The sequence below is a fragment of the Knoellia terrae genome, assembly GCF_048606435.1.
Taxonomy (GTDB): Bacteria; Actinomycetota; Actinomycetes; order Actinomycetales; family Dermatophilaceae; genus Knoellia; species Knoellia terrae.
The window spans coordinates 1-86,845 of the sequence record NZ_JBMBWH010000013.1 but is presented as its reverse complement, the minus strand read 5'-3'; the positions used below and the strand labels follow the sequence as shown (position 1 = coordinate 86,845).

At 70.5% G+C, this 86,845-nt stretch carries 85 protein-coding genes, 1 tRNA gene, 2 pseudogenes and 1 riboswitch; of the genes and pseudogenes, 46 read left to right on the top strand and 42 right to left on the bottom strand.

The window, feature by feature from the left end; all coding sequences use genetic code 11:
* Positions 1-205: 205 nt before the first annotated feature.
* From ACOJV9_RS15765 to ACOJV9_RS15740, 6 genes are all read right to left on the bottom strand, one after another.
* Complete coding sequence (locus ACOJV9_RS15765; RefSeq protein ID WP_420186180.1) at positions 206-1,288, bottom strand: tyrosine-type recombinase/integrase; 1,083 nt, start codon at positions 1,286-1,288, stop codon at positions 206-208.
* Positions 1,289-1,475: 187 nt separating this feature from the next.
* Positions 1,476-1,548 (bottom strand) — tRNA-Thr (locus tag ACOJV9_RS15760).
* Between the two features lie 140 nt (positions 1,549-1,688).
* Positions 1,689-6,683, bottom strand: coding sequence for a peroxidase family protein (locus tag ACOJV9_RS15755; protein ID WP_420186179.1), 4,995 nt, complete (start codon positions 6,681-6,683; stop codon positions 1,689-1,691).
* A gap of 261 nt (positions 6,684-6,944) precedes the next feature.
* On the bottom strand, positions 6,945-7,385 hold the full coding sequence (gene lepB / locus ACOJV9_RS15750) for a signal peptidase I (protein WP_420186178.1): 441 nt from the start codon (positions 7,383-7,385) through the stop codon (positions 6,945-6,947).
* A gap of 68 nt (positions 7,386-7,453) precedes the next feature.
* Positions 7,454-7,978, bottom strand: a complete 525-nt coding sequence (locus tag ACOJV9_RS15745) for a hypothetical protein (protein ID WP_420186177.1) — start codon at positions 7,976-7,978, stop codon at positions 7,454-7,456.
* Positions 7,979-7,984: 6 nt separating this feature from the next.
* A complete protein-coding gene (locus ACOJV9_RS15740) occupies positions 7,985-9,568 on the bottom strand; it encodes a multicopper oxidase family protein (RefSeq protein WP_420186176.1) in 1,584 nt (527 codons plus the stop codon).
* A gap of 243 nt (positions 9,569-9,811) precedes the next feature.
* Here ACOJV9_RS15740 and ACOJV9_RS15735 point away from each other — a divergent pair, with 243 nt between their 5' ends.
* The 7 genes from ACOJV9_RS15735 to ACOJV9_RS15705 all read left to right on the top strand — a co-directional run bounded on the left by ACOJV9_RS15735 (position 9,812) and on the right by ACOJV9_RS15705 (position 19,007).
* Entirely contained in the window at positions 9,812-10,636 is an 825-nt protein-coding gene (locus tag ACOJV9_RS15735) for an AfsR/SARP family transcriptional regulator (protein WP_420186175.1), read from the top strand.
* A gap of 208 nt (positions 10,637-10,844) precedes the next feature.
* The gene (locus ACOJV9_RS15730) at positions 10,845-11,555 is read left to right on the top strand and encodes a response regulator (RefSeq protein WP_420186174.1); all 711 of its coding nucleotides are present in this window, start codon (positions 10,845-10,847) and stop codon (positions 11,553-11,555) included.
* Positions 11,556-11,571: 16 nt separating this feature from the next.
* On the top strand, positions 11,572-12,921 hold the full coding sequence (locus tag ACOJV9_RS15725) for a sensor histidine kinase (protein ID WP_420186173.1): 1,350 nt from the start codon (positions 11,572-11,574) through the stop codon (positions 12,919-12,921).
* A gap of 145 nt (positions 12,922-13,066) precedes the next feature.
* Positions 13,067-13,528 (top strand): response regulator, encoded by a 462-nt coding sequence (locus ACOJV9_RS15720; RefSeq protein WP_420186172.1) that lies wholly within the window; start codon positions 13,067-13,069, stop codon positions 13,526-13,528.
* A gap of 1,061 nt (positions 13,529-14,589) precedes the next feature.
* Positions 14,590-15,054: a hypothetical protein gene (locus ACOJV9_RS15715; protein WP_420186171.1), complete on the top strand. Its 465-nt coding sequence runs from the start codon at positions 14,590-14,592 to the stop codon at positions 15,052-15,054.
* Complete coding sequence (locus ACOJV9_RS15710) at positions 15,051-17,567, top strand: multicopper oxidase domain-containing protein (RefSeq protein ID WP_420186170.1); 2,517 nt, start codon at positions 15,051-15,053, stop codon at positions 17,565-17,567. Before ACOJV9_RS15715 ends, ACOJV9_RS15710 begins: the two co-directional genes overlap by 4 nt.
* A 96-nt stretch (positions 17,568-17,663) precedes the next feature.
* Positions 17,664-19,007 (top strand): MFS transporter, encoded by a 1,344-nt coding sequence (locus ACOJV9_RS15705; RefSeq protein WP_420186169.1) that lies wholly within the window; start codon positions 17,664-17,666, stop codon positions 19,005-19,007.
* Between the two features lie 139 nt (positions 19,008-19,146).
* Here the strand turns inward: ACOJV9_RS15705 and ACOJV9_RS15700 are convergent, their stop codons facing one another.
* The 3 genes from ACOJV9_RS15700 to ACOJV9_RS15690 are packed head-to-tail and all read right to left on the bottom strand — an operon-like array spanning position 19,147 to position 21,837.
* Positions 19,147-20,313 (bottom strand): acyl-CoA dehydrogenase family protein, encoded by a 1,167-nt coding sequence (locus ACOJV9_RS15700; protein WP_420186168.1) that lies wholly within the window; start codon positions 20,311-20,313, stop codon positions 19,147-19,149.
* Between the two features lie 25 nt (positions 20,314-20,338).
* Entirely contained in the window at positions 20,339-21,163 is an 825-nt protein-coding gene (locus tag ACOJV9_RS15695) for an SGNH/GDSL hydrolase family protein (protein WP_420186167.1), read from the bottom strand.
* Positions 21,160-21,837 carry a uracil-DNA glycosylase gene (locus ACOJV9_RS15690; RefSeq protein WP_420186166.1) on the bottom strand — a complete coding sequence of 226 codons (678 nt, stop codon included), beginning with the start codon at positions 21,835-21,837 and terminating at the stop codon, positions 21,160-21,162. The genes ACOJV9_RS15695 and ACOJV9_RS15690 overlap by 4 nt, the downstream gene beginning before the upstream one ends.
* A 67-nt stretch (positions 21,838-21,904) precedes the next feature.
* Between ACOJV9_RS15690 and ACOJV9_RS15685 the strand changes: the two genes are divergently transcribed.
* The gene (locus ACOJV9_RS15685) at positions 21,905-22,273 is read left to right on the top strand and encodes an ArsR/SmtB family transcription factor (RefSeq protein WP_420186165.1); all 369 of its coding nucleotides are present in this window, start codon (positions 21,905-21,907) and stop codon (positions 22,271-22,273) included.
* 30 nt (positions 22,274-22,303) lie between these two features.
* Positions 22,304-22,795, top strand: a complete 492-nt coding sequence (locus tag ACOJV9_RS15680; protein ID WP_420186163.1) for an SRPBCC family protein — start codon at positions 22,304-22,306, stop codon at positions 22,793-22,795.
* A 25-nt stretch (positions 22,796-22,820) separates the two neighbouring features.
* Here ACOJV9_RS15680 and ACOJV9_RS15675 read toward each other — a convergent pair whose 3' ends face one another.
* Positions 22,821-23,174: an ArsR/SmtB family transcription factor gene (locus ACOJV9_RS15675; RefSeq protein WP_420186162.1), complete on the bottom strand. Its 354-nt coding sequence runs from the start codon at positions 23,172-23,174 to the stop codon at positions 22,821-22,823.
* An 87-nt stretch (positions 23,175-23,261) separates the two neighbouring features.
* Here ACOJV9_RS15675 and ACOJV9_RS15670 point away from each other — a divergent pair, with 87 nt between their 5' ends.
* The 3 genes from ACOJV9_RS15670 to ACOJV9_RS15660 are packed head-to-tail and all read left to right on the top strand — an operon-like array spanning position 23,262 to position 25,254.
* Entirely contained in the window at positions 23,262-23,747 is a 486-nt protein-coding gene (locus tag ACOJV9_RS15670; protein WP_420186161.1) for an ArsI/CadI family heavy metal resistance metalloenzyme, read from the top strand.
* Entirely contained in the window at positions 23,744-24,823 is a 1,080-nt protein-coding gene (gene arsB / locus ACOJV9_RS15665) for an ACR3 family arsenite efflux transporter (RefSeq protein WP_420186160.1), read from the top strand. Before ACOJV9_RS15670 ends, arsB begins: the two co-directional genes overlap by 4 nt.
* A complete protein-coding gene (locus tag ACOJV9_RS15660) occupies positions 24,820-25,254 on the top strand; it encodes an arsenate reductase ArsC (RefSeq protein ID WP_420186159.1) in 435 nt (144 codons plus the stop codon). Before arsB ends, ACOJV9_RS15660 begins: the two co-directional genes overlap by 4 nt.
* Here the strand turns inward: ACOJV9_RS15660 and ACOJV9_RS15655 are convergent.
* Complete coding sequence (locus ACOJV9_RS15655) at positions 25,245-25,706, bottom strand: hypothetical protein (RefSeq protein WP_420186158.1); 462 nt, start codon at positions 25,704-25,706, stop codon at positions 25,245-25,247. The genes ACOJV9_RS15660 and ACOJV9_RS15655 overlap by 10 nt on opposite strands.
* 118 nt (positions 25,707-25,824) lie before the next feature.
* On the opposite strand from ACOJV9_RS15655, the gene ACOJV9_RS15650 reads away from it, so the two are divergent.
* From ACOJV9_RS15650 to ACOJV9_RS15615, 8 genes are all read left to right on the top strand, one after another.
* The gene (locus ACOJV9_RS15650; protein ID WP_420186157.1) at positions 25,825-26,502 is read left to right on the top strand and encodes an HAD family hydrolase; all 678 of its coding nucleotides are present in this window, start codon (positions 25,825-25,827) and stop codon (positions 26,500-26,502) included.
* Positions 26,503-26,606: 104 nt separating this feature from the next.
* A complete protein-coding gene (locus ACOJV9_RS15645) occupies positions 26,607-26,900 on the top strand; it encodes a DUF3263 domain-containing protein (protein WP_420186156.1) in 294 nt (97 codons plus the stop codon).
* 129 nt (positions 26,901-27,029) lie between these two features.
* Positions 27,030-28,397 (top strand): vanadium-dependent haloperoxidase, encoded by a 1,368-nt coding sequence (locus ACOJV9_RS15640; protein WP_420186155.1) that lies wholly within the window; start codon positions 27,030-27,032, stop codon positions 28,395-28,397.
* A 105-nt stretch (positions 28,398-28,502) separates the two neighbouring features.
* Positions 28,503-29,171, top strand: a complete 669-nt coding sequence (locus tag ACOJV9_RS15635) for a hypothetical protein (RefSeq protein WP_420186154.1) — start codon at positions 28,503-28,505, stop codon at positions 29,169-29,171.
* A gap of 34 nt (positions 29,172-29,205) precedes the next feature.
* A complete protein-coding gene (locus ACOJV9_RS15630) occupies positions 29,206-29,667 on the top strand; it encodes a hypothetical protein (RefSeq protein ID WP_420186153.1) in 462 nt (153 codons plus the stop codon).
* 243 nt (positions 29,668-29,910) lie between these two features.
* Positions 29,911-31,539 (top strand): chaperonin GroEL, encoded by a 1,629-nt coding sequence (groL, locus tag ACOJV9_RS15625; RefSeq protein WP_420186152.1) that lies wholly within the window; start codon positions 29,911-29,913, stop codon positions 31,537-31,539.
* Positions 31,540-31,693: 154 nt separating this feature from the next.
* Positions 31,694-32,479: an ABC transporter ATP-binding protein gene (locus ACOJV9_RS15620; protein ID WP_420186151.1), complete on the top strand. Its 786-nt coding sequence runs from the start codon at positions 31,694-31,696 to the stop codon at positions 32,477-32,479.
* A gap of 3 nt (positions 32,480-32,482) precedes the next feature.
* Positions 32,483-35,026 carry an ABC transporter permease gene (locus tag ACOJV9_RS15615; protein WP_420186150.1) on the top strand — a complete coding sequence of 848 codons (2,544 nt, stop codon included), beginning with the start codon at positions 32,483-32,485 and terminating at the stop codon, positions 35,024-35,026.
* Positions 35,027-35,081: 55 nt separating this feature from the next.
* Here ACOJV9_RS15615 and ACOJV9_RS15610 read toward each other — a convergent pair whose 3' ends face one another.
* The gene (locus tag ACOJV9_RS15610; RefSeq protein WP_420186149.1) at positions 35,082-35,372 is read right to left on the bottom strand and encodes a WXG100 family type VII secretion target; all 291 of its coding nucleotides are present in this window, start codon (positions 35,370-35,372) and stop codon (positions 35,082-35,084) included.
* A gap of 128 nt (positions 35,373-35,500) precedes the next feature.
* Here ACOJV9_RS15610 and ACOJV9_RS15605 point away from each other — a divergent pair, with 128 nt between their 5' ends.
* On the top strand, positions 35,501-36,253 hold the full coding sequence (locus ACOJV9_RS15605) for a DUF4031 domain-containing protein (RefSeq protein WP_420186148.1): 753 nt from the start codon (positions 35,501-35,503) through the stop codon (positions 36,251-36,253).
* Here ACOJV9_RS15605 and ACOJV9_RS15600 read toward each other — a convergent pair.
* From ACOJV9_RS15600 to ACOJV9_RS15565, 8 genes are all read right to left on the bottom strand, one after another.
* Positions 36,225-36,863, bottom strand: a complete 639-nt coding sequence (locus tag ACOJV9_RS15600; RefSeq protein WP_420186147.1) for an HD domain-containing protein — start codon at positions 36,861-36,863, stop codon at positions 36,225-36,227. The genes ACOJV9_RS15605 and ACOJV9_RS15600 overlap by 29 nt on opposite strands.
* 12 nt (positions 36,864-36,875) lie before the next feature.
* Positions 36,876-38,738 carry a DUF2339 domain-containing protein gene (locus ACOJV9_RS15595; protein ID WP_420186146.1) on the bottom strand — a complete coding sequence of 621 codons (1,863 nt, stop codon included), beginning with the start codon at positions 38,736-38,738 and terminating at the stop codon, positions 36,876-36,878.
* Between the two features lie 106 nt (positions 38,739-38,844).
* Positions 38,845-40,284, bottom strand: coding sequence for a S1C family serine protease (locus tag ACOJV9_RS15590; RefSeq protein WP_420186145.1), 1,440 nt, complete (start codon positions 40,282-40,284; stop codon positions 38,845-38,847).
* 50 nt (positions 40,285-40,334) lie between these two features.
* Complete coding sequence (locus ACOJV9_RS15585) at positions 40,335-41,798, bottom strand: sensor histidine kinase (RefSeq protein ID WP_420186144.1); 1,464 nt, start codon at positions 41,796-41,798, stop codon at positions 40,335-40,337.
* On the bottom strand, positions 41,795-42,505 hold the full coding sequence (locus ACOJV9_RS15580; protein ID WP_420186143.1) for a response regulator transcription factor: 711 nt from the start codon (positions 42,503-42,505) through the stop codon (positions 41,795-41,797). Before ACOJV9_RS15580 ends, ACOJV9_RS15585 begins: the two co-directional genes overlap by 4 nt.
* Before the next feature lie 61 nt (positions 42,506-42,566).
* Positions 42,567-43,199: an LURP-one-related family protein gene (locus tag ACOJV9_RS15575; protein ID WP_420186142.1), complete on the bottom strand. Its 633-nt coding sequence runs from the start codon at positions 43,197-43,199 to the stop codon at positions 42,567-42,569.
* A gap of 100 nt (positions 43,200-43,299) precedes the next feature.
* A complete protein-coding gene (locus tag ACOJV9_RS15570; RefSeq protein WP_420186141.1) occupies positions 43,300-44,940 on the bottom strand; it encodes a DNA repair helicase XPB in 1,641 nt (546 codons plus the stop codon).
* A 6-nt stretch (positions 44,941-44,946) separates the two neighbouring features.
* The gene (locus ACOJV9_RS15565) at positions 44,947-45,693 is read right to left on the bottom strand and encodes a DUF4190 domain-containing protein (protein WP_420186140.1); all 747 of its coding nucleotides are present in this window, start codon (positions 45,691-45,693) and stop codon (positions 44,947-44,949) included.
* A gap of 96 nt (positions 45,694-45,789) precedes the next feature.
* On the opposite strand from ACOJV9_RS15565, the gene ACOJV9_RS15560 reads away from it, so the two are divergent.
* Positions 45,790-46,722, top strand: coding sequence for a hydroxymethylglutaryl-CoA lyase (locus tag ACOJV9_RS15560; RefSeq protein ID WP_420186182.1), 933 nt, complete (start codon positions 45,790-45,792; stop codon positions 46,720-46,722).
* Between the two features lie 81 nt (positions 46,723-46,803).
* Here the strand turns inward: ACOJV9_RS15560 and ACOJV9_RS15555 are convergent, their stop codons facing one another.
* Both ACOJV9_RS15555 and ACOJV9_RS15550 read right to left on the bottom strand, forming a co-directional pair.
* Positions 46,804-49,086: a helicase-associated domain-containing protein gene (locus ACOJV9_RS15555; RefSeq protein WP_420186139.1), complete on the bottom strand. Its 2,283-nt coding sequence runs from the start codon at positions 49,084-49,086 to the stop codon at positions 46,804-46,806.
* 206 nt (positions 49,087-49,292) lie between these two features.
* Positions 49,293-50,267 carry a putative Ig domain-containing protein gene (locus ACOJV9_RS15550; RefSeq protein WP_420186138.1) on the bottom strand — a complete coding sequence of 325 codons (975 nt, stop codon included), beginning with the start codon at positions 50,265-50,267 and terminating at the stop codon, positions 49,293-49,295.
* Between ACOJV9_RS15550 and ACOJV9_RS15545 the strand changes: the two genes are divergently transcribed.
* Positions 50,239-50,916: a hypothetical protein gene (locus ACOJV9_RS15545; protein WP_420186137.1), complete on the top strand. Its 678-nt coding sequence runs from the start codon at positions 50,239-50,241 to the stop codon at positions 50,914-50,916. The genes ACOJV9_RS15550 and ACOJV9_RS15545 overlap by 29 nt on opposite strands.
* Before the next feature lie 309 nt (positions 50,917-51,225).
* Here ACOJV9_RS15545 and ACOJV9_RS15540 read toward each other — a convergent pair whose 3' ends face one another.
* Positions 51,226-52,494: an MFS transporter gene (locus ACOJV9_RS15540; protein WP_420186136.1), complete on the bottom strand. Its 1,269-nt coding sequence runs from the start codon at positions 52,492-52,494 to the stop codon at positions 51,226-51,228.
* 162 nt (positions 52,495-52,656) lie between these two features.
* Between ACOJV9_RS15540 and ACOJV9_RS15535 the strand changes: the two genes are divergently transcribed.
* From ACOJV9_RS15535 to ACOJV9_RS15525, 3 genes are read left to right on the top strand one after another with little or no spacing between them, the layout of a single operon-like run.
* Positions 52,657-53,061, top strand: coding sequence for a cold-shock protein (locus ACOJV9_RS15535; protein WP_420186135.1), 405 nt, complete (start codon positions 52,657-52,659; stop codon positions 53,059-53,061).
* Positions 53,061-53,801: a DUF3027 domain-containing protein gene (locus ACOJV9_RS15530; protein ID WP_420186134.1), complete on the top strand. Its 741-nt coding sequence runs from the start codon at positions 53,061-53,063 to the stop codon at positions 53,799-53,801. Before ACOJV9_RS15535 ends, ACOJV9_RS15530 begins: the two co-directional genes overlap by 1 nt.
* A gap of 7 nt (positions 53,802-53,808) precedes the next feature.
* Positions 53,809-54,111 (top strand): DUF2530 domain-containing protein, encoded by a 303-nt coding sequence (locus ACOJV9_RS15525; RefSeq protein ID WP_420186133.1) that lies wholly within the window; start codon positions 53,809-53,811, stop codon positions 54,109-54,111.
* 96 nt (positions 54,112-54,207) lie between these two features.
* On the opposite strand, the gene ACOJV9_RS15520 is transcribed toward ACOJV9_RS15525, so the two are convergent.
* Positions 54,208-55,686, bottom strand: a complete 1,479-nt coding sequence (locus tag ACOJV9_RS15520) for an NCS2 family permease (protein ID WP_420186132.1) — start codon at positions 55,684-55,686, stop codon at positions 54,208-54,210.
* Positions 55,687-55,803: 117 nt separating this feature from the next.
* On the opposite strand from ACOJV9_RS15520, the gene ACOJV9_RS15515 reads away from it, so the two are divergent.
* Complete coding sequence (locus ACOJV9_RS15515; protein WP_420186131.1) at positions 55,804-56,259, top strand: MarR family winged helix-turn-helix transcriptional regulator; 456 nt, start codon at positions 55,804-55,806, stop codon at positions 56,257-56,259.
* Entirely contained in the window at positions 56,256-57,554 is a 1,299-nt protein-coding gene (locus ACOJV9_RS15510; RefSeq protein ID WP_420186130.1) for an MFS transporter, read from the top strand. Before ACOJV9_RS15515 ends, ACOJV9_RS15510 begins: the two co-directional genes overlap by 4 nt.
* A gap of 198 nt (positions 57,555-57,752) precedes the next feature.
* Here ACOJV9_RS15510 and serC read toward each other — a convergent pair whose 3' ends face one another.
* The 3 genes from serC to ACOJV9_RS15495 all read right to left on the bottom strand — a co-directional run bounded on the left by serC (position 57,753) and on the right by ACOJV9_RS15495 (position 60,884).
* Complete coding sequence (gene serC, locus ACOJV9_RS15505) at positions 57,753-58,877, bottom strand: phosphoserine transaminase (protein ID WP_420186129.1); 1,125 nt, start codon at positions 58,875-58,877, stop codon at positions 57,753-57,755.
* Positions 58,878-59,014: 137 nt separating this feature from the next.
* Positions 59,015-60,163 (bottom strand): citrate synthase 2, encoded by a 1,149-nt coding sequence (locus ACOJV9_RS15500; RefSeq protein ID WP_420186128.1) that lies wholly within the window; start codon positions 60,161-60,163, stop codon positions 59,015-59,017.
* A 76-nt stretch (positions 60,164-60,239) separates the two neighbouring features.
* Positions 60,240-60,884 carry a hypothetical protein gene (locus ACOJV9_RS15495; RefSeq protein WP_420186127.1) on the bottom strand — a complete coding sequence of 215 codons (645 nt, stop codon included), beginning with the start codon at positions 60,882-60,884 and terminating at the stop codon, positions 60,240-60,242.
* Between the two features lie 90 nt (positions 60,885-60,974).
* Between ACOJV9_RS15495 and ACOJV9_RS15490 the strand changes: the two genes are divergently transcribed.
* The 5 genes from ACOJV9_RS15490 to ACOJV9_RS15470 all read left to right on the top strand — a co-directional run bounded on the left by ACOJV9_RS15490 (position 60,975) and on the right by ACOJV9_RS15470 (position 65,903).
* A complete protein-coding gene (locus ACOJV9_RS15490; protein WP_420186126.1) occupies positions 60,975-62,246 on the top strand; it encodes an MFS transporter in 1,272 nt (423 codons plus the stop codon).
* Positions 62,243-62,950, top strand: a complete 708-nt coding sequence (locus tag ACOJV9_RS15485; protein WP_420186125.1) for an iron-dependent transcriptional repressor DtxR — start codon at positions 62,243-62,245, stop codon at positions 62,948-62,950. Before ACOJV9_RS15490 ends, ACOJV9_RS15485 begins: the two co-directional genes overlap by 4 nt.
* A 166-nt stretch (positions 62,951-63,116) precedes the next feature.
* Positions 63,117-64,019: a VldE C-terminal domain-containing protein gene (locus ACOJV9_RS15480; protein ID WP_420186124.1), complete on the top strand. Its 903-nt coding sequence runs from the start codon at positions 63,117-63,119 to the stop codon at positions 64,017-64,019.
* A gap of 216 nt (positions 64,020-64,235) precedes the next feature.
* Positions 64,236-64,386, top strand: a riboswitch (cyclic di-AMP (ydaO/yuaA leader).
* Between the two features lie 2 nt (positions 64,387-64,388).
* On the top strand, positions 64,389-65,243 hold the full coding sequence (locus ACOJV9_RS15475; protein WP_420186123.1) for a C40 family peptidase: 855 nt from the start codon (positions 64,389-64,391) through the stop codon (positions 65,241-65,243).
* Between the two features lie 81 nt (positions 65,244-65,324).
* The gene (locus tag ACOJV9_RS15470; RefSeq protein WP_420186122.1) at positions 65,325-65,903 is read left to right on the top strand and encodes a DsbA family oxidoreductase; all 579 of its coding nucleotides are present in this window, start codon (positions 65,325-65,327) and stop codon (positions 65,901-65,903) included.
* A 20-nt stretch (positions 65,904-65,923) separates the two neighbouring features.
* Here the strand turns inward: ACOJV9_RS15470 and ACOJV9_RS15465 are convergent, their stop codons facing one another.
* A complete protein-coding gene (locus tag ACOJV9_RS15465) occupies positions 65,924-66,733 on the bottom strand; it encodes a sigma-70 family RNA polymerase sigma factor (RefSeq protein WP_420186121.1) in 810 nt (269 codons plus the stop codon).
* A gap of 287 nt (positions 66,734-67,020) precedes the next feature.
* Here ACOJV9_RS15465 and ACOJV9_RS15460 point away from each other — a divergent pair, with 287 nt between their 5' ends.
* The 3 genes from ACOJV9_RS15460 to ACOJV9_RS15450 are packed head-to-tail and all read left to right on the top strand — an operon-like array spanning position 67,021 to position 67,723.
* Complete coding sequence (locus tag ACOJV9_RS15460; protein WP_420186120.1) at positions 67,021-67,320, top strand: hypothetical protein; 300 nt, start codon at positions 67,021-67,023, stop codon at positions 67,318-67,320.
* Positions 67,317-67,499 carry a hypothetical protein gene (locus ACOJV9_RS15455; RefSeq protein ID WP_420186119.1) on the top strand — a complete coding sequence of 61 codons (183 nt, stop codon included), beginning with the start codon at positions 67,317-67,319 and terminating at the stop codon, positions 67,497-67,499. Before ACOJV9_RS15460 ends, ACOJV9_RS15455 begins: the two co-directional genes overlap by 4 nt.
* Positions 67,496-67,723, top strand: a complete 228-nt coding sequence (locus ACOJV9_RS15450) for a CinA family protein (RefSeq protein ID WP_420186118.1) — start codon at positions 67,496-67,498, stop codon at positions 67,721-67,723. Before ACOJV9_RS15455 ends, ACOJV9_RS15450 begins: the two co-directional genes overlap by 4 nt.
* A 35-nt stretch (positions 67,724-67,758) precedes the next feature.
* Here ACOJV9_RS15450 and ACOJV9_RS15445 read toward each other — a convergent pair whose 3' ends face one another.
* On the bottom strand, positions 67,759-68,190 hold the full coding sequence (locus tag ACOJV9_RS15445; RefSeq protein WP_420186117.1) for a DUF4383 domain-containing protein: 432 nt from the start codon (positions 68,188-68,190) through the stop codon (positions 67,759-67,761).
* Positions 68,191-68,371: 181 nt separating this feature from the next.
* Here ACOJV9_RS15445 and ACOJV9_RS15440 point away from each other — a divergent pair, with 181 nt between their 5' ends.
* A complete protein-coding gene (locus tag ACOJV9_RS15440) occupies positions 68,372-69,448 on the top strand; it encodes a glycosyltransferase family 2 protein (RefSeq protein ID WP_420186116.1) in 1,077 nt (358 codons plus the stop codon).
* On the opposite strand, the gene ACOJV9_RS15435 is transcribed toward ACOJV9_RS15440, so the two are convergent.
* From ACOJV9_RS15435 to ACOJV9_RS15415, 5 genes are all read right to left on the bottom strand, one after another.
* Positions 69,443-70,075, bottom strand: a complete 633-nt coding sequence (locus ACOJV9_RS15435) for a DUF2231 domain-containing protein (RefSeq protein ID WP_420186115.1) — start codon at positions 70,073-70,075, stop codon at positions 69,443-69,445. The two genes, ACOJV9_RS15440 and ACOJV9_RS15435, sit on opposite strands and share 6 nt — an antisense overlap.
* On the bottom strand, positions 70,059-70,556 hold the full coding sequence (locus ACOJV9_RS15430; RefSeq protein WP_420186114.1) for a hemerythrin domain-containing protein: 498 nt from the start codon (positions 70,554-70,556) through the stop codon (positions 70,059-70,061). Before ACOJV9_RS15430 ends, ACOJV9_RS15435 begins: the two co-directional genes overlap by 17 nt.
* A 157-nt stretch (positions 70,557-70,713) precedes the next feature.
* Positions 70,714-71,340 (bottom strand): DUF3618 domain-containing protein, encoded by a 627-nt coding sequence (locus tag ACOJV9_RS15425; RefSeq protein WP_420186113.1) that lies wholly within the window; start codon positions 71,338-71,340, stop codon positions 70,714-70,716.
* Entirely contained in the window at positions 71,337-71,759 is a 423-nt protein-coding gene (locus tag ACOJV9_RS15420) for a phage holin family protein (protein WP_420186112.1), read from the bottom strand. Before ACOJV9_RS15420 ends, ACOJV9_RS15425 begins: the two co-directional genes overlap by 4 nt.
* The gene (locus ACOJV9_RS15415) at positions 71,756-72,490 is read right to left on the bottom strand and encodes a hypothetical protein (RefSeq protein ID WP_420186111.1); all 735 of its coding nucleotides are present in this window, start codon (positions 72,488-72,490) and stop codon (positions 71,756-71,758) included. The genes ACOJV9_RS15420 and ACOJV9_RS15415 overlap by 4 nt, the downstream gene beginning before the upstream one ends.
* Here ACOJV9_RS15415 and ACOJV9_RS15410 point away from each other — a divergent pair.
* A pseudogene (locus ACOJV9_RS15410) lies at positions 72,396-72,794 on the top strand (baeRF2 domain-containing protein); the annotation flags it as partial. The gene ACOJV9_RS15415 and the pseudogene ACOJV9_RS15410 overlap by 95 nt on opposite strands.
* A gap of 505 nt (positions 72,795-73,299) precedes the next feature.
* Here ACOJV9_RS15410 and ACOJV9_RS15405 read toward each other — a convergent pair.
* The 3 genes and pseudogenes from ACOJV9_RS15405 to ACOJV9_RS15395 all read right to left on the bottom strand — a co-directional run.
* A complete protein-coding gene (locus ACOJV9_RS15405) occupies positions 73,300-73,797 on the bottom strand; it encodes an ANTAR domain-containing protein (RefSeq protein WP_420186110.1) in 498 nt (165 codons plus the stop codon).
* Positions 73,798-74,134: 337 nt separating this feature from the next.
* Positions 74,135-75,268: a spore photoproduct lyase family protein gene (locus ACOJV9_RS15400; RefSeq protein ID WP_420186109.1), complete on the bottom strand. Its 1,134-nt coding sequence runs from the start codon at positions 75,266-75,268 to the stop codon at positions 74,135-74,137.
* Between the two features lie 127 nt (positions 75,269-75,395).
* A pseudogene (locus ACOJV9_RS15395) lies at positions 75,396-75,539 on the bottom strand (IS3 family transposase); the annotation flags it as partial.
* A gap of 77 nt (positions 75,540-75,616) precedes the next feature.
* Between ACOJV9_RS15395 and ACOJV9_RS15390 the strand changes: the two are divergent.
* Positions 75,617-76,129: an ANTAR domain-containing protein gene (locus ACOJV9_RS15390; protein WP_420186108.1), complete on the top strand. Its 513-nt coding sequence runs from the start codon at positions 75,617-75,619 to the stop codon at positions 76,127-76,129.
* 67 nt (positions 76,130-76,196) lie between these two features.
* Here ACOJV9_RS15390 and ACOJV9_RS15385 read toward each other — a convergent pair whose 3' ends face one another.
* The gene (locus ACOJV9_RS15385; RefSeq protein ID WP_420186107.1) at positions 76,197-77,081 is read right to left on the bottom strand and encodes a diacylglycerol/lipid kinase family protein; all 885 of its coding nucleotides are present in this window, start codon (positions 77,079-77,081) and stop codon (positions 76,197-76,199) included.
* A gap of 718 nt (positions 77,082-77,799) precedes the next feature.
* Between ACOJV9_RS15385 and ACOJV9_RS15380 the strand changes: the two genes are divergently transcribed.
* Positions 77,800-78,081 carry a hypothetical protein gene (locus tag ACOJV9_RS15380; protein ID WP_420186106.1) on the top strand — a complete coding sequence of 94 codons (282 nt, stop codon included), beginning with the start codon at positions 77,800-77,802 and terminating at the stop codon, positions 78,079-78,081.
* Positions 78,082-78,209: 128 nt separating this feature from the next.
* Here ACOJV9_RS15380 and ACOJV9_RS15375 read toward each other — a convergent pair whose 3' ends face one another.
* Positions 78,210-78,479, bottom strand: coding sequence for an ANTAR domain-containing protein (locus tag ACOJV9_RS15375; protein WP_420186105.1), 270 nt, complete (start codon positions 78,477-78,479; stop codon positions 78,210-78,212).
* A 1,483-nt stretch (positions 78,480-79,962) separates the two neighbouring features.
* On the opposite strand from ACOJV9_RS15375, the gene ACOJV9_RS15370 reads away from it, so the two are divergent.
* Positions 79,963-80,211, top strand: coding sequence for a ribbon-helix-helix domain-containing protein (locus ACOJV9_RS15370; RefSeq protein ID WP_420186104.1), 249 nt, complete (start codon positions 79,963-79,965; stop codon positions 80,209-80,211).
* Complete coding sequence (locus tag ACOJV9_RS15365; RefSeq protein WP_420186103.1) at positions 80,208-80,447, top strand: toxin; 240 nt, start codon at positions 80,208-80,210, stop codon at positions 80,445-80,447. The genes ACOJV9_RS15370 and ACOJV9_RS15365 overlap by 4 nt, the downstream gene beginning before the upstream one ends.
* 175 nt (positions 80,448-80,622) lie before the next feature.
* Here the strand turns inward: ACOJV9_RS15365 and rarD are convergent, their stop codons facing one another.
* Entirely contained in the window at positions 80,623-81,585 is a 963-nt protein-coding gene (gene rarD / locus ACOJV9_RS15360) for an EamA family transporter RarD (RefSeq protein ID WP_420186102.1), read from the bottom strand.
* Positions 81,586-81,687: 102 nt separating this feature from the next.
* Between rarD and ACOJV9_RS15355 the strand changes: the two genes are divergently transcribed.
* A complete protein-coding gene (locus tag ACOJV9_RS15355) occupies positions 81,688-82,614 on the top strand; it encodes a LysR family transcriptional regulator (RefSeq protein WP_420186181.1) in 927 nt (308 codons plus the stop codon).
* Positions 82,615-82,876: 262 nt separating this feature from the next.
* Positions 82,877-83,659: an alpha/beta fold hydrolase gene (locus ACOJV9_RS15350; protein ID WP_420186101.1), complete on the top strand. Its 783-nt coding sequence runs from the start codon at positions 82,877-82,879 to the stop codon at positions 83,657-83,659.
* 198 nt (positions 83,660-83,857) lie between these two features.
* On the opposite strand, the gene ACOJV9_RS15345 is transcribed toward ACOJV9_RS15350, so the two are convergent.
* The gene (locus ACOJV9_RS15345) at positions 83,858-84,235 is read right to left on the bottom strand and encodes a hypothetical protein (RefSeq protein ID WP_420186100.1); all 378 of its coding nucleotides are present in this window, start codon (positions 84,233-84,235) and stop codon (positions 83,858-83,860) included.
* 167 nt (positions 84,236-84,402) lie between these two features.
* Positions 84,403-84,810: a hypothetical protein gene (locus ACOJV9_RS15340; protein ID WP_420186099.1), complete on the bottom strand. Its 408-nt coding sequence runs from the start codon at positions 84,808-84,810 to the stop codon at positions 84,403-84,405.
* Between the two features lie 186 nt (positions 84,811-84,996).
* Between ACOJV9_RS15340 and ACOJV9_RS15335 the strand changes: the two genes are divergently transcribed.
* Positions 84,997-85,152, top strand: a complete 156-nt coding sequence (locus ACOJV9_RS15335; protein WP_420186098.1) for a hypothetical protein — start codon at positions 84,997-84,999, stop codon at positions 85,150-85,152.
* A 326-nt stretch (positions 85,153-85,478) separates the two neighbouring features.
* The gene (locus ACOJV9_RS15330; RefSeq protein WP_420186097.1) at positions 85,479-86,759 is read left to right on the top strand and encodes an ATP-binding protein; all 1,281 of its coding nucleotides are present in this window, start codon (positions 85,479-85,481) and stop codon (positions 86,757-86,759) included.
* Positions 86,760-86,845: the final 86 nt, after the last annotated feature.

Here is an 86,845-nt window from a genome sequence, read left to right as displayed (position 1 = left end):
AAGGGAACGGACACCCCAACGTAGAAGCGCCGGCGATCACGAGGATCACCCACATATCAAGCATGTGCGTGAAACGCGCCGCAGTCGGAGTGGCCCATGTGGGCGGTGCGCCGCACGCTCGTAGGCGTGCGGCAGTCGCTCGTACCTTCCACCAAGGCCCACCGGTGTTGACCGGATGCCGCTGGAGGCACCCCCCCGCACCTCGCTATCGGCTCTCGCGGCCGGCCATCACCGAGAGTGCGGCGGCGATCTCCTTGTCGCGGCCTTGGGCCGCGTGTTGGTACCTCAGCGCTGCGGAGACAGAGCTATGGCCAAGACGCTGCTGCAGCTCGGCGAGGGTGGCGCCTGCACGCGCCGCCATGGTGGCGCCCGTGTGCCGGAGGTCGTGCACTCGCAGGTCCGGACGACCCGCCGTCTCGCGCGCCAGGCGCCAGTTGCGGTGCAGCGTTGACGGTTGGAGGTGCGTGACGCCGTCACGCCCCGGGAAGAGCAGGGCGTCCGGAGCCGCGGCAGTCATCGTGTCGAGGTGGTGAGCAACCGCGGGGACGATGTGCGGTGGCATGGACACCACCCTCGTCCCCGCTGCCGACTTCGGCGTACCCACGACGGCCAGGCCACCAACCCAGGACACGGCACGGACGACCCTCACCGTCCCCGCCACGACGTCGACGTCCTTGCGTCGCATCTCAAGCACCTCGCCACTGCGCAGCGCGCACCACGCACACAACAGCACCAGGGCGCGGTGACGACTGGGAATGGCCTCCACGATCACCGACAGCTCCTCCAGCGACGCCGGGCGGATCTCTCGCGCTCGAGGAGTGTTGGCCGCACCGCGGATGCGGCACGGGTTGCTGTCGATCACCTCGTCGGCGACGGCCGTGTTCATGATCGCCTTGAGTAGCGCATAGCTACGGGCGCGGACGGTCGGCAGGTCCGACGGCAGCTGCGACCACCAGGTGCGCACGACGCTCGGCGTGACTGAGTCGATGGTCAACGACCCAAGCACCGGTGCCAGGTAGCGGCGCAGCAGGTGCTCGTACCCCTCGCGGGTCCGGGGCTTGAGGTCGCGCTCCCGCAGCCACTGGGCCGAGTAGGCGTCGAAGGTCAGGGGAGCCACTCGCACCACCGGGGCGGGCGCCTGCCACTCCCCAGCCACCACCTCCGCGTGTCGCCGGCCGAGCCAGCCCTCGGCATCCCCTTTGGTCTCGAACGTGTGCGGCGCCGAGTGCCTCGCCAGGTCCGGGCCGACGAAGCTCGCCTGCCAGCGGCCGGAGGGCAGTTTTCTCACGTACCCGAAGCCCCGACGGCGTCCCCGGCCGCTCATGTCGCACCTGTCATTCGCCGGTTTCGTGCGATAACCGTGCGATATCTATGGCATATCGTGTCCATGTGCGTCCTCTCCTGTCACCGAGCGAGGGACGTGCTCACTCGCCCAATCAGACCACAGGACAAGGGTTTTCAGCAAAACTGCGTTGAGCTGGCGAGGGGACTTGAACCCCTAACCCCCTGTTTACAAGACAGGTGCGCTACCGATTGCGCCACGCCAGCGCACGTCGGCGAGCGTGCGCTCCCGACGGCGACCCGCACTTTACCCCGCACCCACGCGACGACGCGCCGGAGCCGGCCCACGGACGGTGGACCGGCTCCGACGTTCGATGTCGCGCGACGTTCCTCGCGCTGCGACCCGCCTAGCGAGCCACCACCTGGTTCGACTGCGCCGACCGCACGCTCTGGCCCACCGCGTTGATGGCCGTCACCTGGAAGCGGTACTGGCCCGCACCCAAGGTCATCTGCAGTGTCCGCACGTTCGCGGGCGCGACCTGCTGCACCGTCACACCCGTCGCCACGCCGGCCGCGGTGAACTGCACCGCGAACACCCGGTAGCCGGTGATCACCGATCCGCCGTTGACGGCGGGCGCCGTCCAGTTGGCCGTCGCGGTGATCGCGCCACCCGGAGCCCCTTGTACGGCTGTCCCGATGACCGGAGCACCCGGCACCGTCGCCGGAGTGACGACGTTGGACTGGGCGGACAACGCCCCGAGACCGACCGCCGTGACGGCGCGGACCCGGAAGTTGTAGGCCGTGCCGTTGGTGAGGTTGGCGACGGTGGTGCTGGTTGCTGTTCCCGTCAGGATGTCCGTCCGGACCACTGTGGCTCCGGTGCGGACCTGGACGCGGTAGCCCGTGATGGGCGAACCGCCAGTGGCCGGTGGTGCCGTCCACGTCAGGGCCGCCGACGCGTTGCCACGCGTGGCCACGGGGGTTCCCGGTGCCGGCGCCAAGGTCAGCGGAGTGACCGTGCCCGATGGGGTGGACAGGACGCCGAGACCGAAAGACGTGATGGCGCGAACCCTGAAGTTGTACGCCGTCCCGCCGGTGAGCCCGGTGACCGTGGCCGTCGTCGGCGTGGCTGCCACGTCGACCGACCGAACCACCGTGGTGCCGGTCCGGACCTGGATCCGGTAGCCGGTGATGGCTGCGCCGCCGTCGTCCGCCGGGGCGGTCCAGGCGAGGTTCACCGAGCCGTTGCCCGCCGCGACGTTGGAGGCGCCGACAGTGGCGGTGAGCCCCGTCGGTGCCGACGCCGCGACCACAGGAACCACCGCGTTCGGGATGGTCCTGTCGGAGAACTGCAGCTGCTCGATGTTGCGCAGCGTGTCGGTGCCGTCGAGGACAGTGCCCCGTGCGTGCACCACGGTCGTCGAGGTCGGCCCGAAGGTGATGTCGTAGTCCGCACGCGGACCCGAGAACACCGCCGTGTCGACCGCGGTGCCGTTCGCCGGGGTCTGGATCTCCCGGACGATGCGCAGCTGACCCGGGTTGACCGTCCCGGCGATCAGCCGGGCGGACACGCCGGACAGCGTCTCGACGCTGTCGATCTGCGTCGTCGGGTCGGCTGCGCTGCGGACACTGATGCGCACGTTGAGCTGCGCGTCACCGTCGATGACGTCATCGCCACCGCGACCCTCGATGAGGTCGGTGCCGGCACCACCCATGAGGATGTTGCCGCCGGTGAACGTCGTGGCACCACCGAGGACGCCGCTGAGACCCGCCACGCGTGCGGCGCCCTCTGCAGTGAGCTCGTGGCCCTGCATGGCCGCTGCGTCACGGTCGTCGCCGCGCAGCACGTCGTTGAGGTTCCACCCGGACAGGGTCTCGACGAGGTCGAACCTGTCCTTGTTGGTCTCGACGCTCGGCGGGAGCAGGCCTGTGAGGTCCAGGTCGGAGTCCGCCGCCACCGGGTCGCCGTCGTGCGTGGCGTAGTCGAAGCCGAGCATGCCCTCGTTGCGCTGGATGCCTGGCCCGTTGAGCATGACGTCGTCGCCGCCCTCGGCGTCGTTGTCGTTCTCACCGCCGTAGCCGATGAGGACGTCGTGGCCGGGCTCGTTCGGGTCGTCCTGGAACGGGGCGCCGTTGTCGCCCTGCAGCAGGTTGAACGCTCCGCCGCCGGTGCCGTTGGTGCTGGCGCCGTTCTCGAGCCAGTCGTCGCCGTCGTCGCCGAAGACCGTGTCGTCCTCAGGGCCGCCGAGGACGTAGTCGTCGCCAGGTCCTGCGAACGCCTCTGCCATGTCGTCGTGGTCGATGAAGTCGTTGCCACGACCACCCTGGTTGAGGTCGCCCGCGAAGCCCTGCCCGGAGGACAGCGTGTCGTTGCCGTCGCCGCCCTTGAGCGTGTCGTCACCGTTGGTGTCGAGCAGGATGTCGTCGCCGAGACCACCGATGTGGTTGTCGTTGCCGTCTCCGCCCTGCATCCAGTCGTTGCCGTCGTTGCCGCGGATGGTGTCGTCACCCTCGCTGGACCAGACGCGGTTGACGCCGGCCGTGCCGTTGAAGACGACGTGCTCCGGGCCGCCGTAGCGGATGGTGCCGTCCGGCATACGCGTGAGCAGCGCCGCTTCGTTCCACTCCGTAGCCGGATCGTTGAGGACGGGGCCCTCGGTGCCAAGGTTGGCCAGGTCGAAGATCAGCGCGGGCGTCGAGAACGAGTCGGCCGGCAGGCCGCTGACGTTCGTGTTGCGCTGGATCAGCTCGGCGAACGAGTTGCCCTCGAGCTGGGTCAGCATGTTGAGGCCGGCCGTCCGCGCCAGGTAGTAGAACCGGTCGCCGAACTGGAGGTCCTCCATCTGCTGCTCGAACACGTAGTTGAACGTCGGGCCGAGCAGACCGCCGAAGACGAACTGCTTCTCCGCCAGACCACCGGACCACAGGTCGATGTCGTCGACGCCCGTGTTCGTCGTGTTCGCCGGGTCGACCCACGTCGAGTGGAGAACGATGGGCTCGCCGGTGTCAGGGTCGGTCCCCATGTGCGGGGAGCTGTTGAGGAACGCGTAGCTGTCCTCGGGCCCGTTGTCCGTGGTCTCGTCGACCGCCGTCGACTGGTCGTCGGTGAGGATGCCGTCGGCTCCGGCAGGGCCGGCCAGGATCCTGTCCGCAGCCGCCCGCTTGCCGGCCATCGTGGTCGCCCCGGTGATCGACGGGTGCTTGCCGTAGGCCGCGATGAAGTTGTTCAGCGACATCGGGTGCCTGAGGACGAAGCTGAAGTCCGCCCAGCTCTGGTAGGCCGCGAGCGCCGAGTTGTTGCTCTCGGCGAAGAAGACCCGGCGTGCCGCGTTGAGCGACGGGATGCCGGTGTCGCGTGCCCGCGCCATGTTGAGGGTAGCGAGGTCGAGCGGCAGGCCGAGCAGCTGGTTGCGCAGCGCCTCGGTGACGAACTCGTCGATCTCGTTGCCGACCTGGCGGGTCATGCCACGGACCACGTCGCCCGCTGCGTCGTCCGGCGTCTGGCCGGCCGCCATGAACTCCGGCGGGTTGAGGAACGCGTCGAACAGGTCGATGTCGTTCCTGGTGCCGTCGACATTGATGCGGTCGACGGACTCGGTGAGCATCGAGTGCCCGAACCGGTAGACCGCGTGGGCGAACTCGGCCTTGATGGCCGGGTTGATGCTCGTGTTGTAGCCCGTGCCACCCTCACCGAAGGGGGCGACCATCGGCTGCACCTTGCGGATGAACTCCTCGAAAGCGAGGTGCTGGTACTCCATCTCGGTGACGAAGCGAGCAGCCTGGAAAAGACGCTCACCGTAGTCGTAGCTGCCGTCGCGGGCGGTGTAGCGGTTCGTCGCCTTCCAGTCGGCCTCCTCGGCGTCCGTGATGCCGCTCGTGTTGTCGGCGTTCACGATCATCGAGTTGATGTTGTCGACCAGGCGGTTGTGCTCGGAGTGGAACACGTGGTGCACGGTGGTGAGGCCGATGTTCTCGTTGACCCGACCGTCGCCGGCGATGAAGTGCGCGTTCAGCAGCTCGTCGTCGTACTGGTTGACACAGTTCGCCGGCAGGCCGGGCCGCTCGCACGGCACGAGGCCCGGCGTGACGACGCTGTCGCTGTCGGGCGTGAAGCCGGGCTTCGGCACCGCGTGATGGGCGATGTCGTCGAGGAAGGCGTGGCCGGTCTTGGCCATGCCCGTCGTGGGCACTGGGGTCGTGAGGTTGCCCTCGACGAGTGCGTTGTTGTCGGCGCTCTCGTCGGCCGGGGTCGCGGGGTCGTTGGTGAGAATGCCGTCCGGACCTGCCGTCTGGATCATCTGCGGCAGACCGTTGGCGCCGCGCATGAACCGGCCGTACGGGTCAGTCGCCAGCAGGGGCAGGTTGCCCACGTCCGCGTCCGTCAGGCGGATGCCCATCGCGTTCGCGGCCTGCGCCTTGACGTCGGCCCAGGTGGCCATGCCGTCGCCGGCGCCGGTCACGAGAGCGCCGGTCGTCATGAGGCGGTCGGGGGTCGCGGCGTTGAAGTCATGGTCGCCGACGGCGTACTTGCGCAGGAACGCCTGGTGCGACGGGTGGGAGCTGTAGGTCTGGCTCTGGTCGACCCAGGGGGTGGTCTGGTTGACCGCCTCGTGGTCGCCCGAGTGCTGCGCGCGGGTGAGCGTCATGAAGTTCAGGGCGCCCGGAGCCGTGCTGTAGAGCGGGTCGTCGGCGTTGAGCGGGACGAAGACCGTGCCCTGGGCGCTGCTCTTGTTCACGAGGTCCAGGCCGTGGTCGAAGAACTGCCCGAACAGCGTGAACCATGAGTTGAACGGTGCTGACAGGCCGGTGTCCGGGGCGGTGTTCGGGATGAAGAACGCACCGGACGGCGTGATATCCGGAGCCTCGCCGGCCGCCTCGACGGCCGCCGGGTTGGTCACCGTCTGGTCGACGACGAGGTTGCTGATGGTTCGCGGCTGGCTGTCGATGACCGTGCCTGAGGTCTGGGTGTAGCTCGTCTGCCGGGGACCCGCGGGCCCGGTCGGACCGTCCGGGTCGCCGAACTCGGCCTGCTTGAGCGACTTGGGAACCAACCGCGGGAACTTCTGGTCGGCCGCACCGACGTTCGCCTTGCCCGGGACGATGTTGTTGCAGGAGCCGTCCACGAGGCGCAGGCCCCACGGGAGCGTGTCCCCGACCTCGCCGCTAGGGACCTGGTCGGCACCGGTGCCCCGCATCGACCCACAGGGGTTCGACGCCGAGTACGTGTCGGCGTGCTGCTCCGCGATCTTGATCTGCTTGAGGATGAAGCGCAGGTCGGAGGCATTGAGGTTGAACCCCTGCCCGACGGGCGCGACCGCAGCCGACGCGCCCAACGATGACGTCAGGAGCAGCGGGGCGGCGGTGACGACGGCGACACCGGCGCCCAGTATCCGGGTGCGCATGCGTACCCTCCGCCGCACCGACGTTCCCTGTAATGCGTCGGCCCCGTGGTCACTGGTGACCGACGAGGCACGAGGTGACTTGCTGCGCCGCAGGGCGCGCTCGAGACTGTGACCGATGGCTGGTGTACGCATGGTGTAACCCCTGTCTGCACGGTTGAGTGGTTCATCGTGACCGGCCGGTCTTCGACATACCTTTTGGTTTTCTGCGACTCGTGACCGGGCTCGTGACAGGGGTCTGCGGGGTCGCCGACCTCAGCGATGTCAGAACGTGAGGAGGACGCGACCCACGAGCTCATCGATGCGAACCGCCCCGTAGGTGCGCGAGTCGATGGACTCGGATCGGTTGTCCCCCAACACGAAAACCGCATCACGTGGCACCGTCACCGGACCGAAGTACGTCGAGTCGATCCGCGTGAGGTCCATCTGTGGCTCGTGCCGGGCGACCCCGTCCACGACGAGCACGGCATCCTCGAGTGCCACCGTCGTCCCGCCGAGGGCCACGACGCGCTTGACGACCAGGTCGCCTCGCTGCGGCTCGCGGAAGACCACGAGGTCGCCCACCGCCGGTGGTTGCCAGTGGGGGGAGAGCTTGTCGACGACGACGCGGTCACCGACGTCGAGCGTCGGCAGCATGCTCTCTGAACGGACCCGCAGTGGCTCCACGCTGGTGAGGAGCGCCGTGGCAAGGGCGAGCGCTCCCACGATGGTCAGTGCCGTCCGAGGACGCAGACGTTCGGTCCTCCGGTTCTCAGTCTCCTCCGGCGCCCTCATCAGCCCAGGGAGCCGCTGAGCCGCAGCACCCACAGACCCACCCCGGTGATGAGCAGGAGGTTGACGACCATCCGCCGCAGGCGCGGTGACAGCAGGGTCACCAGAAGGCAGATGACCGCCAGCTCGGCGGCGGTGGCGGCCAGGTCCGCCGGGCCCGCTCCCTCAGCGACGTGTGACCACGCGTGCGAGGTGATGTCCTCCGGCGGCTCGATCGGAAGTCCCGTGGTGCGGCTCGACACGTAGACGAGGACCACAGCGAGGTTCGCGACGATGCCGGCGAGCGCGACGCCCCGGGTGGGCCGGCGGAGCACGACGACCGCGCAGGCCAGCTGGAAGCAGCCGAGGACGAGGAAGAAGGTTCCGAAGACCCACCACTCCTCGAGGTGCTCGGGCGTCACGGCGAGATGGATCGCGCCGGCGAGGACCGACGCGAGCGCGACCCACTGCTGTGTGCCGGTCGCTACGTCTGAGGCGACCGGCCCGGTGGTCGAGGTCTCGTTCTCGGTCCGGGAGATGGTGGACACGGCGACTCAGAGCTCCGGCGCCGGCAGGGGCTGGGCCGGTGCCGTGGTGATCGGGTCGTAGCCGCCCTCGCCCACCGTGAACTGGCCCATCATGTCGTGGTCCTCGTGAACGAGGTTGTGGCAGTGGATCATGTAGCGGCCGGGGTGCGGGCCGAACCGGGTGATGAGCCGGACGCGTTCGTTCTCTCCGACGTGCACGACGTCCTTGGGGCCGCGCTCGTGGGGGCGAGCAGCCACCCATATTCCGCTCAGGTCGATCTGGCGGTCGAGGATCTTGAAGTCGACGAGGTGGATGTGCAGGGGGTGGTGCCAGCCACCCGAGTCGTTGCGGATCTCCCAGATCTCCACGGCGTTCAGCGCCGGGTTCGCGAGTGCCCGGGTGTAAGCCGAGGCCTCGACATCGGCCCACGTCTGCCCGTTGATGGTCCACTGCCCTCCCTGGCGAACCAGGGCCATCTTGCGCGTGGGGGTGGTGGCGGTCGGGGTCAACCCCATGATGGCGTTGTACGGGCTGAGCACGCTGGGGATCGAGTTGTTCGACGTGGTGCTGGCCTGAGCCACGACATCGAAGGCCATGACCTTGCCGGTGTGGGTGTAGTCGACATTGTTGTTGGGGCTGACGTTGCGGAGGATCACCCGCCGGCCGATCTTGTACTTGGCGAAGTCGATGATCACCTCGTAGCGCTCCGCGTTGCCGTGCAGCAGGCTGGGCACCGACTGCGGTGCAGCAGTCAGGCCGGCGTCGGTGCCAATGACGACCAGTGGCTCGCCGCTGTCGAGCCGCCACCGATAGGTCCGCGAGATGGAGGCATTGAGGATGCGGAACCGGTACTTGCGTCGCTCGACCTTCATGACCGGCCACGGACGACCGTTGACGAGGATGACGTCGCCGAAGAGTCCCGACTGGTCGTCGTCGTCGTAGAGCAGCTGTCCCCGGGTGTCGAACATGGCGTCGGTGACGATGAGCGGCACGTCGTAGCGCCCCTGAGGAATGGAGAGGGACTGCTCCACGGAGTCGTGCATTCGGTACATCCCGGCCAGCCCCATGTACACGTTCGGGGCGGTGTGGTGGACCCCGTGGTCGTGGTACCAGAGAGTTCGGCAGCCCTGCGAGTTCGGGTAGCGGTAGTCCTTCCAGCTCCCGGGGTAGGTGACGTCACTGGCATACCCGTCGTACTGGGGCAGGGACGCAGACCCGTGGAGATGAGTCGACGTGAACGGGGTGTACCCCAGGGTCGGGTGTGCGTGCGGGAGCTGGTTCGTCTGCCGGACGACCACCTCACGCCCCTGCTGGACATCGAACGTGGGTCCCGGGAAGGACCCGTCGTAGCCCCAGATCCGGGTCTGGAATCCCGGAAGGATCTCGGTGGCCTGTTCGCGCATCGTCAACGAGTAGTAGTCGGTGGTACCGACGGAGTTGACCTTCATGGCGACCGGCGGCACCGAGAAGGGCACGGTGAAGGGCGCCGGAAGGGCGCTTTCCGCGAGCCGGCTCTGGCCTGCCGCGAACACGCTCCGCTCCAGGGGGAGGAGCAGGGCCCCGCCGGAGATCATCCCGAATGCGAGCATCTCTCGCCTCGACAGTGGCATGACTTCCTCTTTCGATCGGATGGCGAGTCGACGGTAGGGGAGAGCTCTTTGACAATCCTTTTGCCGAGGGGCTAGTCGTTCGGGGGTGATGTTGCGCTCGGCCGGCCGCCCTGCGGGCCCCTCTCCAGCCATCCGTGCGGCCCCCCCAAATTTCGGGCCCCCAAACTGGGGATGGTCACCCTGCTCGGCTCGTGGTTCGCTGACGCCGAACCGAATCGGTGCAGCAGGGGACAGGGGCAGTCGATGGAGATCTCAATGTTCGGACCACTGCAGGTCCGGGACGGCGCGCGCGTGCTTGGTCCTCGGGACCTCGGTGGTGTCAAACCCCGCCACGTCCTCGAGCTGCTGCTGCTCGCGCGTGGCCACCGGGTGTGGACCGACATGATCGCGACCGCGCTGTGGCCCGAGCGCAAGGAGCCGCGCAACGTCGTCGCCACACTCAACACGTACGTCTGCGTGCTGCGGCACAGCATGTTCGACGACCAGGCACGGGCACGGCGGGTCATCGTCACCGAGCCGGGCGCGTACCGGCTCGCCCTGGACGAGATCGACCTCGACCTGGACCGCTTCGACCACCTCGTGCTCCGCGCCGAGAGTGCGCCACGGCAGGAGCGGCTCGAGCTCCTCTCCGAGGCTGTCACGCTCTCGGATGGACCGTTGCTTGAGGACGCCCGCTACGACGAGTGGGTCCAGGAGGACCGTCTGGTCTACGAGGACCGCGCCGTCAGAGCGCACCTCGACCTGGCACTGGACTGGCTCGTCGAAGGCGAGGGCTCCACCTGTCTCCGGCACGCGGAGCAGGCGCTCGCTCGCGACCGGTACTCCGAGGAGGCGTATCGGCTGGTCATCCTCTCCAACCACGTTCTCGGACGCCACGACGCCGTTCGTCGCGCCATGAGCCGACTCAGCGCGGTCCTCGACCGCGACCTGGGAGTCGGGTACGACCCCGAGACCCAGCGCCTGGTGAGCGCGATCAGGTCACGGCTGCCGAAGTCGGACATCGTGAGCAGCTTCTATCCCGCAGCGCTCTCGCGAGCCGAGACGGCCGGGGCCCTGAGCGTGGCGTGAGCTTCGGCCGGCGTCGCGCACTGCATGGGAACCGTGACTGGGCCGTTCGGGCTATGGATCTGATGGGCCCACACCTCCACAGTCGTGGAATCACTGTGTGCGGGAGAGGTGTGGTCGCCATGGTATGCAGGGACCTCGGATCGTCGGCTCGAGCACTCGTGCGGTACGCCGTCCTTCCCTCGGCAACGGGTCCGCGCCGCGGTTCACGATGAGCACCGTGGTTGTGGACGGCACGGTTGTCATGTCCGAGGGGGGGAGTCACGCTGCGGGGGCGTCAGGGCGGTCGAGGATTCTCGTCGTCGACGACCACCGGACCTTCGCCGAGCTGCTCTCCCGGGCGCTGGACGCGGAGTCCGATCTCGAGTGCGTGGGGCACGCGCAGGACTCAGCGGAGGCGCTGAGCGAGGTGGCGCGGTTGCGCCCCGACGTGGTGCTGATGGACGTCCACCTCCCGGACCGGGACGGGATCTCCACGACGGCGGAGCTCGTCGCAGCCCACCCCGAGATCAAGATCCTCATTCTCACCGCCTACGCCAGCGTCGCGGACATCCAGCGTGCGGGAGCCGCCGGCGCCTCCGGGTTCCTGGCCAAGGACGGCTCGCTGTCCGACGTCCTCGATGCGCTTCGGACGGCACGCAGCGGCAGCCTGATCCTCCCGGAGGGCCTGTTGGCACGGCTGTCGGCCTTCGGGGAGCACGACCAGACGATTCGGCAGTGGCACCTCACACCCCGTGAGATGGAGGTGCTCCGGCTGCTCGGGCTGGGCCGCGACCCCCGGAGGATCGCGAAGGAGCTGGACGTCAGCGTGCACACATGCCGTGACCACGTGAAGCGCGTGCTGACCAAACTCGGGGTGCACTCCCAGCTGGAGGCGGTCGTCCTGGCCACGCGTAACGGCCTGATCCGGCTGGACGAATGAGCTTCGGTGGCGGGGGATGAACCTTCGGTTCCGTGAAGACGGGGCTGCCACCGGTCCGGCGCCGCGTGAGACGTTGAAGCGCGCGTTGCGCTGGTACCTCGTGTGGGACCTGATCGCCCTCATCGGAGTGGTGAGCGGCGTCGTGCTGCTCAGCTGGGTCGTGGCGCGCAACGAGGCTCTGCGCGACGCCGAGGGCATCGCCCGGGCCGTCGCGAAGGCGCTCGTGGCGCCGTTGGCCGACGACAAGTTTCACGCCGCGGACCCGGCGGCCCTGGCTCGGATGGACCAGGTCATGGAGCTCCGCTCCCGGGACGGATCCCTCAGTCACATCAAGGTGTGGGCGGATGCCGGCAACGGGAAGGGGACCGTGCTCTGGTCCGACCAGAGCCCTCTGGTCGGCCAGACCTTCGAGCTGGACGCGGAGGAGTACGCCATCTTCGGAACGGACAAGGCGACGTCCCAGATCTCCGAGCTCGACAAGGAGGAGAACCGGCTGGAGCGGTCGGCGGGCCAGCTCATCGAGGTCTACGCCGGCACAAGGGACGCCACCGGTGAACCCATCCTCTTCGAGGTCTACATCTCCACCCAGCGACTGCCGGACGAGGTACGCACCCTCATCGGCATCATCCTCCCTCTGCCCCTCACCGCAGTCCTGGTCCTGTCCCTGGCGACCCTGCCGCTCGCCGTCTCGCTCGCGCACCGAGTGGACCGAGGGCAGCACCAGATGCGGGCGCTGCTCGTGAACGCCGTCGAGTCCTCGGATCTGGAGCGCCGACGTATCGCGCAGGACCTGCACGACGGTGTCGTCCAGGACCTCGCGGGGATCGGCTACTCCCTCGACTCCGACATGCGACAGCTCCCCGAAGGGGCGAAGCTGCGTGCGCACCTCGCCCAGACGGGCGAGATCATCCGCCGCGACCTCGCCGCCCTGCGGACTCTCGTGACCGACATCTATCCGCCGGACCTGGTCAGCAAGGGGCTGGCGGAGACCGTCCGTGAGCTGGTGATGCAGAGGGACGTCCCCCCGGGCCTGGTCCGGTTCGAGATCGAGGAGCCGCTGGCCCCGCATCCGGTCGTCGACCGGCTGATCTACCGCGCCATCCGCGAGGCGCTCTGGAACGCGGTCCAGCACGCCGAGGCGACGTCCATCGTGGTCCGGATCGCCCAGGACGACACGGGGCTCACCTCCTTCGAGGTCGTGGATGACGGTGTGGGGTTCGACCCCACCGGACCGAGCCCGGAGGGGCACATGGGGATGCGCCTTATCTCCGAGATGGTGACCAAGGCCGGGGGCACGATCGACATCCACTCCACGGTCGGGAAGGGCACCCGGCTCACCGGTGAGCTGCCAGCGGGGGCGACCTGACGTCGGACAGCCCCTCACGTGGGGGATGCGCTGAGGTGCGTCGTCCCGCAGACTGGCGAGACCCCACAGACCCTCCGGTCAGGGCGAGGTCGTCAGGACTCGTGCCGACGACGTCTGCCCCGGGCAACTCGCGAAAGGGTGCTCCATGTCAGTCAGTGTGCCCTCGAGCTCGTTTCCCGACCTTCCCACGCCCGAGGCAGGCCGGTCGCCGATCCGGGTGGTGGTGGTCGATGACCACGACCTGCTCCGAGCGACCATCCGCAACCTGCTGCTCGGGGTGAAGGGCATGGAGTGGGTGGGTGAGGCAGCGGATGGTGCCGATGCGCTGGCCCTCGTGGAGGCGACACGACCGGACATCGTCCTCATGGACCTGTCCATGCCCGGAACCGACGGACTGACCGCCACTCGCCGCATCCGCAGCTCGTGTCCTTCCGCTCACGTGCTGGTGCTGACCAGCTCCACCGACCCGGACCACGAGGCGCTCTCCCTCGCTGCTGGTGCGTCTGCCGTCCTGACCAAGGACGGCAATCCCGACACGATCGTCTCGGGCATCCGATCCGTCATGCACCGTGATCCGTCGCCGTCCACCCCCGATCGGCGCTGCTGACGACTCCGCACCTCCTCACGGCAGCTTCTCGGCGACGAAAGGCGAACTTCCGGATCCGGCCACACCGTAGCCCACTGGCTCCAGATGCGTTGTGCCGCAAGGAGGTTGGCGACGAAGTCGTCTCCGGTCGCTAGGCGAATGGTCTGCGCGCAGTGGCATCTTCGTTGACCAGGGCGTCCACCGTGAAACGGTGGGCGTGGGTGAGACTGCCAACCACCGGTCCCGGAGCCCGACGCGGGCCACCCCGAAGAGCAGCTCGGGGAGAGGGATGGGCCACGCCGTGTCGGACGCCGTCATAACCTCCGCTCCGCCGACGACAGGGTGCGCCCCTCCTCGACGGTGAGGCGAGACGCCCGCCGGCAGGGGGATCAAGGAGACCTCCTGGGCGGCGTCGCCGAACCACGGGTTCGGCGCCCGTCCCGTGGCGTCCCGGCTCTCGTCGGTGGGTCACCCGAGTCCTGGGCCTCGGCCACCGCAGGGACGAACCGTGAACCGGTGCCGTAGCCGTCGACGAGACAGCGGGCATGCAACCTCTGGGCCCGCTTGCGCCAGTCGGTCAACCGGGCCTCCGCGATCTCGTCGCCCGTCAGCATGTCCGTGGTCGAGTACTCCATTCGCGGTGCTGGCACGCGCGTGTGATGCGGACGACCCATGTGGCCACCTGCGTCGTGCGACATCCTCACGACCGCACCGGGCCCTTCGCGCCAGCGGCGATGTCGAGGAGGTCCTCCACCGAGAGGTCGTCGATTCTCTGGCCCGCTCGGGTGCTCGGGTGCTCGAGCAGCTCGACATCCTTTCTGCGCGCACGGTGGATCGCACCACGCAGTCGCTGCGGGGGTCCTACACGGACCGGGCGTTGCGGAGTCAAAGCCTGTTAAAAGGTGGCGAGGCGATGCTTCTCCTGCCGAGAGGGGACCGCCATGGAACAGGGACACAAGGACGTGCTGATGAGTCCGGGCACGTGGAGTAGGTCTGCTGGGTCCGAGGGTGCGAGCCCTCCTGAGGATCTAGGGCCACCCGGGTGGACCCGGCGCCAGGTTGCCTTGGGGGTGGTCGGCGCCGTGGCGGTCGTACCTCTGGCTCGGCAGGTCATCGGCGGTGCCGGCGCGACCAGCACCAGCTTCGGCAGCGTGCAGATCCTCCGGGCCGACCGTGGGCCACGGCTCGTCGGAGGTCCCGCCCACGGTCACGTGTCGGCGGCCTCCTCCTCGCCGGCTCCCGGCAACCACACGTGGGCGGACCGTGTCGTCCTGGAGGTCGAGGTGCGCAACGGCACGGCCGACCCCGTGCTCTTCTCCCCGGGTCAGCTCAGGCTGCGGGTCGGTCCCAACGGGACGACCGTGACCCCCGAGGACGCCGACCGCGCGCCGGGTGGTCTGGAGCCCGGGACGACCGAGCGGGTGCGGATCAGCTATCTCGCGCCCTCGGGGGTGAGCGAGCTGGCCGTCGAGCTCTCGGAGCCGGGCGCCGCTCCCGTGGTCCTCGACCTGCCGCCGGTCTGGCACGGACTGGCGGCCAGGCCATGAGCGCGCCGTCGCGTGGTCAGGTCAGCCGGCGCGACGCCCTGCGCCTAGGTGCGGCCGCAGGTGCGGGTGCAGGAGCGGTCGCCGTGGCCGCCGCCGCGGGCCCCTCGTCGTCCGCGTCCGCGTCCGCGTCCGCGCCGCAGCCTCGGTCATGGTCGGCCTCGGCCGCTGTCGCTGCCGTCCCCGGTGTGCTCGACCTCTACGTGAACGAGGGCTACCTGCCGATGGTCGACGGCACGCTGGTCTACCACCGCGGCTTCGGTGACAGGCCCACCGCGCTCGGCGACTCGCAGCCGAGCCTTGCCGTCGCCCCCCGGGTGTTCACCGCGACCGGGGAGCTCGTGCTCAGCCGCACGTACCCCCTCGGTGCAGCTCTGCCGCCCAACGGCCGACCGGCGCCGATGGCACCGGACCCGCGCCATTCGGGCGAGTACCTGGTCCACCGTGAGCGCTGGGCCAGCTACTTCCCGGTTCGCACGATTCTCGCCGAGACAGGCAGCACCATCCGTTTGAGAGTGCACAACCGCCTCACCCAGCCGCACGCGCTGCGGCTGCACGGCGTGCCGCACCCGACCAAGCCGGAGGACATCTGGACCGGGCCGATCCCCGCGGGCCAGACCGCCGAGCTCGAGCTCGCGGCGCCGGCGCCCGGCACCTACGTCTACAGCGACCCCACGAACGGCGACGTCGAGCGGGTTCTCGGTCTCTTCGGTGTGCTGCTCGTGATGTCTCCCGACGCGCGGTGGCGGCTGAGGCCCGGTGGGACCGAGTTCGAGCGGCAGTGGCTGTGGATGACGCACGTCGTCGACCCCGTCTGGGCGAAGATCGCCTCCACTGGCGGAACGGTGGACCCCTACGCCACCCCGGCGGTTCCGCGCTACTTCCTGCTCAACGGGCGCAGCGGCTTCCAGTCCCTCGGCATCTCCCGGGACCTCGCCGCCAACGACCGGCGAAGCGAGGAGACGCTGATGTCCGGCTCGGCGCGCGAGGTCGATGTGCGCAACTTCAGCCGGTCGTACGCGCCCGGCGCCGTGGGCGCCGGGCAGCTCATCCGGCTGGTCAACGCCGGCATCGTCCGGCACCAGATGCACTTCCACGGCAACCACGTGTGGACCGTCCGGCGGGGACCGCTGGACTTCCCGAGGGACCGCGGCTACGTCGACACCGCCGGTCACGTCGTGCTCCAGCAGTGGGAGGACGTCGTCGAGCTCGAGGCGCTGGAGCGCAAGGACAGCGTCCTGCCGTTCCGGCGGCCCCCCGAGGTCATCGACCCGGTGTGGCACGCGCGGAGGACCGACTGGGTCTACCCCATGCACTGCCACGCCGAGCCCTCCCAGACCGCCGCGGGCGGCCTGTACCCCGGCGGGCTCGTCGCCGACTGGGTGCTGGCAGCGCCCACCCCGTCCGGCACCGCGACGGAGCAGACGCACCACCTCTACCGCAGCCAGGTCGACTTCTCCTCCGACCAGATCCAGGAGGACGAGCCGGTCACCGAGTTCAAGCAGACTCCGGACGCCTCCATCTCGCTCGGCTTCTTCAGCGGCCGCCTCAGGTTCGACGACGGTGCTCAGCACGACATCTGGAGCTTCGAGACCTCGACCTCGGGCCGCGCCGTCCCGGCCCCGCTGATCCGTTTGCGCGAGGGGCAGGTCTTCCACGCCCGGCTGCGTCCGTCGAAGGGACCGCACACCATCCACTGGCACGGGATGGAGCCCGACCCGCGCAACGACGGCGTGGGGCACTCCTCGTTCGAGGTCGACGGCGAGTACACCTACCAGTGGCGCCCGGAGCGCGGTGAGGCGGGCAACCCGAACAAGGGTTCCAGCGGCACGTACTTCTACCACTGCCACGTCAACACCGTCCTGCACGCGCAGATGGGCATGTTCGGGGCGCTGATCATCGATCCGGAGCCCCACCCGCAGATCCCCCTCGGGCGCCGACGCGTGTTCGGCGACGGCCCCGAGTACGACATCGACACCGAGACCATCCTCATCCCCTACTCGGTGGACCCGCGCTGGCACACCCTGGACCACGCCGCGGGCCTGTCGGGCGAGGACGCTGGCCTGAACCGCTTCGAACCCAAGCACTTCTACCTGCTGGGCGGGGAGCTCGTGCGACGTCCGCGGGGCGACGGGGTCTGGAGCCTGACGCGGATCCGGGCCAACGTCGTCGGCACCGCGAAGGCGCCCACCCTGCTGCGCGTGCTGAACGCCAACTACAACCCGATGACCTTGCGCTTCACCGACCCTCAGGGCCAGCCGGCGGCGATCGGCGAGCTGGTGACCCACGACGGACGCCCGTTCCGTGACACCTCGCTCACGGACGGCTACAGCCCCCCGGCCACCGACACCGACTCGCAGCTGACGACGTCGGTGCTCGCGTTCGGGGGAGCCGAGCGCTATGACATGCTGCTGCGGCCGACGACCAAGGGTACATACAAGGCCACGATCACGTGGGAGGACTGGATCACCAAGAAGCCGCTCAAGGTGCGCGAGGTCCCGATCGTCGTGACCTGACCACGGGTCGGCCGCCCGCAAGGACCATCGCGGTGCCGCCGGTCGCAACGTGAACGGGCGCGGCCGGCATACGTCCGTCATCCCTAGACTCGAGCGGTGACCCGACCGCTCCGACGCCAGGTGCACGACATCGGCCGTCGCCGTGCCTGGGTCATCTGGCTCGTCGGGCTGGCCGTCTACGTCGTGGCCGTCTTCCACCGCACCTCCCTCGGGGTCGCCGGCCTCGTCGCCGCCGACCGGTTCGACATCACGGCCGCGCAGCTGGCGACCTTCACGGTGCTCCAGCTCGTCGTGTATGCCGGGATGCAGATTCCCGTGGGCGTGCTCCTGGACCGCTTCGGCTCGCGCCTGCTGCTGCTCGTGGGCCTCGCGCTGATCACGGCCGGTCAGCTGTGGTTCGCGTTCGCGGGCAGCTTCGAGGTGGGCCTGGCGGCGCGCGTCCTGCTCGGGACGGGTGACGCGATGATCTTCACCAGTCTCCTCCGGCTCGTCGCGCTGTGGTTCCGGGTCAAGCAGGCCCCGGTCGTCACGCAGCTGAGCGGGATGATCGGACAGCTCGGCGCCGTCGCGGCGGCGACCCCGCTGGCGGCCGCGCTCGACCGGTTCGGGTGGGAGAGGTCCTTCGGCATCCCGGCCGCCGTCGGGGCGCTGCTGTCGGTCGCCCTGGTTCTCCTGGTCAAGGACTCGCCCTACGCCGGCGTCGCCATCGAGAAGATCAAGGTCCGCGCCCTCGCCGGCACGCTGGCCGAGGTGTGGGGCAACCCGGGCACGCGGCTCGCGATGTGGATCCACTTCACCGGCCAGTTCGGGGCGACCACCTTCACGATGCTGTGGGGCTACCCGTTCCTCGTCGAGGGACAGGGGCTCAGCCCGGGCCTCGCGGGTGGGCTGCTCATCGTGCTGACGCTCGCAGCGGTCGTCGCCGGACCGGTCGTCGGGAGCCTCACCGGCCGCCTGCCGTACCGGCGCTCGCAGATCGTGCAGATCATCGTCGTGGCCATGGCGTCCGTCTGGGCCGTCGTCCTGCTGTGGCCGGGCCGCGCACCGCTCTGGCTGCTCGTCCTGCTCGTGGTCGTGACGGGGTGCGGCGGCCCCGGCTCGATGGTCGGCTTCGACCTCGCCCGCACCTTCCACCCGACGGAGCGGCTGGGGAGGGCGGCGGGCGTCATCAACATCGGGGGCTTCACCGCGTCGCTGGTGACGATGGCGCTCATCGGCGTCATCCTCGACCAGCGAGCGCCGGGCGGTGCGGGGACCTACACGCTTCCCGACTTCAAGTGGGCGATGTCGGTGCAGTTCCTGCTGTGGGGGTTCGGCTCCTTCCAGATCTGGCGCTACCGCCACAAGGGCCTCTCGTTCATCGACGACCACCCCGGCGCCCTCGACGCGCTGCGCGCCGGCGACACCCTGCTGCCCGGCATCTCGCGCGACCCCGACTGAGACCGTCACCCGACCGACGGACGGTCGCCACGTCCCCGCCGCGTGTCGCTCACCGGGCGTCCACCGTCGTCGACCTATAAAGAGGTGGCCGGGCCGTGTATGAGACGGCCCGGTCTGTCGTTCGCGGTCGCAGGACCCGTCAGCGCAGGACGTGGCGGCTGATGACGAGGCGCTGGATCTGGTTGGTCCCCTCGAAGATCTGGGCCACCTTCGCCTCACGGAAGTAGCGCTCGACCGGGAAGTCCTGCGTGTAGCCGGCGCCACCGAGGACCTGGATCGCGTCGGTCGTGACCTTCATGGCAGCGTCCGTGGCGAGCAGCTTGGCGACGGCCGCCTCCTTGCTGAAGGCCCGACCGGCGTCCTTGAGCCGCGCGGCATACAGGTAGGCGGCGCGCGCCCCACTGACCGCTGCCTCCATGTCGGCCAGCAGGAACGCGAGCCCCTGGTTGGCGGCGATCGCCCGCCCGAACTGCTGCCGCTCCTTGGCGTACGCCGCGGCGACGTCGAGCGCGGACTGTGCCAGACCCGTGGCGGCAGAGGCGATCCCGAGCCGCCCCGCGTCGAGGGCGGACAGGGCGATCGCCATGCCCTGCCCCTCTGCGCCGATGCGGTTGGCCGCCTCGACGGGCACCGCGTCGAAGATCACCTCGCGCACCGTGTCGCAGTGCAGCCCCATCTTCTTCTCGGGCGCACCGAACGTCATGGCGGGGTGACCGGCGGGGACGACGAAGCACGAGAGCCCGCGCCCGCCGTCGTCCGAGGTCCGGGCGAAGGTCGTGTAGTAGTCGGCGTGGCCGGCGTGGCTGATCCAGGCCTTGCGGCCCTTGATGACGTATGCCGCGTCGTCACCGGACCCGGACCGCGTCGCCCGTGTGGTCATCGCGCCGACGTCGGACCCGGCGAGCGGCTCGGACAGGCAGTAGGCGCCGAGCTGGTCGCCGGAGAGCATCCCGGGCAGCAGCGCCTCCTGCTGCTCGGGTGTCCCGAACGCCGTCACGGGATAGGCCGTGAGCGAGTGGACCGACACCCCGACGGCGACGCTCATCCACGCGGCGGCGATCTCCTCGACCACCTGCAGGTACACCTCGTACGGCTGGGCGCCACCGCCGAACTCCTCCGGGTGGGGGAGCGACAGCAGCCCGGCCTGACCGAGGGTGCGGAAGACCTCCGTGGGGAAGGACTCGCCGGTCGCGGCTTCGCGCTCCGCGTCGTCGACGCGGGGACGCAGCTCCTTCGCGCAGATCTCGCGGGTGAGGGCGATGAGGTCGTCACCCTCGGGGGTGGGCAGAAGGCGGGGAACCGGCATACGGCCGACTGTAACGCGCGGCCGGTCAGGCCCCGGGGCCGTCCTCGAGGCGGCGCAGCGGCGTGAGGTCGGGACGCTTGGGCACGAGCTGGTCACCGCTGGAGCGACCGCGCATCCGTCGCTGGACCCAGGGCGCGAGGTGCTCACGTGCCCATGCGGCGTGGGCGCGCAGCTCCTGGCGGCGGGTGGCGCCGTCGGCCGGCGGGAGAGGGGTGGACCAGTCGTCGTCGACGGCATGGCCGAGCGCAGCCAGCGCAGCGAGGGCGACCCGGCGGTGGCCCTCGGTCGTGAGGTGGATCCGGTCGTCGGCCCACATCCGCCAGTCGCGCAGCGCGTTCACGCCCCACAGGTTGAGGACGTGGCAGCCGTGGCGCTGGGCGATCGTGAAGAGGTTGGCGGTGTGGATCGCGTGGCGACCACGCAGCGGCTTGAGCACCCCGGCCTCCTGGGGGTCGACCGGGGTCGCGAGCAGGACGTCCGCACCGGTCTGGCGCACGCGGACCACGGCCTCCTCGATGGTGCTCATGAGGGCGTTCGTGTCGACCGAGGGTCGCAGCAGGTCGTTGCCGCCTCCGACGATCGAGACGAGGTCGGGCGACATGGACAGGGCCCGGTCGAGCTGCGGCCCGACGACGTCCGACAGCAGGCGCCCGCGGACCGCGAGGTTGGCGTAGCGGAAGGGCAGGTGCTCCACCTCGGCCAGGTCGTGCAGCGACTCGGCGAGCCGGTCCGCCCAGCCGAGGTAGGCGTCGTCCTTCTCGGGGTCGGGGTCGGACAGGCCCTCGGTGAACGAGTCGCCGACGGCGACGTAGCCGGACCAGATGCGGGTCTCGGTCGGCAGGGGTCTCACGGAAGCCTCCAGTCGAGGGGGTCGGCGCCCTGCTGGGCGAGCAGGTCGTTGACCCGGCTGAACGGTCGCGACCCGAAGAACCCGGACCGCGCGGACAACGGGGAGGGATGGGCGCTCTCGACACACGGTATGCCGTCCAGCCGGCTGCGCAGGGCACGCGCGTCACGTCCCCAGAGGACCGCGACGAGGGGACCGCCGCGTGCGACGAGCGCGTCGATGGCGCAGTCGGTGACCTGCTCCCACCCCTTGCCGCGGTGGCTCGCGGAGGCCCCGGGCCGCACGGTGAGGACACGGTTGAGGAGCAGCACTCCGCGCTCGGCCCACGGCGTCAGGTCGCCGGTCGTCGGTGCGGGGACGCCGAGGTCGCTCTGCAGCTCGGCATGGATGTTGACCAGGCTCCGGGGGAGGGGGCGCACCTCGGGGGCCACGGCGAAGCTCAGCCCGATCGGGTGCCCCGGCGTCGGGTAGGGATCCTGACCGACGACGAGCACCCGGACGTCGTCAAGGGGCTGCTGGAAGGCCCTGAGGACGTGGTCCCCACCGGGGAGGTAACCGTGACCGGCAGCGACCTCGGCCCGCAGGAAGGCACCGAGGCGGGTGATCTCGCCCTCGACCGGGGCCAGCGCCGTCGCCCACGAGGGGTGGACGAGGTCGGCAAGGGGGCGGGAGGTCATCCCGCCACCGTAATCCGGTCGTGCAGGGGGTTGACAACCTACAACCAGTTGGTTGTAGGTTGGTCCCGTGAGCGAGAACGAGGAGAAGCGGGCGGACGACCTCTTCCACGCGCTCTCCGACCGCACGCGACGGGACATCCTGCGTCGCGTCCTGGCCGGCGAGCACTCGGTCTCGACGCTGGCCCAGGGCTACGACATGAGCTTCGCGGCCGTGCAGAAGCACGTCGCCGTGCTCGAGCGCGCCGGACTGGTCAGCAAGCGCCGCAGCGGTCGCGAGGCCCTCGCCAGCGGAGAGGTGGAGGCCATCCGGTCGGTCGCCGTCCTGCTCGAGGAGCTCGAGGCCGTGTGGCGCGGACGCATCGAGCGGATCGACGACCTGCTCGCCGCACCCGCACCCGCACCCGTCGACGGCGCCGGTCGCCGCGGCGACACCTGAAGGAACACCCACCCCACCACGGAGGACACCATGCCCGTCACCTCGATCGACAAGGACGTCGACGCCCACACGCTGGTCGTCACCTCGGACTTCCCCGCTCCCGTGGAGCGCCTGTGGCGCCTCTGGACCGACCCCCGCCAGCTCGAGCAGTGGTGGGGCCCGCCCGGATATCCCGCCACGTTCGACGGCACCGCCGTCGAGCCCGGCAACCGGGTCGGCTACGTCATGACCAGCCCCGAGGGTGAGACGTTCGGAGGCTACTGGGACATCGACGGCGTCGAGGCGCCTCGACGGCTCAGCTTCCGCGACGGGTTCGCCGACGCCGACGGCAACCCGCAGGACGGGATGCCCGTGGGGCGGATCGAGGTCGAGCTCCGCGAGCACGACGGCGGAACCCGGGTGGTCTCGACCACCGTCTACGAGACCGCCGACGACCTCGAGAAGGTGCTCGCCATGGGGATGGAGGAGGGACTCACCCAGGCGATCGGCCAGCTCGACGAGATCCTCGCCGCCGAGCGCTGAGCCTCCAGAGGGGCGCGAGGTCGGCTCAGGACAGGATCGAGCGCACGTCCTCGAGCCGTTCGGGCACGAGGCGGAACCAGGCCCAGGTGCCGCGCTTCTCGCGCTCGATGAGGCCTGCCTCGGTGAGCACCTTGAGATGGTGGCTCACCGTGGGCTGGGCGAGGCCGACGGCGGGGGTGAGGTCGCAGACGCAGGCCTCCCCGCCGTCGCTCTCGCGGATCATGCTGAGCAGTCGCAGGCGCACCGGGTCGGCCACGGCCTTGAGCAGGGCTGCGCTGGTCTCGGCCTGCTCCCGGGTCATCCCGCCGGGAGTCGTGATCCCACAGCACGCGGTCGTCGTCATCTCGGCCTCCTCGTCGGGTCGGGTCCGTGCCCCCATGATGCCATCCGTCTATATTGACAGATATCGATGTATGAGGTGAACTGACTGTATCGACGTTCATCAATGTATGGGAAGGTATCCGTCATGACCAGTGCACCCGCCTCGTCCCGCGTCCAGCTCGCCCTCAACGTGGCCGACCTGGAGGCGTCGATCGCCTTCTACACGGCGATGTTCGGCGTCGAGCCGGCCAAGCGCCGCCCCGGCTACGCCAACTTCGCCGTCGAGCAGCCGCCGCTCAAGCTCGTCCTCATCGAAACCGGCGAGGAGACCCGCGGTCACGGCACCGTGGGCGCGCTCAACCACCTCGGCGTCGAGGTCCCGGACACCGACGGGGTGGCCGCTGCCCGGAAGCGGTTCGCCGACGCGGGGCTCGCCTCCTTCGACGAGAACGACACGACCTGCTGCTATGCCCTCCAGGACAAGGTGTGGGTCCACGACCCGGCCGGCGCACCCTGGGAGGTCTACACGGTCAAGGACGAGAACCCCGCTGACGCCCGACCGGCCACCGCCTCGCTCGAGATCCTCGGGGCCCCCGGCGCCGACACGGCCTGCTGCGCCACGACCGCGTGAGCACGGCCACCAGCGAGACCCCCGACGTCGCCGTCGCGGCCCGGCTCTCGACCCTCGACCGCTTCCTGCCGGTCTGGATCGGTCTCGCCATGGTCGCCGGCCTGCTGCTCGGCCGCATCGTGCCCGGGCTGGGCAGCGCCCTCGGCGCCGTGGAGGTCGACGGGGTGAGCCTGCCGATCGCGCTCGGCCTGCTCGTCATGATGTACCCCGTCCTGGCCAAGGTGCGCTACGACCGGCTCGACGCGGTCACCGCCGACCGGCGCATGCTCGGCGCCTCACTCGTCCTCAACTGGGTCCTCGGACCGGCGCTGATGTTCGCGCTCGCCTGGCTGCTGCTCCCGGACCTGCCGGAGTACCGCACCGGTCTCATCATCGTGGGGCTGGCCCGCTGCATCGCCATGGTCATCATCTGGAACGACCTCGCCTGCGGCGACCGTGAGGCAGCCGCGGTGCTCGTAGCCCTGAACTCCGTCTTCCAGGTCGTGGCCTTCGCCGGCCTCGGCTGGTTCTACCTGTCGTGGCTGCCGGGCCGGCTCGGGCTCGAGCAGGACTCCCTCGACGTCTCGACGTGGCAGATCGCCACCAGCGTCCTCGTCTTCCTCGGGGTGCCGCTCGTCCTCGGCTACCTGTCGCGACGGGTGGGCGAGAAGCGGTGGGGGCGGACGGCATACGAGAGGTCGTTCCTCCCGCGGATCGGGCCGTGGGCGCTCTACGGGCTGCTCTTCACGATCGTCGTGCTCTTCGCTCTCCAGGGCGAGCAGATCACGTCTCGACCGTGGGACGTGGCCCGCATCGCGCTGCCTCTGCTGGCCTACTTCGCGCTCATGTGGGGCGGCGGCTTCGCCCTCGGGCGAGGGCTCGGCATGGGCTACGAGCGGACGACGACCCTGGCGTTCACCGCCGCCGGCAACAACTTCGAGCTCGCCATCGCCGTCGCCATCGCGACCTTCGGTGTGACCTCCGGGCAGGCGCTCGCAGGAGTGGTCGGCCCCCTCATCGAGGTGCCCGTCCTCGTCGGCCTCGTCTACGTGTCCTTGGCCCTCCGGCCGTACTTCTCCTCGAAGGAACCTTCATGACGACCACCGGTGCGGCACGGCCCTCCGTCCTCTTCGTCTGCGTCCACAACGCCGGACGCTCCCAGATGGCCGCCGGCTACGTCGAGGCCCTCGGGGGCGGCCAGGTGGAGGTCCGCTCCGCCGGCAGCGCCCCGGGGGACCGGGTCAACCCCTCCGCGGTCGAGGCCATGGCGGAGGAGGGCATCGACCTCACCGCGGCTCATCCCAAGGTGCTCACCACCGAGGCCGTGCAGGCCTCCGACGTCGTCATCACCATGGGGTGCGGCGACGCGTGCCCGATCTTCCCCGGCAAGCGCTACGAGGACTGGGTGCTCGAGGACCCGGCCGGCAAGGGGCTGGAGTCGGTGCGCCCGATCCGCGACGAGATCCGGGGCCGCGTGCTCGGGCTCCTCGACAGCCTGGGCATCGAGCCGGTGGAGCGTCAGCGGTAGAAGGTGATCGCGTGGGTGCACGAGTAGCCCGCCATGAGCGAGCTGGTGCTCCCGTTGACCGCCTTGTACATCTGCCCGCGGAACGTGTGCTTCCCGGTGGCCTGGACGGAGGTCCCTCGGGTGAAGCTGAGCGTCACCGTCTGCCCGGGGTAGACCCGGTAGTAGGTGTTGTTGTACCCGACGTCCTGCCACCGGCCGAGCGAGGTGTTCCACATCGACCACACCGGGTTGGTGTTCGACGTCGTCCAGGGCGCGGCCCGCTCCACGGTGTCGATGTTCGCGTAGCGGTACTTCACCGTGTAGCTCGTGCCGATCTTGACGGACGTCGGGGCCGAGACGACCGTGCACCGGTACTGCGACGTGGCGTGCGCTGCCGGCGCGGCAATGACGGTGCCGCCCACGAGGGCCACCCCTCCCGCGAGTGTGGCGAGTGCCGAGCGGGTGCGGTTCATGGTGGTCCCCTGTCGTCGGGCCGCCCCCTCGGCGGCAACGCGCTCACGGTCGCACCCGATTCATGCGGCCCGACACCCACGAAAGCGCGAAGTTCGGTCCCGGGCGAGAATCGGTCGGGTGACCACACCCCGATGGCAGACGATCCTCTTCGACCTCGACGGCACCCTGGCCGACACGATCCCCCTCATCGTGGCGTCCTACCAGCACGCCTTCCGCGAGGTGCGCGGCGAGGAGATCGACGAGGTCCGCGCCCGCGCGTGGATCGGCCGACCCCTGCTGGGCGCCCTGCTCGAGGAGGACCCGGAGCGGGGGCACGAGCTCGACCGCACCTACCTCGAGTGGAACCTCGCCAACACCTCCCGGCTCATCCAGCGGTATGCCGGCGTGCCCGAGATGCTGACCGCCCTCACCGACGCGGGGGTGGCCGTCCACGTCGTCACGAGCAAGCGTCGTGACACCGCCCGACTCGCGCTCGCGGCCGTGGGCATCGACCACCTCGTCGACGTCGTCGGTGCACTTGAGGACACGGCGCGCCACAAGCCCGACCCCGAGCCGCTCCTCGAGGCCGCGCGCCGGCTGGGGATCGACCCGGGCACCACCGTCTACGTCGGCGACGCGACGGTGGACGTCCTGGCGGCCCGCGCGGCGGGGATGGCCGCGGTCGCCGTCACGTGGGGCGCGGGGGAGCGTGCCGCCCTGGCGGCGACCCGCCCCGACGTCATCGTGGACACGGTCGACGAGCTGACGGCATACCTGCTGGGCGGGACTCCTGTGGCCGCTGGGACGGGTGAGTAGCGACCCCGCAGGCCTGTCCAGCGGACACGCCGCGGGGAATGACAGGCGTGTCATTCCCCCGTTAGAGTGGCCGACGCAGCCGTCACCGAGAAGGGTCGAAACACGTGAACGTCGTCCACGAAGAGCACTCCGCCGCGCCCGAGGCACTGAGCGACCGTGACCGCCGGATCATCGACTTCGAGCGGCAGTGGTGGAAGTTCGCCGGCTCGAAGGAGTCGGCCATCAAGGAGCTCTTCGACATGAGCCCGACCCGCTACTACCAGGTGCTCAACGCGCTTCTCGACAGCCCGGTGGCCATGGAGCACGACCCCATGCTCGTCAAGCGCCTCCGACGCCAGCGTTCCACGCGGCAGCGGGCCCGCTCGGCCCGCCGCCTCGGCCTCCAGCCGCAGGGCTGACCCAGGCGTCGGCTCCCGGCCGACACGACGGAGCGACTTCTCGGCACTTTCGGCGATTCGCCCCCCACGGAGGTCGTGGATGCGCTTTGATTGCGCTCGGGCAACGGTGCCCGACGGTCAGGGGGCCACATGTCACAGTCGTCCGCCCAGGAGCACCACGGCGCGCTCTCGCGGCGCGCCGTCATCGGGGGGGCGGGCCTGCTGTCGGCCGGTCTCGTCCAAAGCCTCGTCGGCACCGGTGCCGCCGTCGCGTCCACGCCCCGGTCGGGGATGTACCGGCTGTCACCGCAGTGGGCGGCCGAGTGGATCCAGACCTGCTTCGACCTGACCTGGCGTGAGGGACCGTCGCCGACCCAGGCCGCTCGGTGCTACAACTACCTCGCCCTGGCGATGTACGAGGCGTGCGTGGCCGGTATGCCGCACCACCGAAGCACGGGTGGCCAGCTCACCGGCCTGGGTGCGCTGCCGGGCGTTCGCGGTGAGGTCGACTTCGTCGTGGCGCTCGCGCACTCGGCCCACACCGTCAGCCAGGCGCTCTACGCAGGTGCCGCCCCCGACCGCCGCCAGACCCTCAGCGACCTGCGTGACCGACAGGTCGCGGCCCGCCGCGTGGCGGGCGTGCCGGCCGGCCTCCTCGCCGCCTCGGCCAGGCACGGCCGGGCGGTGGGCGAGGCACTCGTCGCCTGGTTCTCCACCGACGGGTGGGCCGACATCCAGGGCCGGGCCTACACGCCACCGGTGGGGGAGGACCTCTGGGAGCCGACGCACCCCAACTTCCGGCCGGCGGTCGAGCCCCACTGGTCCGAGGTCCGGCCCATGGTCATGAGGTCGGCCGACGAGGTCCGGCCGGCCGACCACGTGCCCTTCTCCACCGAGCCGGGGTCGGCCTTCTGGCAGGAGGCCATGACGGTCTACACCACCGGCGGGCAGGCCGGGGCTCTCCTCACGGACGAGCAGCGCGCCATCGCGCGGTTCTGGACCGACAACCCCCTGCTCTCGGGGCTGCCCTCTGGGCACTGGATGCTCGTCGTCACCCAGGTCGCCACCGACCGGGGGCTGTCGCTGGGCCATGCCCTCGAGGCGTACGCGCGGCTGGGCATCGCCCTGCACGACTCCTTCCTCTGCTGCTGGACGTGGAAGTACCGGTTCAACCTCCTGCGACCGAGCACCTACGTGCGCCGCCACATCGACCCGGGCTGGGTCACGTTCGTCAACAGCCCCCAGTTCCCCGAGTACACCTCCGGCCACTCCGTCGCGTCGCGGGCGGCCTCGACCGTGCTCACCGACCTCCTCGGCAGCTTCGCCTACGTCGACGACAGCCACCGCGACCGCGACCTGCCCGCCCGGACGTTCCTGTCCTTCCACGACGCCGCCGACGAGGCGGCCCGGTCACGGCTGTACGGCGGCATCCACTACGTCATGGCCATCGAGAACGGCAAGGTCCAGGGAGACGCCATCGGCGACCTCGTCCTCGCCCGGCTCCGCACCCGCCGCTGACGGCCCCGGCCGGCGACGAGCCGGTCGCCCACACTCTCCACCGCCAACGGGTCGGTCGGAGCCAGAACCCCACCACGTCCGGTGGGCTCTCGAAGGGAAGCAGCAATGAAGCGCATCACCTCAGGACTGGCCGCGGCCGTCTGCGCCGTCGTGCCCCTCGTCGCGGTCGCGGCACCTGCCGAGGCAGGCGTCCGATGGCAGCTGCGAGCGTCCGGCTCCCTCGCCACCGTCGACTGGGTCGAGATGGGTGAGCTGCCCGGGGGCGTCCCGGGCAACGTCCACCTGGGGAACCTGTCCGTCGAGGGAGACAGGCTGATCAATGCCTTCGGGTTCGTCACCGACTGGACCTGCGAGGAGGGCGAGATGCCCACCGGCGGTGGCCACGGCGAGGAGCCGCCGGAGGACTCCGGCTGCGTGCTCGAGGCCGAGCGCTTCGTGTTCGGTGAGGGCCTCACGCTGACGATGGACCGCAAGCTCACCAGGGCTCGCCTCACCGGGACCGTGCAGGTCGAGAACCACGGGGGCGAAGGGCCCACCGGGACGCCGACCGTCGACATCACCTGGACCGGGACGGGTGCCACGAGCAGCAGCACGTTCACCGACAGCTACACCGACTCCACCGGCGTGAAGTTCAGCACCAGGCGCACGGAGACGTCGCGCAGCGCGACGATCTCGGGACGCATCGGCGCGATGGGCTTCGACGACGACACCGACGACGTCGCGACCGGCTCCTTCGGCACCTTCAGGACGAGCGAGCGCTCCTCCATGCCCTGACACCCGCGCAGCTCCCGTGCTGCAGGATGCAGGGATGAACCCTGACTGGAGCACCCCCGAAGGCCTGACCGAGATCAGGAACGCGCTGGCTGCCGCCATCCCCGGATGGCGGCAGCCGGTCGCCCACGCGGTGGGGCTCAGCTCCGCGTCGAGCTCGGCCGAGTGGGAGTTCGGGCACGTCAACGTCCCCGGGAGGACGCACGGCCTGGCCGCCGTCGTCCTCGCCACGGTGCTGGGGCACGACGGCTCGACGGCGACCATCGACCTCACGACCGCGCAGCTCGCCGCCGCCGTCGAGTCCCTCCAGCCGGCGGAGGCGTGCACCGACCGGCAGCACCCCAACCTCGCGGCGTGGCGGCGGGCGCTCGAGCAGGCGCAGTCCAACCCGGCGCGCAGTCTCGTCGCCGTCTTCGTCGGCGACCTCGACGACCCGGTGTCCTCCGAAGCCGACGGGGCGATGCGGGCGACCTTCGAGGGACACGCCCCCGTCCTCTGAGCCCGGGGGGTCTCCCGAGGTGAGGCGCGGGCCACGCAACGCGACGGACCGGCATACCTCGGCGTTTGCACTCTCCGAGTGAGAGTGCCAATAATGGCGTTAGCACTCTCGGCATGAGAGTGACAGAACCTGGCCAGTCCGGTGAGGGTCGGCACGCGTGCAGACATGAGGCACGTGAGCGGGCTCGTCCGTCGCGGGCGCCCCTCTGGCCAGCCCCTTCGTCGTGTGGGAGGAACCACCCGAATGGCCAAGATCATCGCTTTTGATGAAGAGGCACGTCGCGGTCTCGAGCGAGGAATGAACATCCTCGCCGACGCCGTCAAGGTCACCCTGGGCCCCAAGGGCCGCAACGTCGTGCTGGAGAAGAAGTGGGGAGCCCCCACGATCACCAACGACGGTGTGTCCATCGCCAAGGAGATCGAGCTGGACGACCCCTACGAGAAGATCGGCGCCGAGCTGGTCAAGGAGGTCGCCAAGAAGACCGACGACGTCGCCGGTGACGGCACGACGACGGCGACCGTCCTCGCCCAGGCCCTCGTCAAGGAAGGCCTGCGCAACGTCGCCGCCGGCGCCAACCCGATGGCGCTCAAGCGCGGCATCGAGAAGGCCGTCGTGGCCGTCTCGGACGAGCTGCTCGCCAACGCCAAGGACGTCGAGACCAAGGAGCAGATCGCTGCCACGGCCTCGATCTCCGCTGCCGACAACCAGATCGGCGAGATGATCGCCGAGGCCATGGACAAGGTCGGCAAGGAAGGCGTCATCACCGTCGAGGAGAGCAACACCTTCGGCCTCGAGCTCGAGCTCACCGAGGGCATGCGCTTCGACAAGGGCTACATCAGCCACTACTTCGTCACCGACGCCGAGCGCATGGAGACCGTCCTCGACGACCCGTACGTGCTCGTCGTCAACTCCAAGATCGGCTCGATCAAGGACCTGCTGCCCCTCCTCGAGAAGGTCATGCAGTCCGGCAAGCCGCTGCTCATCATCGCCGAGGACGTCGAGGGCGAGGCGCTGTCCACGCTCGTCGTCAACAAGATCCGTGGCACGTTCAAGTCGGTCGCCGTCAAGGCTCCGGGCTTCGGCGACCGCCGCAAGGCCATGCTCGCCGACATCGCCATCCTCACCGGTGGCCAGGTCATCTCCGAGGAGGTCGGGCTCAAGCTCGACACCGCCGAGCTCGACCTGCTCGGCAAGGCTCGCAAGGTCGTCGTCACCAAGGACGAGACGACCATCGTCGAGGGCTCCGGCGACGCCGACCAGATTCAGGGTCGCGTCAACCAGATCCGCGCCGAGATCGAGAAGTCGGACTCCGACTACGACCGCGAGAAGCTCCAGGAGCGCCTCGCCAAGCTCGCCGGCGGCGTCGCCGTCATCAAGGCGGGCGCGGCCACCGAGGTCGAGCTCAAGGAGCGCAAGCACCGCATCGAGGACGCCGTGCGCAACGCCAAGGCTGCCGTCGAGGAGGGGATCGTCGCCGGTGGTGGCGTGGCCCTGCTCCAGGCCGGCAAGGCGGCGTTCCAGAAGCTGCAGCTCGAGGGTGACGAGGCGACCGGAGCCAACATCGTGCGTGTCGCGATCGAGGCCCCGCTCAAGCAGATCGCCATCAACGCCGGCCTCGAGGGCGGCGTCGTGTCCGAGAAGGTGTCGAACCTCGAGTCCGGCTGGGGCCTCAACGCCGCCTCCGGCGAGTACGTCGACCTCATCAAGGCCGGCATCATCGACCCGGCCAAGGTGACGCGCTCGGCGCTGCAGAACGCCGCGTCGATCGCCGCGCTGTTCCTCACGACCGAGGCCGTCATCGCCGACAAGCCCGAGAAGGCAGCCCCGGCCATGCCGGGTGGCGGCGACGACATGGGCGGCATGGGCTTCTGACCCACCCCGCTGACGTCAGCACCGGACGGGCGGTCCTCCTTCGGGAGGGCCGCCCGTCCCGCGTGTGCGGGGCCGGCTCTCGGGGTCGGCTCAGGGTCGCCTCCGGGGCGAAACCCACAGCGCGTATGCCGCCCACGCGCCTACCGTTGTCGGCATGAGCACCGACCTGGCCCCCGAGAGCCGCGCCACCTCCTCCAGCACGTCACGGGTCGCCGCCCGCGTCACCGACCTCGTCAAGACCTACGGCTCGGGGGACACGGCGGTGACCGCCCTGCGGGGCGTGAGCCTGGACATCGCCGCGGGTGAGTTCACGGCCATCATGGGGCCCTCCGGCTCGGGCAAGTCGACCCTCATGCACTGCGCCGCCGGCCTCGACTCGGTGACGCGGGGGTCGGTGCAGCTGGGCGACATCGAGCTCACCTCGCTCAAGGAGAAGGACCTCACGAGGGTCCGTCGCGACCACATCGGCTTCGTCTTCCAGTCCTTCAACCTCATCCCGACGCTCGACGCCGAGGAGAACATCCTCCTTCCGCTCTCGATCGCCGGACGCAAGCCGGACCTGCAGTGGTTCGACCACGTCATCGCGACGGTGGGGCTCGGCGACCGGCTGGGTCACCGTCCGGGTGAGCTGTCCGGCGGCCAGCAGCAGCGCGTCGCGTGTGCCCGGGCCCTCGTCAGCCGGCCCGACATCGTCTTCGCGGACGAGCCGACCGGCAACCTCGACTCCACCTCCGGCGCCGAGGTCCTCGGCTTCCTGCGCCGCTCGGTCGACGAGTTCGGCCAGACGATCGTCATGGTCACCCACGACCCGGGCGCGGCGAGCTGGACCGACCGTGTCGTCTTCCTCGCCGACGGCCAGATCGTCACCGAGCTCCGCGAGCCGACGCCGGAGCGGATCCTCGAGACGATGAAGAGCCTCGACACGAAGGTGCAGGGCTGACCCGTGCTCCGTGCCAGCTGGAAGAGCCTCATGGGCCGCAAGCTGCGGTTGTTCATGAGCGCCTTCGCGATCGTCCTCGGTGTGGCCTTCGTGGCCGGCTCCTTCGTCTTCACCGACACCCTGGGTCGCAGCTTCGAGGCGATCACGTCGAGCAGCGTCGGTGACGTCGTCGTGCGGCCGGCCGCGACGAGCTCCGACTTCGAGGACACCCCGTCGACCGCGACCCTGCCGGGCTCACTGGTGAGCACACTCGCGGACACCCCCGGAGCGGCACGCGCCGACGGCAACATCACCAACTTCGGCACGTTCGTCGTCGGCAAGAACGGCAAGCTCATCGGCGGCTTCGGGCCGCCCGGGCAGGGCCTCAACGTCACCGACGGCCCCGCCGCGAAGGGTCTGCAGCCGTGGACGCTGACCGTGGGCGACTGGCCGGACGCTCCCGGTGAGGTCGTCCTCAACGAGAAGACCGCTGACAAGGCGGGCTACCTCGTCGGGGAGAAGGTCGACATCGTCACCTCGGGCTCGCAGCCGCAGGTGCAGGCCAGGCTCGTCGGCATCGCCTCGATGGAGGGAGGCCTCGTCGGCGCCAGCGTGACGCTCTTCGAGACCTCGCAGGCCCAGACCCTCTTCACCGAGGGCAAGGACCTCTACAGCGATATCTGGGTGACCGCGGCCGACGGCACCAGCCAGGAGCAGCTGCGCGCCGCGGTCGCCGGCAAGCTGCCCCGGGACGTCGAGGCGGTCACCGGTGACCGGGCCGCAGCCCAGGCCGCCAGCGACGTGCAGGAGGCGCTCGGCTTCATCACGACCTTCCTGCTCATCTTCGCCGGGGTCGCCCTGGTCGTCGGGTCGTTCCTCATCGTCAACACCTTCAGCATCCTCGTGGCCCAGCGCTCACGTGAGCTGGCGCTCTTCCGGGCCCTCGGCAGCACGCGTCGACAGGTCGCGAGGTCGGTCCTCTTCGAGGCGTTCGTCATCGGCCTCGTGGGCTCCGTGATCGGCCTCGGACTGGGCATCGTCATCGCCATGGGCATCCGGGTGCTGTTCGGGCGCTTCGGACTGGACCTCAGCGACTCCTCGCTGATCCTCCAGCCGCGCACCGTCGTCGTCTCGCTCGTCGTCGGGCTCGTCGTGACGCTCGTCGCGGCGTACCTGCCCGCACGCAAGGCCGGCAAGGTGCCTCCGGTGGCCGCCATGCGCGACGACGCCGTGCTCGCCGAGAGCGGGATGCGTGGCCGCACCATCGTCGGGTCCGTGCTCACCGTGGTGGGCGCGGCGCTGCTGGGCACCGGCCTCTTCGTCGACGTCCCCAGCCCCACCTACTGGGTGGGCGCCGGCATCCTCGGGGTGGTCCTCGGCGTGGCCCTCATCAGCCCCCTCGTGGGCCGCCCGGTGATCGCGGGCATCGGTTGGCTCTATCGCCGGATGTTCGGCGCGGTCGGCCTGATGGCCCAGCAGAACGCGCAGCGCAACCCGCGCCGCACGGGTGCCACCGCCTCGGCGCTGATGATCGGCGTCACCCTCGTGTCGATGATGGCGGTCTTCGGAGCGAGCGCGAAGGCCAGCATCGACAAGGCCGTGGACCAGGAGTTCGTCGCCGACTACGTCGTCTCCAGCGCCGTCGGCATGCCGTTCTCGGCTGAGGTGACCCGTCGGCTCACCGCGGTCGAGGGGGTCGAGGAGGTCGCCGCCTTCCGGTGGGACAACGTCACCGTCGAGGGGGAGCGCGACAGCGTCATCGGCATCGACCCGCAGCACGTCCGCGTCCTCGGCCCCACCCCGATGGTGTCGGGGCGGCTCGACGCCCTGACCCCGACGTCCGTGTCGGTGTCGCAGGAGCGGGCGACGGCGTCGGGACTCGCAGTCGGGTCCACGGTGGAGATGACCCGGTCCGGGACGACCAAGCCGTTCACGGTCGGCGCCGTCCACGGCGAGTCGGCGCTGCTCGACGCCGACTTCCTGCTCAGCCTGCCGGCGCTCGAGTCGCTCGGGGCCGAGAAGGCCGACTCGTTCGTCTTCGTCACCCGTGGGCCGGAGACGGTGCCCGCCCAGGTGGCCCGCGACCTGGACCGGGCCCTGGCCGACCTCCCGGTCGTCACGGTCAAGGACCAGGACGAGTTCGCCGACGAGCAGCGCAGCCAGGTCAACCAGATGCTCTATCTCATCTACGCGCTGCTCGGGCTCGCCGTCGTCATCGCGATCCTCGGCATCATCAACACCCTCGCGCTGTCGGTCATCGAACGCACCCGCGAGATCGGGCTGCTGCGCGCGGTGGGACTGAGCCGACGCCAGCTCAAGCGGATGCTGCGGCTCGAGTCGATCGTCATCGCCCTGCTCGGAGCGGCCCTCGGTGTCGTGCTGGGCGTCGCCTTCGGGGTGGCGCTGCAACGGTCGCTGGCCGACGACGGCATCGACGTCCTCGCGGTGCCGTGGCCGCAGCTCGGACTGTTCGTCGGGCATGCCGGGCTCGTCGGCATCCTCGCCGCGTGGTGGCCCGGTTGGCGGGCGGCCCGGCTCGACATCCTCCGGGCGGTGACGACCGAATGAGCCCCCGGTGGCGGGTCCGACGAACAGGGGCGTCGGCCCGCCACCGGTGACCCGGTCAGGTGAACATGCGCATGTTCTGAGCCTCCGTCTCGGCGTACTGCGCGCCCGCCGCGCCGAGCACCTGACCGATCGAGTCCAGCGACGCCTGCACCTGGCGCTGGGTGCCCTGCCACTGGGTGACGACGCCCTGGAACTGGGTGGCCGCCCCGCCCTTCCACGCGTCCTGGAGCGCGGTGAGCCGCGACATCATCTGGGCGACCTGCCCCTCGATCTCGCCGGAGATGCGGGCGATGTCGCCGGAGGCGGCCTGGATCCGCTCGGTGTCGACCTGGAAGTGCGCTGCCATGGCTGGTCCCCTCTGCCGGGGCCGCACCCGGTGGTGCGACCACTTCCCCTCGACCGTAGGGACAACGGAGCGATCGGCCGTGGAGTTGTCCACAGGCTCGGTCCACGGGTGCGGCATACGATTCCGGGGTGCTCCTCATCGACCCGCCCGCCTGGCCCGCCCACGGGCGGTTGTGGTCGCACCTCGTGAGCGACACCTCGGTCGAGGAGCTGCACACCTTCGCTGCCCGCGTCGGGATCCCGCGCCGCGGCTTCGAGGGCGACCACTACGACGTGCCCGAGGAGAGGTATGCCGCGGTCGTCGCCGCCGGGGCCCAACCCATCGGTGGACGTGAGCTGCTGGCCCGGCTGCGGGACAGTGGCCTGCGCATCTCCAAGCGCAGGCACGAGCGGGTGCTGCAGAGCACGGCGGACGCGCCCTGGCTCCCGCCCGGTGGTCGCGCGGACGTCATCACCTCACGGCAGGACGACGTCCCGCCCAACACCGTCGTGGTGCGCCTGGCCGTGACCGGCCCTCGCGGCCTGCTCGTCGAGCGGCGTCCCGATGGTGAGCTCGACCTTCCCAGCCGGCGGGTCGCGCCCGGCACCGCGGAGCAGGCCCTGCGTGCCCTCGTCGCGTCCGCGCTGGGCTCGGTGGGACGGGTGGATCCGACCCTCATCGGCTACGTGCGCAACGTCGTGCGTCAGCCGGACGAGGGCTACCCGTGGCCGACGCCGTTCGCCTGCTTCGCGGTCCACGCGCTCGCGGCGAACGGCAGCGCAGCACCGGCCGGCGAGTGGGTCCGGATGCAGGACGGCGCCGCTCGGCTCGGCCACCGGCACTGGTGGCCGCTGGTCGCACTCCACCTCGGGCTCATCTCAGTCGACGCAGCTCACGACTGAGGTTGGTCCGCGCGGCTGTCTCCCAGTCGCGCCGGGCCCGTGCGGTCCGGTAGACCGACGGCCGCTCGAGGAACGGCGCGAGGATCGCCGACCGGCCCTGCGCGTAGGCGTCCTCGGGGACCGAGGCGTACTCGCGCCGGACGTCCGCGCAGTACTCGTCGAAGCGGTCCTCCGGCGCCGAGAGGATCCAGAGGTCCGCGTCGTGGAAGACGGCGTGCGGACCGGTGGACTGCGTGACGTCGTGGTGGGCCGACGACTCGACGAGCGCGGTGACCGTGTCGAGCGCCGTGGCAACGACGCCGTGGGGGGACAGTGCTTCCCGGGCGAGGTCGGCGCTCAGCCGCTCGTTGTCGGTGGCGTTCGCGACGTCGTAGACCGCGTCGTGGAACCAGGCCGCGAGGACGGCCTCGGCCCACTCCTCGTCGGACCCGAGCGCGTCCTCCCGCAGCTCGGCCGCCGCGGTCACGACCTCGTCGAGGTGGCGCAGGTCGTGGTAGCCGCGGTGCGGTTCCGACCAGCGCCTGAGCAGGTCGTCCCGGACGGGGACGAGGCCGTGCACGTCACCCCTGACGACTCGCACGGCCTCGTCCCACACCCTCTCCCGCTGCATGCGGGAAGTCTGTCAGGCGGTCACCTCCACCGACCGCGTGCGCTCCAGGGCCTTGGCGTATGCCGTCCCGCTGGCGAGGAGCAGCAGTCCGGTGACGAGAAACGCCAGCACCCGCCACAGCCCGTCGAGGGTGGCGAGGTCGAAGAGGAAGAGCTTCGCGACGCTGACCGCGGCCAGGCCGAGGCCGAGCCGGACCGACAGGACCCGCCGCGACTCGGCGCGCAGGCCGTGCAGCAGCAGCCAGGCGGAGGCCAGCATCCACAGCACGGTGGCCAGGGCGTGACCGGCGAGGAAGCCGGTGGCCGGGGCGTCGAGCGCGTCGCCGACGAGCAGTCCCAGCGAGACCACCGCGACGGCCGAGGTGACGAGCCCGGCCACGAGTGCGGCGAGCCGGGTGAGGCGGCGGACCTGGTCGGTGACCCCCCGGACGACGTCGACGCCCCAGGCGCCGAGCGCAGCCACGCCACCCGCCAGCGCGCTGTCCACGAGCGCCGAGGTGGCGTCGTGGTCACGGGCCAGACTGAGCTCGACGTAGGCCACGGGGTGCACGAGGTAGGCGACAGCCCCCACGGCGGTGGTGCCGGCCGCGACCCACAGCGTCACCCGCGACCGGGTGGTCACGGCCGCGGCGGCATAGCCCAGGGCAGTCAGGAGGAAGCCGGTGACGACCCACCGCTCCGGGGCGCCGCTGGTGACGGCCAGCAGGGCGGAGAGGCCCGAGACGGCACCTGTCGTCGTCGCCAGTGCGGTGGGGACGGGGCCGAGCGGCGACCGGGAGGTGACGGCCAGGGCCACGGCGAACGCCACCGCGACGAGCGCGAAGCCGGTCGTGCGGAGCGTCTCCCCGTGCACCCCGAACGACGTCAGCAGGGCGACCGCCGACACGGCCGTCGTCGCGCTGCCGACGAGGTCGCGCCTCTCGTGCCGGCCGGCGGAGACGGCACCTCCGAGGGCGAGCACGGTCAGGGAGCCTGCGGCGACGATCGCGACGAGCGAGGGGTCGCCGTCACCGGCCGACACGGCGATGCCGAGCAGGACGAGGCCGCTGGCCGGCACGGTGCGGGCCAGGGCGAGCATCGGCCAGCCGCGGTCCCCCCGGGCGAGTAGGGCAGCGGCCGAGAGCACGACCACGAAGAGCGACACCTCGTCGCCGGGGCGACCGGCGACCACCGGTGCGAGCAGCGTGGCGCCGAGGACCGTGACGACCGCGAGGAGCTGGCGGTCCCACAGGCGCGCGAGGAGCAGGCCGCTTCCGGCGACGAGGGCCGCGAGCACGAGCCCGACGCCGCGGGGGACCCAGCCGTAGACGGTGGTGATGGCGATGACGTCGAGGTAGCCCGCGGCATACCCCGTTGCGGCCAGGGCGACCGGTGCGGCACTGGAGCGACCGGTCCCGCTCTCACGTTCGCGGATGACGTGCCCGGCGGCCACGAGGCCCAGGGCGAGGAACATGCCGAGCAGGACGCGCAGCTCGGGGACGAACCAGCCCTGCTGCACCGCGAGGGCGAGGAGCATCGCGACCCCGATGAGGGTGACGACGGCCCCGCTGAGCGCGAGCACCCGGGTGACGGCACCCTCGCGCTGCCACCAGGACGGGAGCGGCGCCGGCGTGGGGCGCACCGGAGCCGGAGCAGGAGTGGACGCGCCCAGGGCGGGCATCGGCGTGGGTGCTGCGCTCCGGGCTGGCCGCGGTGCGACAGGTGTGGGTCCGCTCGCGGCGGGCGCACCCGCGGCGGGCGCACCCGAGGGGTGAGGCTGGTCGGTCTCGAGGGAGGCACGCATGCGCGCGAGCCCGTTGCCGACGCGGTACATCCGGTTCATCGCCTCGGCGAACTCGGCCTCGAGTCGCCGCACGTCCTGGAGCTGTGGGTTCATGGAACACAGCGTGGAGCCAGAAGTACCCCGACTCCATGAGTCGGGGTACTCACCGGGTTCCTCAGGCGCGCTGGCGTGCTGCTGAGAGGTGCGGGTCGGCCGCAGGTCAGTTGTCCGGAGCCGCCGTGAGGGTGGCCGAGATCTCCTGGGCCTTGTCGTCGCGCAGGACGGTGAGCGTGACCGTGTCGCCGACGGTGTGCTCGCGGATGTGGGCCACGAGGGACTCCGCCGAGTCGACCGGCTCGCCGTTGACCTGGGTGATGACGTCGCCCCTCTGGAGGCCGGCCTTGTCGGCGGCCGTGCCGCTCGCCACGGTCTGGATCAGGGCGCCGGCGCGGGTGGCGTTGCCGTCCGAGGCGCTCCCGTCGGCAGGGGTCACACCGAGGTAGGCGTGCTCGGCCGTGCCGTCCTCGATGAGCTGCTCGGCGATGGAGGCCGCCTCCTTCACGGGGATGGCGAAGCCGATGCCGATGTTGCCGCTCGTGCCGCCGGAGGACCCGAGGGAGGCGATCGAGGAGTTGATGCCCACGAGCTCGCCGTTGGCGTTGACGAGCGCGCCGCCGCTGTTGCCGGGGTTGATCGCGGCCGAGGTCTGGATGGCGTTGGTGACGACCGGCTCGCTGGACTGCTGGGGGCCCTCGCCGAAGGGGCTCTGCGGCTGCTGCTCCGCGGCGGTGGTCGTCACGGGGCGGTTGAGGGCGCTGACGATGCCCGTGGTCACGGTGCCGGCGAGCCCGAGCGGGTTGCCGACGGCCATGACCGGGTCGCCGACCTTCAGGGCGTCCGAGTCGCCGATGGAGATGGGGTCGAGGTCGTCCGGCGCGCCCTCGATGGTGATGACGGCGAGGTCGGTCGAGGGGTCGGTGCCCTGGATCCGGGCCGTGAACGTGCGCCCGTCGCTCATCGTGACGGTCAGCTCCCGGGCACCGGCGACGACGTGGTTGTTGGTCACGACGTGCCCGGAGTCGTCGATGATCACGCCCGAGCCCTCGCCGCTGTCGGTCTTGATGGCCACGACACTGGGCGAGACGGCGGCCGCGGTCGCGGTCCAGTTGGGGGACTGCGGGTTGCTCTGCGACACCGGTGTGGTCTCCGAACCGCGACCCAGGCTGGAGGAGGAGGACGCGGCGGGGGACTGCGCCTCCTGCGACCCCAGCTGGGTCGCGGCGTAGGTGCCGCCCGTGGCGAGGGCGGCAGCGAGCGCAGCCACCGTGAACAGCTCGCCGACCCGGCGCCTGGGGCGAGGCTCCGTGGTCGTGTGCTGAGGGGCTGCCCCGTGGGCCGGTGACGGGGGGAACACCGGCCCGGCGGGTTCGTGGGCGCCGTGCCAGACGGTCGGCGCGGGCTGTTGGGGGAGGGCCTGGGTGGCGTCGTCACCTCGGGTGGAGGAGGCCTCGGGCGTGCCGCCCGCCGGACGGGCGTGCCAGTCGGCCCGCCAGTCGGACTGCTGCGGCTGGCCGTGCAGGTTGCGCTGACCGTCGTGGTCGCCAGGACCGCGCTGGTCGCGCTGACCGGGCTGGTCGTGGTCCTCGTGGTCGGTGCTCATCAGTTCCCTCTCCGTCGTCGGGGTGCACCACATACCCAACTACCTTCAGATCAAGAGCCGCTGGGCCGATCCTGTGTGCGAACTGTGGGTATGCGAACCACGAAGGTCGCGCCCCCACCCGGGGTCTCGTGCACGCCGACCCGACCATGGTGCGCGGCCACGATGGCGGCGACGATCGCCAGCCCGAGACCGTTGCCTCCGCCGGCGGAGCGGCCCCGTGACGGGTCCGCCCGGTAGAACCGCTCGAAGACGCGATGCGCTGTGCCGGAAGGGATCCCGTCGCCACGGTCACGCACCTCGACGACGCCGTCGGTGCCGTCGACACCGACGGCGAGCTCGATCGGACGGCCCTGCGGGGTGTGCCGGATCGCGTTGGCGACGAGGTTCGTCACCACCTGCCGCAGCCGCGACTCCGAGCCCCACACGGGGGTGGCCGCGACGGGGCCGCTGAGCCCGGTCATGGTGATCCGGCGCTCCGGAGCACGCACCCGCGCGTCGGCCGTGGCGTCGGCTGCCAGCACGGTGAGGTCGACCTCGCCCATCGCGTTGGTCGGCTCCTCGTCGAGCCTGGCCAGGGTGAGGAGGTCCTCGACGAGCCCGCTCATGCGGCCCGACTCGGACTCGATGCGCTCCATCGCGGCGCGGGTGTCCTCGGGACTCGAGATCGCGCCCTGCCGGTGCAGCTCGGCGTAGCCGCGCACGGTCGCCAGCGGTGTGCGCAGCTCGTGGCTGGCGTCGGCGACGAACTGGCGCATGCGGTCCTCCGAGGCCTCGCGCACCGCGAAGGACGACTCGATCTGGGCGAGCATGGCGTTGAGGCTGCGCGAGAGCGAGGTGACCTCGTCGTCGGCGGCGCGGACGGGGATGCGCCGAGTGAGGTCGCCACCGGCGATCGCCGCGGCGGTGTCCTCGATCTGGTTGAGCGGACGGAAGGCCCGGCGGACGGCATACCAGCCGAGCAGGGCCGACCCGGCGAGGACCACCGCGCTGAGCGCACCCGTGGTGACGAGCAGCTGCGCCACCGTCTGCTTCACCGACCGGAGCGGGACACCCACGGCGAACGTCGCCTCGCTGCGGCCGACCGTGCCGGCGATGAAGCGCCACTCCATCTCACCGTCGATGGACGGCACGGTGAACGGCTTGCCCTGGCGGACCCGCGCGTCACCGAGGGCGAGCCGGGGGACGTCCGGGTGCATCCGCTCGCTCGTCGGGTTGACGCTCATCGTCTCGCCGTCCACGGGGAAGAGGACGAAGGCGTAGCCGGTGGGCGTGGCCTCCTCGTCGCCCTTCCTCAGGTCAGCCAGGGCCTGGGTGGCCACCGGCTTCGCGACGCTCTCGAGCTCGGAGTCGACCCGGCCCATGAGGTTTCGCTGCATGAGGTAGGCGGTGGCGAGGTTCGAGAAGAGCAGGGCCGCCGCCAGCACGACGAGGACGATCGCGACGAGCCGCACCCGCAGGGGCATGCGCTCCAGCCGCGACACGAGCGCAGGTGGGCCGGCGAGCCGGGCCCTCACGTCTGCGGGGGGAGGCGCAGGACGTAGCCGACGCCGCGCTTGGTGTGGATCAGCGGCGGGAGGCCCTCGCTGTCGATCTTGCGGCGCAGGTAGGAGATGTAGGACTCGACGATGCCGCTCTCGCCGCGGAAGTCGTACTCCCACACGTGGTCGAGGATCTGCGCCTTGGACAGGACGCGGTTGGGGTTGAGCATGAGGTAGCGCAGCAGCTTGAACTCGGTCGGGCTGGTCTCGATGACGCGACCCGCGCGCCGCACCTCGTGGCTGTCCTCGTCGAGCTCGAGGTCCTCGAAGCGCAGGGCCGAGCTGTCGTCGACCTCACCACGGGTGCGGCGCAGGACCGCGCGGATCCGCGCGACGACCTCCTCGAGGCTGAACGGTTTGGTGACGTAGTCGTCGCCGCCGACGGTGAGGCCGGTGATCTTGTCGTCGACCGAGTCCCGGGCGGTGACGAAGACGATGGGAAGCTGCCGGCCGGACTCCCGCAGCCTGCGGGTCACGGCGAAGCCGTCCATGTCGGGAAGCATGACGTCGAGGACGCAGAGGTCGGGATGGTGGGCGTCGGCGAGCTTGACCGCCTCGCCGCCGGTGGCCGCCGTGTGGACCTCGAACCCGGCGAAGCGGAGGGAGGTGGCGAGGAGCTCACGGATGTTCGGCTCGTCCTCGACGACGAGGAGCGTGGCCTCGGGGGTCTGGGTGGCGTTCACCGTTGCAGTGTCCCGCCGGAGTCTGGGAGTTGGCTGGACGCCCGCCGTGAGGTGCCCGCCGTCAGCGCGACTGAAGGGCGTCCAGGGCGACCGCCATCGCGGCACCGACGCGCCAGTCGAGCGGGTGTCCGTCGACCACGGGGAGCTCGACCTCGTAGACGTCGCGCAGCGCCGGCTTCTTCGTGCTGCTCATCACCACTCGCCCGTCGGGAAGCGCGAAGTCGAAGTGGAAGAGGAACGGCACGGGGATGTCGCCGACGACCGGCACGAGGTCCCAGACCCGGCGCAGGATCGCGATGTTGCGGTTGCGCTCCTGGCCCAGCGCCGTGCGGCCGTTCGGCGTCGTGAGGTGCCACGTCGAGCGCAGCAGCGACTTGCCGAAGTCCTTGCGGAACTGGCCGATCGGCTGTCCGGCGGCGTCCGTGATGTCGTAGGTCGCGCCGAGGTCCATCCGGGTGCGGGCCTTGAACCCGAACACGGCCTGGCTCCTTCCCGCGTCGGCGAAGAAGGTCACCTGCTCCTTGAACGCCATCCGCTTCTGCTCGGCGAACGCCCACAGGCCGACCTCGGTGCCGTCCGGGCCCACGCCGTGGACCTCGTAGCGGTTGACCATCATCGTGAGCTTCTGGCGGACCCGGAAGCGGGTCGGCTGGGCGGTGGGCTCGATGGGGGTGTTCTGGGGAGGCTGCGTCATGTCGCCACACTCGCACACGCCTTGCCAATTCGTATGCCGTCCCCTCGCGTTCTCGTCCAGGTCGAGGCTGGCTCCTCGACGCTGGTGCTCGCTTCTGGTCTCAGTCGAGGTCGGCGGCGTCGATGATGCGGTAGGCGTAGCCCTGCTCGGCGAGGAAGCGCTGGCGGTGGGCGGCGAAGTCGGCGTCGACGGTGTCACGGGCGACGACGGTGTAGAAGTGCGCGGTGCGGCCGTCGCCCTTGGGGCGCAGGACGCGACCGAGGCGCTGGGCCTCCTCCTGGCGGGAGCCGAAGGTTCCCGAGACCTGAATCGCGACGCTCGCCTCGGGCAGGTCGATCGAGAAGTTCGCGACCTTGGAGACGACGAGCAGGCTGATCTCGCCCTCGCGGAACGCGGCGTAGAGGCGCTGCCGCTCGGTGACCGTGGTCGCCCCGGTGATGACGTCGGCGTCGAGGCGGTCGGCGAGCTCGTCGAGCTGGTCGAGGTACTGGCCGATGACGAGCGTCGGCTCACCGCGGTGCTTCTCGACGAGCTGCTCGACCACCGGCGGCTTGGCGTCCGAGCAGGAGGCGAGGCGGTAGCGCTCGTCCGGCTCCGCGACGGCATACGCCATCCGTTGTCCGTCGGGCAGCGTGACCCGCACCTCGACGCAGTCCGCGGGCGCGATGTAGCCCTGCGCCTCGATGTCCTTCCACGGTGCGTCGAAGCGCTTGGGCCCGATGAGCGAGAAGACGTCGGACTCGAGGCCGTCCTCGCGCACGAGCGTGGCGGTGAGGCCGAGGCGGCGACGGGCCTGGAGGTCGGCCGTCATCCGGAAGATCGGGGCGGGCAGCAGGTGCACCTCGTCATAGACGACGAGCCCCCAGTCCTTGGCGTCGAGCAGGTCGAGGTGCGTGTAGACGCCCTTGCGACGTGTCGTCAGCACCTGGTAGGTCGCGATGGTGACCGGGCGGATCTCCTTGCGGGCGCCGGAGTACTCGCCGATCTCGTCCTCGGTCAGGCTGGTGCGACGGAGCAGCTCGTCCTTCCACTGTCGCGCCGAGACGGTGTTGGTGACGAGGATGAGGGTCGTCGCCGAGGCCTTGGCCATCGCGCCGGCGCCGACCAGCGTCTTGCCCGCGCCGCAGGGGAGGACGACGACACCGGAGCCGCCGTCCCAGAAGCCGTCGACCGCCTGCTCCTGGTAGGGCCGCAGCGCCCAGCCGTCGCTCTGGTCGAGCGAGATGGCGTGTGCCTCGCCGTCGACGTAGCCCGCCTCGTCCTCCGCGGGCCAGCCGACCTTGAGCAGCTCCTGCTTGAGGTGGCCGCGCTCGCTCGGGTGGACGATGACCGTGTCGTCGTCGATGCGGTCGCCGATGAGGGGCTTGATCTTCTTGTGCCGCAACACTTCCGTGAGCACGGCCCGGTCGGTGGTGCGCAGCACGAGCCGGGACTCGGCGTCCTTGGTGAGCGTCAGGCGGCCGTAGCGGGCCATCGTGTCGGCGACGTCGATGAGCAGGGCGTGCGGCACCGGGTAGCGGCTGTGGGTGACGAGAGCATCGACGACCTGTTCGGCGTCATGGCCGGCCGCGCGCGCGTTCCACAGGCCCAGCGGGGTGATCCGGTAGGTGTGGATGTGCTCCGGAGCGCGCTCCAGCTCGGCGAAGGGGGCGATGGCCCGTCGCGCGTCGGCCGACCTCGGGTGGTCGACCTCGAGGAGGAGCGTCTTGTCGCTCTGGACGATGAGGGCGCCGTCAGTCACGCGGGCTCAGTAGGAGAAGTCGGAGTCGGAGCTGTAGCCGGTCTCGCTCCACACGCCGGCGGCGCCGAGGGCGATGAAGGACACCACGCCGATGACGACGAGGGCCATGCCGACGGCGAACGCGACCCAGCCCCACTTGGTGAGGCTGCGCGAGCCTGCGGGGTCGGTCGACTGCTTGCTCAGCGCCATGATTCCCAGGATGAGCGGCACGATGCCCGGGACACAGCACGAGAGCGTGACGATGCCCGAGAGGACGGTGAGGACGATCGCGCTGGTGTTCTGCGGCGCCGGTGCTCCGTAGGCGGCCGGCGGCGCCTGCCACTGACCGGGGGCGCTGTATGCCGGGTGAGCCCCCTGCTGGGCCTGGCCACCGGTTGCGGCGTACGGGTCGTAGGGCGGCTGGGGAGCGGCGTAGGGGTCGTACGGGGGCGGGGGCGGCGGCGCGGCATACGGGCTCGTGGGCTGGGCGCTCGACCCGGCGTAGGGGTCGCCGGGGCTGCGCGGCGCCTGGTAGGGGGCGTCGTAGCCGGGGGTGGGCGGGACGGGGGGGACCGGGGGAGCGCCGGTGGGGTCGAAGCCCTGGGGGATCTGCTCGGTCGGGGACGACTCGTACCCGCCCGGGCGGTCCGAACCCTCGTCGGGGACCGAGGACGCCTCGTGGGAGCCGGAGGCCCCGGACGGGGCGGTCCAGTCCGGGCTCGCCGTCGGGTCGGTGTGCTCGCCCGGGCGCGGGTTCTTGTCGTTCTCGCTCATGGCGACAAGGTATCCGACGGTGGGCGCGGTCACGGCCCGGTCTGAGCCGTGCCAGGCGAAGGTGGCGGTGGCCTCGTGTCAGGATCAGGCATGAGCATGCGCACCCCGCAGGTCGAGGCCGACCCGACGCTGCCTTCGGAGATCACGATCTACGAGGTCGGCGCGCGCGACGGCCTCCAGAACGAGGCGTCGGTCGTGCCCGCGACGGTCAAGGCGGAGTTCATCCGTCGGCTGGCGGCGGCCGGTCTCGGCACGGTCGAGACGACGTCGTTCGTCAACCCGCGGTGGGTCCCGCAGCTCGCCGACGCGAGCGAGGTCCTCGAGCTCCTCGGTGACGAAGGGCTCGGTCCGCGACGCCCGGTGCTCGTCCCCAACGAGCGCGGCCTCGACCGCGCGCTCGAGGCCGGCGTGGGCGCCGTGGCCATCTTCGGCAGCGCCACCGAGACCTTCGCCCGCAAGAACCTCAACCGCACGGTCGAGGAGTCGATCGCGATGTTCGCCCCGGTCGTCGAGCGGGCCCGCGACTCCGGGCTGTGGGTGCGCGCCTACGTCTCGATGTGCTTCGGCGACCCGTGGGAGGGCCCGGTGCCCGTCCCGCAGGTGGTCGACGTCGCCGACCGGCTCATGGACCTCGGCTGCGACCAGCTCTCGCTCGGCGACACCATCGGCGTCGCCACCTCCGGCCACGTCGCCACGTTGCTCGACGCGCTGGACGAGCGCGGGATCGGCGCCGACCGGATTGGCGTCCACTTCCACGACACCTACGGCCAGGCGCTGAGCAACACCCTCGTCGCGCTCCGCCGGGGAGTGACCGTCGTCGACTCGTCCGCCGGTGGACTCGGCGGCTGCCCCTACGCCGAGAGCGCGACCGGCAACCTCGCGACCGAGGACCTCGTCTGGGCCATGGAGGGCGCCGGGGTCCGCACCGGCGTCGACCTCGAGTCGCTGCTGGCGACGAGCGCGTGGATGGCGCAGCAGCTCGGGCGCGCCTCGCCCTCCGCTGTCGTCCGCGCCCTCACCCCCGCCTGACCCCCGACTTCTTGGCCGTTCGGGTCGCCCGAGGGCAGCGAGGGTGACCCGAACGGGCAAGAAGTCGAGGGAGGGGAGCGGTCAGTCGGTGACGACGCCGGTGATGCGGTGGATCGACAAAGTGCGGCTGACGCCCTGGCTCACGCCGGAGACGCGGCCCCCGTCGAGACGCTCGGGGTAGAAGAGCATCCGCTGCGTGCGGCCGATGCCGTCGGAGTAGCCCAGCCAGACGGCGCGCCCGTCGGCGATGGCCTCCCGGATCACCGCGACCGACGTCGTCGGGTCGTTGGCGGGGATGGGCGGCCCGGTGCGACCCGCGGGGGTGGCGGCCTGCGCCTGCGCGTGCGACTCGGCCGCCCGCAGCCCGGCCACGAGCGAGCCGATCTGCGCCCGGTCCATGGCGTGGACGAGCGCCGGGTCCACCGTGCTCCGGCGGACGACCCGCCGCACGGGTCGGGTCGGGACGGTGACCGTGCCGGAGGGGGACTCGGCCACGGGGGAGAAGCCCTCCTCGCGCAGCATCTCGAGCACCACCTCGGGGCCGGTCGGTGACGTGAGGACGGTCGGGGCGATGCGCCGGAGCTGGAGCGCCGCGAGCCGCCGGTTGGCCAGCATGAGGTCGAGCCCGGCCTCGTCCTCGCTGCGGACGATGGCGCCGACCCCACGCACCCGCACCGTGCCGTGGCGGCGGGCGACGTCGCGCACGAGGTACTCCAACGGCTGGGGCACCGGCGTGCTGCTCGCATCGCGCAGCCCGGCGAGGATGTCCTCGCCGGTCCACCCGGTGTCGAGGCAGCGCCGGATCGAGGCGTCGCTGAAACGGTGCACGGTCGCGCCACCGCGTGACTCGACGTCGGCGACGAGCCGCAGGAACGCCGCCAAGGAGCCGGTCACCGGGCCCGGGGCGATCGCAGTGAGGTCGGCCTGGAGCAGCACGGCGTCGACCGGCGCGGGCAGGTGCGGGTGGATGGACTCCGCGACGACCGCCACGTCGCCGTCGCCGGCGAGGACGGCGCGTCCGGCGACGCTGAGCGCCCCGTGCCCGGTCACGCCCAGCCAGGCCGCCTCGCGCAGGACCGCCTCGACGACGTCCTCGAGGGTGCGGGGCACCCGCCGAGGCCGTCGCCAGCGCACGGCCGCGGCGAGGTCGGCCGGCGTCGTGGCGACGCCTGCCCCCGCGGCGGAGAGCAGGTCGAGCACCTCGCGCCGCAGGGAGCGGATCGGGGGCCACTGGACGTCCGGGCCGAGGGCGTTGACGACCGCCGCGGCGTCGGTGCGGGAGCCGACGCGGTGAGGGGCGCGGGTCGTCGTCAGCCACGCCATCGCCAGCCGTGCCCACCGTTCGCCGCCCGGCTCGGTCTGCCACGCGTCGTACTCCGCGGTCGGCACCCAGTGGGGGTCCACCTCGCCGTCGTCGGCGACGAGGTCACCGATGAGCGCGAGCTCGACGAGGTATGCCGTGTGCTCCGGTGACGTGTCGAGACGGGCCGCCGCGGCCTTGAGGTCGCGGACCGCGAGGCCCCCGGTGCGCAGCACCCGTGGAGGCGTCTGCGACCACGAGTCGAGCAGCTCGTCGAGCAGGGCCAGGACCGCGCTCGCTGCGGAGCCGGCAGCCGCGTCCACGGCGTCACCGTCCCGCTGCGGACCGTCGAGCGGGGGCGGGTCGAGCTGGGGCTGACGGTGCACCCGGCCCTCACGGAGCACCATGGCCACCTCGCGGGGCAGCGCGACCTGGTCGGCCGCGACGGCTCGCACGAGGCCGTGGGCCAGGAGCCAGCGCGGACCGTCGTCCGAGGGTCCCGGGCGGCCGGGGCCGTCCTCCGGCGGGACGATGCCGACGGGCGGGCCCCACGTCAGCCGGTCGAGGATGGCGCGGGCCCGCGGGGGCGCCGCCTCGATGGCGGCGCGCAGCGTCGCCGCGTCCGGGGCGTCCCCGCCGGGGAGGTCACTCGCCGACGGCCCCAGGCCGGCGACGCCCTCGCCGAGGACGTCCTTGGCGGTGCGGGTGACGACGAGGCCCTCGGGGGCGCGCCAGACCAGCGCGAGGCCCCACAGGTCGTCGAGCAGCCGGGTGACCCGGTCGGGGTCGGCGTCGCCGAGGCTGCGGGTGAGCCCGGCCGGTGTGACGACCTCCCCGCCGGCCGAGGCCGCCTCGAGCACCTGGGCGTGGGCGGTGTCGAGCCCGTCGATGGCGCGGGCGGTGCTGGCTCGGGTCGAGCTGCGGGCGGCGAGGGCCGTCAGGTCGCTCGGGGCAGGCCGGGCGAGGTCGGGTCGGGCGGCGAGCAGTGCGGTCAGCTCCTCGTCGGACCGTCCCCGGATGTCGTCGGCGAGCGAACGGGTCGTGGAGGGAGAACGGGGCGGCACCTCACCACCGTAGTCCCGGGGCCGTTCGCCGACATGAGCGCTGACCTCATCGCACCCACCGGGGAGCAGTGGCGCCTCTCCACGGCGGGCGACGAGCTCGTCGCGGAGAGGTCGGTGGTGGCGGTGCTACGGCACAGCAGGATCTCGATGACCATGGAGGTCTACTCCGTGGTCTCGTCCCAGGCCACGCGCGTGGCGACACGAGGTCAGGGCAGGATCCGGATGGTGAACTGCTGGGTTGCCGATTGGCCGCTACTGTCGTCGACCCGAGCGGTGAACGTGAAGGTGCCCGCCGTCGTGGGGGTGCCGAGGACCCGCCCAGGGGATGCCTGCACGCGAAGGCCGGGTGGAAGGGTGCCCGCCACGTGCGACCAGCCGTAGGGCGGCACGCCGCCGCCCGGGAACAGGCTCGCCTCGTAGGCGACGCCGACCGTGCCGTCCCGCAGCTGGTCGGTGCCGTTGGTGATCACCAGCGGGCTCGCCGGGTCCACTGTCAGGGTGAAGGTCTTGGTGGCGGAGTTACCCGCTTGGTCGCGCGCCCGGACCGTGAACGTGGTCGTCTGGACCCGGGTCGGGACTCCGGTGACGGCGGTGGTGCGGCTGAGTCGTAGGTCGTTACCGGCGAAGCGGAGTCCGTCGGGCACCGTGCCGTTCACGAGCGACCAGCGGTAGGGGGTGCCCTGCCCGCAGCACGCCTCGATGAACCCGGCGTGGTTCTCGCCCACCCTCGCGTTCGGAAGCGGGGAGCTCGTGATGATCCTGAACAGCGTCTGCGACGTGACTGTGAGCACCGCCGAACGCGTGACCCCGTCGTAGGTCGCGGAGATGGTCGCCGTCCCCTCAACGGACGCATCGATGGAGACCGGGAATGCACCTGTCGAGGAGTTGGCCGGCACGGTCACCGAGGCGGGCACCGTCGCGATGGAGGTGTTGCTGCTCGCCAGCGAGACGGTTGCGCCGCCAGTCGGTGTCAGCGATGTAAAGGTCAGCGTGGCGGAGGTGCTCGTGGTGCCCGTCTGGACGGTGGACGGACTCAGGGTGAGCGAGTCGAGCGCGCCACCCGGCTGGGGTGGCGGCGGCGGGGTCACGGTGATGGTGGCCGTCCCGGTGACGCCGTTGTAGGTCCCGGAGATCACCGCCGTGGTGGTGGCCGTGACCGGGCTGGTGGCCACGAAGTTCACGACCACCCTGCTGTTCACGCCCTCGGGCACGGTCATCGTGGCCGGCACCGTTGCCACGGTGGTGTCGCTGCTCGTGAACGAGACGACGGCTCCCCCAGCAGGGGTGGGCGCGGACAACGTCACGGTGGTCGAGGCCGAGGACCCTCCTTGCACCGTGGTCGGGCTGAGGCTGACCGTCTCAAGGGTGCCCGCCGGCGGCGGAGCCGTGCCGGTCACCGTCAAGGTCGCCGAGCGGGTGATCGCGTTGTACGTCGCGGAGATCACGACGCTGGTGGTGGAGCTCACCGAGCTGGTCGCGACCGCGGCCGTCGTGGCCGACGTGGCTCCCGCCGGGACCGTCAGGCTGGCGGGAGTGGTGGCGACACTCGTGTTGCTGCTGGCCAGTGATACGACCGCGCCGCCCGAGGGTGCCGGCGCGGTGAGGGTCACGGTGGCCGCGCCCGAGGACCCTCCCTGCAGGGTCGCCGGACTGAGACTGACCGAGCCGAGGGCCGGTGCGGGCGCCGGCGCGCTCACCGAACACCCCGACAGCCGGACATTGACGGGGGTCGTCGACCCGTCGTTCACGTCCACGGTGCAGTCGGCGGGCGGCCTGTACCCCGAGCGCTCGAGCCTGAAACTTCCCGAGCTGCTGCTGGTGGTCATCTGAACCCCGTCGACCGTGATCGGACGGCCGGCGATCGCGCTGCCTTCGATCCTGAGCCTGTCGCCGCTCACCTCCGCGCGGGAGACGGTGACGGCCGCATGCGCTGTGCCGGTCGAGGCCACCCCCACCCACATGACCGTCGCGAGCGACACCAGCACCATCGCGAACCAGCTCCGAGGACCGGTCATGTCCGCCTCCTGACACCCCGGCCACGAGCGTGACTCGGGGGCGCCTCGACCTCAGAGTACGCCCGGCTGGCGCCCCGACACCAGTGGCCGAACGCAGGGACCGCCGGGTCTGGGAGCCGGGGGATCAGCGTGCGATGACGCCGTTCTCGGCGGGGTCGAGCCGACGCTCGAGCACGACGATGGCGCCGGCCATGACGACCAACCCGCCGAGCATCGAGGCGATGAAGACCCCGGACAGGTCGTGCTCCAGCAGCAGGCCGGAGACGACCGGTCCGAGGATGGCTCCCCCCTGGAAGGCTCCCGCGTTGACGGCGTTGGCCCGGCCGCGGATGTGGTCGTCGGCCATGTCGTTGGTGATCGCGGGGATGGCGATCTGCATGAAGATCTCACCGAAGCCGAAGACGGCCATGAAGCCGACGACCGCCACGGTCGCGCCGAGCGTGGCCGGGCCGAGTCCGGCCGACGACAGGGCCAGCCACGAGACGAACCAGACGACGACCATGACGAGCAGCCCGCGCGTGCGCCGGCGCCCGGTGACGGCCCGGAGCACCGGGAACTGCATCGAGACGATGACGAGCGTGTTGACCGCGAAGGCGAGCCCGATGACTCCGGTGGAGACCTCACCGACCTGGCGGGAGAACGCGGGGAACCCGGACTCGATCTGCCCGTAGCCGATGAAGGTGCAGAGGAACGTGATGAAGGTCAGCCACAGCACCGGCGGGCGGCGGAGCAGGTCGAGGTAGCCGACGGTGGGCGCGTCCTGCGGGCGCTCGGCGCGGCCGTGGACGTGGCGCAGCGGCCCGAGCAGGAGGGCGATCGGGACGAGCATGCTCACCGCGTCGGCGAGGAAGATGAGCGTGAAGGTCATCGGCTCGCGGACGTCGACGAAGAGGCCCCCGACGACGCCGCCGAGGCCGATGCCGAGGTTGACGAGGGCGAAGTTGACCCCGAAGTACTGCTGGCGCAGCGGACCGGAGACCACCGACGCGATGAGGGCGTTGAACGCCGGCCACGACACCCCGAAGTTGAAGCCCAGCAGGACGAACCCGACGACGAACGCCGGCACGGTGCTCGCGAAGGCGAGGACGATGCACCCGACGAGCTGCGAGGCGGTGCCGGCGAGAAGCATGCGCCGGGCGCCGACGCGGTCGGTGAGGGAGCCGCCCGGGCCGGTGACGAGCAGTGCGACGACGGCGACGAGGGCCAGCAGGGTGCCGGCGGTGCCCAGGCCGATGCCGCGGACCTCGTTGATGTAGATGACGGTGAAGGGCAGGGTCAGCCCACGACCCAGCGTCTGGATCGCCACCGTGGACAGCAGCCATCGACCGGCGGTCGGCAGGTCTGCCCAGAACTGGCGCAGGCTCACCCGGGGGCGGTCGGTCGTGGCGCTCACCGGAGCACTCTCGCAGCCGGCACCGACGCGCCCCAAGTCCGTTTCCGGGTGGAGGGGAAAGGCGTGCGCACGGCATACCGCGTCCGGGATAGCCTGTGGTGGTTAGCCCGGAGGTGCGACGCCCGCACTCCGGACCACCCAAAGCAATCACAGAGGTGCCCCGTGCCGACTGGCAAGGTGAAGTTCTACGACTCCGACAAGGGCTTCGGATTCGTGTCCACCGACGACCCCACCGAGGGCGGTGACGTCTTCGTGCCCTCCAGTGCACTCCCCGAGGGCGTGACCTCGCTCAAGAACGGTGCCCGCATCGAGTTCGGCATCGTCGAGGGCCGCCGCGGCGCCCAGGCGCTGTCGGTCCGGCTGCTCGAGCCCGCGGCCAGTGTCACCGCGAACCGCAAGGTGCGCGACCGCAAGCCGGCCGAGGACATGGTCGTCATCGTCGAGGACCTCATCACCCTCCTCGACTCCGTGCAGAGCTCGCTGCGCCGCGGCCACTACCCCGACAAGGGCCACGGCGGCAAGGTCGCCCAGGTGCTGCGCGCGGTCGCCGACGACCTCGACGTCTGATGGCGGCGACCAAGCCGGACCCGACCCTCAAGGGGGCCGTCGACCTCGCCCGCGAGGCCGCCGAGTCGATCGCCGAGCAGGGCACCGTCGGGGAGCACCTCGGCATGGACATGGTCGAGGACCGCGTCGGGACCCACTACTTCTCGTGCACCGCCAAGGCCTACCCCGGCTGGCGATGGGCGATCACCGTCGCGCGCGTCCCGCGCTCGAAGACGGTGACCGTGTCCGAGACCAACCTGCTGCCCGGTGACGGTGCCCTGCTGTCGCCGCAGTGGCTGCCGTATGCCGACCGGCTGGCTCCCGGGGACATCGGACCCGGCGACGTCACGCCCAAGGTCGACGACGACCCGCTGCTCGAGCCCGGCTTCGAGGCCACCGGCATCGTGGGTGACGAGGATGCAGCCGTGGCCTGGGAGCTCGGGCTCGGCCGTCCTCGCGTGCTGTCCGCGGAGGGTCGCGAGGCCGCCGCGCAGCGCTGGTACGAGGGCGCATCCGGCCCGAGCGCCCCCGTCGCCCAGAAGGCCCCGGCGCCGTGCGCCTCGTGCGGCTTCTTCGTCCCGATGGCGGGTGCGTTGCGGTCTTTTTTCGGCGTGTGCGCCAACGCGTGGTCTCCCTCCGACGGTCGCGTCGTGAGCTGTGACCACGGGTGTGGCGCCCACTCCGAGGTCGACATGGAGGCTCCGGAGCCCGAGGTGATCGCGCCCCCCGTGCTCGACGACACGGCGCTCGAGCGGGTCTGACTCCAGCATGAGCGAGCCGGAGGGGACGCACGAGCGCCGGGCGGACGGCATACCGCCGGAAGCCCTGCCCGACGGTGTCACCGAGCGCGAGATCGAGGTGCTCGAGGCCATGCAGGTCCCGACGCAGCGGATCATCGGGATCGGCCTCGTCCTGTGGCTCGTGGCGCTCGCCGTCACGCTGCTCGTCCCCGCCCTCCACGAGGGCGAGCGGTCGTGGTGGCCGTGGGCGTGCGTGGCCGGGTTCGTGCTGGGCCTGATCGGCCTGGCCTACGTGCGCCGCGGCCGCGGCAACGCCCACGACGCCGGCTGACGAGCCCGACTTCTTGCCCGTCCGGGTCGGCTCGCTGGCGCTCGCCGAACCGAACGGGCAAGAAGTCGGGGACGCCGGCTGAGCTCCCGAACGAGGTCAGACGCCGAAGGCGTCCTTGATGGGGTCGATCGCGAAGTAGAGGACGAAGAGCGCCGCGACGAGCCACATGAGCGGGTGGACGACCGAGGCCTTGCCGCGCACGACCTTGATGAGGACGTAGGCGACGAAGCCGGCGCCGATCCCCGCGGTGATGGAGTACGTGAACGGCATGAGCACGATGGTGAGGAAGGCCGGGATGGCGATCTCGACGTCGTCCCAGTCGATCTCCTTGACCTGCTGCATCATGAGGAACCCGACGAGCACGAGCGCGGGGACCGCGGCCTCCGACGGGATGACCTTGACGAGCGGTGCGAAGACCATCGACGCGAGGAACAGCAGGCCGGTCACGACCGAGGCCAGGCCGGTGCGGGCGCCCTCGCCGACGCCCGACGCGGACTCGATGTAGGACGTGTTGGACGAGACGCCCGCGGCGCCGCCGGCGGCGGCTGCGAGGGAGTCGACGACGAGGATGCGGTCGGTGTTGGGCGGCAGGCCGTCCTCGTCGAGGAGGTTCGCCTCGTGGCCGATGGCCGTCATCGTCCCCATCGTGTCGAAGAAGTCGGCGAGCATGAGGGTGAAGATGAGCAGCGCCGCGGCGACGACCCCGACGGACTGGAACGAGCCGAACAGCGAGAACTGGCCGACGGTCGCGAAGGAGGGGGAGTCGATGACCTGCTCGGGCAGCTCGGGGACGATGAGGCCCCACCCGGTCGGGTTGACGTCCTCGCCGGCGACGGCCGGGCCGATCTGGGCGATCGCCTCGATGAGGATGGCGAGCACGGTGGTGGCGACGATGGCGATGAGGATGGCGCCGCGGACCTTGCGGACCCACAGCACGATGATGAGGAGCAGGCCGGCGACGAAGACGAAGGTCGGCCAGCCGGCCAGGAATCCGCCCACACCCAGCTGGACCGGGACGGTCCCCTCCGCCGTGCGGCGCACGAAGCCGGCGTCGACGAAGCCGATGAGCGCGATGAAGAGGCCGATCCCGACCGAGATGGCGACCTTGAGCTGGGTCGGCACGGCGTGGAAGACGGCCGTCCGGAAGCCGGTGAGGACGAGCGCGAGGATGATGAGGCCCTCGAGCACGACGAGCCCCATGGCGTCGGCCCACGTCATCTGGGAGGCGACGGCGAACGCGACGAACGCGTTGAGCCCGAGCCCGGTGGCCAGCGCCAGCGGGAAGTTCGCCACGACCCCCATGAGGATCGTGAGGAGGCCGGCGACCAGGGCGGTGCCCGCGGCGATCGCGGGAAGGTTCGAGCCGTCCCCCGAGCCGCCACCGAGGAAGTCGCCGTTGACGTCCTGCGCGAAGCCGAGGATGAGCGGGTTGAGCACGACGATGTAGGCCATCGTGAAGAACGTGACGACCCCGCCACGCACCTCCTGGCCGACGCTCGAGCCGCGCTCGGAGATCTTGAAGTAGCGGTCGATGGAGGACCCGGAGCGCGGGCCGGCGGTGGTGGCAGTGGACATGGGCGGAACCCTAGCGAGGGAGGGGAGCGGACGGCATACGCAGTCCGGAGGGCGACCGGCGCCCTTCGGGCCCGTCGAACGGAATAGTTAGCCGAAGTAATGAGTTAGGCTAACTACATGACTTCGGACACCAGCCCCGCGTATGCCGCCCTGCGGCCTGCTGCGGTGTCCTCCCTCGCTGGAGAGCTGCGGCTGGCCTGCATGCGGATCTCGCGCCGCGTGCGCTACGAGAGCACCGACACCATTGCCCCGCACCACTTCTCGGTGATGTGCCGGCTCGAGGAGGGTGCCCGCACCCCCGGCGAGCTGGCCGAGATCGAGCGCGTGAGCGCCCCCAGCATGACCCGCACCGTGGCCGGCCTCGTCGAGCTCGGCTGGGTGGAGCGTGCGGCCGACCCGAACGACCGGCGCCAGGTCAACCTCACGCTCACCGACCTCGCCCGCCAGGTCCTGCGCGACACCCGTCGCAAGCGCGACGCCTGGATGGTCGTGCGCGTGGCCCGGCTGTCCCCGGAGGAGCAGGCCGTGCTCCAGCAGGCCTCCGCCATCCTCGCCAAGGTGGCCTCCGAGTGAGCCCGACCTTCACCTCGTTCACCGAGCGCAACTACCGGATCTACTACGCCGGGTCCTTCGTCTCCAACGTCGGCACCTGGATGGGCCGCGTCGCCCAGGACTGGCTGGTCCTCACCGAGCTGACCGACAACTCGAGCCAGGCGCTCGGCATCGTCACCGGGCTGCAGTTCCTGCCCTTCCTGCTGCTGGCGCCCTGGGCCGGAGCCATCGCCGACCGCTTCCCCAAGCGCCGGATCCTTCTCGTCACCCAGGCCCTCCTGCTCGTCACCAGCCTCCTGCTGGCCGTGCTCGTCCTGGCGGATGCGGCGACCCTGTGGATGGTCTACGGCATCGCCCTCATCCAGGGCGTCATCACCTCCATCGACAACCCGGCCCGACAGTCGTTCGTCTCCGAGATGGTGCCGCGCGACAAGCTCGCCAACGCGGTGGCCCTCAACAGCGCCTCGTTCAACGCCGGCCGCCTCATCGGACCCGGCGCCGCGGGCCTCATGATCGCGGTCTACGGCACGGGCTGGACCCTGCTCGTCAACGTGCTGACCTTCGTCTTCGTGCTCGTCGCGCTGTCGCAGCTGCGCACGAGCGAGCTCGTCCCGTCGCCCCTGACGCGAGGCAAGGGCGCGATCCGTGACGGCCTCACCTACGTCCGCAACCGGCCGGACCTCAAGGTGGTCATGCTGCTCGTGTCCGTGCTCGGCACCTTCGGCATGAACTTCCAGGTGACGACCGCGCTCATGGCGACGCAGGAGTTCGACAAGGGCCCGACGGAGTACGGCGTCCTCGGCTCGATCATGGCGATCGGCTCGCTCACCGCGGCGCTGCTCAGCGCCCGACGTGGCGAGCCCCGGCTGCGGGTGCTCCTCTTCGCCCTCGTGGGCTTCACCGTCTCGACGACGGCGGCATCCCTCGCTCCGAGCTACGAGCTGTTCGCAATGGCCCTCGTGCCGGTCGGTCTCTCGGCGCTGACCGCGCTCACCACGGCCAACGCGATGGTGCAGCTGCGCACCGACCCGCTCGTGCGCGGCCGGGTCATGGCCCTCTACATGGCGATCTTCATGGGCGGCACGCCCGTCGGAGCCCCGATCATCGGCTGGATCGGCGAGGTCTGGGGACCCCGGTGGACCATCGCCATCGGCCCGATCTTCATCGGCCTGACTCTGGTCGCCGTCCTCTGGTGGCTCGCGCGGCAGCAGAATGTCCGGGTGAGCTACGAGTCGCAGCGCTCCCCGCGCATCACCATCGAGGCGGTGCCGGTGCGTGACACCGTCACCGAGCCGGCCCCGGAGGCCGCCCGATGACACCGGTCTTCCGCCGCCGGATGACGTTGGCCGTCCTGGCCGTGCTCGTCGCCGTCGCGGTCGTGTATGCCGTGCTCACCTGACCGCGCAAGACCCCACGCCCTGTCCCCTGGCAGCCCTGCCCTCGCACGGTGCTACTGCACCGTAGGAGGGGGGATTGCCCCTCCTACGGTGCAGTAGCCGCGGTGGTGGGTGGTCTCAGAGGGCGTCGACGACGTGCTCGATGCAGGCGATGAGCTTGCTGACGTCCTCGGGCTCGACCGCCGGGAAGGTCGCGACGCGCAGCTGGTTGCGGCCCAGCTTGCGGTAGGGCTCGGTGTCTACGACCCCGTGCGCACGCAGCGTCTTCGCGATGACCGAGGCGTCGACGGCGTCGTCGAAGTCGATCGTCGCGACAACCTGGCTACGGGCGGCCGGGTCGGCGACGTAGGGGGACGCGTAGTCCACCGACTCGGCCCAGGTGTAGAGCCGGTCCGAGGAGTCCTTGGTGCGGGCGGTCGCCCAGTCGAGCCCGCCCTGTCCGTTGAGCCAGTCGAGCTGGTTGGCGAGGAGCGCGAGGGTGCCGACGGCGGGGGTGTTGTAGGTCTGGTCCTTGCGGCTGTTGTCGATCGCCGTGGGGAGGCTGAAGAAGTCGGGGACCCAGCGGCCCGACGCGGTGATCTCGTCGACCCGGGCGAGCGCCGCGGGGGAGAAGAGGGCCAGCCAGAGGCCGCCGTCGGCGGCGAAGCACTTCTGCGGGCCGAAGTAGTAGACGTCGGTCTGGGAGACGTCGACCGGCAGGCCGCCGGCGCCGGAGGTGGCGTCGATGAGGACGAGCGCGTCCTCGGCTGCACCGGACACGCGCTGCACGTCGGTCATGACACCGGTGCTCGTCTCGTTGTGGGCCCAGGCGTAGACGTCGATGCCGTCCTCGGCCACCGCCACGGGGCGGGTGCCCGGCTCGCTCTTGATGATGGAGGACTCGCCGAGGAACGGGGCGTTGGAGGTGACCGCGCCGAACTTGCTCGAGAACTCCCCGAAGGCGAGGTGCTGGGCGCGCTCGCGCACCAGCCCGAAGGCGGCGATGTCCCAGAAGGCCGTCGCGCCACCGTTGCCGAGCACGACCTCGTAGCCCCCGGGCAGCGAGAACAGGTCGGAGAGACCCCTGCGCACGGACTTCACGAGGTTCTTCACCGGAGCCTGGCGGTGCGACGTGCCGAGCACGGTCGTGCCGAGCGAGGCGAGGAACTCCACCTGCTCGGGGCGGACCTTGGAGGGTCCGGAGCCGAAGCGACCGTCGGCGGGGAGGAGGTCTGCGGGCAGGGTGATCGGGGCGTCAGTCACGCGGACAGTCTCGCAAACGCCGGGAGCGGCACCCGCAGGAGTTCACCCACCGGGACGCCGTCTCACCGCGCGCGGTGAGCCGGACGGCATACGGGCACTGCTGCCGTATGCCGTCCCGCCCGGTGACGTCGGACCGCTCAGCCCGCGCGGTAGCCGGCCACGGCGTCGAGACCGCGGGTGGCCTCGCCGATGTAGCGCGAGCTCGGCCGGATGAGGCGACCGGTCTCCTTCTGCTCGAGGATGTGCGCCGACCAGCCGGCGGTGCGGGCACAGGTGAACATCGACGTGAACATCTCGGCGGGGACGTCGGCGAAGTCGAGCAGCACGGCGGCCCAGAACTCGACGTTCGTGGCGAGCACGCGGTCGGGGCGCCGGGAATGCAGCTCGTCGAGGGCGGCCCTCTCCAGGGCCGCGGCGACCTCGAAGCGGGGTGCGCCCAGGCGCTGGCAGGTGTCGCGCAGGACCTTGGCCCGGGGGTCCTCGGCCCGGTAGACCCGGTGCCCGAAGCCCATGAGCCGCTCGCCGCCGTCGAGGACGCCCTTGACGTAGGCGACGGCGTCCCCGCCCTGCTCGACGCCCTCGATCATGTGGAGGACGCGCGACGGGGCACCGCCGTGCAGCGGCCCGGACATCGCACCGACCGCGCCGGAGAGGCAGGCCGCGACGTCGGCGCCGGTCGAGGCAATGACCCGGGCGGTGAAGGTCGAGGCGTTCATGCCGTGCTCGGCCGCGGTGATCCAGTAGGCGTCGACCGCCTCGACGTGGCGGGGGTCGGGCTCGCCGCGCCAGCGGATCATGAAGCGCTCGGCGATCGTCCGGCCCGTGTCGACCTGGGTCTGCGGGACCATCGGCCTGCCCTGGCCACGGGCCGACTGCGCCACGAAGGACAGCGCCATGACGGCCGCGCGGGCGAGCTGGTCGCGGGCCTCGGCGGTGTCGATGTCGAGCAGCGGCCGGAACCCCCACAGCGGGGCGAGCATGGCGAGCGCCGCCTGGACGTCGACGCGGACGTCACCGGTGTGGACCGGGAGCGGGAACGGCTCGGCCGGCGGCAGGCCGGGGTCGAACTCGTTGTCGACGAGCAACCCCCACACCTGCCCGAAGCTGACGTGGCCGACGAGGTCGTTGATGTCCACGCCGCGGTAGCGCAGCGACCCGCCCTCCTTGTCGGGTTCGGCGATCCGGGACTCGAAGGCGACGACGCCCTCGAGGCCCGGTCGGAAGTCGGGGTCGGCCGAGGCGGCCTCGGGGACGGTGCTGGTCTGGGTGTCGGACTGCGGTGTCACGTTCCCTCGTCTCGGTGAAGTCCGGTGGGGCAGCACCAGTGTGCTGCCTGCCCGCCGGCGCAGGTGGTCGATCGGGTCACACGGGTCGGTCGATGGCGATCCACGTCTGCTCGGCGTGGGCCAGGAGCCGGCCGTCGGCGGTGAGCAGGACGGAGGAGGCGTGGCGCTTGCGGCCCTCGTCGCCCCGCGACCAGGAGAGCACGACGTGCTCCACTCCCACGGCCGGCGGGACGAGCACCTGCGCGGTCATCGTGCCGAGGACCATGAGGGTGGTCGGGAACCCGGCCGCCTTCCCGCCCGGGCAGTCCAGCGCCGCCCACACCTCGGGAGGTGAGGTCTCGCGCGGCGTCCACGTCGCGGCATACAGCCCCGGCCTTCCGGTCACCGGACCGGAGCGGATGCGGAGCCCGTCCGGGTGGAGCGGTCCGCAGCCGTAGCAGGTGGGGAAGGGGTGCTGCTCGGCCGTGATGCCGCGGCTCTCGGCGTCGCGGGCCACCTCGAGGGTCACGGGCGCGGGCACCTCTCCGGCGGGGGAGGGCGCCGCCACCGCGCTGGCGACGACGTCGTCACCGTCTCGCAGCATGGTGCGCGCGTCGGCAGCACCCGGCGCGCCGGGCTCGAGGACCAGCTGACGGTCCAGCGGCGGCGGCAGGTGCAGCCTCACGGACACGGCGGGAGCGTCGTCGCTCACGGGGGTGTGGCTGGCGACGAGCCCGCTCACCCACCCTCCGTTGCCGGAGCTCGGAGGACCGTTGTGTCGACCCGGGATCATCACGTGCACCCCGCCAACCTACGTGTCAGGGTGGCGCTCGTGCCGGCAGCCGACGATTTCTCGCTGAGGAGCATCGCGCTGCCGGCGTTCGGGCCGACCGCCGTGTGGTCCGTCGGGGTCGGCGCGACCGTCCCCGTGGTCGCCCTGAGCGCGCGGGAGCTCGGCGCGAGCGTCGCCGTTGCCGCGGCCTTCGTCCTCATCGAGGGGATGTCGGCCTTCGCCTCGTCGCTGCCGGCGGGCTCCCTCGTGGCGCGGATCGGGGAGCGGCGCGCTCTCGTGGGGGCGGCCGTGCTGGACGCGCTCGGCGCGGCGCTCGCCGTCGTCGCGCAGAACCTGTGGGTTCTCGGCATCGCCGTCGGCCTCATGGGGACGACGGGGTCGGTGTTCCTGCTCGCCCGCCAGTCCTGGCTCACCGCCCGCGCACCGGTGCGGATCAGGGCGCGGGCGATGTCGACGATGGGTGGCGTCCAGCGCATCGGCCTGTTCGTCGGACCGTTCGTCGCGGCACCGGTCATCGCGGTGTGGGGGACGCAGGCGGCATATGCCGTCGCCGTCGCCGCAGGCCTGTCCGCGGCGGTCTGGGCGTGGTTCGCGCTGGGTGACGACGACCTCGTGGACGACGCGGCCCGGTCGGCGTCCGCGGGCGCAGGGAGTGGACCGGGGACGGTTGGCGCGGTGGCCCGCGTCCGCCTGGTCGACGTGGTGCGCAGCCACCGTCGCGTGCTGTCCACCATCGGGGTGGGCGTCCTGCTCATCGGCGTGGCACGGCAGGGGCGCTTCGTCGTCGTCCCCCTGTGGGCGGAGTCCGTCGGCGTCAGCAGCAGCGGCACGGCCGTCATCTTCGGCATGGCCGGCGCTGCCGAGGTCCTGCTGTTCTATCCCGCCGGCTCCGTCATGGACCGGTTCGGCCGCGTGTGGGTCGCCGTGCCCTTCCTCGTCGTGCTCGGGCTGGGCATGGTGCTGCTCCCGCTGACGACCGGGTTCGCCGCCGTCGCCGCGGTCTCCACCGTCATGGGCGTCGGCAACGGCTTGGGGTCGGGCATCGTCCAGACGCTCGGAGCCGACGCGGCACCGGCGGCAGGACGAGCCCAGTTCCTGTCCGCGTGGCGGTTCCTGTCGCTTCTCGGCCAGAACGGCGCTCCGCTGCTGGTCAGCGCCGCGACCCTGCTCGCGGGACTCGGTGCCGCCTGCGTGGTGCTCGGGGTGGTGGTGCTGGCGGGTGCTCCCCTGCTCGCGCGCTGGCTGCCGGCCCACGACCCACGCAGGAGCCGTCCGGCCCGGGCCGAGCCGAATGAGAGACTGGAGCCGTGACCGACCTCATCGACACCACGGAGATGTATCTCCGCACCGTCTTCGAGCTCGAGGAGGAAGGCATCCCCCCTCTGCGAGCCCGGATCGCGGAGCGACTCGGACACTCCGGGCCGACCGTCTCGCAGACGGTGGCCCGCATGGAGCGCGACGGCCTGCTCGCCGTCGCCGGGGACCGGCACATCGAGCTGTCCGACGAGGGCCGTCGCCTCGCGACGCGCGTCATGCGCAAGCACCGCATCGCCGAACGTCTGCTCGTCGACGTCATCGGGCTCGAGTGGGAGTACGTCCACGACGAGGCCTGTCGCTGGGAGCACGTCATGTCGGACCGCGTCGAGCGCAAGATCCTCGCGCTGCTCGCCGACCATGCGGAGTCGCCCTACGGCAACCCCATCCCGGGTCTCGACGAGTTCGGCGAGGCTCTCGGTGAGGACTTCCGCACCGGGCTGTCGACCCTGAGCGAGGTCGCTGTCGACGGCCCGGTCACCGTGACCGTGCGGCGCATCGGCGAGCCCGCCCAGAACGACCACGAGGCCCTCGGTCTCCTCACCGCGGCAGGTCTCCTGCCGGGCCAGCTGGCCGTCGTGCGCCGCGAGGGTGGACGGGTCATCGCGGCCCTGGCCGGCGCCGACGAGGCGACCGGGGTCTCGCTCCCCGACGACATCGCCTCGCACGTCTTCGTCGCACGTGCGGCACGTCACGTCTGACCTCTCGACGGTTGGGCCACCCGTGCGTGGCTGAGCACGACTGCCGCACGACCGAAGGGGTCCGCGTCGGCGGCGATCGACGCTCCCTCCGTTACCGGAATGTGACTTGGGGCGCAGGCGCCGCTACGGTGGTGACACCCCTGATCCACCGAAAGGTTCCCTTTTCGTGTTCTCCCCTGCCTCCCGCGCTGGTCGACGACCGGCGCCGACGTCTCGACGTCTGCCCCGTCCGACCGGCCTCTCCGCCCCCTCCCGGCCCACCGTCGTCAAGGGCCTGGTCGCCCTCGGCCTGACCTCCGGCGTCGTCGCGGCGATCGCGATCCCCGTCCAGGCCACGCCCGACCAGGTCGCGATGTCGGGGCAGGCCTCCGCACTCGTCGCTCGTGACCGCGCCGAGGCCGTGAGCGGCACGACCTCCCGCAGCGAGGGCCGCGCCGCCGTGGTGGCCGGACGGACGGCGCTGAGCGCCCCGGCGGCTGCCGAGAGCGCTGCCGTGTCCGCGGGCACCGCCGGCGTCACGGTCGTCGCCAAGCCGGCACCCAAGCCCAAGCCCAAGCCCAAGCCGAAGCCGAAGCCCACCGTGGCACCGGCCACGAAGGTCGAGAAGCCCGAGACGAAGCGCTCGACCTCCACCACGAGCCGGTCCACCTCGTCGTCGCGCACGGCGCCGTCGTCCACCTCCTCGTCGAGCTCGTCGAGCTCGTCGAGCTCGTCGGGCAGTGGAGCGTCGATGGCCTACTACGACGCCGGCCGCGCCAAGGGCCTGGGCGACAACGCCGCCAAGGTCTACTCGGCGATCCGGTCGAACTTCGGCATCACCAACATCGGCGGCTACCGCCCCGGCGGCGGCGACCACGGCGCCGGCAAGGCCGTCGACGTCATGGTCACCGGCTCGCGCGGTGACGCGGTGGCCCAGTGGGCCGTCAACAACATGGGCGCCTACGACATCACCTACGTCATCTGGAAGCAGCGCATCTGGCTCGCCGGCGCCTCCGGGTGGCGGGCGATGGAGGACCGGGGCTCGGTCACGGCCAACCACTACGACCACGTGCACATCTCCGTGGAGTGACGACGCGCGATGACGACGAGGGCGAGGGGCCGACACGGTCCCTCGCCCTCGCTGCATGGAGGGGGCGCCCGGGACCGTTCGCGAGGGCGGCTGGTGTTCGGACGCCTCCCCGTGACCCAAACGTGACTTTGTCCGGGGCTTTGGGTACCGTGGCTGCGATTCGTCCTCCCCTGGGGTGGATCGTCGAGGCGGACATGCCGAGTCCTGCCACCGCCGTCGACTGCAACGCAAACCGCTTGGCAGGAGCGGGGGACCCAATCGTGGGCCGGCCAACCAGGTCGGTCCTTGGGGTGAAGCCAGTTCCGACTGGCCGGGCAGACCTCACGCCCGAACCCGACAGCTCACCTCGTAGGCATCGAGAGGTTCATCGTGGCTCACTCCACCCATGGGCGCCATCGCGCGCCCGGACGGCACAACCCCGTCTCCGAACTGTCGGTCCTCGCCACCCGAGCAGGTGTGACGGGGGCCAAGGCCTCGGCCGTCCTCGCTGCCTCCGGTGGCCTGGTCGCCGCCTTCGCCCTGCCGGCGTCGGCTGCCCCCGAGACCATCGACCGCGGTGTGCCAGCGGCTGCGGCTGCGCCGGCCGCCCCGGTCGCCGTTCCCGCAGCTCCGGCGATCAGCGCGCCGGCTGCCTCCACCCCCAGGGCGGCCGAGGTCGTCGGTGTCGTCGGTGTCAAGGCCGTCGCCAAGCCGAAGCCCAAGCCGAAGCCCAAGCCCAAGCCGGTCGTGAAGGCCGAGCCGCGCGAGAGCCGCCTCGTCGCCGCCGCCGAGCGCAGCGAGCCCCGGAGCACGACCCGGGCCACCACCCGGGCCCCGAGCCGCTCGACGAGCACCACGAGGACGAGCCGCACGACGACGCGCGTCCCCGTGGCCGAGAGCTCGGCCGCCCAGTCCTCGAGCCAGATCGTCAACATCGCCCGTGGCCTGCTCGGCATCGCCTACGTCTACGGCGGCAGCACGCCCTCCGGGTTCGACTGCTCCGGCCTCACCCAGTACGTCTACGCCAAGGCCGGCATCAGCATCCCGCGCACGGCCTCCGCGCAGCAGCGAGCGGCGACCCGGGTGACGAGCCCGCGCCCCGGAGACCTCGTCTTCTACGGCAGCCCCGCCTGGCACGTCGGCATCTTCACCGGTGGCGACATGATGATCGACTCCCCGCGCCCCGGGAAGTACAGCAGCGAGCGCAACATGTTCGGCACGCCCACCGGCTTCGGCCGGTTCTGAGCCTCGCGCCGGCACGCCTGACGAACGCCCCCACCCCCTCAGGGGCTGGGGGCGTTCGCCGTCATGTGGGATGGTGAAGGAATGGCTGACCTGGTTCTCGACCTGTGGGGTGACGTCACCGACCCGTGGTCATATGCCGCGAAGCATCGCCTCGAGACGGCCGTCGCCGCGTCGGAGCGACCGGCGGAGGTCGTCATCCACCACCATGCCCTCGCGGTTCCGGCGCTGCCGGCCGAGGACTTCGAGCGCGCCGCCATCGAGACGCGTCCCGACGGCATCGACATCACGCTGACCGAGCCGCCGCGCGCCGACACGACCGATGCCCACCGCCTCGTGGCGCTGGGCCAGGAGCTGGGTGGCCCTGCGCTGCAGGCGGCGATGCTCGAACGGCTGTATGCCGCGGTCTTCCGTGAGGCTCTCGACGTCGAGTCCCACCACGTGCTGCAGCGGCTGGCCGCCGAGGCCGGGCTCGACGAGCACCGGGTCTCGGACGTCCTGGCGTCCTCGGAGCTGGCCGAGAACGTGGCGGCCGACGCCGAGGCGGCTCGTGCGCTGGGCATCACCGGCACGCCGCACCTGGTGCACGGGACGCTCCAGCTCGCCGGGCCCGCCACGGAGGCGGAGTACCTGTCCCTCATCCGTCGGGCCCACACGGTCTGAGGCCCGCCCTGACGTCCGGGTCAGGCGACCGGCCGCTGGGCCTCGTCCGGGGCGAGCGCCCCGCGCAGCGTCGAGAGGACGGCGTGGAGGATCCGGGAGACCTGCATCTGGCTGACACCGATGCGCTCGCCGATCTCGCTCTGGGTCAGGTCCTCGACGAAGCGCAGCCGCAGGACGAGTCGCTGCCGCTCGTCCAGCAGGGTCACCGCCCAGCGGAGGGCGTCGCGGGCCTCGATCCACTCGCACTCGGACGGGGTGACGAGGTTGCGGTCGGCGAGGCTGGTCCCGGCCTCGTTGGGCGCGTCGAGGGAGGCGGCGTGGTAGCCGCTGGCACAGGCCCTCACCTCGGTGACGTCGTGCTCCGTCACGCCGAGACGCTCCGCGATCTCACAGTCGAGGGGTTCGCGCTGGAGGGTGTGCCGCAGCTGCTCCTCCTCGCTCACCAGCAGTGCACGCAGTTCCTGAAGACGCCGTGGGGGACGCACCGACCAGCCGTGGTCGCGGAACCAGCGCTTGAGCTCGCCACTGATCGAGGGGGCAGCGAAGGCGACGAAGCCGGAGCCGGCCCCCGGGCGGTAGCGGATCGCTGCCTTGACCAGGGCCGTCCTCGCGACCTGCTCGAGGTCCTCGGTCTCGATGCCCCGCCACCGGTAGCGCCGGGCGATGGCGTCGGCCATCGGCAGGGCGAGGAGCACGATCTCCTCGAGCAGCGCCTCCCGCTCGCACTCGGGCGCCCCGGCGAGACGTTCGGCGAGGGGCTCGACCTGGGGGTCGATGGCGTGGTGCCCGTAGGAGCTGGTCGACACGGGCAGAACTGCGGCGATGGCCATGGCTCATCCTTCGAGGAGAGGGCGTTGGCACCGCTGTCGGACCGTGGAACTCAGGGAGACGGGGGCTGAGTCTCCACTCCAGACGCCTTCGACGGTACCCGTGAGCAGCACTGATCGGGGGAAGAGCACCGGGCCACTTCTCCTCTGGTGTGCACACGGGCTCCTGTCCGGGTGTGCCGACCCCGCCCGTCGACCGGTGCGCGTCAACACGCGCCCCGGTGGGTACCTCTGGGACAACCGGGTCCCTGACATGACAGGGCCTGCCGCACGTTCAGGAGGGGCAGCGCGTGGACGCACGAGAGGTCATCGACATCACCGGGGGAGCGTCGCCGCCTCGTGTGCGGCGAACCGGTCGGCTCTCGTCCCTCACGGTGCGGGACCTCCTCGGCTACCTCGCCGCCTGCGAGGGCGCCGCGCGAGAGGGTGCCGAGCACGTGCGCGCCGGTGCGATGGCACGTGAGCAGGAACGCATCCTCGGCGAGCTCCACCGCCGCCTCCGCGCCGGTGGTGGAGCAGTCGGTCTGCGGCTCGTCACCGCAGACCCTCGCGACGGCGCCGCCCCGGACCCGAAAGACCGGGCGAGGTGACGGACGACGACCGGAGCGCGGCCCTGGCCACGGCGGTCGGGTCCGCAGCCAAGGCGCTCGACATCCGCGTCGACTGCGCGGAGTCGCGGACGTCGGGCCGCGTGGCGTCGGCCCTGGGTGCCGCCCCTGACTCCTCGGTCGGGTTCCGGGAGCCGTCGTGGCCTACGACAGTGAGGTGAAGTTCGGAGTTCTGGGCGTGCCCCGCGGACCGGGAGCCGGCGGACCCGACCCTCAGTACGGTCGGCGACCCGGCACCGTCTGCTTCGGACTGGCCTCCCCGGCGGGGGAGTGGGAGGAGGAGATCTTCCTGCGCGGCGACCCTGCGCAGGTCGTCGGTCAGGCGACCGAGCGCGCGCTCACGCTCCTCGAGGAGGCCCTGCAGCGCTCGACGGCCGGTCGCTGAGCGACCGGCCGCCGAGAGTCCCCGCGCGACGACGGTCAGTGGTGGTCGATGCCCGTGGTGGTGCGGCGCGTGGCCACCCCGTCGTCGGTGTCCCGACGGCTGAGGAGGACACCGAGCGCGATCATCCCGGCGCCGAGCACGAAGTGCAGCCAGTCGTCGGCCGAGTTGACCGGCACGAAGTTGGCCGACGACTCCTTGTCGATGAGCAGACCGTAGAGCCACAGCACCAGGTAGATGACACCGCCACCGATGAGGTAGTTGCGCGCCGTGCTGGCCCGCTTCGCCATCGCCAGCCCGGCAACCCCGAAGAGGAGGTGCACGATGTTGTGCAGGATCGAGACCTGGAAGATTCCGAGGAGCATGGCCTCGGACTCGTGGCCCGCGGCGCCCAGGGTGTCGTAGTTCTGGGTGATGCCGGGGACGAACCCCAGGACACCGACGGCGAGGAACACCGCTCCGACGGCCATGGCGGCCTTCTGGACGTTCGTCCTCGGGGCTGTGGTGTCTGTGGATCGGGTGGTGGGGTGGGTGGACATCGGACCTCCTGGAAGTGGGGAGTGACGGTCTTCCTGCTACCCACCCACCCCGTGGTGCACACCTTCCCCAGGAGACGTGTTCCGCACCAGGTCCAGCGGAGATGGCACGTGCGTGACGCCGCTCGGACGTGGGTACGGGCAGGGAACCGTCGAACAGGAGGTCAAGGACGTGCTGTCCCTGCGTGAGGTCGAGGATGCCGCTGTCGCCAGCGCAGGGGTGCTCGATGTGGAGGTGGTGGTTCCCGTCCGTTGGGACGAGGTGGAGCCGGACGTCGAGCACGACTTCACGGCATACCTCGAACGGCTGGCAATGATTGCCGACGTCACGGTCGTGGACGGATCGGACGGCCCCGCGGCCGAGGTGAGGCGCGCCCGGTGGGCGCGGTCGACACGGGTGCTGACCCCCGACGCGCGGTGGGGGAGCGGGAACGGCAAGGTCGTCGGCGCCATGACGGGGATCGCCGCAGCACGGCACGAACGCGTGGTCGTCGCCGACGACGACGTCCGCTACGACCCCGCGACGCTGGCTGCCGTCGTCGAGGCGCTCGGGACGTCCGACCTCGTGCTGCCCCAGAACCACCCGACGAGCTTCCCGTGGTGGGCCTGGTGGGAGAGCGGCCGGATGCTCGTCAACCGGGCCTTCGCACGCGACTGGCCGGGCACCTGCGCGGTGCGACGCACCACGATCCTCGGCGCCGGAGGGTGGTCGTCGGACGCGTTGTACGAGAACCTCGAGATGGCCCGGACGGTGGCGGCGGTGGGCGGCCGGGTCACCCACCGCGCCGACCTGCTCGTCCCCCGTCGGCCACCGACCTCCCGCCACTTCATGCGGCAACGCGTCCGTCAGGCCTATGAGGACCAGGCTCAGCCCCTGCGACTCGTGCTCGGTCTCTCGGTGCTGCCCACCGTCGTCCTCCTGCACCGTCGTCCGGTCGCGCTGGGGATGGTGTCAGGCCTCGTCGTGGCGGTCGCCGAGGCCGGCCGGCGTCGAGCCGACGGCGCCCGCGCCTTCCCGCCACACACCCCGCTCGCGGCGCCGCTGTGGCTGGTCGAGCGGGGGGTGTGCGCGTGGATGGGTCTGGGGCTGCGCGTCCTCGGCGGTCCGCGCTACCACGGTCGCCGGCACCCGCTGACGGCGCACTCGCGCCGGTGGCTGTCCCGGCACATGGCGGAGCGCCGCGGGTCATGACCCCGCGATGGTGCCTCCGTGCTCGTCCCGCACGAGGTCGGAGGCGTATGCCGGGTCGCGGCTGCCGATCTTGCGCGCCGTCGTCATGTGCCCACCGAGGTAGCCGGACGCTCCGGTGACGGCAGCGCCGGCCAGCGCGGCCGCGGCTCCGAGCCCGTGCCGGCGTCGACCACGGGCGACGTACGACGTGAGGTAGAGGGTCGTCGCCACGACGTTGAGGGCGCCGTGGAGGGCACCGATCCGCTGCGTCTCGCGCCCTGTGCGCGCCCACTCGGCCAGGCCGGTGAGCGCGGTCGGACCGACGGCGAGCAGGCCTGCGCCCACGAGCCGGCGGCTGGCCGCGCGGTCCTCGTCCCGACCGCGCAGGTCGAGGATCGAGGCAGCGGTCCAGCAGCCGATCGGCACGTCGGTCAGCACGGGGTGCAGGGCGTGCCCGATCAGGCCGGAGCGGAGCAGCTCGCTGCCGGACCAGCGGTCCAGCGGGCCGGCGACCCCGCCGTAGAACCGGCGCAGACCGTCCAGGGACGTGGACTGCTCCAGTCGCTGGGTCGCGGTGACGAGGACGGGCACCGTGCTCGGGCGCTGTGCCGCCGGACCGGGGGACACCGTGTCAGGAGATGACGGCATCGACGGTCTTCTTCAGGGCGCTGGGCTGCTCGGGGCGACGCGGTGCGCGCTCCTTGGCCTCGGCGAGCTCGGCACCGATGTCCCGCAGCTGCGTGCGGGACAGGCCCTCACGGACCTTCGGGAACCAGTCCTGCTCCTCCTCCTCGATGTGGTGCGTGACGTTCTCGATGAGGACGGTGGTCTTGGCCTCGAAGCGCTCGTCCTCCGGGCTCATGCCGGCCAGCTCCATGACGAGCACGTCGGCGACGTGGTGCTCCTCGTAGGACTCGAGGACGTCGTCCTCGAGGTCGGGCAGGAGCTCCCGGACCCGGGGGTACATCACCTCGTTCTCGATGTAGGTGTGCACGGTGAGCTGCTCGATGATCTGCTCGACGAGCTTGCCCTTGCGCGCGTCGGTCGTGCTCGACTTCTGGAACTCGCGGAACAGGGCGCGGACCTCCTTGTGGTCCGCCTTGAGCATCACGATGGCGTCCTGCGACATGGGTGACTCCTGGGTGGCGGGTGAGCAGCGGGCACGACTGTGCCCACCGGCATATGAAGGGATACCCGAGCCGGGACACGCTGAAACGCCCACAGCGGACGACCCCCTCCCGGAGTGCCGGGAGGGGGTCGTCGGGTGGAGCCGGCGTCGGGGGACGTCACATGGTGCTGCCGCCCTGACCCGGTGCGTTCTCCTTCGCGGTGGCCTTGACGTCCTCCGCCGCGGAGGTGCTGTCCTCCCTGACGTTCTGGACGCCCTCCTGGGCCGTGCCCTTGACGGACTCGACAGCCTGCTGGGCCGGCTCCTTGAGGTTCTCCGCGGTCTCCTTGGCCAGCGAGGACGCCTGGTCCACGAGTGGCTGGGCCTGCTCCTTGGCGGCGGAGGCGAGCTCGCGCTCCTTCTGCGAGGCGGGAAGCAACGAGCCCACGAGCCAACCGGCCGCCAGCGCGACGGCACCGGCGGCGAGCGGGTTGCCCCTCGCCTGCTGGCGCGCCATGTCGGGCGCTGAGGTGACGGCGTCGGCGGCTCCCTGCATCGTTCCGGACCCGCTGCTCGTCACCGAGCCTGCCTTGTCCTGGACGGTGCCGGCGGCGTTGGACGCGGTGCCCATCACCGTCTCCTTGAGCCGGGTGGCCCGGTCGCTGGCCCGTTGCTGGGTGCGCTTGGCCACCCCGCTCGGGCTCACGCTCTCGGCGAGGACGTCCACGTCCTGGCTGAGACGCCCGCGTGTGCGGTCGATCTCGCGCCGGATGGCATCAGGGTCGTCCTGGTTCGTCGTCGTCATGGTGTCTGGTGTCCTTTCAGTGCGTCAGGAATGTCCTTGGCCGTGTCCACGGTCTGAGGGGCGACCGGGGTGGCGCGCTTCATGCGCTTCTTGCCCTGCATGGCCAGCACGCCGGCGACCGCCGCCCACAGCAGGCCGACGATGAGCGCCGACCAGCCGAGGCTGTCCAAAAGGTCTCCCAGCGCCCACCACAGGGCCAGCGAGAGGAAGATCAGGGCGAGGTGCCCTGCCACGCCCGCGCCCGCGAACATGCCGCCGGCAGCCTTGGCGTGGTCGCTGGTCTGCTTGAGCTCGGCCTTGGCGAGGGCGACCTCCTGGCGCAACAGCGTCGAGAGGTCGTTGGTGATCTCGCCCAACAGCTCGCCCACCGAGCGCAGGGATGCGTCGGGCAGATCCGGGCGGGTGTGGTGCTCGGTCATCGTCGGCCCCCGCCGAGCTCATCGCCCGCCGTGAGCCGTCCTTCGGTGTCGATCGGGGACGGGGTCCCGTCGGGCTCGAGCGGCTGGGTCGTGCGGTGCAGGCCGGGGAGGTCACCGGTCGCGGGGGTCGGCGCCGTGCCCTCGGTGAACATCGGGGCGGTCCCGCCGGCAGCCACCGGGGTGGTTCCCACCGTTTGGGAGTACTGGCCGTACTGGTCGTACTGGCCGGACTGGCCCGACGTCTCGCCGGAGCTGTCCCTGGCCTCGTCCACGAGGCCGCGGCTCAGGCGACCGGCGACGACACCGACGCCGGCGGCGAGCGCGAGGAAGGCCATCGGGCGCCGCCGAGCGAACCCGCGCGCTTCCTCGAGGAGGCTGCTGGGGTCACGCTGGTCGAGCCAGCTGGCGGCGTCCCCGGCCCGTCGGGCCACGTCCTCGACGATCCCTTGGGCCATGCCGCCGCCGTCGGCACCCTGGGCCATCGACTGCAGCTGGTCGGACAGTTCGCGCAGGGAGCTCGCTGCCTTCGTCTGCTGCGCCGACGCCTGGTCGGTCACGTCGTTACGAGCCTGGCTGAACAGCTGGCGAGCCTGGTCCTTGGCCTCGCGGGTGGTTTTCTTGGCTTCCTCACCCGCTGTGGAGGCCACGTTCTGGGCTGCCTGCTTCGTGTCCTGGCCCACTGTCTGGGCGCGGTCCGCGGGGCTCTGCGGAGCGGTCGTCTGGTTGTCCATCTGCCCCTCCTCTCTGTGCCGTCGACCATCGACGGCTGTCTGGGGCACTACCCGAGGGCGGTCAGCGACAAACGTGCGGACCGGCGACGGGCGCACGTGCGGGGTCGACGGCAACGGGCCGGGACGACAAGGCGTGGGCCACTTGTGGGACCAGGCCGCCGAGCTCGTCGCGACCCGGCTCGTGCGGCTGCCGATCGGTGGTCACGCCGACGGTGTTTCCCAGGAGGCGGAGGATCAGGCGGTCACCGAGGCGTTGTACGAGTGGCGCGCACGGCGGCGTGAGGAGGTGTTGGACGCCTTCCGGGCCGAGCGGGCAAGCAGCGTCGGGTGGCGGAGGGGCTCGGCCCCGTGGTGGCCGCGCTGCGGCGCGGGCATATGGACACCGTCCTCCTGCATGACGACCCGACGTCAACCGCCCGTCTGTGGCTCGGCGGCGAACCCGTCACCCTGGGGGAGCGGGCGGAGGACGTGCGTGCCGAGGCAGGGGACGGCGGCGGGCCGGTTAGGGAACCGGTACAACTGCGCGCCGACCTCGAGCTGGCCTGGGCGGTCGTGGGTACCGGGGCTGACTCGTTGCTGCTGGACGAGGCCATTCTCGACCTCGCCGACGGGATCGGTGCGTCCTGCGCTGGAGCGACGACGACACGCCGCACCAGCCGGAGGGGGAGCCGGGCAGCACCACCTGCCCCCGGGCCCCGGTCAGCCGATGACAGCAGACGGGCCGCCAGCCGCAGGTCCTCCACGCGACCCTCGAGACCCGAAACATCTCGTGGTTTGCTCGTTGTGCGCGTGCGTCGTGCGCGCCCCGGTCAGCGGGGCGGCGTGCCTGCGACACTGCCCGTCAGGACGACCTCTTCGGCTACGAGCCGGAGCTTTCGGTTGCTGTCCATGCTGGCCTTCTTCAGGACCTCGAAGGCTACGACCTCGCTGACGTGGCAGACGGTCATGACGACCCCGATGGCGGCACCGATGGTGCGCGCGGTCTGCAGTGCGACCTCAAGGTTCGCCGCCTGCGCACTGCTGATCAGCCCTTCCGCCTGCAGTTCGCCGATGAGCTCATCGTGGACGTCGAGCCGCCCCTCCACGTCTGTGAGCCTGCGACGGTCATCTCGGGCGCGCACGTTTCCCTCGTCCATACGGACGTCGACCTCGTCGACTCGGTGGGCGCTGTTATCAGCCCGCAATTCGGCCTTGTCGGCACGAGCCTCACTCGCATTGGCTCGCGCTTCTTCCGCGTCCAAGCGTGATCGAAGATCGTCGATTTGCCCCTGTATATCTGGGTCCCCGTCTGGATGGTCAACGTTCATTGGCCAACCCTAGGGTTTCGCAGCGAGCACAGGCGGCTGAGCGTCCGGGGCCATGTCTGGCAGGCATCCACGCGCGTCCTGATGCGATCGGCACGCGAGGGGCCGCTCACAGGGTCGAACATTGAGCGCTGGTTGGCGCGATCGGTCTCGCGCCCACGCAGCCGTAAAGCGCGGCCTCCGCCTCCCCCCCTCTCGATTGCAGGCGGGGGTCGCCGTAAGCGGGTTGCGCCGTAAGGATGTGGGTATTTGTCCGACTGTCTAGCCCATTGGGACCCGGCCCCGCCCTCATCCAGCCCCGGGAGGGCGGCGCCACATATTGCCGAACCGCGAGCGAGCTTCAGAAGGCGTACCGAATTCGGCACTCAGGAAGCTTGGCAGCGATCAGGTCGTTGAGCTGTGCCACCCACCGGCCCTTCCAATGGCTTCGGTAACGGACGTTCCACTGCCCGCTCTGGCTCTGCTTCGCCTGCTGCAGGTCAGGCCGCCACAGCAGATCTTCCCCTTGGGGATGCCATCCAAGGTTCACCTCGTGCAGGTCCGCGTTGTGGGTGAGAAAGATGATTTCGGCAGCCAGCTGTGCTTTGGTCTTCGCGCTCGTCCCGTCAGCCAGTTGGTCGAGGAGGCCGGCCCAGTCCTCCAGCCAGCCCTCGTGCACAATCACCGGACTGAAGTTCACGTGTACCTCGTAGCCCGCCTCGACGAAGTCGTCGATGGCGGCGATCCTCTCGGCGATCCTGGAGGTGCGGACGTCGACGACCTTCGACGTCGCCTCGGGCATGAGGCTGAACCGCACGCGTGTGCCGGCCCGCGGGTCGAAATCGAGGAGCTGACGATTGACGAGCTTCGTGGCGAAGGTCGCCTTGGCGTTCGGAACCCGGCCAAAGAGGTCAATCAGGTCTCGCACGTTGTCCGAGATGAGCGCGTCGGCGGAGCAGTCGCTGTTCTCACCGATGTCGTACACCCAGTCCGTCGGATCGCACTGGTTGGGTTCTGTCTTGACGCCTTGGCGACCCGCGTGACGCTCCAGGTACCCCAGGATGCGGTCGATGTTCGCGAACACGGTCACCGGGTTGGCGAAGCCCTTGCGACGCGGTACGTAGCAGTAGGAGCAGGACATGGCGCAGCCGTTCGCGGTCGAGGGCGCGATCCAGTCGCTGGACCGCCCGTTGGGGCGTGCGCTGAGGGACTTCTTCTCCCCGAGCACCAGCACCTCACGCTTCAGCCGGACCCAGTCGTCGACGTTCCCCTGGTTGCCGTAGAGCCCAGGGATCGCCGCGTGGGACGGTACGACCATCCGCTCAGCGTCAGGGTAAAGATCGAAGACTTCACGCGCCCGCTCGAAACGGTCGATGTCCGGCTCGTGGTAGATAGTTTTGATGTCAAAGAGCCGGTCGGCGAGCTGTGCGGAGACCCGCCCCGAGGGCGCAGCGGTCGTGGGCGTGGGCGCGCCGATGAGGGGCTGAGGAGTCACATCGTCACAACGGTCAGGGGTCGCTGGGCATTCCAAAAGCAAGCAGGCAGCTGAGGGCCCCACCAACACTGAGGTTTGGCTTCCTCGGGACTGCTGACGATTTGATTGACACGTCGGGTGTGGTGGTTCAGGCCGCTTTCGCGGGCCAGTAGATGGTCTCAAACTCGATCGGTGTCGTCTTGCCGAGGGCACGCTGACGTCGTCGACGGTGGTAGGTCTTCTCGATCCAGGTGACGATCGCCAGTCGGAGTTCGTCACGGGCGGTCCAGCGTCCCGCCCCGCGCCGACCAATACGAAAAAAATGACGACCAAGCCCGCTGGCAATTCTTCGTACCTTAGGTTGTGGCGATGGGTGCGGATCGGCCGAACGGCAACGCCGGGGTACAGGGACAGATTGACGACCTACGTTCGCGCGTGGAGGAGTCGGAGCAGCGGGCTGATGTGAGTGAGTCCCGCGCGGACAAGGCCGAGCTGCGGGCTGACGACAGCGCCGTCCGAGCCGATGCGGCCGAAAGCCAGACGGACGCGGGTGACGGGCGTGCCGAGCAGGACCGTCGCAGGATCACAGCGGTGGAAGAGCGACTCGGCGTTCATGACGAGCTAATCGCTGAACTGCAGGCCGAAGGGCTCATCAGCAGCCAGCACGCCGTGCAGCTCGAGGCCGCTCTGCAGACCGCCCGAACGATCGGTGCCGCAGTGGGGATCGTTATGGCTCACTTCAGGGTCGGGGAAGCCGCCGCCTTCGCGCTCCTGAGGAAGGCAAGCATGGACAGAAACCAGAAGTTGCGGCTCATGGCCGAGGACGTCGTGCTGACGGGTGATGTCTCCGGGCTCCCTCACCCTCCGGAGCGCTCTGCCTAGACCCTCGACATCCACGGAGGTGGCCCAGCGACATCTCAGGACCTCCGTGGCGCGCAGGTGGGGTGGCTTAGAGAACGGTGAGGAGAGCCTTCGGCGAGATGTCCACGCGCACGGTCGAGCCCGCTGGGACGTCCATGACCTCGCCGTCGATCTGCAGGGGCAGTGGCGTCACGGTCGTGAAGGCGTAGCTGCGAACGCTGGGTTGCTTGCCCAGTCCGGTGGTGCTGGCCCTGAGGGCGGTCGCGAGGATGCGCCACTTCGCCTTGTGCCTCAGGGTGATGACCTCGAACAAGCCGTCGTCGGGCTTGCCCTGATCCACTGCCAAAGTGGCGACCTTGGCCATCTTGGCGATGTTGGCGAAGACGAGGCTGTCGAAGCGTTGCCGGGTGCCGTCCTCGAGCTCGATCTCGAACGGCCGGAACCTGGCGAAGGACCGCACGACGGTGACCATCTCCCGCAACGAGCCCTTGTCCCCCTTCTCCAGCTCGATCGCGACCACCGGTGTCAGCCCGAGGCCGATGTAGGAGTGGGCGTAGCGCACCATGTCGCCTGCTGCACCCCCCGCGGTGAACCGCAGCAGGTCGATACGGCTGACTCCTCCCTCGGCGATGGCCTCCGCGAGCGGACGCTCCTTGGTCGTGCGCCGATGGTCGTTGGCGTTCCCAGCAGCCAGCACAGCCGTGCCAGCGCGGTCGTTGCCCGCTTCCATGACACCGTTGACGACCTCGTTGTACCCCCCGTCGCCGCTCACGGACACCACCAGCGGCCCACCGACCTCCGCGGCCGCGCGCGCCAGCTCCGTGGCATGGCCGGCGTGCTCGGTGGGGACCAGCTCCACGGGCAGGGACGGGACGCGCTCGGCCAGGTCCCGCTGGAGGCCCTCAGCAAGCTCCCTCGCGTCACCGGTGCTCTGAGGATTGAAGATCAGGACAACACGGTCGAAGGAGGACACACCGCCACACTAAACGCATCCTCGAGAGTCACGGACTCCAGCGGGCTGTCGCGTGCGCCCGCCACGATGGCGTCGAGGCCCTGACTTCGCCTTACTCTGCGCGGTGCGCACCGGCAAGGCAAGGGCGTCGACCTGGTCGGCATGCTGGCGAAGTTCCTTCAGTTGGGCTGCGTCGACCACCGCTGGGTTTCGGTTCATTCCGGGCAGGTTCGGTACGTGCGCGCGGAGCATGCAAGCGGCTCGTGTGGGTTCTCGTGCCGCCTGACTCGGCCACGGCCATGCAGACCGGCGGTCGACCAAGGCGGCTTCCCCGCCGGCCGTGGTGATCAAGCAAAACCAGCAGGGAGGCCTAGATCGATGAGCTCCGGGTCGAACCCAGCAACCTGTGTAGCCTCTACCCCCGCCGAGCCAATCGATGCGGCCTACCCACCACCTCGTCGGAGCCTGGTCTCGTCCTCGTCAGGCGGGACGTGCAGCCCAGCCCCCTTCGGCTTGCCGCGAGCCGCCGCGATTTGACTTACCTGAAGGAACCTTGGAAGGTTGCTGACAACGCGTAGACGCGACCGCCTTCGATGCGGTCGCCGGAGACCACCCTCCAACGAGGGCATCCCGAGAGTCCAGCAGTAGGCCGTCGCACGTTCGGTTGCACCGCAGCCATCCCACCCCAGACCTGAGGCGCCACCATGCGTCCTGAGTCCCATCCCTTGAGGATCACCACGTGACGAACACCAAGAACCACGACGTCGACACCATCACGCACCGCGACCACGGCACCGAGACCCGCCCGGCCCGCAAGACGACCGAGCTGATCGCCTACATCGCGACCGTCCTGGCCGTCCTGGTCACCGCCCTCGTCGTCAACGACGACGGTGACAACACCGCCGACCCGTTCAGCGCCGAGCAGGCCATGCGCTACATCACCTTCCTGACCATCGGCTACATCGTCGCTCGCGGCCTCGCCAAGTCCGGCACCCGCGGCAACGCCCGCGACAACAGCTGATCGAATCAGCCTGCAACAGCACGCCCCCACCTCCCCGGAGGTGGGGGCGTTCTGCGTGGGACGTCGACCCGTTAAGCGCCGGGGGGAGAGAGATCCTTGCTCCGGGCCGTCGTCGCACCAAGGAGGGGTCACTCCGTGGGCTCGACACGGCCGGGCAAGGAAGAGGAGAAGTTCACCTTCCCGGCGACGGCGCCGAGATTCACGTTGAATTCAGTACTGATCCGCCGGAGCAGCGGGAGCGCCACACCCCCAGTTATGCCCCTTGCGTCCATCACGATGCCGACAGCGGTGGCGATGTGCCGACTGGAGGCGAGCGCCTCCAACAGATCAGTCTGGTCGCGCTGGTGGCGACCTCCCTCGATGGCGAGCGCAGCAAGCGGAACCACCACAGAGGCCACGGTGATGTCCTCCTGCGTGAACGTCCGTTCTATGGTCGAGTAGAAGTGATGGCTGCGTGATCGCCGCTGTCCACCGGCAGACTCAGACTCAGCATGCTGCGGATCCCCGTCGTAGCAGTGCAGCGAGGACCAAAGATCGGCCAGCGCGGGTCGGACGCCACGTCCCCTGACAGCAGGGCAGCGGGTCCGCTCGCGGCGTCAAGGCATGGTCCGTCGGCGATCCGGTACTGGAGCGCGTCGACGTCGTGGGGGACGTCGTCTGAGGCTCCGACCCTCACAGCCGGTCGGCCGGCTCGGATCAAGGTCAGCCCGGCACGCTGCGCGTGGGGGACTGCGAGTGTCGCCATGCGGATCACGTGTCAGGGCGAACCGCCTGCGTGGAGCCGGCAAGACGTTCAACCATCCGCTTGAACTGCTTCGTCAACTCGTGAATTCGCTCGGAGTCGTCCGGTTCCAGCATCGGATTCATGCGCCCTGTCCCTTCGGGGGCTGAGCCGCTCCAGCAGCAGCAAGCTGTTCGCGTAGAAGCCGGGGCGCGGCGTCGGAGCCGCAACCCCGGGTGCGCCGCTTGAAGAAGAGGCCGCCGGACCGCCAGTCGGGCTCCTCGCCCACCCATGGAGTGAAGCGCAGCAACCCAGCCAGCCCGCCTGGGTCGGGCGACGATTCCTCATCGACCACAACTCGATGGCGTGTGCGCGACACAGCCCCTGGGCTGAGGGGCCCATGTCCGCGACCAGCGGCGCCCGCACTGGCCCTATCCGGGCGACTGGCGCGACGGAAGGCGTTCGGCAACGTCCTGTCATCGGCTGATCCGTGCATGTGCGCGATCAACCGGTGCGTAAGCGCGCGTCGATCATCTGCAGGTGGATGGCCCGTCGTTCGAAGAGGCGAGGTCAGACACAGACAGGGTGCCCTCGGCGTGATTCGAACACGCGACACCTTCTTTAGGAGATTCCTCGGGGCCTCCGAGAGGGTGGCCACGAACCGCGTTTGTGCGGGAAACCGGGTGTGCTCGATACGGTCGTGGAGGGGTTCTGGCCGGAAATGGTGCCCAAAATGTGCCCACGAAATGGCCTCGGGCACAGCTGAGCCACCGAGCCGACAGCGGAGCAGATCCGCCCGGCGGAGTGGTCGGGTCAAGGGTGGCCGCAGGCCATCACGTAGTGACGCATCGCGCCCTTGAGGCGGCCCGGAGTCGGGCGGGACAGTGGAGCGTCGGGTCGGCGGCGATGGTGAGCTGACCGCTGGAGAGGGAGGCGCACCGGACCGTGTGGTCCGGTGTCCTCTTCGTATGCCGTGAGTGGGACTCGTCGGTGCGCGCCGGGACCGGCCGCCAGGCCGCACGCCCGGCGCGGCGGCGGGCCGAAGGCCCGCCCTTGACGGAGTACAGAGAATTCTCACCGAGCGCAAAATCGGTGCGTTCCCTGCGGCAGCGATTGAGACGAGGCAGTGGCCCTCGTGCATTCTGTAATACGCTTTGATCATGGAAACGGTCAACGGTGTCCCGGTCTCGGACGAGATGATCCAAGAGTGGGCCGACGAGGCTGAGCGGGGATACGACGTCAGCCAGCTGCGCAAGCGTGGGCGCAAGCCGATGGGCGACGGCCCCGCACGCGTCGTCCCTGTCCGTGTTGACGACGCCCTGCTCACTGCGCTGGACCAGCGTGCCGAGCACGACCACGTCAGCCGGTCTGAGTTGATCCGTGCCGCCATCCGCGCCTACGTCGCGTGAAGGTCGGTCCCTCGGCCCTCAAGCATGGCATCAGCGAACTCGACATTCTCTACGCCGCCGAGAACTGGGCGTACGCCAGCCAGCCAGACGACGACATCCCGGCCAAGCAGCTCGTGCTGGGTTTCGACTCGAACGGTCGACTCCTTGAACTTGCGATCCTGACGTTCGACGGCGGCCAGCAGCTCGTCATCCACGCCATGAAGGCGCGACCCAAGTACCTGCACCTGCTCGACTAAACCCGACCGTCAGGGATGGTCAGGAGGAGCGAGTCTTCCCTGAACCCAGCGCGACGGCTCACGCCATCTGCGGCATGAGCGGACGTCGGGCGGGCTCGTCCCACGCCTTGCGGCACCGCATCCAGTTCGGGCCCTGTCACTCAGCTGGGGTCTCGTCTCACCGCGGCTGGCCGAGCTAGCGACCGGCGTCGGCCAGCTGGCTGTCGCGTGTACAGGGCGGCTGTGGTGTCAACGGTGAGGATCTGGACGCCCGCCGGGCCCGGACTGCCTCGGTGCCGAGGATGATCAGTGCGGCGCAGATGGGCCCGTAGATGGCTGTGTCGCGCCCCGTCAAGGTCTCGCCGAGCATGATGACGGCGACGGCGAGAAGGAGGATGGGTTCGACGTAGCTGAGCACACCGAAGAGTGCGAACGGCAGCACTCGGCTGGCGGTCAGGTAGAGAGTGAACCCTGCAGCGCTGAGCACGCCGAGCAGGATCAACGTGCCCGCCAGTTCAGGTCGCTGCGCCAGGAGGCCGAAGGATGGGGCCAAGCAGAGAGTCAACACCGCGATTGGCAGTATCACCGTGAGCTCCAAGAGCTGGGCGGCTGCCGAGTTGAGAGTGAAGACTCGCCGGCTGACGAAGTAGGGCGGGAAACCCAGGGCGACCAGAACCGTCGACCATCCGAGGCCGCCGGCGAAGAACAGTGCTGCGGAAACCCCGGCCGCGGCCAGAAGCACCGCGACGAGCCGGGCACAAGAGAGTGCTTCGCGGAAGATGGTCACGCTCACCAACACCATCACCAGCGGCAACATGAGGTAGCCGAGTGAGAGGTCGAGGCCGTGCCCGTTCTGTGGGGCGTAGCCGAAGAGCCAGATTTGCACCCCAAGCAGCGAGGCGTTCACGGTCATGACGCCCAGCAGCCAGGGCTCGGCCCAGAGTCGCTGCAGGAGCAGTCTGACCTCGCCCCACATTCGCTTGGCGGAGAAGAGCCCGGCAAGCAGGGTGGTCATGGCCAGGATGCGGTAGCTGAAGATCTGTGTCGCGCTGAGGGGCTCGAGGTAGCCGGGCAACGCGAAGATCATTGCGAAGATGGTGGATGCGCCAACGGACGCCAGAACGCCCGCCTTGGTGCCGGTGGTTTCTATTGTCGTCATCCTTGTCCGAGCCCTTGGTGCGCTGTTGCTCGATCAAGGGTGCCGCACCCGACAGTGAAGAACCAGCGCGGAATCATGGCTCTGACTCATTAGGGTTTGTGCATGGCGATTACTGACCTGCGGCGGTTGAGGGTGCTGCGCGAGCTCGCTGAGCGCGGCACCCTCGCGGCGGTCGCCGAAGCCACCGGGTACAGCCCGTCGGCGGCGTCACAGCAGCTGGCCGTGCTCGAGAAGGAAGCCGGCGTTCCACTCACGGAGCGCGCAGGCCGCGGGCTCCGCCTGACTATGGCTGGGAACCTCTTGGCCGAGCACGCCGCCATCCTCCTCGACGCCGCAGAAGTGGCCGAGACCGCCTTGGCGGAGTCCAAGCATGAGACGCAAGGGCGCCTGCGAGCCGTGGGATTGCAGTCCGCCACCCGCCGACTCCTCATCCCGGCCATGGTCGAGATGCGCGAGACCCATCCTCAGGTGAGAGTTCAGATCGCCGAGCTCGAGCTCGAGCTCGCGTTGCCCGAGCTACGCCTCGGCACAGTCGACCTCGTCATCAGCGACGAGTACGAGTCGTCCCCGCGACCGCGACCCGCAGGGCTTGAGCACGTCCCACTTCTTCGCGAGCGAACCCGATTGGTGCTGCCAGCCCGACACCCGCTTGCGCAGACAACTGCCGCGGTCGCAGTGGCGACGCTGCGAGACGAAGTCTGGACTTCGTCGAGCAGAGGGACGGGCCACCACGCGATGGTCCTCAACACGTGCCGGGCCCTGGGCGGCTTCGACCCCGACCTGCGCCACGAGTCCAACGACGCCGACATCCAGCTCGAGCTGGTCCGCGCCGCCGGAGCGGTCACCCTCTTGCCCGACCTCACCTTGCCGCACGATGACCCCGAACTGGCCATCCGCGACCTCGCTGAGACGCAGCTGACCCGCAACCTCTTCGTCGTCACCCGGCAAGGTAGGAAGTCGAGGGCATTGACCGCCTACGCAGGCGTCGTCATTTGGCAGAGCGAAAAGCAGCGGGCCGCCACGGGCTGACGCGGCATTCCACGCGCCGCCTTCTAGTGCGACAGAGTCTGACAGCACCGTCCCGCACCGGGCTGGGTTCGTCATCGGCCGACCGATCGGATAGCGGCAGTTCCGGACGTTTCGCAACCGTGAGATGGCTCGGTCCGAGGCACCAGCACTGCGCACGACGATTCGAGAGACCCCCGTCCACCGACCATCGCCACAGGGCTCCCGCAAAGGATCCGCCTGCAGTGACCGAAACTCCGGGAGCGGCGTGAATTAGCGTTACGGCGTGACCTTGAACCATGTTCGACTCGGATCCGGTAGCCCACTGTTGCTCGTGCATGGTCTGGGCGCCGGGTGGCGATCTTGGGCCCCGATCATTGATGAGCTGGCCGAGCGCCGTGAGGTTATCGCAGTCGACCTGCCGGGGTTCGGCGAGACGCCACCTTTGACCGGCGAGGTCTCCATCGCCACCCTGACCGACTCCGTCGCCGACTTTGTTCGTGAACAGGGCTTGGACGGCGTCGCCACCGTGGGCCAGTCGATGGGCGGGCGGATGGTGCTCGAGCTAGCGCGGAGGGGCGTGGGCGGCGACACGGTGGCGTTGGACCCGGGCGGCTTTTGGAGCGACCGCGAGCTCCTCGTCTTCGGCGCGACGCTGCGGCCGTCAATCGCTCTGGTTGGAGCACTGCGCGGCAGGTTGCCCGCCCTGCTGGGCAGCCGCGTGGGAAGGACCTTGCTGTTGGCGCAGTTCTCTGCGCGACCTTGGGCGCTCTCGCCTGAGACCGTGCTGCCGGACGTGAGCGGACTGGCCGACGCTCCGGCTACCGGCGCTGCGATGGACGCCCTGACCAAAGGGCCAAAGCAACAGGGCGCCCCGGCTGGCACGGTGCCAGGCAGGGTCACGATCGGTTGGGGACGTCGTGACTTGGTGACTGTGCCAAGTCAGGCAGCTCGTGCCTCGCAGCTGTTCCCCGACGCGCAGCTGCACTGGTTCGAACGCTGCGGTCATTTTCCCCAGTGGGATGCACCGCACGAAGCGACCCAGCTCATCCTGCACCGCACAAGTTAAGGCCACCTACTTGGCTCAGCCTACGAAAGCATCGGCGTTGGTCGGCGGTTGCGCGGAGCGGATCGCAGCGGCGGATCCTGCGTACCATTAGGGTCGGCCCTTGGTCGTGCGCCAGTACCAACGGCCAAATCTAGGCAGTGGCGTGACGCTGCGAGCGGCTACCGCCAAGCGCGCGATCCGCGGCAGATGAGTGCGTCGCTAGGGCTCGTACCGGAGGCCACCATCCGCGCAGAACGCGGTGCGCGCGACGTCGTCCTTGGAAAGGCACTGACCGTCGGCCAAAGCCCGGTCACCTAGCGGCTCCGGAAGCATGAGGTGAAAGGCCACTTCTGGGTTTCCTTGGCAGTCGGCAGACCCAGCTCTCCCTGGGGTGACGACGAACGTGACGATCACGCGGTCGCTCTTGACCTCGATCTCCGGCTCCTCGACCTGGCCGGTCACTCCGCTGTTGCACTCCACTCGGGTCACGAGCACCTCAAGCTCTCTCGACGTCGGACCGACCTCCTGCCCCGGCGCGAGCTTCCACGAAGCGTCTGCGGTGTCGCCCGGCAGCGCTCCACAGGCGGTGAGCAGCATCAGTCCAGCAACGGGGGTGAACGTCCCCACCCTCGACAGGTTTCCCAATGCATCACCTCCGACCTTGGTCGCTCAGTATGACGCTGCGGAATCGAGCTTGGTTCCGGTTTCGAAGCGAGCACCCCTCATCGGAACGAACTTGCCGAACGCGGCAGATGAGTGAGTCGCTAGGGCTCGTACCGGAGGCCACCATCCGCGCAGAACGCGGTGCGCGCGACGTCGTCCTTGGAAAGGCACTGACCGTCGGCCAAAGCCCGGTCGCCTAGCGGCTCCGGAAGCGTGAGGTTAAAGGCCACTTCTGGGTTGCCTTGGCAGTCGGCAGACCCAGCTCTGCCTGGGGTGACGACGAACGTGACGATCACGCGGTCGCTCTTGACCTCGACCTCCGGCTCCTCGACCTGGCCGGTCACTCCGCTGTTGCACTCCACTCGGGTCACGAGCAACTCAAGCTCTCTCGACGTCGGACCGACCTCCTGCCCCGGCGCGAGCTTCCACGAAGCGTCTGCGGTGTCGCCCGGCAGCGCCCCACAGGCGGTGAGCAGCATCAATCCAGCAACGGGGGTCAGCGTCCCCACCCTCGACAGGTTCCCCAATGCATCACCTCCGACCCTGGACGCTCAGTATGACGCTGCGGAATCGAGCCTGGTTCCGGTTTCGAAGCGAGCACCCTTCACTACGCGCACCGGCAAGACCGGGCGCGCAGATCGCTGCAGACGCGTGAAAGTCCAACGCCAACCTCCGAGATGGCCGAGGATGTGAACGTGCTGAAGATCTTGCTCGGCGCTGGACTGGTCCTGATCGTTCTTGGTGCGGCGCTCATTCCGCTGCCGGGCCCCGGGATCGCCGTCCTCGCAGGTGGCGTCATCCTTGCCGCCAGCGCTGCGGTCTTGCTGCGGAAGGGCCCTGAACGCTCCTAGCGCGGCATGAGCGGGAGGAAGCCCTGGGGCTACTCGAGCCAGATGTCGACGGTGCGAGAGGTGCGCTCGGCCCCAGTGGTCGTCACATGACCAAACGTGATGAGGCGCTGCTTGCTCCTCTTCCTCGTCATCCTCATCATCGTCACCTTCGTCTTCCTCCTCACGTTCTTCCGCAACGCGGACAGCGTTACCGCGGCGCGGACCGCTCATGTGGCAAGACGGTATGGTCCAAGGTGGCAGTACGGTAGCGTAAGTACTGGCATAAAAGTCGCGCAAACTGTGGCAGAACGGTAGCGTTGCTGGACCGGCAGAAATAGGATGGACACATGGACCACGACTTCCGTACGGGGTACGTCCAGCGGGTGGTCGACGGCCAGCTTGACGACCTGATGCCGCATCTACCCGCGCTGCTGCTTGACGGGCCCAAGGCGGTCGGCAAGACCCGCACTGCCGAGCACCGCGCCCGCACTGTCTGGCCGCTGCACCGGCCACCTGTGGCGCAGGTCGTCTCCGCTGACCCGCGCGCCGCCATCCGTGCCGAGCCCCCGGTGCTCTTTGACGAGTACCAAAGAGTCGAGCACCTGTGGGACGAGGTCAAGGACTTCGTGGACCGTGACCACACCCCGGGCCGGATCCTGCTAACTGGGTCCGCGCCGCCGCCGGGGGCGCACTCCGGGGCAGGGCGCATCGCTTCCCTGCGGATGCGTCCACTGACCCTTCCCGAGCGCGGTGCGAGCGTGGCGACAGTGAGCCTGGCCGAACTGTTCCGCCGCGGTGCCACGGTCGCCGGGTCGTGCCCGCTGCGCCTGGAGGACTACACCGACCTGATCCTTGGCTCCGGCTTCCCCGGGCTACAGCACCTGTCCGGGACCGCGCTGACCACCCAGCTCAACGGCTACCTGGACCGCATCGTCGACCGGGACATGCCCGATGCCGGGCTGAGGGTGCGTCGACCCGCAACACTCAGGGCGTGGCTGCGGGCGTACGCGGCTGCGGTGTCGACGACGACGTCGTGGGAGAAGATCCGCGACGCCGCCTCGCCCAACCACGCGGAGAAGCCGGCGAAGACGACGACGCTGCCGTACATCGACACCCTCACCGAGCTTCGCATCCTGGACGAGCTGCCGGCGTGGACCCCCAGTCGCAACCACCTGAACAGGCTCACGGAGGCGCCCAAGCACCACCTGGCCGACCCGGCCCTGGCCGCCCGTCTCACCGGCGCCACGCGCGCCAGCCTGCTCACTGGTGCCGAGAACGCATTCACCCCGCACGACGGAACCTACCTGGGCCAACTGTTCGAGTCGCTAGCCACGCTGAGCGTGCGCGTGTTTGGCGCCGCAGCCCGCGCGGACGTGTCCCACCTGCGCCTGGGCAGCGGCCGCCGCGAGGTCGACCTCATCGCTGAGCGCGACGAGGACCGCGCGGTGGTGGCCTTCGAGGTCAAGCTTGCCGCGAGCGTGACCGACGCCGACGTCAAGCACCTGGTGTGGCTGCGCCAAGAGCTCGGGGACCAGCTGGCCGACGCTGTCGTCCTCACCACCGGTGAGCACGCCTACCGGCGCCCCGACGGGGTGGCTGTCATCCCCTTGGGGCTCCTGGGCCCCTAGCCAACTGCAGTTCGCGCTCATCGGCATTATGTGGGTGATCGGTGTCAAGAGGCCTCGGTGCTGTCGAGGCCAGTGATGAGGTTGTC

Excerpts from the sequence above, each read along its gene's own strand:
- ACOJV9_RS15755 (WP_420186179.1), bottom strand. The coding sequence starts at position 6,683 with ATGCGCACCCGGATACTGGGCGCCGGTGTCGCCGTCGTCACCGCCGCC.
- ACOJV9_RS15740 (WP_420186176.1), bottom strand. The coding sequence starts at position 9,568 with ATGCCACTGTCGAGGCGAGAGATGCTCGCATTCGGGATGATCTCCGGC.
- ACOJV9_RS15735 (WP_420186175.1), top strand. The coding sequence starts at position 9,812 with ATGGAGATCTCAATGTTCGGACCACTGCAGGTCCGGGACGGCGCGCGC.
- ACOJV9_RS15730 (WP_420186174.1), top strand. The coding sequence starts at position 10,845 with ATGAGCACCGTGGTTGTGGACGGCACGGTTGTCATGTCCGAGGGGGGG.
- ACOJV9_RS15725 (WP_420186173.1), top strand. The coding sequence starts at position 11,572 with ATGAACCTTCGGTTCCGTGAAGACGGGGCTGCCACCGGTCCGGCGCCG.
- ACOJV9_RS15720 (WP_420186172.1), top strand. The coding sequence starts at position 13,067 with ATGTCAGTCAGTGTGCCCTCGAGCTCGTTTCCCGACCTTCCCACGCCC.
- ACOJV9_RS15710 (WP_420186170.1), top strand. The coding sequence starts at position 15,051 with ATGAGCGCGCCGTCGCGTGGTCAGGTCAGCCGGCGCGACGCCCTGCGC.
- ACOJV9_RS15700 (WP_420186168.1), bottom strand. The coding sequence starts at position 20,313 with ATGCCGGTTCCCCGCCTTCTGCCCACCCCCGAGGGTGACGACCTCATC.
- ACOJV9_RS15690 (WP_420186166.1), bottom strand. The coding sequence starts at position 21,837 with ATGACCTCCCGCCCCCTTGCCGACCTCGTCCACCCCTCGTGGGCGACG.
- ACOJV9_RS15680 (WP_420186163.1), top strand. The coding sequence starts at position 22,304 with ATGCCCGTCACCTCGATCGACAAGGACGTCGACGCCCACACGCTGGTC.
- ACOJV9_RS15675 (WP_420186162.1), bottom strand. The coding sequence starts at position 23,174 with ATGGGGGCACGGACCCGACCCGACGAGGAGGCCGAGATGACGACGACC.
- ACOJV9_RS15670 (WP_420186161.1), top strand. The coding sequence starts at position 23,262 with ATGACCAGTGCACCCGCCTCGTCCCGCGTCCAGCTCGCCCTCAACGTG.
- ACOJV9_RS15660 (WP_420186159.1), top strand. The coding sequence starts at position 24,820 with ATGACGACCACCGGTGCGGCACGGCCCTCCGTCCTCTTCGTCTGCGTC.
- ACOJV9_RS15655 (WP_420186158.1), bottom strand. The coding sequence starts at position 25,706 with ATGAACCGCACCCGCTCGGCACTCGCCACACTCGCGGGAGGGGTGGCC.
- ACOJV9_RS15640 (WP_420186155.1), top strand. The coding sequence starts at position 27,030 with ATGTCACAGTCGTCCGCCCAGGAGCACCACGGCGCGCTCTCGCGGCGC.
- ACOJV9_RS15635 (WP_420186154.1), top strand. The coding sequence starts at position 28,503 with ATGAAGCGCATCACCTCAGGACTGGCCGCGGCCGTCTGCGCCGTCGTG.
- ACOJV9_RS15630 (WP_420186153.1), top strand. The coding sequence starts at position 29,206 with ATGAACCCTGACTGGAGCACCCCCGAAGGCCTGACCGAGATCAGGAAC.
- groL (WP_420186152.1), top strand. The coding sequence starts at position 29,911 with ATGGCCAAGATCATCGCTTTTGATGAAGAGGCACGTCGCGGTCTCGAG.
- ACOJV9_RS15620 (WP_420186151.1), top strand. The coding sequence starts at position 31,694 with ATGAGCACCGACCTGGCCCCCGAGAGCCGCGCCACCTCCTCCAGCACG.
- ACOJV9_RS15610 (WP_420186149.1), bottom strand. The coding sequence starts at position 35,372 with ATGGCAGCGCACTTCCAGGTCGACACCGAGCGGATCCAGGCCGCCTCC.
- ACOJV9_RS15600 (WP_420186147.1), bottom strand. The coding sequence starts at position 36,863 with ATGCAGCGGGAGAGGGTGTGGGACGAGGCCGTGCGAGTCGTCAGGGGT.
- ACOJV9_RS15595 (WP_420186146.1), bottom strand. The coding sequence starts at position 38,738 with ATGAACCCACAGCTCCAGGACGTGCGGCGACTCGAGGCCGAGTTCGCC.
- ACOJV9_RS15590 (WP_420186145.1), bottom strand. The coding sequence starts at position 40,284 with ATGAGCACCGACCACGAGGACCACGACCAGCCCGGTCAGCGCGACCAG.
- ACOJV9_RS15575 (WP_420186142.1), bottom strand. The coding sequence starts at position 43,199 with ATGACGCAGCCTCCCCAGAACACCCCCATCGAGCCCACCGCCCAGCCG.
- ACOJV9_RS15565 (WP_420186140.1), bottom strand. The coding sequence starts at position 45,693 with ATGAGCGAGAACGACAAGAACCCGCGCCCGGGCGAGCACACCGACCCG.
- ACOJV9_RS15560 (WP_420186182.1), top strand. The coding sequence starts at position 45,790 with ATGCGCACCCCGCAGGTCGAGGCCGACCCGACGCTGCCTTCGGAGATC.
- ACOJV9_RS15530 (WP_420186134.1), top strand. The coding sequence starts at position 53,061 with ATGGCGGCGACCAAGCCGGACCCGACCCTCAAGGGGGCCGTCGACCTC.
- ACOJV9_RS15525 (WP_420186133.1), top strand. The coding sequence starts at position 53,809 with ATGAGCGAGCCGGAGGGGACGCACGAGCGCCGGGCGGACGGCATACCG.
- ACOJV9_RS15520 (WP_420186132.1), bottom strand. The coding sequence starts at position 55,686 with ATGTCCACTGCCACCACCGCCGGCCCGCGCTCCGGGTCCTCCATCGAC.
- ACOJV9_RS15515 (WP_420186131.1), top strand. The coding sequence starts at position 55,804 with ATGACTTCGGACACCAGCCCCGCGTATGCCGCCCTGCGGCCTGCTGCG.
- ACOJV9_RS15470 (WP_420186122.1), top strand. The coding sequence starts at position 65,325 with ATGGCTGACCTGGTTCTCGACCTGTGGGGTGACGTCACCGACCCGTGG.
- ACOJV9_RS15465 (WP_420186121.1), bottom strand. The coding sequence starts at position 66,733 with ATGGCCATCGCCGCAGTTCTGCCCGTGTCGACCAGCTCCTACGGGCAC.
- ACOJV9_RS15445 (WP_420186117.1), bottom strand. The coding sequence starts at position 68,190 with ATGGCCGTCGGAGCGGTGTTCCTCGCCGTCGGTGTCCTGGGGTTCGTC.
- ACOJV9_RS15435 (WP_420186115.1), bottom strand. The coding sequence starts at position 70,075 with ATGCCGTCATCTCCTGACACGGTGTCCCCCGGTCCGGCGGCACAGCGC.
- ACOJV9_RS15430 (WP_420186114.1), bottom strand. The coding sequence starts at position 70,556 with ATGTCGCAGGACGCCATCGTGATGCTCAAGGCGGACCACAAGGAGGTC.
- ACOJV9_RS15425 (WP_420186113.1), bottom strand. The coding sequence starts at position 71,340 with ATGACGACGACGAACCAGGACGACCCTGATGCCATCCGGCGCGAGATC.
- ACOJV9_RS15420 (WP_420186112.1), bottom strand. The coding sequence starts at position 71,759 with ATGACCGAGCACCACACCCGCCCGGATCTGCCCGACGCATCCCTGCGC.
- ACOJV9_RS15415 (WP_420186111.1), bottom strand. The coding sequence starts at position 72,490 with ATGGACAACCAGACGACCGCTCCGCAGAGCCCCGCGGACCGCGCCCAG.
- ACOJV9_RS15405 (WP_420186110.1), bottom strand. The coding sequence starts at position 73,797 with ATGAACGTTGACCATCCAGACGGGGACCCAGATATACAGGGGCAAATC.
- ACOJV9_RS15390 (WP_420186108.1), top strand. The coding sequence starts at position 75,617 with ATGGGTGCGGATCGGCCGAACGGCAACGCCGGGGTACAGGGACAGATT.
- ACOJV9_RS15370 (WP_420186104.1), top strand. The coding sequence starts at position 79,963 with ATGGAAACGGTCAACGGTGTCCCGGTCTCGGACGAGATGATCCAAGAG.
- rarD (WP_420186102.1), bottom strand. The coding sequence starts at position 81,585 with ATGACGACAATAGAAACCACCGGCACCAAGGCGGGCGTTCTGGCGTCC.
- ACOJV9_RS15355 (WP_420186181.1), top strand. The coding sequence starts at position 81,688 with ATGGCGATTACTGACCTGCGGCGGTTGAGGGTGCTGCGCGAGCTCGCT.
- ACOJV9_RS15345 (WP_420186100.1), bottom strand. The coding sequence starts at position 84,235 with ATGCTGCTCACCGCCTGTGGAGCGCTGCCGGGCGACACCGCAGACGCT.
- ACOJV9_RS15330 (WP_420186097.1), top strand. The coding sequence starts at position 85,479 with ATGGACCACGACTTCCGTACGGGGTACGTCCAGCGGGTGGTCGACGGC.